This is a genomic window from Pseudoalteromonas sp. C2R02 (assembly GCF_018860845.1).
GTDB lineage: Bacteria > Pseudomonadota > Gammaproteobacteria > Enterobacterales > Alteromonadaceae > Pseudoalteromonas.
The window spans coordinates 230,685-346,027 of the sequence record NZ_JAHKQC010000013.1 but is presented as its reverse complement, the minus strand read 5'-3'; the positions used below and the strand labels follow the sequence as shown (position 1 = coordinate 346,027).

Sequence of the window (115,343 nt, the reverse complement as noted above, 5' to 3'; positions counted from 1 at the left end):
TAATACATTAATTATAGAGTAGTTTATGTTTTCGTCTTTATTAAAAACACCTTCAGTTGTATTTACTACCTGTGCACTCGTTTCGTCATTTTCGGCTATCAGTGCTGTTTCAACTGATGCACATTTACCGCCCCTTATAAAATGGCAAGGCCAAAGCGAAAGACTGATGACAACAAGCGGTGATCTTTTAACAGATTTTGAAAAATCTTTAGGTAAAGTGTCACCTAATTATCAACAAACGATGGTTTATCTAGATAAGCTGGCATTAAGTAACAAAAAACAGTTTTCAATTACAACAATTGGTTTGAGCTCTCAAAACCGCGACATTAAAATGTTGATAGCAAGTGAAAATGGTGATCTTGATAATGATAAACCAACAGTACTATTACAGGCAGGTATTCATTCAGGTGAAATAGACGGTAAAGACGCAAGTTTTATGCTGCTTAGAGATATCAGTGAAGGCAAAAGACATGATATATTAAAGCGCGTTAATATCTTATTTATACCAATATTAAATGTTGATGGTCATGAGCGTAGTAGTCGGTTTAACCGTATAAACCAAAGAGGCCCAGTTGAAATGGGCTTTAGAACAAATAGCAAAAATCTTAATTTAAATCGTGATTACACTAAGTTAGATACACCAGGTGTTAGAGCACTTGTAGAGGTAGTAAATAAATATAATCCAGATTTATATATCGATATTCATGTGACTGACGGTGCAGATTATCAATACGATATTACCTATGGCTATATGCCAACTTTCGCTAGCGAATCACCGCTTATTTCAAAAGTGTTAGAAGAAAAATTCAAACCTCTATTAGATAACAAACTTGCTAAATCAGGTCATATTCCAGGCCCGTTAGTGTTTGTAATGAACAAACGCGATTTTAAACAAGGTTTAGCGGGTTGGGTTGCAACACCAAGGTATTCAAACGGTTGGGGCGACTTAAGAAACTTACCGAGTATTCTTGTTGAAAATCACTCTTTAAAGCCATACAAACAACGTGTTTTAGGCACATATGTATTTATTGATGGCATTATTGATGCCTTATCAAAATATGATACTGAGCTCGCAAGTGCAGTAAAACATGAACAAACACATTTACCTGAACAACTTGTGGTACAAAGAGGTTATAGCAAACAAGCCGATTTAATGTCATTTAAAGGTATAAAATATGAAACTTTTCATAGTGACTTAAGTGATCATCAAGAAGTCAAATATATCGGCGAAAAAATTCACTACGATAATTTACCTATATACTGGCAAAAAGAAGTAAAAGCTCAGGTTAAAGTACCAAAGGCATATTACATTCCGTCACAGTACAAAAATATAGTGACTAAACTGCAACTTCAGGGTATTGAAGTAACACAAGTTAACGCTAAACTTGAAGGTTTAAAACAAGCAAGTGTAACAGAGTTTGAATTTGATAAATTGCCATTTGAAGGCAGAATGCGTGTATCTGCCAGTTTTGAATATAAAAAATTGCCGAAAACTCATTTAGATAATTGGTATAAAGTTGAAACAGCACAAACCTTAGGTAAATTAGCTGTACACTTATTACAACCTGAAGCGTCTGACTCATTTTTTCAGTGGGGAGATTTTAATACTATATTTCAACGCACTGAATATGTTGAAAATTATGCTTTAGTACCTTTTGCTAATGATATGCTGGAAACTAACCCTGAGATAGCTAAAGCGTTTAAGCATAAATTAGCAACAGATAGCGACTTTAATAAAAATGAAAAAGCACGACTTAATTGGCTTTACCAACAAACGCCTTTTTACGATAAAAGTTATTTAAAATATCCTGTTTTAATACAAAGTAATTAACTGAAATTAATTTAATCAATATTTTTCTTTATACTGAGGTTAATCTGTTTCAGATACTGGTATAAAGAGAAAATTTATGTATAATTTCACCTATTAAAAGAGAAAAAAAGAAAAAATCATGTCATTAAATCAAGTGGATCGCCAAATCCTTTCTTTGTTACAACAAGATGCAAGCTTATCTACAGCTGAAATTGCCGACAAAGTAGGTTTATCACAATCACCCTGTTGGCGCCGTATTTCAAGGTTAGAGCAAGAAGGTTTTATTAACGGCAAAGTAGCATTGCTAGACCCTAAAATGCTTGGTTTTGATATGTTAGTGTATGCCCATGTGCGTTTGTCAGATCATAGTAGTGATAAACTCGCAGAATTCGAACGCTTGATCATGAGCTACGAGCAAGTAACAGAATGTTACTCTATGGCAGGGACAATGGATTTTATGCTGAGAATAATCTCTAAAGGCATAGAAGGCTATGAGCATTTTGTTCGTGATAATTTATTATGCTTAGACTATGTGCAAGAAGTGCATTCAAATGTCACTATGACATGCGTAAAACGTACTACTTCATTACCACTGTAAATACAGATTATAAAACAAGCGCTATCAGCGCTTGTTGTTTTTATAGCATTATAACGCCTTTAAACTGTTATATAATTTAGTAAATTTAACCCGCTTTTTATAACCTTCAAAAAAATGTTTATGCGTCACTTTGCCCTGATTATCGATTACAACAACACCAGGATATGGAATACCGTAATGTGAGCTTCCGGCCTGATATTGCTTATTTAAAATATCGTAATTTTTCATGGTTTTAGCATCAATATCTGATAATAGAGGGTAAATAATCTTATGTTCTTTTGAGAAAGTATTAAGCACTCCTGCATTATCGTAAGAAATTGCGGCTAATCCATAGCCTAGACTTTTAAGGTTATTAGCTTGCTCATTAAATTCTATTAAATGTTTTTGACAAAATGGACACCAATCTGCTGAACGAAAAAATAGGATTATAAGCCCGTTTTCACCAGTTAAAGATTTAGTTGAAACGTGTTGCCCTTTTTCATCTAAAGCGACTAGTAATGGTGCTTTTAAACCAATGTCTGGACCTATATCAATTGATTCAGCAAAGCTTAAATGCGTAAAAACAACTAAGCTAAGCAAAATGAGCTTTGATGCCATTGTTTGTAAAAGTGTCATATAAGATGATCCTGTATTCATTGTTTATTGAGCAAGTTGCTCATTCAGTGGGAAAAGACCTTGCTAGGCGGCAATAAATTTCAGTGAGGTTAAAAAATATAGGAATAGGCACTGACTTCGTGATTTTCTCGTATTAACATTTTTATATTTTTGAAGATGCTGATTTGATTTTGTTATTCGGGGTGAATCGTTGTTCGATTAATTTTAAGCTTTACTATCTAGTTTGTGAAGGAGATACAAATAGCAAAAGATGCAGTTGCTATTGTAATTCTTGGGTTCAACAATTAAGTGCGATTAATTGTTGAATCCAAGAGTGGTATGTGTAGATGTTTTTGTATTTAAATTTAATGTTTATTTCTACGTAATTTCAATAACCACGAAGAGTGGTTTTTTTCAGCATCGTGGAATACAGCCATTGTGAAAAAAAACATCAAAAGTAAAATAATATGTGCGGCAACACTTATGCCAAAATATATGATGCTGCCGATGTATAACGCAAATGAAAAACTCCACAAAGATGCTAAAATTGTCATGATGTAAAAACGACTCACAGGATCTGGAATATGTCTAAGTGGGTTTCTATTTGAGTTAAATATATATTTGTAATAATCATAAATCGAAAGTGCTAATTTTTTCATGATGTGCGCTCTTATAAAAAAATAACTTCAAATTACAGTACGGTTTTAAACCTTGTTTAGATCTTTAAATTGGTCATTTAATCTTAATTAATACTTAAATCTTTGAGGTTTCAGTAATTATATTTTTAAAAACTTATCTGTGATTTTTCAGGAAACATCATATAGTAATAATATTTAATTAAAATATTTTGTGAGTCTAAGTTAACAACTACCTTAATTTATAAATCATACTAAAATAAAGCAGCATAGGTGACTAATTCTATGTACTAAATAATAAATCAATTGTGAAAAGCACGTTAACTTGCTAAAATTCGCGCCCTTTTTTGTAATAAATTATTAATGTCTTTGGGGACTTAAATGTTTAATTTGCTGTCAAAAGCTCCAAAATCAGCTAAAAACGATATTTTATCGGGTTTAACTGTTGCACTTGCATTGGTTCCAGAGGCTGTTGCCTTTGCCTTTGTTGCAGGTGTTGAACCTCTTGTAGGTCTATACGCTGCGTTTATCGTAGGTTTAATTGCTGCTATTGTTGGTGGCCGCCCAGGTATGATTTCAGGTGCAACAGGCGCACTTGCAGTAGTGATGGTGAGCTTAGTTGCTGTACATGGTGTTGAATATCTATTTGCGACCGTATTGCTCATGGGTTTATTACAAATTCTGGCAGGTATATTTAAACTCGGTAAGTTTATTCGCATGGTACCGCATCCAGTAATGCTCGGTTTTGTAAATGGTCTTGCGATTGTAATCTTTTTAGCGCAGTTAGGTCAGTTTAAAGTCATGGATGAAGCAGGCACATTACAGTGGATGCAAGGTGAAGCTTTATACTTGATGTTAGGCTTAATTGCATTAACGATGGCAATTATTCATTTCTTACCAAAATTAACGACAGCAATTCCATCAACACTTGTTGCCATTGTAGTGGTAACAGGCTTAGTGTTTGGTTTAGACCTTGAATCTCGTACTGTACTTGATTTCTTAAAAGACATGACTGGTGATATGAATGCGACAATCGCTGGTGGTTTACCAACATTCCATATTCCAGTAGTACCATTCACACTTGAAACTTTATATATCATTTTACCTTATGCATTAATTTTAGCTGCAATTGGTTTAATTGAATCATTATTAACGCTTACTTTAATTGATGAAATTACACAAACACGTGGTAATGGCAACAGAGAATGTATTGGCCAAGGCGCTGCAAATGTAACATGTGGTATGTTTGGTGCGATGGGTGGTTGTGCCATGATTGGACAATCTATGATCAACATTAATTCAGGTGGACGTAGCCGTTTATCGGGTATTAGTGCTGCAATAATCTTACTTGCGTTTATTCTTGTTGGTTCTAGCCTAATTGAAATGATCCCATTAGCTGCGTTAGTGGGTGTAATGTTTATGGTTGTATTAGGCACATTTGAATGGTCAAGTCTCCGTATCATGAAAAAAGTACCAAAGTCAGATGCTTTCGTAATTATTCTAGTGTCAGCAGTAACTGTTGCAACTGATTTAGCCATTGCAGTATGTGTGGGTGTGATTGTATCTGCATTAGTATTTGCTTGGGAACACGCTAAGCACATTTACACAAATTCATATATAGATGAGAATGGTTCTAAAGTTTATGAATTACATGGTCCTATCTTTTTTGGTTCAGTAAATAACTTTTTAGAGCTTTTTGATGTTAAAAATGATCCAAAAGATATCATCATTGAATTCAAATATAGCCGTGTAACAGATCACAGCGCGATTGAAGCAATTGATACTTTAGTTGAACGCTATGCTGCAACAGGTAAAACTTTGCATTTACGCCACTTAAGTGAAGATTGTAAAGAGCTTCTAACAAAAGCGGCAGACTTAGTTGAAGTGAATGTAATTGAAGATCCTAAATATAAAGTTGCAGATAACCGTTTAGGCTAATCTCTTTGCTGCACATATATTTTTGAAAGCCACTATGTGGCGTAATAATAAAGGTATGAGGTTTAAAACTTCATACCTTTTTTTATATTTAATTTAAAGCATATCTTGAGTTCGTCTTACTTTTCCACCAAGAAGTGGCTTGGGGAATGCGATTAATCGTAATAAAATCAGGATAGCTGACAGTGTTTTTTGGATTGCAGAATTTATAATAAAGACAAATGGAATAATAAAATTAAGATTTTGAACTGGCAGCAATTAGTCGATAACCGACAACGATTTTTTTGGGTTTTACAAGTATCTGGTTGGATAGGATATGCCCTATTAAATTACATAGGCTCAAAAGTATTTGAGATGCGCGATATTTATATCTTTGTCATCATATTAAATGCTTATGCGGGCTGTCTGATGACGATTCCTCTTAGATATTTATATCGAAAAGTATGGAATGCCGGCCCTTGGGTATTGATAACAGTCGTATTCACCTCTTCATATATTACTGGCACGCTATGGTCGGTTCTGCAAAAATTCAATCTGTGGGAAATATATAGACATGGCTTTAGGCCTGATGAATGGTTTTATTATTTTCAACAAGGTTTAGACTCTGTATACATCATTCTATGTTGGAGTGGTTTATATTTTGGTATTAAGTACTATCAACTATTGCAAAGTGAAAGACAAAAATCACTTAAAGCATTAAATATGGCGCATGAAGCACAATTAAAGATGCTGCGTTACCAACTAAATCCTCATTTTTTATTTAATACATTAAATGCCATTTCGACTTTAATTTTGATTGAAGAAAACAAAAATGCCAATCAAATGGTATCAAAATTAAGTGACTTTTTAAGATACACTTTAAATACCGATCCGATTAAAAAAGTACCGCTAGAAAAAGAGCTGTATGCACTGAAACTCTATTTGGAAATAGAAGAAGTTAGATTTGAAGATCGGCTTACCGTTAATGTTGAAATAAGTGATACAGCAAAAGAAGCATTAGTGCCAAGTATGATTTTGCAACCCATTATTGAGAACTCAATTAAATACGCCATTGCAAACACCATAAGCGGTGGCACGATAGAAATTAAAGCCCAAATTTTTGCAAATGAACTATTGTTAGAAGTTGTAGATAATGGTCCAGGTGCAGAAATAGAAGACGGACAATTGGCTAAAATATCAGGAGTAGGGATAGCAAATACAAAAGATCGACTAAAGACTCTTTACGAGAACAACTATTCGTTTGTATTATCTAATAATGAACCTTCAGGTTTAAAAGTTAATATCCGTATTCCGTATGAAAGAATTTCTAAAAAGGCAATGCCAAATGAATAGTATCAAAACAATAATTGTTGATGATGAGCCACTTGCACGTAAAGGTTTGGCAGTAAGACTAAAAGATTTTAGCGAAATCGATATCATACAGTTATGTAAAAATGGCGACGAAGCAATTGAAGCTTGCCAATCACAGCAAGTTGATTTGATTTTTTTAGATATTCAAATGCCCGGGAAAAATGGCTTTGAGGTAGTTAAAGCGTTAGTTGAATTCTCATCAAATATGCCAGCAATTGTTTTTGTGACGGCATTTGATCAGTATGCAGTAAATGCATTTGAAAACCATGCTTTAGATTACTTATTAAAACCCGTGGATGATAACAGACTAAAACAGGCGGTAGATAAGGTGCAAAGTTTTTTTAAAACTCAGCAAGATAATGTTCATAAAAATAAATTAGCAAATTTTGTTGCAGGGCTAACTGGTAATAATTATGAAGAGATCTTAGAAAAACTAGCAACTGGAGCAAAAATTGAAGAAAAGCGCTTCCCAGAATCAATTGCTGTAAAAGAGCAAGGTGAAATAGTACGAGTACCCACTGGCACCATACAATGGGTTGATGCTGCAGGTGATTATATGTGTTTACATACCAATGATGGTAAAACGCATATCTTACGTAAAACGATGAAAGAACTTGAAGCTGAGCTAGATCCTAAGCTATTCGTACGTGTGCACAGAAGCGCAATCGTTAATACTAAGCAAATTAGCAAACTAGTGACCCAAGTCAGCGGAGAGTACCAGCTAGTATTAGATAATGGTCAAGAACTAAAGGTAAGTCGAAGCTATCGAGATAAAGTAAAAGCGGCTTTAGCGAGCTAGTTAAAGACAATAAAGTTTTAGCTTTATTAATAAGGGTGATAATATCACCCTTTTTTATTATCTATTAAAAAATACTATGCGTTTGTCTCCCCAGCAACAATATCAAGAACAATTAAAACAGCCAAACTATGTAATAGATGAACAACAGAGTCTTGCTGTTACAAAGTTAAACTTGTTATATCAAGAATTAAATAATCCTCACATACAACAGCCACAAGGTATTTATATTTGGGGTGATGTTGGTCGAGGTAAAACATTTTTAATGGATATGTTTTTTAATAGTTTAGAAAATGAAAAAAAGTTACGTCTGCATTTTCATCATTTTATGGCCAAAATTCATAAAGCCTTATTTCAACAATCCGGCTATAAAAACCCGTTAAAACGCATTGCGCGTGATATTGCTAAAGAATGTCGCGTTATATGTTTTGATGAGTTTTTTGTATCGGATATTGGCGATGCAATGATTTTGGGTCGTTTGTTTGAAGCGCTATTTGAGCAAGGCGTCACTTTAGTTGCTACTTCAAATATTCCTATTAATAAACTCTATGAAAATGGCCTGCAGCGTGAGCAGTTTTTACCAACAATCGCCTTATTAAATAAATATACGTCAGAGCTTCATTTAAATGGTAAACAAGATCATAGACTAAGGCATTTGGAATTTTCACAAACATATTTTTTAAATCATGATGACTTTAAAAATATGTATTATCAGATCATAGACAAAAATGAAGAATTAGAGAATATAGTAAAGATATTAGGGCGTGAAATTAAAGCCGAGTCACATTCAGGCAATACAGCTTGGTTTACTTTTGATGCGTTATGTAATGGACCCCGTTCGCAATTAGACTATATAGAACTAGCATCTAAATATAAAAATATATTTTTAAGTGAAGTGCCTTTACTTGGAGGTCAATGTAGAAGTTGGATCAAAGCCAGAGGCACCGAAGATGGTGCTATAGCCACTGTAACAGGTGAGCGACAATTAAGTTATGCAACACAAGATGACGCAGCTAGGCGCTTTATAAGCCTTGTAGATGAGCTTTACGACCAAAACTCTAACCTTTACATTGCCGCTGAAGTACCTCTTGATGATTTATATGGGGGTGGGGCGCTTGATTTTGAGTTTAAGCGTACTTTTAGTCGATTAGCTGAAATGCAATCTGTTGAATATTTAGAACAGAAGTGAAAACTGTAAAAAATTAATTCTCTACTATACTGAAAAACATTATCAAAATCAGAACGCTAAATAAAAGTGTTCAGGATATTAAGTTAACAGAGGAATTGATTCATGGTATCAATAAATAAACTTTCAGTTTTAATTATCGCAATTGCAACATTAACTGCTTGCAGTAAGGCTGATCCCGTACCTGTGAGTGAGTGTAAAAAAGTAGTTAGTCATGCTAAAAAAGTGCTCGGTGAGCAAGCACTAAGTAGCAGTAAAATGCTTAAACAATGTAAAGCGGCATCAGATGAAGCCAGAGGCTGTGTTTTAGCTGCTGATAAACCCATGAAAATTTTAAAATGTGACTTTTAAAGAAAAAAACCTGCCCCGCAGATTTTTTAAGGCCACTTCGTAGCTGCAATTTATACTTTCAAATAGGTGGGGCATATTCAAACCCACCTAACGATATTAATCTCCTTACTTATAAAGGATTTATCTTCGCTACAGTACTCTGCATGGTAAAGCATATTTTTAGTGATATAATCCCAGTTCCGGGTCAAGGTAAACCTGAAACATCGTCATTCCCGTAGTGTTTTTATCTGGAATCTATTTTAAATTGCACTTAAAAGCATAAACTGAAGATGATTCTCTGGGTAAAGTTCTTCGAGATAACAAAGAAATATTCAAATAAAAAGTAGAGTAAACACATGAAAATTTGGGTTGATGCAGATGCATGCCCTGTGGTTATTAAAGATATATTATTTAGAGCCGCAGATAGGAAACAAATACAAGTCACTTTAGTTGCAAATCAATATATTAAAACACCCCCATCTCGTTTTATTAATCAAATTCAAGTTTCTTCTGGTTTTGATGTTGCTGATGATGAAATCGTTAAAAGAATGCAAGCCAATGATCTCGTGATAACAGGTGATATTCCATTAGCAGCTGAAGTTATCGAAAAAGAGGGCATTGCACTTAATCCAAGAGGCGAGCTTTATACCACCGAGAATATTAAACAGCGATTAAACATTCGTGATTTTATGGATACTATGCGTTCAAGTGGTATACAAACTGGTGGTCAAGCACCACTTAGTCAAACAGACAGACAAAACTTTGCCAATAACTTAGATAGAATATTGGCAAAGGCTTAATTTAATTAATTCTCTAACAATGTTTTTAATTCTTTAACAAAAATATCTATATCTTGTTTAGTGATATCTAAGTGCGTCACAAGGCGCACTGGATTACCTGTACTAATTAAAATATTCTTTTCTTTAAGTGTTTGTACAATATTGTTGATAGCTTCTGGTTTATCTAGTTTAAAAAAAGCCATATTGGTTTGCACATGTTTTGTATTAACATTTATCCCATCAATATCTGCTAAAGAATGAGCTAAATACAACGCATTAGCATGATCTTGTTTTAACTTTTCGACATTTTGTGTCAAAGCGACTTTAGCCGCAGCAGCTAAAATACCGGCTTGGCGCATGCCACCACCGAGCACTTTTCTCCATCTTCTGGCTTTTGATATGAGTTCTTTTGAACCTAATAATAATGAACCAATTGGCGCACCTAAACCTTTAGATAAACAAATTGTCATTGAATCAAAATGTTTCGATATTTCAGTAATATCCACATCAAGCGCGACCTTAGCGTTGTAAACTCTCGCACCATCTAGATGTAATTGCAATTGATGTTTAGTGGTAAACTCACGTGCTTGTTCAAGATAACTAAGCGGAAGTACTTTACCATTAATGGTATTTTCTAAGCTCAGAAGCTTAGTTCTGGCAAAATGGGGATCTAACGGTTTAATATAACTTTCAAGCTTTTTAAAGCATAATGTACCATCGTTTTCATTTTCAACGGGTTGTGGTTGAATTGAACCTAAAACTGCAGCACCACCCCCTTCGAATTTATAATTATGGGCTTGTTGACCACATAAGTATTCATCACCTCGCTCACAATGTGACATTAAAGCGAGTAAATTTGCTTGTGTGCCTGAACTACAAAAAATAGCCGATTCAAATCCATGGTTTGCAGCTGTCCATCGCTCTAATGCATTAACAGTCGGATCATCGCCATAAACATCATCACCCACTTGGGCATCAAACATAGCTTGCTTCATGGAAGTACAAGGGCGAGTAACTGTGTCAGAGCGAAAATCTATCATGATTAATCCTTTAATAGTGCAATTTTTTCATTAATGAGTCTGATGGTTTCTTTTTGTGTTTTCATCGCACAGTCAAAAGCGGCTTGTGCATCTTTATTTTTAATATGGTTTAGAATATCAGCATGGGTTTGATACTCATCTTCAGTGACCGCTCTTAAACGTTGTGTAAAACGAATATTGATTTTAAGTGCAATTTCGATGAAATGTGTTAGCTGACTAAAAAATGGATTATTACTGGCAACTAATACACTTTTATGAAAATCAATATCTGCTTCGTGGGTATCATCATACCCTTCATGTGCTTGTTTCATTCTTTTTAAAGCGTTTTCAATCAGTATGATATCGTCAGAAGTTGCATGTTCAGCAGCTAAAAATGCGGCTTCTGGCTCGATTGCTAAACGTAATTGCTGAAAATGTCTCAGCATATATAAATCAGGTTTACCAAGTAAAATCCACTGTAGAATATCAGCATCAAATAGATTCCACTGTTTTATATCCAGTACAGTAATACCTTTTCTGGGTCTAGAGCTAATCAAACCTTTAGCTGTAAGCATTTTAACCGCTTCACGTGTTGCAGTTCTGCTTATATCAAATTCTACACTCAGTTCAGCTTCAGATGGAAAACTACCTCCCACGCTATATTTACCTTGAAGAATTGATTTACCTAATTCTTGTACTAATTGTTGCGTTAAATTGCGATGAGGCTGCTGCATTTTATTATGATTATCTCGGAACAAATTAATAAATGATGATCGAGTTTACCATAAAAAATACTCACTAACGGAGAGTAAAACGTATATTTTTACAGAAGCGTCTTTAATACCTTGAATATATCATTTTCCATCAAACCATATTTAACCATAACAGAAACAACTATATAGAAAACCAACCAAAACATCCTCAATTACATTGGATGACAAATATCTCTATCTAAATAATATTTTGTATATTATATTTACAATCAAGTCATATTTATACTATAAATAGGACTTAGCTGATTTATAGGTTAAAAATAAATGGTCAAAAGAACCATAAATTCAATGGGTATGTATCAGAGGAAAAAAAATGAAAACTAAAACAAAATTTAAGTTGAGCTATTTGTCATCTTTATTGCTAGTCAATTTAGGTATGGCGAGCAGTGTAATCGCACAAGAAGATGCAAATGCAGTAGCTAACAAAGACATCGAAGTGATTGCAGTGAGTGGTATTAGAGGCAGTTTAATAAAATCTCGAGATATTAAAAAAGAAGCTGCCACGGTAGTGGATGCGATTACTGCTGAAGACATTGGTAAATTTCCAGATCAAAATGTAGCAGAATCATTACAGAGAATTACTGGTGTAGCGATAGACCGCACTGGTGGTGAAGGTCAATTGATAACCGTTCGAGGAATGGGTCCGGAATTCACATCTGTTTTGATGAATAAAAGAACGATTGCAACAACTAGCGGTGGTCGTGCATTTAGTTTTGATATTATGGCATCAGAATTAATTAGTGGTGCAGAAGTACATAAAACACAATCTGCTAACTTACAAGAAGGTGCAATTGGCGCTACGGTAAATGTCACAACTTTAAAACCTTTTGATATTGATGGGTTCAAAGCGATTGGTACTGTTAAAGCACAATATGATGATATGTCTGGTAGTACAAAACCACAATTTTCTGGTTTGATCAGCAATACGTTTGATGATGAAAAATTTGGTGTATTATTTTCTTTTGCTCATAGTGAACGTGAGAGTCGTTATGATGAAGCGAATACTGCTTATTATTGGCATACAGATTTAACGATGGATGACGGAACGTATTACGACGATGTGTATTTTCCACAAAATTACGATCAAATAGCGCAAACAGAAGAGCGTAAACGTACAGGTGGTAATTTAGTATTTCAATATCAACCTACAGACAACTTAACGATAACTGCTGATGCGCTTTATTCTAAATATGAAATTGATTACCGGCAAGATATCTTAGCCCATTGGTTTACAAAAAATCAGTTAACAGATGTTGAGTTAGATGAAAATGGTACTGTGGTTAAACTTTCTATGGGCAAAGGCAGTAATAGCGACTTTATGGTACGCCAGTCTGAGACTTCAAATACTTTAAAAGCGTTTGGCTTAAATATGGATTGGGATCTTAATGATGATTTAAATTTAAACTTTGATATCAGTTACTCTCAAGCAGATTCGGATCCTAAAGCGGGTATGACGGATACGGTTGCGTCACGACCAGGCGATTATACATATGATCGTAGTTCTGGATCACAATTACCGGTTTTATCATTTGATCGTAATAATTCAACATCAGGTTTAAAAGCAGGTTGGGGCGATCGTTCAGGTACGATTGTTGAAGATGAAGTATTTGAATCTAAGATTGATGGTATTTGGTTATTAGATCAAGGTGTATTAGCAAAAGTTGGCTTTGGTGCAATGATTTCAGATAGAACATTATCTAGCAGATATCAAAGAACAACACGTCCGCTACCTTGGTTATGGGGAGATAATAGCAATGCGATTATGTTACCAGAAAGTCTATTTAATAATTTTGATGCCAATGGATTTTTATCTGGTGCCAGTGGCAATCCTGAACAAAACTGGTTAAGTTTTGATTCTGAGGACTTTTTTGATTACATCACTTCCGATGAAGTTATTGATATGATGGATGACCCTGAACAAGTGCGTAAATTATTGGCTGATAACGATGGTCATACTATGCACCAAGTGCCTTGGACTTATGAAGTAAATGAACAACTTAAAGCGATATATGCTGATATTTACCTTGATGGCGAAATAGCTCAAATGCCATGGTCAGTTACAACAGGCTTAAGATATGTTCAAACGACAAGTAAATCAATCGGTTTTGCAATTCCACTGTTAGATTTAGAACCTTCAGAAACAGAAGAAGGTGTTGTTAGAGCAATTGAAGGCGATGATTACACCGAATTAACTGTAAAAAATACTTACGATAATTGGTTACCAAGCTTGAATGCAAAGCTAGGGTTAACAGATGATATTGTGGCACGTTTTGCGTATTCAAAAAGTATAACACGCCCAGAGCTGGATGAAATGTCACCAGAATCTGGTTATGGTGGTGGTCGAGTAGATAATCTAACTGGCTGGGGTTCTAATCCTAACCTTGGCCCATTTGAGTCTAAAAATTTAGATTTAGCGCTAGAATGGTATTATGAAGAGGGCAGTTATGCTGCTGTAGCTATGTTTAAAAAAGATGTTGATGGCTATTTAGCAACTGAAGAAGTGGATGAAAAAGTAACAGTACCAAGTGGTACTTATGATTATCGTATTTCTCGCCCTGTTAATTCAGATCAAGCTGATATTGAAGGTTATGAAATAGCAGTTCAGCATATGTTTACAAACTTACCTGAACCACTTGATGGCTTAGGTGTAATCGTAAATAAAACTTTTGTTGATAGTGAATCCACTGCAGATGACCCATCACAACCTCTTCCATTAGTTGGTTTAGGCGATGCATCTAACTTAATTTTATTCTATGAAAAAGATGCTTATCAATTTCGTATCGCATACAACAAACGAGATAGATTTATGCAATCTAAACCACGCTCATGGCGTGATGGTCATTACGTAAATGATTATGCGCAAGTGGATATAAGCGGTAGTTATGATGTAAATGAAAATTTAACTGTATTTTTTGAAGGTATAAATATCACAAATGAGTTAACAGTTAAAACTGCACAATACTCTAATCAAATTTTAGAAGTAACAGAAACAGGTCCTAGATATGCATTAGGGATCCGGGGGTCTTTCTAAGCTTCATTTTAAAATAGTTGTTGTATTATCCTGACAAAGGGGCCTATTACAGGCCCTTCTTTATAAAGTTTTATAAATGGCATTTCATTAAGGCATATACCATAATTTTAAAGTATCAAAATTTAGGGGATGGGTATGATAACTAAAATCGTTTTTATAATATTACTTTTCCAATAAATGCAAAAAGTATTTATAGATCATTACCCGCCATTTCAAATGTTAAGCCCTAAACCATCAGGCTAAAATATATCTGCAATAAATCTGTTAGTTAAAATACTTAAACGTGAAATAACATATGTTGAAGGTTATAGCTTCTCTATCTTTAATTGAAACCATGTTGTTTAAAGTTGAAGTTCTATTGCTTCTCTATCCTTTGTAGGCATATTATTAACAACTAGCATATAAGAGTTATCCATCATACGCTCAATTTCACCTTGTGGGATTGAGCCATTAAGAATTACTGTGTTCCATAACCTTTTATTCATATGATAGCCTGGGATCACAGCATCAAATATATCACGAAGGGCAAGGGCTTCATCAGGGTCACATTTTAAATTAACCCACCAGTCTTGATTTTCACCATTGCCTGCTTTACCAATTGATAGGGTTGCAAACATTTTGTTGCGTACTTTAAAAACAGTCACATCTTCGCCAAAAGGTGTATCAATTTTAGCTTCCGGTTTAGATAGCAAGTAGTTTTTTATAATTTCCATAGTCATAGTCGATATCCCTAATTAAGCAGCGCATTATTTTGTAAAAATTGTTTGATGTCACTGATCATCTGATCAAAATGTGGATTAAATGTAAGTCTAGCCATAGTTTTATTAATTGTCGCAAAATCATGTAGATTTTTTTTATGATTTTCGCCAAAAGTATCTGTTTTTAAACATGATGCGTATAATTTTGGCTCACCTAAGTAATGACCACAATTACGATATACAGAACTTAGCCCATATAAAGGGTTATTGTAAGAGTTCGTGATCCCTGTATGTGAGATATCGATCACCCTTTTGCAATTTATTGCACTAGCGCAAACAGTCCCTTTGGAATTTGTTGTCGAATTTGTATTATATCTTGTTATAACGGATTTTTTTGCGTTACTTTGTTGCTGCCATTTGGCAAATAACTTATAAGAGGTTTCACTGTTTATTGTATTATCTACATCGCTACTGACTGCATAAAATGGGATGTCAAAAGCCGAATTTAATGATTCATCTAATAATTCAGTGACATGTTCACTTAAGTTATAAAACTGTGCTGCTGCATTCATTGGAAATGACTCATATTTAGCGAAATCAGTATCAGCGGCTTTATCAACCCAAGTTAAAAATGGCACATAATTAAGATAAGGCGTGTATTTCGCGCTTGAAGATTTTGCTTCACTGCCTAATGACCAAAACAATGCAGCTTTTATTTTGTCATTCTTTTTATTGTTTTTCAGATAATCAAAAATAAGTGCGCCACCAGTAGAAAAACCCCCTAATAAAACTTCACTGTATTTATTTTTACTATTTTCAATAATGTATCGTGTTGCAAGCTGCCAATCTTTATAGCTGATTTTAGATAACTCATGTGCTGTTGTAGCATGGCCTGGTAACAATAGTGTTCTCACATCAAATCCCATGTCATAAAATTTTTCAGATAAGTCATGAAAATGATAAGGCGTATCGGTTAAACCGTGGATCAGTACAATCACTCTATCATTATCTTTATGCGATAACTCATAGGGGGCAATTAGATTGGCAACATTAGGCTCAAGTGGCGCGGATAAATTATTAAACATTGAAGTTTTATATTTATCACATTTAATAAGTGCTCTAGGATTTGATTGTATTATATTTTTTTTGGCAAACGTAAGGTAATCAGCAAAAGGTGTCTGAGCATCATAATCAAAATTTAAATCTATGTCTTTATTACGCGTAAAGTGCGCTCTAAAAGTGCCTTTATCTATTAAATTTTGATGGTTGGAAACATTAGCAATAATATTAACACAGCTTTCATTTGCGTGATTAGAATTAGAAAAAGTGAATAATAGGAAATAAAAGCTAAATATAATTGATATTTTAAATTTCATTTTATGTAATAATATTTTGTAATTTCAGTATTTATAACATAAAAGCGAAGTAAAAATGATGAAATCAATGCTATTTTTTATATTACTATTCGTATCAGGCTGCCAAACAACGACTAATAATAAATTAGAAGTCGCAGGGTTAGCATTTTATAATGATACTGACTTTGAAATTTATCAGGTATCTTTAAAAGTTAAAGCTACCGGAGGCATGGTAGCATGCACATTAGTTGAACCTAAAAGTTATTGTGGTACGGGGTTTCCAATTAAGCATTATCAAGCGGGCGAACTTATAGTAACTTGGCAAAATCATGCTGGTATAACGCATGCACAAGAGGTAATGCTGCCTTACCCTGATAATTTTAAAGAGCATATCGCATATGTCGCTGTGATTAAATTTGAAAAAAATGGTGGTTTTAAAGGCTTCTTCAGGCAAAAGAAGCCTTTGAGTTAAAAATAAATAATTAAAATATTATTATTCTAACTCATTGTACTTAGGATAAAGTGTTTTGTTGCCCCTTACAGGGAATGAAAAATAAAAAACACGTTTTAAGACTGAAAAATATTGTTTAGCAAATCCACCCGTATTGTAAGGGATACCATATTTTTCTGCGATTTCTTTAACCTCTTTAGACATAGCTACATACCTATGAGCGGGTACATCTGGGAATAAATGATGCTCAACCTGAAAACTTAAATGCCCAGTCAATATATGAAAAACTTTACCACCTGTGATATTCGCTGAACCTAACATTTGACGATAATACCAATGACCTTTGCTTTCATTTTCGCATTCTTTTTCAGTAAAGGTAAAAGAGCCTGAGGTGAAGTGACCGCAGAATATGATCGTTGAAGTCCATAAATTACGAATAATATTAGCGGCTAAATTTCCAGCTAATACCCAAAGAAAAAATGGGCCGGCTAAAGCGGGGAATAGAATATAGTCTTTTGCTATTTGTCGACCGCCTTTACTAAAAAAAGCTTTTTTTAGTTGTTCATCAGATGTTTTGCTTTCTCTGTTATCTTTCTTTTTACCAAAAAATACCCGTTCACCTGCCAACTCATGAAAAGAAACACCCCATTGAAATAATACACTTAAAATAAAGTAAATAACTGATTGCCACAGATTCTTTAAGCGCCAAGGGTAATCATTGCTTAAACGTAATAAACCATAACCAAAATCACGATCTTTGCCAATAATATTTGTATATGTATGGTGTTCATAGTTATGTACTCTGCGCCATGACGCGGCATCACAGGCAATATCCCATTCAAATTTTTGAGAGTTAATATAGGGGTCGTTCATCCAATCATATTGACCATGTAAAACATTATGACCAATCTCCATATTATCTAAAATTTTTGATAATGAGAGAGATAAAACACCAAAAACCCAAAGAATAGGGGTAATAAAACCAAGTAAAATCAATGTACGACCTATAATCTCAGCACTTCTTTGCAATTTAATTAAATTTCGAATGTAATTAGCATCTGTTTGTCCTACTTCAGATAGTTGTTTATCGCGTACCGTATTTAATTCTAATGCTAAGCTGGCCATCTGCTCTTCATTTATTTTGTTCATTGTTACAGTCCTAACGATACATGTGTGACAGGAATACTGATGCAAAGTTGAATGTCTTCTTCGCCATTATCTGAATATGTTTGCGTTTTGGTATTAAAAACAATACCAGAGTGTTTTTTACATTTACACTCATGACAGATCCCAATGCCGCAACCATAATTTGCTTTTATATCGTTGCTTTGCGACACAGATAATAAGTTATTTTGCTCTTCTTTAACTTGAGATACCGTTTTATTACTTTTTAGATAATTAATTATACGATCTTGTTTCAGATTTAAATCAGCGATCGGAATACTCGTGAACTGCTCACTGAATATTTGTGTTCTAGCGACTGAGCTATTAAGTAATAATAGCGTATTGTCTGTGATCATGTTTGCAGATCCACATAAATGTATATTTCTATTTGTAAAATCATCACAGTATTTATTTAACAGAGCGACAGATAGACGACCTTGCTTTGCTGTGTTTACTTTAACGAGTTTAAAATTCGGATAATTTTGTGCTAATTGCTCAAACTCTTTTACAAATATATGTTTTTCACCACGCTCAAAATACATCAAAGTGACTTGTTTAAGCTCTCCTGATGCTAAATGGCTCATAAGTAAACTTTTAAAAGGTGTAATACCGCTACCAGATGCAATAAACAACATGTCTTTAGCTTTACTCTTTAAAATAAATTCGCCTTTTGCTTGAGAGATTGCGACTGGCGTATTTAATGCTAGGTTTTGTCTTAGCCAAGGCGTCACTTTGCCAGATATTTGCTTTTTAATGGTTAAGTCAATTGTATTGTGCTTATTAAGCTGTTCTATTGATGATGAAATACTAAAGCAACGTTTAATAAAGCGGCCATTCATTTCTACTAATAATTCGACGTATTGCCCAGGTGAAAAATAAAACTTTGAATCAACTTTTAAAGATAAAGTGAATATTTCATCATTATTATCAAAAATATGAGTCACTTTTGCTGCAAAAAAATCATCAGAGCTAGTGTGAGGTAGCGCTTTATTAAATGGGGCAACAAAAGCAGAAAAACTGTCTGTGTTGAAAAGTGTTTTAGAGAGTGTTTTTAAAATCGAGCGAGACATTGTGATCTTTAAGTTATTAAATTAAAGTTAGCTTACACGTGTTCGCTGAAAACATCAATAAATAGCGATAAATTGAAATAGGTTAACATTTGGCATTTAAATTACTGTTTATTAAAGTGATAGTTTCTATTCTAAAGTGTAATTCAGCGAACAAGTGTTTTTTAAAAGGAAGTAATTTTAAGATAATTATAGAAATTTGTTATGAAAATGGATTATAGAAAATAAAATGAGCTACTAAAAAGTAGCTCACCTGAAAGTCGTTAGATTGAATTAATTTTGGTGATAAGTTGGTTGGTAGCTTTCATGGCTTCTTGAACAGGCCGAGCAGGGGAGGCTTTTGTCATTTTAAAAATTCCTGGGCATACAATGCGTCACATATTATTTAAATTTGATACATCTTCTGCTGAATTAGCATCTACTAGTATCACTCCCAAATTATCAGAAGTAATATGAAACCACATATCAGCTGCTTTTAATCTCTCCTTTACCGATATGTTTTTATTGAGTTCCCAGTACATTAAAAAGAGCATGATAGATCCTCCATTTTAATTTTTATATTTTGTAGCTTAATTACAGGAGTAATTTGGACACTAGATGTGTAGATATATAAATAAAGCTGAGATTGGAGAGTTTAAAATTTAATTACTGATGCTTGTGCACTTATAAGCACCGAACCCTAACTCATTATAGGAGTTAGGGTTGAATGTTATTTAACTGGCTGCTTTATCAAATTGAAGTTCGCATAATCGATTATAAAGAGGCGAGGACTGTAAAAGAGAATTATGAGTACCTATACCTATAATTTCTCCTTTATCCATAACAACAATTAAATCTGCATGTAATACGGTTGCTAATCTGTGCGCTATTATGACTGTGGTTCTATTTTCCATTAACTGATCAAGTGCAGCTTGAACATGGTGTTCGCTTTGTGCATCTAGGGCGCTGGTGGCTTCATCTAATAATAGCACTTCAGGGTCTTTTAATATTGCTCTTGCTAGGGCGACTCTTTGTTTTTGGCCACCAGATAAACGGACACCTTGTTCACCTAAAAAACTGCCATATCCTTGTGGTAAGTTTTCGATGAATTCATGTGCGTGAGCTTGTTTTGCTGCATTGATCACCTCATCATCTGTCGCATCAGGTTTACCATATCGTATGTTATGCCAAACATCAGAGCTAAATAAAATAGGATGTTGTGGCACCATGCCCATTGTATGCCTAAGCTCTGTTAATGAAATTTGAGTAATATTTGAATTTTTAAGTTTTATTTCACCTGATTGCGGGTCATAAAACCTTTGTAATAATTCAAACATGGTTGTTTTTCCGGCACCTGATGGCCCAACCAGTGCAACGGTTTTACCATTAGGGATCATCAAATTAATATTTTTAAGTGCGGGCGCATCAGGACGTGAAGGGTAACTAAAGTTAACATTTTCAAATTCTATATCGGTTTGAACAGTTTTACTCACGGTTAATGGCGCTTCGACTGTTGTTATATCGCTTTTGACTTTTAATAACTCTAATAAACGCGTTGCAGAGCCTGCCGCACGCTGTAACTCACCATATACTTCGGCAATAGTAGCTACCGACATCGCGACCATGATTGCATAAAATACAAATGCACCTAATTCTCCACCAGACATTTTGCCTGATAATACATCCATACCGCCAATCCATAACATAAAGCTAATGGCAGAAAATGTAAGGAAAATCACTACGGCTATCAAAAATGAGCGGTGTTTTACGCGTTGCTTTGCAACATTAAAGGCTTTTTCAACTTCTGAACCAAATGCATTTTTTTCTTTTTCTTCATGGTTATAGCTTTGAACAACTTTGATATTTTGAATTATTTCTCCCGCATAAGTGCCTATATCAGCTATCGCATCTTGGCTACTAGCTGCGAGTTTTCTTACTTTTTTGCCAAAAATCATCATAGGGATCAAAATTAATGGTACACAGGCTAATACAATTAAAGTGAGTTTTAAATTGGTGATCAGCAACATAATAATGCCGCCAATCAGCATTAAAAAACTCCGTAATGCCATTGAGAATGAAGAACCAACAATTGACTGTAATAACGCGGTATCAGTTGTAAGGCGAGACATGATTTCACCGCTGCGATTTTCTTCAAAATAGCTAGGGTGTAAACTCACAATTTTATTAAATACCGCTTTTCTAAGATCTCCACTAACACGTTCACCCAGCAATGACATTAAAAAGAATCGGCAAAAGGTGCCTACGGCTAATAAGCTGATCATTGCAATTAAAATCAATATTGCGTAGGTGAGTTGTTCTTGAGAGCCGGCAATAAAACCATTATCTATAACAAACTTTACACCTTGTCCTAAGGATAAATTCACTGCCGCAGTAAGTAGTAAGGCAATCAGTGCACTTGCAACCATGACTTTATAGGGTTTTATAAATTCAAAGATAGGCAATAAGCTTGTAAAAGCTTTATCATTTTTTTTGTCTGTCATTATTTAATTCAATTATTGAGCTTTATATATAAATGGATGTGAAAAATATAAATTCAAGTGATAATTACTATGTTAGGATTTTATTATATGTATCTAAATGTAAATAGAATATGGAAAATTTACCAAAACTGGTCGACTGTAAAATTTCACTAAATAACAATATCGCACTATTAAGCTTTAACCGAGATGATGTAAGGAACGCCTTAACAGGCACTGAAATCGTAAATGATATTGTTAAAACGGTTCACTGGATCAATAAAAATCATCAAGTCGCTGCGTTAGTAATAACAGGTGAGGGGGCTGCATTTTCATCTGGGGGTAATATAAAAAATATGGCAGAGCGTTCAGGCGATTTTGCTGGAGATGTGCAAACCCTAGAAAAAAAATACAGAGAAGGGATTCAACAAATGCCACTGGCAATGAATAAACTGGAAGTGCCAGTAATTGCAGCAATAAATGGCCCAGCTATCGGTGCGGGTTTTGATTTAGCTAATATGTGCGATATAAGACTCGCATCAACTAAAGCTAAATTTGGAGAAACTTTTGCTAACTTAGGATTGATACCTGGTGATGGCGGCGCTTGGTTTATGCAACGTATTATTGGTTATCAAAAAGCGGCAGAATTAACATTTACAGGGCGTGTGATAAATGCGAATGAAGCAAAGGAAATTGGTATTGTACTAAACACTGTTGAACCACAAGATTTAATGGTTAAAGCAATGAACTTAGCATCTGATATTGCAAATAAACCAACTGCCTCTTTAAGGTTAACTAAAAGGTTAATGAAAATGGCGCAGCGAACAGAGCTTGCAGACTTTTTAGACATTTGTGCTGTATTTCAGGGCATGTGCCATAACAATCCTGAACATTTAGATGCAGTTAATGAATTAATGGCAAAACTAACCAAATAGTGAAAACTAAATGTTGAGAATAGAATGAATATAAAAATGAAATCAGCTCAATAATCAGTCGATTAAATACTGCTTGTGATTACTTTTAATAGACTTAGTACGCGTGTTTTGGTGACATTATGCATACTAGCTTATTACTATTAATGCTTTTTGTGCTCTCGATCATATGGGGATCATATTAAGATGACTGTTATAATATACAGCTATTCCATACTCTGTTGGTTTATTATTAGGCTGCTGATAGGCAGTATGCTTGATTTTGAACTAACTACACCCATATTTTATGAGGTAAAAGCATCTTTTTACCTGCCAATCAGTTGATGAAAACTTAATCATGTTTATATTTTTACCTGCCTTAGTGTTTGAATCTTCCAATCGGTGTTGTAATGGGAGTGGTTGTCGCGGGTATTAGTTTCGCTTTTATAGGGTCTTTATTTAATGACAGCTTAATAGAAATCGCTCTGACTTTAGTATTATCCTATGTGGTGTTTTACTTATCAGAAAATGTATTTCATGCATCAGGTGTTGCTGATTTGGCTAATTTTCAATACCTTGCAATTATATTTATAGGAGTTTTAATTATTCGCACTGTCGTTATTGTTGCTTTAATGCCGATTTTGGCACGTATAGGCATAGGTTTAACTAAAGAGAAATAAATTGTACTTATTTGGGCTGGCTTAAGAGATACAGTTTCACTTTCTTTAGCCTAATAGTGGCGAAAAATAAAAACTTAAATATTCACCTTAGAGACCAAATACTATTTTTAACTGTAGGCATTGTAGTTTTAACTATCATATTAAATGGGTTATTTGTGATGGCCAAATTAGGTTTAGACAAATTGCCTATCGCTAAACAGCAAACATTTAATAAGCCTTGTTATTGATGCGGGGGTTGGTACGGGAGTTGGTGCTATTGATGAGCTAAGTCATACGACTTAGGCTCTCGCTGCTTCAACATCCAGATAAGGTGTCTGCTCCGCGACATCCTCCCTTATTTGTTATGTTTCTAACGCTAACACCATTAATTGTGCGTTTTTACCATAACTTGAGCAAACTTCTTTAGCAGGCATATTTATAAAACCAAACTTAGCCCAAAAACCAGTTGAGTTTTGAACCGCTACTAATCGTATTTTTACAAAATTATGAGCTTTGGCATTATCAATTAGGTTCTGCACTAACGCTTTACCAATATTTTTTCCTCTTGCTTCAAGCGCTAATGCGAGATCATGAATAAATAAAGTTGAGCTATGAGTTACAGATATTTTTTCATTTAACTTTGGTGGGATTTCATTCGCCCATGGGTGTGCTAATAAGTAAGCTATCGCTTTACCTTTGTGGTCTAAATATACCGCACAGCTTTGAGGCGATGAGTGCCATTTATTTTTTAGAATGTTTACATCTTCAGGAGCGATATCGGTATAGGCTTCTTCCTGAATTTTCATGATGTCATCCCAATAACTTTCAGTAATTAGACTCATTGACATGGTGTAATCTCCTTGAATCATAGCAAACCTGTATAATTAATCTACAGACTCATTTTTAGCCGTGATTTCTATAAAGTCTTTGATTACATCATCGCCAATTGAGAAATTTAAATTCAATGTAATATCTTGATTCAGACTTGGTGTTTCAAATATGGAAAATTCACCTGAAATTTTTTTGAGGTGAATACTAGCAAAATTAAAATCATTTGCACTACAAGTTAGTATTCTGGATAGATTAATATTCATGAATTCACTTGAAGTGTTTTTTATTAAGTAATTACAGAATTCTTTACCCTCTTGTGTCTCATTATGTTCACAGTTCTGTGAGAATTTGGCCCAATAATTAATCAATTTAACCTTTAAAGGTTTATCGACTTTTGATTTGCTAGCAAAAGCAGTTAAATGTACGCACAATTTATCTTCTTGCGCAGACGCAATGGATGGCATTGCAATAAGTAATATCAATAAAGCCTGAAGATTAAACCTAAACACTAGAAGTACCTAACGCCTCACTAAGAGGCAAATAGTAGTTGGTTAAAATACGCGACGAAGGAGCAAAAACCAACTGTTATTTGTCCTTTTGAGTGACTTGTTAGTTTGTTTATTCACCGCCGCCACTGCTATCACCGCTATCCGAGTTACTCCAGTTGATATGTGAACTACTGGTCCAGTCGCCACCTTTTTTATTGGATTTGAAATTCAATGAAGTTAATAGCAAAATTGCACCAAAAACTATTGAAGTAACCGCTATTAAAAGGTTACCTGGAGAAACTGTTAATTCAAGAATACCGAATACAATAAGTCCTGCTCCCAATATGATTTTTAAAGTTTTCAATTGACCTCCATGACAAACTAACAACTTTTTAGATCCCAAACAGGTGTATAGTATTCACACAAGGTGGTGTCTAGTAATTTTTAATATAAATAGAATACGTGTTTAGTTATTTAAAAACAACATAATAGAGGGTTCATTATAACTTAACAGGTATGAAAAAAGACAAATCGGTGTATAGCAGGTCACAAAACAGCTCATAACAAATACTGTGTAAATTAACGTCTATAAATTACATCAATTTCAAAAATACTGCGTTTTAACCCATAAAATTAATCGTGAATGAAAGCGATATTTAACCCTTAACATCCATCGTGCTTATTTAAATTGATATTAGCTGACTCACTTAACTGAATTGATATAAAAAAACCGACTAATAAGTCGGTTTTTATTTAAAAAAGTTAAGTCAATAAGCACTGAATTTATTTATTCAGGAAAAATGCCTTCATTGCAGAATACATTGAGTAAATATCTACTTTAGAGGCAACAGCATAAGGAGAGTGCATTCCAAGTACAGGTACACCAAAATCAATTACATCCATGTTGTTTTCAGATAGTGCACTACCGATAGTACCGCCAGATGCTTTACCTTTATATGTGCTTGTTTGCCATAAAATATCTGCGTTATCTAAATAGTTACGCGTCCAAGCTATGTATTCAGAGTTGGCATTAAAACCACCGCCATATAGTTTGATATTAATGCCTTCACCTAATTTAGGAGCATTGCCTAATTCCCAAACGCCAGGCCAGTTAGGGTTTACACCAGGGTTAACATCTACTGAGATTACTTTAGTTTTACGTAATGTTTTACGTAATATGTAATCATTATATGTTGTTGGTGATTGTTGATATAATAATTGGCTAATTGTATCAACTAGGTCGCTTGAATCTGCGCCTGTATTATTTAAATTACCGACTTCTTCATTATCAACTAAAAAAGTCATTGCTGTTAGTTCTGGTTTATTAACTTCTAAAATTGATTTAACCGCTGCAAAAGCAGAGATTTTATCATCTTGTCCATAAGCTGCTACCATAGAGCGATCAAAACCGACATCTCTTGGTTTAACTGCTGGTATTAAAGCAAGTTCAGCAGATACTAAATCAGCGATGTCGATATCATAGTTAGTTTTTAAGAAATTAGTCACTTCTTGTTTAACCGTTGAGTCGTTACCCGGTTTTGAAGCGATGATAATATCTAATTCTTCTTTTTTGATAACATCTCTGTTAGTACGTTTGCGGTAATCACGGTCAACATGTGGTGCTAAATCAGGAATAATTAATATTGGATCGTTTTCATTTAGACCTATATTGATATTAACATGCGTGCCATCTTTTTTATCAACACGACCAATTAAGGCTAATGGAATGTTTACCCATTGGTAATTTTTCATACCGCCATGAGTATAAGTTTGAAAAAGCGCAAAACCATTTTTTTCATAAAGTGGGCGGCCTTTTAATTCAATACGCGGTGAATCAATATGCGCACCTGCAATGCGAACGCCATCAGATACTGGTTTAGTACCAATGACCATTAATGTCATAGCACGGTCACGGTTTATGCTATATAACTTAGCACCGGGAACAATTTGACTATCGTCAGTTAGTTGCTTAAAACCTGATTTTTCAACAAGCTTTTTAGTTTCTGTTACAAAAGTCAGCTCAGTGCGGCCTTTATCTATAAATGATTTATATTCTTCATTATAAGATTGAACTTGTTTTAACTCTGATTGTGATAAAGCTAACCAAGAATTTTTAATCTCTTCTTTGGCTATAACACTTGATGTTGTCAGCATTGCAGCGATAGATGCTGCTAATAATATTTTATTTCGCATTGTCAATTTCAATTATTTTTTAGATAGTTATATGTTAATAGTCATGCAAAGTTATATCAATGCTGTTCCACGGAGACTTTTGGTTATTTATCTGATTTTAAGCCAACTTAGATATATTTTGATATACTGACTGAACTATCAATAGAGGTAAATTATGTGTAATCAAAAAAACAATCAAAAACCACAGAGTATAGACACAGGTCGGGGTGTGATAAAAGATAATTATTTAGCAGCCTTGGTCACATCTAAAGTGTTTAGAACCCAAGTCGTAAAAGCTAAAAAAGGAAAAGGATCATTTAATAGAAAAGAAAAACATCAAGGGCGAGAGTCCTATTTAATAGCTGCTTAATAGCACTTATTAAATAGGGCTTTTGATTGAAAAAGTCAGCCTCTGTGAATGTCATTACATATTAATTAAATTATCAATAATAAGATTCAAATCCGAATGTGAGTTGGGGTAATGTTTGTCCTTAACTATACTTAAAGTGATAAACTTTATGGGAGTTGAACATGGCTATTTCACGTAAATTAGAAGATTACTTCAGTAAACAAAATATTTCATTTCAAAGGGTTTCTCATTTTTATAGTAATAATTCAATCGGTAGTGCAGTGGCAAGTAGCATTCCACCAAAAAATATCGCAAAAGCAGTATTATTAGTCGACCATGATGGTCATCGGCTTATGGCGGTGTTACCTGCAGATCAAAAAATAAATATAGTATCAATTAATGAAGAGCTTCACGCGAGTTTTGAGTTATTAAAAGAAAGAGATGTTTTTAATTTATTTATGGATTGTGCCAAAGGGGCTATTCCACCCGTTGGCGAGGCATTTAATATGTCTATGGTATATGATGAATCTTTAGATATGTTAGATAATGTATTTATTGAAGCGGGCGATCATGAAACATTATTGAAATTAACCCACCAAGATTTTGAAAACATCATGGGCAATAGTAAACATTTGAAAATTTCTAAAAATATGCTTCATTAGTTCTAGTCATTAATATTGTTCTGATATAATTTTATATCATTAATGCTCGAAATTGCGCGCTGTTGGTTTTTCTTAAATAAAGAGATTATTTGATCAGCAGGGGAGTTAAAACAATTTATGGGTATGTATAAATCATATCCATAAATTTTACGGAGTATTTTCATCTGGTGAAGCCAAGCTGCAATGGGACCAGTGATTTCTTGGCCATTTGATGTTTTAAAAGGTGCTAAATTAATTTGGGTTTGTTCTACTTCTATTTCATTATTTTGAAAGGCTAAAATTAATAAATTGTTTTGTTCATGCAATAAGTGATTAGCAAGTCTAGGCGATATTGTATTTGTTTCGCAATCATAACTACGTAATTTTATACCGATAAAATTAATATTCCTTTCCTCCAAATCATCATTTCCTTTGGGGTGATGTACTAGCTGAATATTGCTCCAACTAATACTCCATTTTCCCTGTCGATGATAATAAAACAATTTATCATCTGTTAAACCTAGGCAATATTGCGGCTCAAAGTATTTAAAAATACTAATGCTAATTGTTAAGACAGAAATCATGGTGAAAATCATGATGTAAATTTGATATTGCTGCCACAAATAAAATGATGAGATGAAGCAAGCGAGCCCAATAAACACACCAAAAAGCAACGTAACAAATTGATTACGGTGGGCTTGGGATTTGATTAAAATAGGATATTCAATTTCATTCATAAACTAAGTATAGACAAAAATTTAAAATAGCTAATTGAATTTACAACAATAATCCTCCATCAATATGAATTGATTGGCCGGTAATATATTTACTTTTATCAATTAATAAATACTGAGCTAAATTTGAATGGTTATGTAAAACAATTTCTACATTTAATGTGAAAAGCATAATGGAATATTTCACACCAAAATAAATAATTCTCCGTTAGTGTTAATTTAAAGTAGGGCGTAAGCCGTTACCTTGGTAGAATTAAATTAGAATCGCAAGATAACGATGGAAATAATCAGTGGCTAAAGCAACAAAAGAAAAAATAAAATTCGTATGTTCTGAATGTGGTAATGATCATCCTAGATGGCAAGGCCAATGTGCTAGTTGTAAAGCTTGGAATACCTTAGCCGAATTTAAAGAAGCTAAATTACCAAGCCAGCAAAGAGCACAAGCAATTCAGGGTGGTTATGCGGGTACTTTAGGTAATGTTGTTAAAAAAATGGACGATGTATCAAGTATTGCACTTGATAAAACAGAGACTGGTATCGGTGAATTAGACCGTGTTTTAGGAAATGGTTTAACGATAGGGTCAATTATTCTAATTTCGGGTGATCCTGGTGCGGGTAAAACAACAATATTAACGCAACTTGCTGCAAACATGAGTCATAAAACAACAGCAATGTACTGTACTGCAGAAGAAAGTTTAGAGCAGTTTAAGGCGCGCGCAACTGAGCGATTAAAAATTAATTATGTACCAGATCAACTACTGTTAATGTCTGAGTATATTATTTCTAATATCATGGAAAAAGCCCTTGAAGCTAAGGTGAAATTTTTAATTATTGACTCAGTTCAAGCACTAGAAAGTGAGCATTCAAATGGCAGTGCGGGTTCTATTGGTCAAGTAAAAGGCTGTGCACAAGAGCTAAGCCGATTTGCGAAAACCCATGGCATAACGCTTATTTTAGTTGGTCATGTAACTAAAGGCAGTGATTTAGCTGGACCTAAAACATTAGAGCATATTGTTGATACTTTATTACATATTGAAGTAAACGACAGTATTATTCGTACTATGAGGGCAAGTAAAAATAGATTTGGCGATGTTGATCAGGTTGGTATTTTTCAAATGAATTCTCGTGGCATGATTTCAGTTGATAATCCAAGTAAATTATTTTTATCTGGGGCTGATGAGAGAGCTGTAGGCTCTGCGATAACTTGCATACGTGATGGTAGCCGAAACTTATTATTAGAAGTGCAAAGCTTAGTATCTGAATGTGAAGGTGAGCATCCACAAAGAGTGAGCATAGGTCTTAATTTTAACCGTTTAAAGATGATCACTGCGGTATTACGTAAACATGGCAGGATCCAGTTATTTCATGATGTTTATGTTAACTTAGTTGGTGGTTTAAAGTTACCTGATACGGATACCAGTGCTGATTTAGCCCTAGCTGCAGCTTTGGTTAGCTCACTAAATGATATTGAAATGTCCCGTAAATATTGTTTTATGGGTGAAATATCATTAAGTGGTGAAGTAAGACCTATCAGTGGTGGTGTACCTAGAGTAAATGAAGCAATTAAACACGGTTTTGAGCAAATATATATTCCAAAGGCGAATTATCATAAATCTATGGAAGAAGGGAATGCTAAGATTATCGTGATTGAACATATCACTGATTTATTAGAGGCCTTAAAATAGCTTAAACTGTGATATTAGAAATAAAGACTCAATCATTTGAGTCTTTATATTCATCACTGCTTAATTCTTTTGAGTCATTTAAGTTATTACTTTGCCATTCGTCGCCAATTAAATCTTCAGAGTCATCGGTTTGCTGCCAAGAATATGTTTGTTCTTTTAATTTTGGATCCCAATGCCTAAAAAAAATTGCTGATAAAATCCCAGCCATTGCGCCAAATAGGTGATATTCAAAAGAAATGCCTTGTTCTCTGGGTAAGATGGTCATTACCATAGAACCGTACATATAAAAGGCTATCATTAACAATACACTTGAGCGCTTATCTCTGCGTAATATGCCTGCGATAAACAAATAAAAAAATAAGCCATGGGTTAGCCCGCTTGCACCAAAATGGTAGCTGTCTCGGCCAAATAACCACACACCTAAGCCTGATAATAGCCAAATAATTGCAATTGCCCACCAGTGTGATCTTGGATATCCGTATTTTAGAAAGCCTCCAAGTAAAACTAAGGGTAACGAATTACTTAATACGTGCTCCCAAGAACCATGAATAAGTGGTCCAGTGATCACACCAATCAAGCCTGATAATGTCTGTGGTTTAACACCCAGTTGATAAATTTCAATTGAATAGTAAGTTTGCCACGCTTTAATGAGCCATAATAAAATGACAAATAGGCTAACTGTGTAAAAACTTTTATGTAGAGAAGTATTTTTATTCATAATAAAGATATTGGGATATATTATGGGTTAACAACTCAAATTTGATATTTTTTAAATCGAATCATAAAAATGATAAAAAATAATGCATTAAAAGTTGAACTCAGATCTGCAAAAATTCCATATTTAGGATTGATAGCAGACCATTATTGGTTTGTAATAATAACGGATACTAAAAAAGAACGTTGGGAAGTATGGCAAAACCCACACTGTTGCAAAACAAGTTGGGGGCATTTACATCTAAATTTATTACCATTTGATAGTGCTGTTGGCAGTGGTCAGAGTCGAGTGGAGTATGTATTTTCAGGGCTAAAAGCACGTGTATTAGCAAAAACAATACAGCACTCAATAACTGAATATAAAAACCTTTTTTGTTATCGCTATTGGCCGGGGCCAAATAGCAATACCTATGTGCAAAACATGTTAGATAAAGCAAATATTGATTTGTGTTTATCTGCTACTGCTATTGGTAAAGATTTTTATGGTTGGTTTGATTATTCAAAAAAGATAAAGGTGATTAGAGTATCAACGCCGTTATTGGGTATTAAAATAAGTTATCAAAATTTTTATGAGTGCAATATTTTGTCTTTTACTTTTGGCATTTATTTAAATCCAATTAAAATTATCCATCCATTTAGTCGATATACGGCTTTATTTAAATAATTTATCAGTCATTGTTATATTTTATCTTCTCTTGCTCAAGATTGTAGATGATCTGATAGGAAGTGGTTATTTGTGAATTATATCGCTTGGTTATATCAGCAGATTGCATTTTATAGTATTGCGGATCATTGGCTATTTCAGATTGTCTTTTTAGCCGAGCCAAATCGTTGTTTAAATTAACTTGATATAAACGCAGTTCATCTTGATGCTTTCTAATTTTAGAATTAATTTTATGGGATTTGAGAATGTTGTTTATTTGTTGTACTTGCGTATTACCATTAAATTGTTGATCAAATTTAAGAATATTGTTTTGCATGCTTATTTTATACATCAGATCTGACTTAGCTTTGATTAAGTTGTCTAACATATTTTGAGAATTATTGATTTTCTGTGTGTAGCTTGTAGTGATATTTGCCTTATTATCATCAAGTTCTTGGTGGTTAAATTTACCTAATGATTTATTCGCTTTGGAATTGAGTGCTAATATCTCGGTTTTAAGTTGACTTTTAAAATGTCGTTTTTGAAGCTTAGCTTCTTGTATTTTTATAAGTACTAAACGTAGTTGCGTTAAAGCACCTATAACAGTCTCACTATAAAAATCATGTTTATTTAAATCACTTTCATAAGTGGTTGTTGACTTTTTGACTATAATTTCAACAGCATCATCACTGCAAGGAAACTGGCTGAAACTTAATACGCCTTCGAGCTCACATTTATAAATTGAAGCCTGTGATAATGATGAAAATATAAATAAACTTAAAATTAATAATATACGAAATATCATAGTGCTACATTTTAGAATGAATTAAGTATAGTAAGCTTAGCAGCTGATTATAAATTTGTGAGATAAGGCTAAAAAACTTAAAAGAGTTTTTCAAATTATCACTTTTAAGTTAAACTTGTCACTTGTGTCAGTTAATGTTTTATAGGTCATTATGCTCTCGATTTCACACTTTAATCGAAATACCATCAAAGGGGATATCTTTGGTGCTTTAACATCTACAATTGTCGCGCTTCCTTTTGCGCTCGCATTTGGTGTTACCTCAGGGGCGGGTGCAAGTGCAGGTATTTATTGTGCGATATTGACGGGTTTTTTTGCTTCTCTTTTTGGTGGTACTAATCAACAAATAACAGGGCCAAATACCGGTTTAACTGTTGCTATGGCTGCAATATTAACGCATTTTGTATCTTTATCACCTGAGAATGGCTTAGGCGCTGCTTTTACTGTGGTGACTTTAGCTGGCTTGTTCCAGATGCTGTTTGGTCTGTTGAAGTTAGGTAAATATTTTATTTTGGTTTCTTATCCTGTGATCTCAGGTTTTACTTCAGGGATTGGCATATTAATTATTCTATCGCAAATAGAACCTTTGTTTGGTTTACCTTTATCTGATTTGTCTTACTCAATTACTACTTTTACTGATACAAATGTTTTATTAGGCGGTGCGTGTTTAATATTGCTGATGTTGTGGCCACAAAGATTTAATCAAGTGGTACCTGGTAGTATAGTTGCATTATTATTGGCTGTTATGTTTTTTGGAATTTCTGATAGTCCATTACCAGTTGTTGGTGCTATATCCAGTGAACTTCCTTCTTTTTCATTACCTGTTTGGGAAAGTGCATTAGCAGGTGAGATGATTAAATCTGCGTTACTTATCGCTACATTAAGTACGCTAGATTCATTAATGACATCATTAACGGTTGATAGTATTAGTAAAGATTTACATGACTCAGATAAAGAGCTAGTGGGTCAAGGCATTGGTAACATGATCGCGGGGTTTTTTGGTGCTTTACCAGGTGGTGGCGCAACTATGCGTACTGTCACTAACATTCGAGCGGGGGGAACAACACCCTTATCTGGCATGTTACATGCGCTTTTTATACTTGCTATCGTTTTATGGGCGGGTGAATATACTGCGTTTATTCCTGTTGCTGTTTTGTCTGCAATTTTAATTAATGTTGGAATAAACATTATAGATTGGAATTTCTTAAAACGATTACACCAAATTCCATTATTTAGTGTCGGTTTAATGATATCGACTATGATACTGTCGGTTGCTGTAGACCTTGTTACGGCTGTATTAATAGGCGTTTTTATCGCAAATTTAGTGACAATTCGCAGGCTATCAGAAATACAATTAGATAATTTGAGCATTTTTACAGACAAAGAAATAGCCCAATTACCTTCTGATGAAAAGGCATTGTTTGAAGTGGTATCAAATGATGTTTTATTGTTAAATATTTCTGGCCCTATCGGTTTTGGTGTTGCGCGAGGGTTAAAACAAAGTGTATCGCAAATAGATCAAAATAAAACTTTATTGGTTGATTTTACGCATGCGAGGTTTGTTGGCATCACTAGTACCATAGCCATAGAAGAAATTATTTTAAGTTACCAAAACCAAGGTAAAGATATTTTATTAGCGTGTTTATGTGATCGTATACGTCAAGACTTCGACAAAATAAAACTATTAGATAAAATTGATGAAAAACATATTTTTAAAACCAGAAAAGATGCACTGCTATATATGAATAAAAGATAAAAATCTTAATGTAAATTTAAATGGATACAAATCTTTATTTTATTACTTTGTATCCAAACCTTTCAAAATGTTTAAATTTAACAAATTACAAAATAATTTAATTCACTGTTCTTAAGGAGTTATTTTTAAAATTCCAATTAAAGGCTTAAGTACAAATGCCAATGATACCTACTGATACATAAGCCTACAAACTGAAAACGACCTAACGTACAAAAGTTGTTAATTTCACATCATCGAAAACATGATTGTGAGACTTTCAATATGAATAAACAACATAAAATTACCTTGGGTTTATTAGCTGGGCTAATGACACAGCCATTATTAGCAGTAAGTGATAAACAGATCCGAATAGTAAATGGTGACAATACACAGCTAAACGCATATCCATTTATGACGTCTTTATACAATAAGAATGCAGATAATCTATCACAGGGTCATAGTTGTGGGTCTTCTTTTATAGGAGGTCGGTATGTTTTAACTGCTTCACATTGTATAGAAGGGGCAAATGCAAAAGATTTGGCCGTTTGGATTGGCGGTCATGATTTAACTAAAGAAACTCAAGGTAAATCAGTAGATGTTGCCCAGATTTATATGCATGAGGAATATGGTGTTGGAGGAGAAACAAATAATGATATGGCAATTTTAGAGCTGGTATCAGAAGTCTCTAATGCAACCCCTATTAAACTCATTACTGAAGAAATTTTTAATCAAATTAAAGTGGGTGATGATTTTACTGTAATGGGCTGGGGGGCACTGGAAGAAGGAGGTCAATCCCCAAGTATTTTACAAGAAGTAAAAGTTCCTTATATAACTCATGAACAATGTAATGCAGCAGATTGGTATAATGGTGATATTACAGAGCAAATGATTTGTGCTGGTTATGAACAAGGCAATAAAGATTCTTGTCAAGGCGACAGTGGTGGGCCATTAATTTATAAGCATGAAGATGAGTTTTACCAACTAGGTGTGGTTAGTTGGGGTGACGGTTGTGCTAATGCTAAAAAACCTGGCGTATACGCTAATGTAATTAAATTCATTGATTGGGTTAAACAAAAGCGTGCAGGGGTGTCGTATCAACAGTCAAATGGGAGTGGTTATGTTGAGTTTCCTTATAAGGAAATAAAACAAGTCGAAATGAAAAATGTAGGATCTCAAACATATAGTGTAACTGGTATAGAAATACTAGATGGTAACAATACTGTTGCAAGTGTTTCTTCTAATGGCTGTGATACCAAATTACTTGCAACAGGAGACGCTTGTAAAATCGATATAGAAATTACAAATAGTGAAGTAGGAGAGTCAGGTTTTTCGCTTAAAGTGATGACTAATCATCCAGATAATAATCAAGCTTTAATGTATTTTAGTGCATTAGGATTGGAAGCAAGTAATTTAGCTATGGACTCATTAGTGGGCTCTAATGAGCATATTAAATGGTACTCAGGTGCGGATGCTGTATGGGAAGCACAAACAGACAAAGTAACACAAGGTGACTCTGCTGTTTCTAGTGGTGAAGTTGAAGATAGTCAACGAAGTGTTTTATTAGCTGTGATTGATAATCCTAAAGCTGAAAAATTAAGCTACAAATATCTAGTATCATCTGAATATTATGATGATTTATCTGTGACTCATAATAATAATCGTAAGCTTTTAGTTTTTGGTACAGATCAAACGGAATTTGAATCACAGGAACTTGCTTTAGAGCCTGGTAAAAATCGAATCGCCTTTATATATACAAAAGATCAACTAGAAACTGAAGGTGAAGATAAAGGTTATATTGATGAAATTGCTTTAACTATTAAAAATACAGCACCTATTGCTAAAGTAGCGCAAGAATCTATTACAGTTAAAAGCGGTGGACAAATTACAATTGATGCAAAAGCGTCAACTGATGAAGATGGTGATACATTAACGTTTGAATGGGCTGAAATGGGTACAGATCTAACAAGTATTGCCGATAAAACTAAAGGCTTAACTACTGTTAAAGTACCAAAAGTTAAAAAAGACACTCACATCATATTAGAAGTAACAGTAAAAGATACGGTAGGGGCTGTGTCTAAAAAGCAAATTAAAGTGTTAGTTAAAAAGCAAAAAAGAAGCGGTGGTAGTAGTTCTATGATTATGTTTGTTTTACTTGCAGGCTTCTTAACCAGAAAATCCCTTAAACTTAAAAACTAATCAAAGTTATTTATAAAATTACCTTTGTAAGAGTTAAGTTCAGCTAATTTTATAAATTATAATATTAAAGAGTGAAATAGACGTATTTCACTCTTTTTCTGTTTATATAATAACTATTAACAAATCTCTAGCAAATCCGAACTTCATATCCTTTTAAAAATTAATATCTCTATCTCTTAATTCCTTGTTATATTGACCTTAGATTTATATGTTTAAGGAATAAATATGTACCAAACAGTATTAAATTTTTGGTTTGAAGAAATAAATCAATCTCAATGGTGGGTAAAAGATGCTGCCTTTGATCAGATGATAATTGATAGGTTTTCTGCTTTACATAAAAGTGCCATGGCGGGAGAGTTATTTGAGTGGCGTAAAACAGCCAAAGGTAGGTTAGCTGAAATAATTGTATTAGATCAGTTTTCTAGAAACATGTTTAGAGATACTGCAAAATCATTTGAAAGTGACCCATTGGCGCTGGCTTTAGCACAAGAAGCAGTATCACTAAAAGTGGATTCATCATTAACACCAATTGAAAAAAGCTTTTTATATATGCCTTATATGCACAGTGAATCTTTGATAATTCATAAGGAAGCTGTTGGTTTATATAAGCGTAACGGTATTGAGTCTAATTATGAATTTGAAATTAAGCATAAAGAGATAATAGAGAGATTTGATAGGTATCCGCACAGAAATAAAATATTAAATCGAGTTTCAACAATCGAAGAAATTGAATTTTTAAAACAACCAGGCTCAGGGTTTTAAAGGTAACATATATTTGTGAGTTATGGTGATAGGTTACATTTTGCAATTGATAATAAAAACCGCACATAAAGTGCGGTTTTATTTTTGATTAAATTATTTTGAACTTGCAGATAAATCTATATTAGAAAAATCTTCAAATCCAAATACGCCAATATGCCAAACTCCAGCTTGAGGATCACTAATAGTACAAGACTCATTGTTACCAGCTTTGTATGGACGGCATTTATAACTTGCAGTAGTCGGTTTTTCACCATGACGCACGTATAAATCAGCATCTCCAGTTCCACCAGACATATTTACAACTAATTCATTCATTCCAGAAGGCACATTAATTGTATGATATAGCTTAGTGGAAGAGGTACCAGATAAGTTAGACTCCTCTAATTTATCGTTACCTTGTGAAGCGGCTGTATAATCAGCGATTAAGTTAACCCCTGAATAAGCTTGATAACCTAATAACATCACATGATACGTACCAGTTTGTATATTTGATATATTACATGTTTCAGTATTACCTGTTTCATAAGGACGACAATCATAGGTATCGGCTGTTGCTTTTTGCCCAAACTTCACATGCATATCGACATCACCTGAACCGCCAGATGTTTTGAATGATAAATCTGTTGCACCAAATGGTACTTCAAATGTAAAGTCAGCAGTCGTGTTAGCGTCTCCTGTTAGATTAGATTTAGCAATGCCTTTAACTAAAGCCGAAGCGTTGATTGCTGTAGTAGTAAAGGTTGCACTCGAAGACCAAACATTACCACAGCCATTATCAGCTCTTACACGCCAATAATATGTGGTATTGGCAGTTAGATCAGCAGAAGGCTGGTAGTTCGTTCCGTTATTAACAGTACCATTAGCAACGATATTATTAAATGCAGAATCAGTAGCTATTTCAATACGATATCCAGTTGCTGAAGCGTCAGACTGCCAACTTAATGTTGGACGTATTGCGACATCATTAGTGCCAGCACTTGGGCTAGTTAAGCTAACTGCGCCAGGTTTATTTGCAACTGTTACAGCAATATCAAGTGTTTTTGCGCTTACACCATCTGCTGTGCCATTGATTTTAAATTTATAGTTGCCAGTATTGATATCACCCACTTTAACTGATGCATCTGAATTTGAACCTATATTGAGTGGGTTTTTAGTGAAACTGCCAGTAATACCTGTTGGTAAATCACTATAGGTCAGGTTTATAGCCTTATTAAAACCACCTGTTGCAGCAGATGAAATTGTGATTGGTTTCAAATCTGCATTGGCACATACTTGTTGTGTTAAATTTGTTGCTTGAATACTAAAGTCAGGTGTTGTTGAACCACCACATGATGCAAACTTAAAGTTAGCAATACGCGTTGCCCATTTCCCGCCTTCTTTACCATAATCACTTGTCATCCAAAAAGTACAATTGTCTACTGGATCAATTGATAAATGACTATAGTCACCGTTTCTATCACTAGCGATATGACTTGTACCGGCAACGATAACTTTTTCAGCTTGCGTCATAGTCCCTTTTGTATCTGTAGATAAACGACCTGTCATACTAATACCAGGGTAAGTATCAACACCTGCTATATGATATGATAAAGCAATATTACCGCTGCCATCCATTGCTGCAGAACCCATAAAGCGATTATCTGTACCAGAAGGGGCATAAGTACCTTCTTGGTGTAGTTGCCAACTACCAGAACCTACTTTTCTTAATTCAAACCAGCGGATCCCTGCGCGATCAGAACCTGCGTCGTGAATAAAGTTACCTACGATAGATTCATGTGCAGAGAATTTTCTGTATTGCGCACGATACATCACAACTTCACGTACAGGATCTAATGTTTTTGTTGAGCCTTTTTGCTTTAAACAACCATAACCTTGCGCGCCGCTTGTACATACATCAGAATCAAATTCGCTCATTGCAATTTTGATAGGACCTGTTAATTGGCTATTAGCACTATTGTCATAATCGGGGTTAAAAGTCCAAAGTTCTAGATAATCCTGATTGGCATTATTGCTACCTTTATTGTTTATTTCATCGTCGTTTTGACGTAAAAATAGACCTGGAGTATTAGCTTCAGGACCTTCAACTGTATCGACATCAACAGGTAGTAGCATTTGAAATCCAAGACCAGATAACTTAGGTGCTGTTTTACGTTGCATTCGAGCAGTTTGACCAGCGAGAAGTTTAGATCGCTCAATAGCATAGATACCAGGACCCGCATTTTCATTCGTACCTACGTAGTATGAATCTCCCCAACGGCCAAATTTAGGATAATCAGGAAATTCTGGTGCTTGAAATTCATAAGCATACCAGCCGCCTGTAACTGGGTTATCAGTTTTTGAAACATAAACACATAAACTTCTGCCTGTTTGGTTACTAAACTCAGTCATTACATAGCGCTGTGCTGCTTCATCATAAAAAACGATTGGATCACCCAGTGCATTTTTACAAAGGTTTGTTGCCAGCGTTGACATTGCCGTAGGTCCAGAGACTTTATTACCTGTTGCTTTATCAAAGATAGAAAATAAAGCACCATTATTACCGTTAATAGATTGAATATAGTGATTTTTACCGACTGTGCCTGTGGGGTCTGATGGATTGACACCAGTAAAGCCAATACCATCAATATTTACTGAACCATCTGTTACAGCACGGTTATAAGTATTCTGAGCATCATTTTGTAATTTAACTAAATGGTCATCGTTACCAATTACTGCATTGATAGGCCCATTAAGTGGGCTTTTATTAAAATTAGGATAAATTCTTCTTGGAATTGATTTTACAGGATCGCCAGGAGACCAAGGTTCAACAGTTGTTAAATCACGGACATCTCCATTAAATAACTCCGGTGAAACAGTGTCCATGTGTTGAGCACCATTAAAAGATTGAAGTGTATGGCTATCGTTTATTACTTTTTTTTCAATCGCAATAGCTGGTTCTGTTAACGTAAATACTAAAGCTGTACTACCTAGTATTATGCTAATGTGTTTAGCTACTTTTGAAATTTTGTTGTCATTATATTTCATCGTTTATTACCCGATTTTACTTAAATTACGTTCGCTTAAACTTTGCTCCTGCAACTGTTATTTTTTCCTTTTTAGATAAGCGAACAGGTGTTAGGTTTTGTTTTCAAGCAGGGTTAAGCCTGCTAAAAAACATAACCAATTCTTTTATTGTTCGATGTGTTATTTGATACTATTTTTTGCGGTGTTGGTTTTTATAGTTCTTATCGATGATGGGATCACCTGGTTTCCAAGGGGACACTGTTGGCAGATTTCTAATATCGCCAGAAAACTCAGCTGGGATACCGACATAGCCACCATGAGGTTTATCTATCATATTGATATTTATAAGACCGTTAGGGGCTATTAATTCCATTAGAGTACTTGAATTATTTAGCGCAATTGATATCGAGCTGTTTTTATGGTTTTTATAAATATTGTGTTGGGCATAATTCGATTGTATAAATTTTGCTTGAGCTTGTATGGATATGTTAGATAATTTAGATATGGTGAAATGTATATCTCCGGTCTGGGTTTCAATATATTGATTATTTGGCCAGTTAATATTGTAATGATCTATAGTGATATTACCGGAAATTGAACTCGCATTTAACGCCCCAACAGATCCTAAAGCAATGTTTCCTGAAATTGTTTTGGCCTTAAGGTTAGAGAAGTGTTTCTTTGATTTTATATCTCCCCAAGTAGATTCCATTTCTATACTAATTGTTTCAGGAATTGTAACCGCTATATCAACCCGGCCAATGAAATCACCATCTTCATCTCTTTGACCATTTGGATAAATTACCGTGATGAGAGTATGTTCGGATGTTTCTCTTATATTAAAATCTGGTATGGCCGGGTTTGGGCCAATTTTTTGTATGGCAGCTGATACACCTATTTGTGATTCACTTCTGATCCGCGTGCTTACGTTACCATACTTGTTAATAACCTTTACCTTTCTGCTAGGTGGTAATTGCCCAATCCAGTTGTAGTTTTCTATTTCAACATCTTTTAATTCGTATTCTTTTGCTTGTGCAGGCAGATTAATAGCACACAAAAAACCAAATAATACAGAGATAGGTTTCATTACATATACTCATATAAGTTAACTTTAATGGGAACAAGTGTTAATTCTTGTTAACTGTTTTGCAACAAAAGCAATGTAGCAGTTTGTACCATTTTAGATACTAAAGCATACAAATAGATACAAAGACTTTATGTTAATTCAAAGCGTAAATTGATAATTTTTATGAGGATAGAAAGAAAGATAATTAATATTAAGGGTGTATTTGTATGTTTTATAGGGGTTTATTAGTTAATTCGTTATGTTTTTTGGCATTTAGTATTCATGCAGATGAAATACAGAAAAAAAATGCAGATATAAAACCATTAGAGTCGATAGAAGTAATAGGTAAAAAACATAATATAGATTATTTTAAATTTAACAATAGTGAATATTTATTCATAGATGAAATAGAGAATCAAACAAAAGCAATTTCAACATTATTATCAAATATGTCTGGTGTAGATTTAAATGGTCAAGGTGGTTTACTTCAAGTTGTCTCAGTTAGAGGGCTTTCTGGTTCTCGCGTACAAAGTCAATTTTCTGGAATTAAAATTAATAGTGAAAGGCGAGCAGGTGCAGCAACTTCTTTCATCGACTCATTCTTTATAGATAATATTGAGGTTATTAAAGGTATTGGTGCTAGTTATTATGGTTCAGGTGCAATTGGAGGCGTTGTTCAAATGACGCCTAAGCAGTTTAATGAATTTCAACTTAACAGTAGTTACGTTTATCAGAATGAACATTTAGTGAATAAACTTGCTTGGGGTAATGATGATATATCTTTAGGTTTAAGTCATCAAAAAGCGAATAATTCCACTTCTAGTTCAGGATCGTTATTAAACGATCATTTTGAACAATTATCTGCAAATGTTATTTTTAATTTTGATTTAACAAATAATATTAATGGTCATTTTATGATGATGCCTAGTTTGTCTAGAAATATAGGTAAAGCAAATTCAGATGATTATAATAATAAAAAAATAACTACCTACCCAAAAGGTGATCATTATATCTCTCAAATAGCTTTATATAGCCAAGGTTGGCAATTTAACCTTGCAGTTCATAAACACGCTTTAAATACACAAGTTGTGAGGTTTAATAAAAGAGAGAATAACGTTTCAACGGGCTCTACAGATTATTCATTTAATTATCAAAGAGATTTTGAAATTGGTGAACTAGCTACAAGTATGGGATTAGATTATCAATATAGGTCCGGTGTAAAGTCATTAGAAAAAATAAGTAACTTAAAAAATGATTCTAGTTTTTTTAATGTGAATTTAGATGCTAAGCAATATGACACTGCAATATATGCCAATGTAAATCATAAAATAAATGACTTAATTTTAAGTTTAGGTGCCAGAGGGAATTTGATAAAACAGGATACTATAAACAATATTAGCCATAAAGATACGCATATTACAAATTTTACAAGTTTGGCATATGAGTTAAATAATAATTATATGATTAGCTTCGCTGTTAATAGGGCTTTTAGATTTCCTACATTATCTGAACGGTTTTACACAGGCACCACAGGCAGAGGTCAAACAATAGGTAATCAAAACTTAAAATCAGAAGAAGCTTTTAACAAAGAATTATCTATTAATTATCAATTAAAACAAGATAATTTCAAGCTTGCCCTATTTGAAAATAAAATTGAAAACTATATAGAAAGGGTGCATTTAAGTCCTAATTTCAGAACTTATCAAAATGTAAAAACAGCAAAGCTAAAAGGAATGGAGTTCAGTTTATATAAAGCATTATATAACAACTTTAGCTATCAGATGTCAGGGCATTTTTTAAAAGGGAAAGATGATTACGGTAATGCTTTAGCTGATATAGCACCTAACAAGCTACAAATGTTATTAAATTATCAAGACACTAACTACAGATTGAATATAACCATAAAACACAGATTTAATAAATCTCGAATCGCTAAAGGTGAGCAGAATTTAAAAAGTATAAATACAGTTAATGCCAGGTATATTTATGATTTAGATGATAATATTAGTTTTAGTTTTTGGGTCGATAATTTATTTAATGAAGACTATTTTGTTACTTCAGATATTAAAAGTGTTAAATCAACCGAACGACAAATTGGGTTAGGTCTTAATTGGCGAAATTGAAATAGAATTAAAACCTTTATGATAGTTACAATACTTAGGCTAGGCTTATAGTTAAATAATTGGTTTATGTATTTGAGAGTAATGTTAATGAAGTTGTTGCTGATGTATTTTTGCATTCTGTTTTACTCTGTGAGTTTATATGCGGATGATATTCGGACACTAAAAGTTGCTATATATTTAGACCCTCCCTATGTTGATTATAAAAATAATCAATATATAGGTGAAGACATAGATTTATTAATATATTTAGCTAAAAAGTCTAATATGCAAATCGAATATATTCGCTGTCCGATTGCAAGATGCTTATATCTTGTGAAAGAAGGTGTTGCAGATATGGTTATGCAACTAAAGAAAACACCAGAGCGTATTAAAGATTATATATTTTTACAACCTGCAACTTTTATTCAGGAGTTTCCTTTAAATTTTTATATAAATAAAGGTTTATTTAATACAATACAAAACTATCAAGATTTGACTGGCTTAAAAATTGGCGTGATCAGAGGCATGTCTTATTTTGATAGATTTGACAAAGACACTGAACTCTTAAAAGTAAAAGTTAACAATCGAGAACAATTAGTTGGTATGTTAAAAAAAGGCCGAATAGACACTTTTTTGGATAGGGATGATGCGATGCTACCAATTTTAAATAGGTTAAATTCTCAAGGGGAGATAAATAAAGCAAAGTTTAAATTTACAAAGTATGTAAACAGTTATTTGGTTATTTCAAAAAAAACCGACATATCAACATATCGCAATAAGTTATCACACCATTTAAAAGACATCGTAAAAATCAAACAAAATACTGCAAATAAAAAATAACTTTCCTACACTTCAAATAGTAACTTGCTTTGTATCAAGTTCGATACAAAGCGCAAACAAACTGTTACCCCAATAGAATAGTCCTAATGTTAAATTAGAATTTAATATTAATCGTCATATTTTCGGAGTGTTATATGCAGAATATTTATCGTTTATTAGTCGTCATTATTTTCTCGATTGCTGGTAATTCAGCCTCTGCTAATAATCATTCGTTTTGGACTCAGACATTTAATAATCAAATTAATAAAAGTGACAAGTTGAACAGTAAAGCATCGAATTCATCTTTATATCGCTTAGATTTAAATTCATTTTCAGATAATCTAAATTTAGATGCTTCGAATTATGTAGTACTACCATTACCAAATGGTGATTTTTCAGTATTTATTTTATCTCGCTCTCACGTTATGGCGCAAAGTTTATCGAATAAATATCCAAACATACAAACATTTTCTGGGTATGAGATTGGTAACCCACAACATAAAGGTCGCTTTGATATTACGATGCATGGGTTTCACGGTGTATTTAATTATAATGGCGATAAAGTCTTTATTGAGCCTGTCAACCGAGATAATAATAAGATTTATCATAGCTATTTTAGAAGCGACTCCCAACCTATATCAAAAGATGCCTTAGGTCATAGGTCTGAATCTAAGAAAGATATGTTTAGATTAGAACAATTAAAACACTCTTTAAAAGCAAAAAATGTTAGTAAAGTGTCTCAAATTAAAACTTATCGAATAGCAATAGCCACGACAGGAGAATACAGTGAATTTCATGGTGGTAATAAAGAGAGCACTTTAGCTTCATTAGTCACTTTGTTAAATCGTGTAAATGAAATTTATCAAAGTGAACTCGGTATTAAATTAGAATTGGTTGCTAATAATGATGCCATTATATTTACAGATAAAGATACCGACCCGTTTAAAAATACAGATGAAGATATCGATGTGATTTCTGAGACTATTAATAATACGATTGGTCTAGATAATTATGATATTGGTCATATTGTTGGTACAGGAGGCGGTGGTTTAGCTGGTTTTGCAGTAGTATGTTCTCAATCTAAGGCTGAAGGTGTGACTGGTAGTAATAGTCCAACGGGAGATGCTTTTCATGTTGATTATGTTGCTCATGAAATTGGTCATCAGTTTGGCGCTGATCATACGTTTAACGGCTCTTTAGGTGCATGTGAAGGCAATAGAGAAGCGCTTAGTGCTTATGAGCCTGGTAGCGCCTCAACCATTATGGGTTATGCTGGCATTTGTGATGAACAAAACTTACAAAATAATTCAGATCCGTATTTTCATATTCGTTCTATTGATCAAATTAGCCAATTTTCATCACAAGCATCTTGTGGTGCAAGTGTTGTACAAAGTAATCAAACGCCCACAATCGAAACCTTAGCTGAATTTACAATTCCTGCTAAAACACCATTTATGTTAAGTGGTGAAGCGAGTGATGCTGAAAATGATTCCTTATTATATAGTTGGGAACAATATGATTTAGGTGTTCAAACTAATAGTAAACTAGATGACCAAACAGATGATGGTACTAAACCTCTGTTTAGAAACTTCACACCAAAAAATACAGGAGTCAGAGTTTTTCCGAAAATAGATGACGTTCTTTCTGGTAATATCGCTTTTGGAGAAACGTTACCTACAACAACAAGGACTTTAAATTTTAGGTTAACAGTAAGAGACGGCCAAGGAAATATCTCAGATAAAGCCGTTAAAGTGAATGTGATACAAAGTGCTGCAGGTTTTAAAATTAATGAACCAACAAATTCTTCTCGTTGGAACAACACGATCAACTTAGTTACTTGGGATACTGCAAATAGCCAACAAGCGCCTGTTTCATGTAGCCATGTGGATATTTTACTTTCTACTGATAGTGGAATTAATTTTAACCAAACACTGGCGTTAAACACATTAAATGATGGTTCTCAAGAAATAGAAATTTCAGGTGTAAATACCGACAAAGCACGCATTAAAGTGATGTGTAATACTAATATATTCTTTGCAATCAATAATGGTGATTTTGAAATTAATGGGGGCACTATAGTTGATAGTAAACCTATATTTTCTAGTCAAAAATCCTTACAAACAAATGAAGATACAAGTTTAGAAATCAGTCTATCTGATTTGATCTTTGAAGGAAATCAATCGGTAGATTCAGTTACTTTAGCTGGTGGAAGTAATTATACGTTTAGTGGGCTGACGGTTACACCTAATGCTAATTTTAATGGTATTTTAAATATCAATGCCACAGCTAAAAAAGGGGAATTATTAAGTGACGTATTTAATATCAAAGTTACTGTGAATTCAGTGAATGATTTCCCTATTGCTCAAGCTGATTTTGAAAATGTAGATAAAGGTTCTTCAGAGAATAGTATTGATGTTTTAGCAAATGATTCTGATGTAGATAGTGATACGTTAGAGTTAAATAGTTTTGAGTACACAGGCGCTGGAAGTGTTGTAATATCAGATAATAAAATTTTATATACGCCAGCTGCAGATTTTACTGGAGTCGAATTAATTGGATATACCCTAAGTGATGGTAATTTAGGCATAGGTGTTGGCGTATTGACTATCACTGTTGTTGATAAAACTGTCGTTGAAGAAGTAATAATAGAAGAAGTTAAAAAGTCTTCAGGTGGTAATCTAAGTTATATATTATGTCTCGGACTTATATTTTTAATTAGAAGAAAATGGGTATTAAAATGAAAAAATATATAGTTGCATCAGTATGTGCATTAGCGGCATGTGGTAATAATGACGTCACAAAATCACAGCAAGAGCAGGAAATGCAAAAGCCGCTTAATAAAGTAATGGAAGCAGTTGATATGGCGAAATCTCAATCAGATTATCGGCTATATATGGCACTTGGACGAAAACTAACGATCCCAGGCTTTGAAAATGAGAACTTTGAAACAATAAAATCTCAATGTGGACTTAAGCCAATGAAGGGCACAGGTGATGTTTTTAAGTCCACAGATGCTAAAAAAGAAAGGCGTTTAAAATATCAATTTGCAAAGCAGTTCAACGAGATTATGTATCCATTATGCTTGAAAAATAATAATGGAAATTAACAATATTTAAAATGTGTATTTTTGAGTATTTATAATAATTAATAAGATAAAGATATATGTCAGAAAATGAAAAAATTTTATTAATAGATGATGATGTTGAATTAACATCTTTAATAAAGCAGTTCTTAATCATGAATGGCTATGAAGTTGAAGTAGAACACCATGGTGAAAAAGCAGTATTAAGTATACTTAAGCATAAACCTGATTTAATAGTGCTAGATTTAATGCTACCAGGCGTTGATGGTTTAACGATTTGTAGGCAAGTGAGAGGTGATTTTACAGGTCCTATTATTATGTTAACGGCATTAATTGATGATATTGATGAGGTTACGGGTTTAGAAGTGGGTGCAGATGATTATTTATGTAAACCAATAAAACCTAGAGTATTATTAGCGCACATAAGAGCACAACTAAGACGACAAACTAATTTAGCTAAGCAAAATCAGCAAGATATTAAAACCGTGAATTCAGGTGAGTTAATTATTGATGCTAGAAAGCGGATCGTTTCATATCATGACAAAGAAATTGCACTTACAAGCGCTGAATTCGATTTACTTTGGGTATTGGCATTAAATGCCGGTAATATTATTTCTAGAGATCAACTTCATTTAGAAATATTTAGACTTGAATTTGATGGATTTGATCGTTCAATTGATTTAAGGATATCTCGATTACGGAAAAAACTGGGTGATGATCCCAAGGAACCTCAGATCATTAAAACAATTAGAAATAAAGGCTACTTATTAGCGAATTAGAAATAAAAATCAAACCTAAGTTAAAGATTATTATATAAATTTTATCTTAGGTTTGATACAAATGGATACACAGCAGAATTAATAAATTTGTTAATCTGTTACCAAATTAGACACTTTTAAGGTAACTAAAATGCAAATTCAAAACCCAACACATATCTCAGCTATATCAAGTACTAATCAAACAAATAACCAGGACATTAAGCCAGTTAATCAGGTAACACATACGAATGATACTTTAAAAATTTCTGATTTAGGCAAAGTGACTCAAGAAATCGATTCTTTATTTGATAAAGTTGATAACATTTATATGACACATTTATCTGCAGAGCAAAAACAAGAGCTCGAAACGAGTTATCAGCAATTAGATACATTATTCGAGAGCAAACAACCAAACGAAGCGCAAGATAAAAAAATTAACGCGTTATTCGAAAAAATAGACAGCATTTTTACTTCAGCCGAAAAATCACTTAGCCCAAATGAACAAGACACTTTATCTAAATTAGAAAGTAAAATTGATAATTTATTAGAAATAGAAAATGAAGGTTTTGGGAGCCAAATAAATGAAGACTTAGATTCTGCCTTTAAGCAAAGGGATGAATTATTAACTTCTAAATTATCATCACAGCAGAAAAATGATTTAAAATCTTTAAATGAGTCTTTAAATGCTTTATTCGATAACTTAACAAATGATGAAAATAATGATAAAGCGAATAAGCTATTTGAAAAAATTGATAATATTTTACAATCTAGCTATAACAAACTCAGTGAAAGTGATAAAAATAAAGTAGATGAATTAGATAGTAATATTAACAACTTATTTCAAGATTTAGAGCAAACGATAGAAGAAAACATAACTTATTAAAATTTATTTTAAATTCGTTTAAACCTTTTCTTTATTAGTTTGCGACTTATTTAATAATTACTCATAAAAGTCACAAATAAAAATAGACACAAGGAATAGCGATATGAAATTTTATAAATCGATTTTAGCAAGTACATTACTTCTTACGATGAGCCAAGGAGCTTTTGCGCATAGTAACTATAGCGATGAACTCATTTTACAAAAAACTGAAAACTTGAAATTATCGACTGATAAGATAAATGATTTTGTGATTGAAGCGGGCTCCGGAAAGTTAAAAGTGATTGCTTCAGATGTTGATTCAATTGAAGTTGTTGCAGAGATATATCAACGTAAAGCACACAATGATTACTGCTTAGATTTAAAAAAGATAGGTAATAAAGCTAAGTTGGAATCAGCAAGCTGTAATCATAATAGAGATACAAGAATTGATTTAACAATTGAGGTACCAGAGAATTTAAACTTAGATGTTGAGGATGGTTCTGGCTCAATTAATATCTCTGGTGTTGCAAGTTTAAAATTAAAAGATGGTTCTGGTTCCATTAATATCAGGAATGTGAATGGTAAAGTGGAAATTGATGATGGTTCAGGCTCAATAGATATTAAACATGTAGAAAATGATGTATCAATAGATGATGGGTCAGGTTCAATCCACGTACGTAATGTTTCAGGAAAAGTGACTGTATCAGATGGTTCTGGCAGCATTAATGTCAACAAAGCTAATAGCTTTGAATTATTGAGCGATGGCTCAGGATCTGTCAATGTAGATAACATTGCAGGTAAAGTGATTATGGATGACTAATTTAACGATAAATCAACTATAAAATATCAAAAATAAGAAGCTACAAAAAACCATCAAATGTTAATGTTGATGGTTTTTTTGTTAATTAGCAGTTGTTTTTTCGAGGTTTATGCCTGCTTTCATTGTTTTTAATACCCGCCTTACACTTAATATGCTAGATTTCTGCCGATTTTAATTCTATATCAAAATAACCTAGCGAAGTGTGTTCAGGGTATTTTGGTATATAACTATGGTGAATTACGGGCTATGTTAGAAACAATTGTAAATTTTATTAATATGCTCCTGTGGCAACACATATTGATATATGGGTTAGTAGGCGCGGGCATTTTTTTCACACTTAGACTTGGTTTTATACAAATAACGCATCTGGGTCATGCTACGAAATTAATGCGTATTAGCCGAAAAGGCAGTGCAGATGGTTTATCTTCTTTTCAGGTCTTTTGTACTAGTATGGCAGCTCGTGTCGGGGCGGGAAATATGGCAGGGGTTGCAGTTGCCATTACAACAGGTGGACCCGGCGCTATTTTTTGGATGTGGTTAATTGCATTTTTAGGCATGGCAACATCTATGGTGGAATCAACCCTTGCTCAAGTATTTAAAGTTAAAGATGAAGAAGGACAATTTCGTGGTGGTCCAGCATATTACATGACAAATGGTCTAGGTCAAAAATGGATGGGTGTTTTATTTTCAATCTTTTTGATCATCGCTTTTGGATTAGTGTTTAATGCTGTACAAGCAAATACCATTAGTGCAGCGTTAACCGAAGTATTTGCATTTGATGCAACTATCATAGGTATCGTGACTGCTGTTTGTAGTGGTTTAGTGATTATGGGCGGTCTTAAAAAAATAGCGCGTGTATCAGAAATCATAGTCCCAGTCATGGCTTTAGCATATTTATTTGTTGCAGCATTTGTTGTGGTAACAAATTTAGAAAAACTACCAGGCGTATTTAGCTTGATTATTAATAGTGCGTTTGGTTGGCAAGAAGCAGCAAGCGGTGGTGTTGCATATGCAATCGCACAAGCGATGAAAGCGGGTATTGCAAGAGGACTATTTTCAAATGAAGCAGGAATGGGCAGTGCTGCAAATATAGCAGCAAGTGCCACGCCTAATCCTAATCACCCAGCATCACAGGGTTTTATTCAAATGTTTGGCGTATTTGTTGATACATTAGTGATCTGTACAGCAACGGCTGCAATTATTTTATTATCTGGGGATGTTGCAACACAAGGTGATGGAATTTCATTGACGATTATTGCGCTGCAATCACATGTAGGTCAATGGGCGGGTGCTTTTATCGCGGGCTCTATTTTACTATTTTGTTTTACTTCTATCATTGCAAATTACTCTTATGCTGAATCAAATATTCTATTTTTAAGTAAAAATAAAACCCACTTTTTAACTCCATTTAGGTTATGTGTTGTGGGTATGGTGATGTTTGGTGCGATTGCTAAAATAGATATTGTTTGGAATTTGGCTGATGCCTCTATGGGATTAATGGCTTTAGTAAACTTAGTTGCATTAGTATTATTATCTAATCTTGCAATTAAAGTGATTAAACATTATTTAGCTCAAAAGCGTGCTGGTGAAGAACCGAGTTTTAAAGCCAGTGAGTTCCCTCAGCTTAAAGGAAAAGTAGAAAAAGGAATTTGGGAATAATTTAATGGTATTACCAACTTATCTTAACTGAATAGTTGGTAATACTTAGCACTTCTGATAGGTAAGTTATATCAATGTAAAATTTTTGATATGCAAGTATTACGAATGAATAAGCGTTAAAACCTCTTTCGTCCAAGTAACAATTCTTTACGATTAAAACCATTGCTATTTTATACAGTCAGTTTAAATTACTAGCAGATAATTCCAATATAAGAATACTGAATACGCTATGGTTAATAAAACGCTAATTGCACTTGCCGTTTCTGCTACTTTTGCATTAACAGGTTGTCAAACACTATCAAATGAATCTACCACTACAACAACTGCGCCTGTTGCTAAAGTGATTGAAGCACCAGTTAAAGCTGGTGAAACTTCAATTACATTAAAGCAAGCAATGGCCCACCCTGATTGGTTAGGTCGCCAACCACTTTCTTCATATTGGGCTGCTGATTCAAGCTCTGTATTTTATACTCGAAAACAAGCAGGTAACGAGCTTAAAGATTTATTTAATCAAAATCTAACAGCAAATAACAATGGTGACAAAGTAGCGGTTGAAGCACTGCACCAAACGGGTTCTAAATATGCTGTTTACTCTAAAGATGGTAAATTACAAGCATATGTATTTAAGGGTGATGTATTTGTTCAGAATGTAAAAATGGGTGCTTTAACGCAAATTACACGTTCATCTGTAAATGAATCACAAGTACAATTTTTGAATGACGGTAGTTTAGTTTACCGTGAAGGTTCAAAGTTAAATAAAGTTGATCTTAAAACCGGTTTAACAGTTGAGATCGCTAATTTAAAAATGGCAGATAAACCTAAAGGTGTTGTTGAGCCAAAAGATTACATCGCACAAGAGCAACATAAATTAATTGATTATATAGCGCTGACACATAAAAATAAAAAAGATAAAGAAAATTTAAAAAATGAAATTAACGCTAATAACCCTAGCCGCGTTGATGAAGCATTTTACTTAGGTAAAGGCATGCGTTTGGTTGATGCACAACTGTCACCGAATGGTACTCATATCATTGCAGTTGTGACTAAAAAAACATCTTGGCGTGCAGATGGCGATATTATGCCAAATTACATTGCAGATGATGGTCGTGTTAAAGCAGAAAAAGTACGTCGCCGTGTTGCTGATGCCAAACCACAAACTTCTACTGTTTATTCGTTAGACTTAACGACAGGTGCACAAACAGAATTAACATTTGATAAATTACCTGGCTTTGATGAAGATGTACTAGCAGATGTTAAAAAAGAAAATTACGCCAGAGATGGTAAAAAATATAAATCAGAAAAAGCGCCTCGCTCTATTAATTTAATGAGTGATTGGACTTGGTCACAAAGTGCCATTCAATGGAATCAACAAGGTACACAGGCTGCTGTGATGCTTGAAGCTTGGGATAACAAAGATAGATGGATTGCATCAGTAGATTTTGATAAATCAGAGTTTGTACCACAACACAGATTACATGATGATGCTTGGGTAAATTATGCTTACAATGATTTTGGTTGGTTAAATAACTCAGAAACATTATATTTCTTATCTGAAGAATCAGGTTACAGCCAACTTTATAAAAAGCCAGTAAATGGTGAAGTATCAGCTTTAACACAAGGTAAATTTGTTATTTCGCATTTAGATTTAACAAAAGATGATAGCCATATTTATTATAAAGCTAACGAAAAGCACCCTGGAATTTACGAAGTTTATCGTGTAAATGTTCAAACGGGTAACCGTGAAGCTATCACTGATTTAAATGGTATGACAGATTTTTCATTGAGCCCTGATGAATCTAAATTATTATTGTCTCATTCAAAATTAGCATTACCGACAGAGTTATACATCACAGATGCGACAGCCGGCGCAGAAGTGACTCGTTTAACAAATACAGTTTCAGAGCAATTTTTAAAAACATCTCTTATTACACCTAAAGTAGTTGCTGTTGAATCTTCTCATACTGAACAGCCAATATATGCAAAAGTATATTACCCAGCAGATTATAAAGAAGGTGAAACAGGTAAAAACCGTAAAGCTGTTATCTTTAACCATGGTGCGGGCTATTTACAAAACTCACATCTAGGTTGGTCTGGTTATTTCCGAGAATTTATGTTTCATTCACTGCTTGCTGAGCAAGGTTATGTCGTAATGGATATGGATTACCGTGCATCTAAAGGCTACGGTCGTGACTGGCGTACAGCGATTTACCGTAATATGGGCACACCTGAAATTCAAGATTTAGCTGATGGTGTTAAATGGATGGAAAAAAATGCGAATGTTAACGATCAAAGAGTAGGAACATATGGTGGCTCTTACGGTGGTTTCATGACATTTATGGCATTATTAACACGTCCTGAATTATTCCAAGCAGGTGCAGCACTTCGCCCTGTAAGTGATTGGGCTCATTATAATGATGGTTATACATCTAATATCTTAAATCGTCCTGACGTTGATCCAATTGCTTACGAGCGTAGTTCACCTATCTATTTTGCTGAGGGTTTAGAGAAGAACTTATTGATCAACGCGCCTATGGTTGATGATAATGTATTTTTTCAAGATGTAGTGCGTTTAGTACAGCGTTTTATCGAACTTGAAAAAGAAGACTTTGAAACGGCAATTTACCCTGTTGAACCACATGGTTTCCGCCAACCTTCAAGCTGGTTAGATGAATACCGTAGAATACATAAGTTGTTTGAAGAGAAGCTATAATTAGTTTTTGCTCAAAACTTGATAAAAGCCTAGGAATTTCCTAGGCTTTTTTAATTGTATTACGTTCTGTTAGCGTTTAATTTTAAAAGTGGTTTTTCAAGTAAAAATAAACTTCCACCTATCGTACCAATTAAATGTGCTTCAATAGCAACCCTTGCATCAATCAATGCGCCGACATCGGCATTAGGCCCAGAATATTGCTCCCATAACACTTTTGCCCATACGCCTAGCAATAAAAGATAACCAGATTTCATGCCACTATTAATATCTTTGATAGCACCAAAAACAATCACACCGTGTAAAAGACCGCTTAGGCCTGTATAGATATGCGTATCAGGATAAAATGCGTATAAACAACAACCACAAACTAATGCGAGAAATAGAATATTAAAAGCATATCTTTTGGCTGAAGTATGCTCTGCATGTAATGCCCATATCATGACAATCCCACCACAGTTGAGTGCTAAGTGATACCAGTTTGAATGCACAAATTGACCCGTTAGCAACCGCCAAAACTCACCTTGTTGTATTAATGAACGATTAAATTCAAGTATTGGATTTAAAGACAATAATTCAAAAGAAAAACTACATAAGATGAGAAGTAACGGCGGAAAAATATATTTTTTACTTAAAGGTAAATCAATCATCTGTATCCATAAAACGGTTAGGTAAAACAAAAAGAACTGCTAATGCTTTGCTTATTTTGCTGTTTTAACATTAAAATGCAAATATTGAGTTAATAAAAAATACAATTATGAAAAAAATAATTACTTATTTATTTGCAGCGACCTTGCCATTGTCTGTTGTTGCCCAAGATGTTGCACAAAAAACAAAAAGAGAAGATAGAGAACCTGAAGCTGCAACTGGCTTTCATTTTAAAAAAGCAGCCATAGGTAATAAGTTCATGGTTGCCGCTGCCAATCCATATGCTGTTAAAGCGGGCCAAGCTATTCTGGCAAAAGGCGGTAGTGCGATTGACGCGGCAATTGCTGTACAAGCTGTATTAACGTTAGTTGAACCGCAATCATCAGGAATTGGCGGTGGTGCTTTTATTATGCACTACGATAAAAAAATGGATCACTTAACAACTTTTGATGGCCGAGAGACTGCACCGAGTAAAGCTAACTCAGAATTATTTTTAGATAAAAATGGCAATGTAGTGAGATGGATTGATGCGGTTGTGGGCGGGCGTTCAGTTGGTGTACCTGGCGTACTTGCTGCATTAGCAAAGGCTCATATAACAAAAGGTAACTTACCTTGGAGTATGTTATTTGAAGATGCGATTTCTCTCGCTGAAAATGGCTTTACAGTATCTCCGAGATTAGAAATGTTGTTAAGTAAAAAATTTAATCCGGGTGTGCATAAAACGCCTGTCACAAAGGATTACTTTTTTCCTAACGGTCAAGTTATAAAATCAGGGTCTAATAAAAAGAACCCTGAATTAGCTCAGTTTTATAAAAAATTAGCAAAAGAAGGGGTTATCGCATTTTACTCAGGTATTAATGCCAATAAAATAGCCACAACAGTGCAAAATTCAAAAGTTGCACCAGGTTTATTAACTGTTCAGGATATCAAGCAATATAAAGCAAAAGAACGAAAAGCGGTTTGTGCGCCGTACCATGAATATAAGGTCTGCTCTATGGGGCCACCTAGTTCAGGTGGTGTAGCGTTATTACAAATATTAAGGTTATTAGAAGATAAAAATCTATCACAATATGCAGTTAATGATGTGAAAGCGCTACATTATTTTACCCAAGCTTCTCGTTTGGCTTTTGCTGATAGAGATGTGTATATGGCAGATCCTGATTTTGCATCAATCCCTGTAAATGAATTATTATCGCCTAAATATATTACTAAACGGGCTGCTTTAATCACTCAAAATGATATGGGTAAAGTAAACGCGGGCGAGCCGGTACAAAATTTAGCTTATGCGATTGATGACGCATATGAAATGCCATCAACCAGTCATATTTCTATAGTTGATGCAAAAGGCAATGCGATTTCGATGACAACCTCTATAGAAATGGCATTTGGTTCAACCTTAATGGTGAACGGGTATCTATTAAATAATCAGTTAACAGATTTTGCATTATCTCCTAAGAAAAATGGTCTAGAGGTTATAAATCGGGTTGAGCCGAATAAGCGCCCAAGAAGCTCTATGTCTCCAGTGATGGTATTCAATAAAGATGGGAGCTTAAGACTTGTTATAGGCTCACCAGGTGGCAGTCGCATTATAAATTATGTGGCACAAGCAGTTATTGGTATTTTAGACTGGAAACTAAGTGCACAAGACGCGATTAATATGCCAAGGATCACTAATCGTAATCGTTATACTAGCCTAGAAAATAAAACTCAACTTGCTTCTAAAGCGGCTGATTTTGAAAATTTAGGACATACAGTTAAAATTGTTGATTTAAATTCAGGGATCCATGCTGTTGAATTGATTAATAGCAAACTATATGGTGCAGCAGATCCAAGGCGAGAGGGCATGGCACTGTCAGAATAGTTTAAATACTCTTTTTAGTAATGGGAGGAGAAAACTCTCCTCCCTAATCCAAATACTCTGATAAAGTTAATCTATTACGGACTTTTGCCATACTTGATGCCACTTTAACAATTCCTCAATTGGTTTTGGTTTACTAATTAAATATCCTTGCATCAAAATGTTTTTATCATAATTTTGTAAAAACTCTAGTTCTTCAAAAAGCTCTATGCCTTCAGCCACTAAATCTATCTTTTGTTTTTTAGATAAATCAACCAGAGCATTAACAATCGTTTGTGAAAAAGGGTCATTATGGATCCCTGAGATTAAACTACGGTCTATCTTTATCTCAGTAAAAGGTAATGTTCTAAGTTGATTTAAATTCGTAAACCCAGTGCCAAAATCATCTAAAGAAAGGCCAAACCCTCTCATTCTTAGCCTATTGAGTGTTTCAAGTTGCTCTGGGCTATCAAGCGCATGCTCTTCGGTTATTTCTAAAATAATCTGGCTTGGATTTAAATCATAAATATCTAAAATAATACCTAACTTATTAGGGCAATCTAGATCTTTCAGTTGAATAGAAGACAGATTGATTGCCGTTTTAAAATCATGATCCAGAGTTTGAATTAAGCGGCTATGATCGGCAGTTGATTTTTCGAATAATTGAAATGTAAGTAAGTTAATCAAATCATATTTTTCAGCGACAGGGATAAACGCAGAAGGCGCAATTGGGTGAAGATCTTGTGGCCTAACTATACGTGCTAGCACTTCTATACTTGATACTCTATTGGTCTTACTATCAATTTTAGGTTGGTAAAAAGGCGTGATCTGGTTTTCAGTTATTGCATTTAACAACTCTTCTTCGGTGAGCTCAAGATTTGATTGCACACCTTTTTGTAAAAACAAATGAAGCTTACCCAGAACAGCAGTTAGATTTTCAGTTAAAATAGGCTTAGGTAAATTACCAATCAGATGTGTCATTCCTTTTCTTGCAAGATCTGAGGCCAAAGATATAACGCGTTTATCCATTTCAGAAACAATGACGATGCCACCACCAAAGCCATTTTTACCTAATATGCGAATAAACTCCATGCCGTCGATTTCAGGCATATTTAAATCTGTAAAAATTGCGTCATAGTTTAGGTTATGTAATTTTATGCCATCCAAGGCTGAACTTGCGCTGCGGTAAACATCTATATTTTTATAACCCAGCTCTTTTAAATTTGCGCAGAGCATCATTAAAATAGCATGGGAATCATCAACAAGTGCAATTCGTATATCAAAGCGATTCATAAACTCAAATTCCTTTTTGATAAGTCTGATCTAATATTAGCTTTGCTTTGTAATTTATCCAATAAAACGAGATATTTTGGAATAATAGGTAAAACATAATGACTTCAAATAATATCATCTCATCCGAGCTGTAACTTTTTTGTATAAATAGCGTTAATTCATGTTTTTATGTCATGTTTTTGCGGTATAGAAGTGAATATTCATTGCAATTTTTTATATAACCATAATAATTAGCTATTGAATTGAACACATTAAAACGCTAGAGAGACAATGAATAATCAAAGCTACTTATATATCCCTTATTCGGGGCCAAGCCTACTAGAAACACCTTTATTAAATAAAGGCAGCGCATTCACAGAACGAGAAAGAGAAAGCTTTAATTTAACTGGTTTATTGCCTCCGCGTTACGAAACAATCGAAGAACAAGTTGAACGTTGTTACCAACAATATACAAAATTTGATGAAGACCTAAATAAGCATATTTATCTACGCGCAATTCATGATAATAATGAAACACTTTTTTACCGTTTGGTACGCGATCATTTAGAAGAAATGATGCCAATTATATATACACCAACGGTAGGTGATGCATGTGAGCAATTCTCCGATATTTACCGTAGTTCTCGTGGTTTATTTATATCATATGAAGAACGCCATCAAATTGATGACATTTTACGTAATGCGACAAAAAATAGCGTCAAAGTAATTGTTGTAACAGATGGAGAAAGAATTCTAGGCCTTGGCGATCAGGGCATTGGCGGTATGGGCATTCCAATAGGTAAGTTATCTTTGTATACAGCATGTGGTGGCATAAGCCCAGCCTATACTTTACCTGTAATGCTGGATGTAGGTACTAATAATGAAAAATTATTAAACGATCCTATGTATATGGGTGCACGCCATAAACGAATCAATCAAGATGAATACGATGAGTTTGTATATTTATTTATAAATGCAATCAAACGCCGCTGGCCAAATGTATTATTGCAGTTTGAAGATTTTGCACAACCTAATGCAATGCCATTACTTAAACGTTACAGAGATGAAATTTGTTGTTTTAATGATGATATTCAGGGCACAGCTTCAGTTACTGTAGGTTCATTGTTAGCTGCTTGTCGTGTTAAAGAAGTAAAACTATCAGAACAAAAAGTTGTTTTTGTGGGTTCTGGTTCTGCTGGTTGTGGTATTGCTGAGCAAATCATCAGCCAAATGGTCACTGAAGGGGTCAGTGAAGCACAAGCGCGTAGCCAAATTTTCATGGTTGACCGTTTTGGTTTATTAAGTGAAGGCATGGGTGGCTTACGTGATTTCCAAGCAGCACTCGTACAAAGTAAAGATGCACTAAAAGAGTGGAGCTATAGCGGCGAATTTGCATCGTTATTAGATGTAATGCACTGTGCTAAACCTGATATCTTAATTGGTGTTTCAGGTCAGCCTGGTTTATTTACAGAGCAAGTTATTAAAACGATGTACCAAGGATGTGATAGACCTATCATATTCCCATTAAGCAATCCTTCTAAGCAAGTAGAAGCAACACCGCAAGATGTGATTACTTGGACACAAGGTCAAGCAATTGTTGCTACAGGCAGCCCATTTGCACCATTTGAGTTTGAAGGTAAAGAGTTTAAAATACCACAATGTAATAACAGTTATATTTTCCCTGGTATTGGTCTGGGTGTGATTGCAGCTAACGCAACGCGTGTTACTGAAAGCATGTTAATGATCACCAGTGAAACACTAGCTGAAAACTCTCCACTTGCTAATACCGGCGAGGGGAGTTTACTGCCAGCACTAACAGACATTGAATCTTTAAGTAAAAAGATAGCCTTTAAAGTAGCTAAAAAAGCAATTGAAGAAGGTGTTGCATTAGAAATTTCAGATGATGCAATCAGAGCCGCGATAGAAAAAAATTACTGGTTACCGGAATACAGAAACTACAAACGCTGTAGTTTATAAGATACAAGTGATAAGTAGTTAAATAAAAAAACCTTACACAAATGTGTAAGGTTTTTTTTTAATAAATCATAATCTACTTTTTAACTTCTTTATATTCACCATTATCAATATCGTCAATAGACCATTTGCCAATACTGTATCTGATCAGCCTTAATGTAGGGTGCCCTATATGTGCGGTCATTCTTCTTACTTGTCTATTTCGCCCTTCAGTTATTTTTATTTCTAACCAAGTTGTTGGGATATTTTTACGCTCACGTATCGGTGGATCACGCTGCCAAACCTCAGGATCATCCATAACACTTACTTTAGCAGGTAATGTCATGCCATCTTTTAATTTTACGCCTTGGCATAAGTCTAATATAGACTGCTCGGTTGGCGCACCTTCAACTTGCACCCAATAGGTTTTTTCTGTTTTATGTTTTGGCGAGGCGAGCTTATTTTGTAATTTACCATCATTGGTTAAAATAAGTAGTCCTTCACTGTCTCTATCTAGCCTGCCAGCAGCATATACATCTTTTACATTAATATAGTCAGCTAAGGTTTTACGTGGTTTTAGTTCATTTTTCTCATCGGTAAATTGGCAAAGGACATCAAAAGGTTTGTTGAATAATACAACTTTAGTTGGGCCTTTTGGCTTTTGTTCTACTGATTTATGCGATTTATATTTATTTGTAGGTTTTGTGGGATTAAAACGAGGTTTGCTTGGTTTTATTTTAATTTGTGACATTTCGCATAAAATTTAAAGTTATCTTAAATTAATTATACTAAAAAAGGGCATCATGTGATGCCCTTTTATTAATTAAATCAGTATTAGCAAATATTAAATATTGCTGATGATCTCATTTAATGTCGTGCTTGGACGCATTTCTTTACTTACAAGTGCAGCATCTGCTTTGAAGTAACCTTTAACGTCAACTGATACACCTTGTGCATCATTAAGCTCAGCAACAATCTTAGCTTCATTTTCAGTTAATAACGCAGCTGGGGTTGCAAATTTTGCTTTAAGATCAGCATCATCATTTTGTGCAGCAAGTTCTTGCGCCCAGAATAATGTTAAGTAGAAATGGCTACCACGGTTATCAAGTTCGTTTACACGACGAGAAGGAGATTTATTCTCTTGTAGGAATTTAGCAGTCGCTAAGTCTAACGTATCGCCTAAAACTTTTGCTTTAGCGTTATCAGTTGTCACACTTAAGTGTTCAAATGATGCAGCTAGTGCTAAAAACTCACCTAAAGAATCCCAACGTAAATGATTTTCTTTTTCAAACTGCTGAACATGCTTAGGCGCTGAACCACCTGCACCAGTTTCAAATAAACCACCACCGTTCATAAGTGGCACGATAGAAAGCATTTTAGCACTTGTACCAAGTTCTAAAATTGGGAATAAATCAGTATTGTAGTCACGTAATACGTTACCAGTTACTGAAATAGTATCTAAACCTTGCTTGATGCGAACTAAAGAGAATTTAGTTGCTTCAATAGGAGACATGATTTGAATATCTAGACCTGTAGTATCATGCTGTGGTAAATATGCATTTACTTTTTTGATGATTTCACGGTCATGTGCACGTTCTTCATTTAACCAGAAGATAGCAGGTGTTTGAGATGCACGAGCACGGTTAACAGCTAATTTAACCCAATCTTGGATTGGTAAATCTTTAGCTTGACACATACGCCAGATATCACCTTGCTCAACAGAATGCTCAAGTAAAGTATTATCGTTAGAATCAACAACTCTTACAGTACCTGCTTCTGCGATTTCAAATGTTTTATCATGAGAACCGTATTCTTCAGCTTTTTGAGCCATTAAACCAACGTTAGGTACACTACCCATCGTTGTTGGATCAAACGCACCGTTTTCTTTACAGAATTCAATAGTCGTTTGGAAAACACCAGCATAACAACGATCAGGAATTGTTGCCTTAGTATCTTGTAGTTGACCTTCAGCATTCCACATTTGGCCAGAAGAACGGATACATGCAGGCATAGATGCATCAACAATCACGTCACTTGGTACGTGTAAGTTTGTGATACCTTTATCAGAATCAACCATTGCAAGTGCAGGACGTGTATCATAAACAGCTAGTATATCAGCTTCAATTTCTGCTTTTTGTGCTGCAGGAAGATTTGCGATTTTAGCATAAACATCACCAAGACCATTTTTAACATCAACACCTAGCTCAGCAAATAATGTAGCGTGTTTTTCAAATACATCTTTATAGTAAACAGTAACAACGTGGCCAAAGATGATTGGATCTGATACTTTCATCATTGTTGCTTTTAAGTGAAGCGAGAATAAAACGCCTTGCTCTTTTGCTTCAACCATTTGAGCTTCTAAGAAAGTGCGTAATGCAGCAACACTCATTTTAGATGCATCAATCACTTCGCCATCTAATAATGGTTGGCTAGCTTTTAGTACTGTAACAGTACCATTTTGTGCAACGTGCTCAATGCGCGTATCCGTTGCTTTTTCAATAGTTACAGATTGCTCTGAACCAAAGAAGTCACCTTCAGGCATAGCAGCAACGTGAGACTTTGAATCACTTGCCCAAGCACCCATTGAGTGTGGGTTAATTCTAGCATATTGCTTAACAGAAGCAGGTGCACGACGATCTGAGTTACCTTCACGTAAAACAGGGTTTACCGCACTACCTTTAATTTTGTCGTAAGTCGCTTTTACTTTTTCTTGTTCTTCAGTAGATGCATCTTCTGGGTAATCAGGTAATGCATAACCTTGAGATTGTAATTCTGCAATAACAGCTTGTAATTGTGGAACAGACGCACTGATGTTTGGTAATTTAATGATATTTGCTTCTGGTGATTTAGCTAATTCACCTAGTTCAGCAAGCGCATCAGCAATGCGTTGTTCTTCTTTTAAATATTCTGGAAAGTTTGCAATTACACGACCTGCTAAAGAGATATCTCGTGTTTCAACAGCAACATCAGATGCATTAGCAAATGCTTGGATAATTGGTAGCAATGAATGTGTTGCTAACGCTGGTGCTTCATCTGTTTCTGTATAAATGATTTTAGATGTTTTTGTAGTCATCATATTTCCTAATATTCCCAGGCCATTAAGCCTATTCTCAACAATGCAATCATGGATGCTAAATTAGAATTATTACGTTTTTAACGCCTTAATAGATAATTTAGCGCCGGGTAGTATAGCAAAAAAGAGTAAAAATAAATAGCTTACAGAGAAGAGTTTATTAAGAAAGTGAAACGCTTTGTTTACAGTTAATAGATAGTTATTTACACCAAAGGAAATATATATACTTTAGTCTAATGTGTAGGGAGGATTTTTAAAGGAAATATGTGGTAACAGGAAATGCGTAACTAAAAAGGCTCCAAAATATGGAGCCAGCTATATTTTTAAGCTAAGTTTTCATCTGTAGGTGCTATATTAGTTGCATGCAAACCCTTAGGACCTGCTTGCAACTCAAAGGTAACATCTTGACCTGCTTTAAGTGTTTTATATCCATCCATGACAATTGTTGAGTAATGAGCAAATATATCTTCATCATCTTTATCATCTGCAACAATAAATCCGAAACCTTTTGCATTATTAAACCATTTAACTTTACCGCAAGCCATACTGCTAATCCTTCTGTAAGTTGACTAATTAATTTTTATATTTAATTTATACTTTGTGTTGTCAATTTTTATATATCAATGTTCTTCAGTTGTTCCTGTACAATGCTGATGTATACTTACAAATAGTTATTTATGTTTTATAAATGGCTATTTGAGTAGATATCTTCATTATATTTCAAATGATATATCTCAAAGTTTCAGGTTAAACTGTTTATTGATTAACCAAACTTAATTCTGACTGTAGTTTATTTAGTCAAACAGTCAAGTTTTTTGATTAATTTTTAATGGTTTATTTTTTTTTACACTTTTTTGCAATCAAGTTTGCTTGACTGCATGAGAAATGACTATATTTAATTATGAGTGGTTTAAAACAAGCTGACGTGATTGATACGGTACGTGATAGTGAAAAGCAAAAATTGCAGCCACCACGTAAGTATCAAGTGATTTTAAATAATGATGACTTTACCCCGATGGACTTTGTTGTTGAGGTTTTAATTCAATTTTTCAACAAAAATAGTGACCAAGCAGCGGAAATTATGCTCAAAGTTCATTACGATGGTAAAGCAATTTGTGGTATTTATTCAGCAGATATTGCCCAAACAAAAGTTGAACAAGTGAATCAGTATGCCAGAGATCATGAACATCCTCTGTTGTGCCGATGTGAACAAGTTTGATCTTCCATCTTAGGAGTTGCCTATGCTAAATAAAGATCTAGAAATGACACTAAATTCAGCTTTTAGAGAAGCGCGGACTCATCGCCATGAATTTATGACAGTTGAACATTTATTATTAGCCTTAATCGATAACCCTTCTGCGGCAGAAGCGTTAGGTGCATGTGGTAGTGATACCCTTGCATTAAAAACATCGTTATCCGAATTTATTAATGAAACAACGCCGCTCATTCCTGAGATCGATCAAGATAGAGAAACTCAACCTACGTTAGGGTTTCAACGTGTATTGCAAAGAGCTGTTTTTCATGTGCAGTCTTCAGGAAAGAATGAAGTAACAGGTGCTAATGTACTTGTTGCCATTTTTAGTGAGCAAGAAAGCCAAGCTGTTTACTTATTGAAAAAAAGTGATATTAGTCGCTTAGACATAGTGAACTTTATTTCTCATGGAATTTCAAAACTCGATTCATCAGATGAACAAGTTAACAATGATGAAATGATCGATGAGCCTATTGAAGCGCCTAACGATGAAAATAATATGCTTGAGAGCTTTACCAGTAACCTCAATCAACAAGCTGAACAAGGAAATATAGATCCTTTAATTGGCAGAGATTCTGAAGTTGAGCGTGTTGTACAAGTTTTATGTCGTCGTAAAAAAAATAACCCATTACTGGTTGGTGAAGCAGGTGTTGGTAAAACGGCAATAGCGGAAGGCCTCGCTTATAGAATTGTAAACGATGATGTACCAGATGTAATAAAAGATGCTGTTGTTTTTTCATTGGATATGGGCTCTTTGTTAGCAGGTACAAAATACCGAGGTGATTTTGAAAAACGTTTTAAATCACTATTAAAGCAATTACAAAAAGAACCAGACGCTATTTTATTTATAGATGAAATTCATACTATTATTGGTGCCGGCGCGGCCTCTGGTGGGGTGATGGATGCTTCTAACTTAATTAAGCCATTATTATCTAGTGGTAAATTACGTTGTATGGGCTCAACTACTTACGGTGAATTTAAAAACATTTTCGAAAAAGATCGTGCGCTTGTAAGACGTTTTCAAAAAATTGATGTTTTAGAACCCAGTGTGTCTGATACCACTAAAATACTCAATGGCTTAAAAGACAGATATGAGCAACATCACGGGATTCGTTATACGCAAAAAGCCCTACGCGCAGCTTCAGAGCTAAGTGCAAAGTACATTAATGAGCGTCAGTTACCTGATAAAGCGATTGATGTCATAGATGAAGCGGGTGCTAATCAAAGATTATTACCTGTATCAAAGCGTAAAAAGACCATAGGTGTCGCTGACATTGAGCAAATTATTGCAAAAATGGCCCGTATACCACAACAGAGTGTATCTTCGTCAGATAAAGATACCCTTAAAAATTTAGATCGTAACTTAAAACTACTTGTATTTGGACAAGATGAATCCATTGATGCTTTAACATCCGCAATTCGTTTATCTCGCTCAGGTCTTTCAAGTGAAGATAAACCAATTGGTTCTTTCTTATTCGCTGGACCTACAGGTGTTGGTAAAACCGAAGTCACTAAGCAGCTAGCTAAATGCATGGGTATAGAGCTTGTTCGATTTGATATGTCTGAATACATGGAACGTCATGCAATCAGTCGCTTGATTGGTGCGCCCCCAGGTTATGTGGGTTTTGATCAAGGTGGTTTATTAACCGAAGCCGTTATTAAACAGCCCCATTGTGTCATTTTACTTGATGAAATAGAAAAAGCGCATTCTGATATTTATAATATTTTATTACAGGTAATGGACCACGGTACCTTAACTGATAATAATGGTCGTAAAGCTGATTTTAGAAATGTTGTAGTTGTTATGACTACCAATGCAGGTGTGACTGAAACAACACGCTCTACGATTGGTTTTAAACAACAAGATCATAGTTTTGATGCAATGGGCGAAATAAATAAAACCTTCTCACCTGAGTTTAGAAATAGACTTGATAACATTATTTGGTTTAACCACTTAGATGAAGAAGTTATTCTACATGTTGTTGATAAATTTATTGTAGAACTGCAAACACAGCTAGATAAAAAGTCTGTATGTCTAGAAATGACAGATCAGGCACGTCAATGGTTGGCTAAAGAGGGTTATGATAAGACTATGGGTGCCCGACCTATGGCACGATTAATTCAAGACAAGCTTAAAAAGCCATTAGCAAATGAAATTTTATTTGGTGCGTTAACTGAAGGAGGTGTTGTTAAAATCAAAGTGAAAGCTAAAAAGCTTCATTTTGAATTTGAGAAAGAATTAACACCTGCTTAATTTTATAATCTTTTGCCAACTTATACTTGTGGAGAGTTGTCTAAACACAAAAAAGCTCAGTTAAAACTGAGCTTTTTTATTTATCAAAAACTATTTTGATTCTTCTGGTGCTTAGCGGGCACGGAAAACGATACGTCCTTTTGATAGATCGTAAGGTGTTAATTCAACCGTTACTTTATCACCTGTCAGTATACGAATGTAGTTCTTACGCATTTTGCCAGAAATATGAGCTATAACAACATGACCATTCTCAAGCTCTACTTTGAACATAGTATTTGGTAAAGTGTCAAGGATTGTACCTTGCATTTCAATTACGTCTTCTTTCGCCATCTTAAGCGCATCACCTCTAGAATATTTTAAGGTGCAGATTTTGCCCAAAAGAAGACGATAAGTAAAGGAGGATAAGTGATATTTGTAAATTAAATACTAATCCAGCGGTCAAATTCTAAAATTTGATGGTTTTTAAACTGATTTTTGTAATTCATCTTTTTACATTCGTCAATTTGGTAGCCTAAATATACAAAGGGTTTGTTTTGGCTCTTTGCTAATTTAATCTGCTCGATTACCATAACAGTACCTAAACTGAAGTGCTCAAAATCAGGATCAAAAAAAGTATAAATAGCAGATAACGAATTTGAAAGTTGATCTGTGACAGCAACAGCGATCAGTTTTTCTTCTTTATAAAGCTCAATATAAGTAATAGGAAGCCAAGTACATAGCAAAAAACTTTTATATTGTTCTTCATTTGCTGGAAACATACTGCTATCACTATGACGTTGATTGATGTATTTTTCGTATAAAGAATAATACTCACTCGAGGCCTCATTGCTATATTTTACAGTAAACTGTTTTTGAGCATTTTTTAATTTTCGTTTTTGAGAGCGACTAGGTATAAACTCATCAACCACAATTCGTATTGCCTTACATTTAAAACACGGTGCACAATGCGGCCGATAGATTTGATCGCCGCTGCGGCGAAAACCTAAAGACAATAAATGTTCATAACCAAACTCGGTATAGCATGATGGTTCAAGTATCACTAACAGTTGCTCTTCTTCATCGGCTAAGTAATTACAAGGAAAACTTTGACTAAGTCCTAATTTAGTTGGCAAATGTTTATTCATATATATTTTCTAATTGTTGTGGTTTCCACATATCTGATGGCATTGTAAATTTGTTTGATAATATAAGTTTAGCTAAAAAATCAGATCGTGTGATCTCTGTTGCACCTAAAGATGTTAAATAAGGGTTTGTGAGCTGACAATCAATAAAATGGGCATCATGTTTTTTAAGCCAATTGACTAATGCCCAACTTGCAAGTTTTGAAGTGTTTGTCATTGTGTGAAACATTGACTCTCCACAAAAAGTACCATTTTGCATGATGCCATATAAACCACCAACTAGATTATTCTCAAAAGTGACTTCAATGCTATGAGCAATTCCTGAACGATGCAGAGATAAATAAGCGTGTTTCATCTCATCGGTTATCCAAGTACCTTCTTGATCTATACGTTGCTGCTGACAGCCTTCTATAACAGATTCAAATTGGGTATTAATACTGATTTTAAAATTTTTCTTTTTCTGATATTTTTTTAAACTTTTACTGATATGGAAGTTATCTAGCTCAATAACCGCACGTGTAGATGGAGACCACCACATAATTGGTTCGTCTTCACTAAACCAAGGGAAAATTCCCGACTTGTAAGCAAGTTTTAGTCTTTGTGTACTTAAATCTCCACCAAAGGCTAATAGCCCGTCAGGATCCTTTAAGGCGAGTTGTGGATCAGGAAATCCATGTTTTGTAGGACATAATTGATAAATTTGTTTAGACATAATTCTTCAAATAAAAAAACCGAACATTCATAAAATGTTCGGTTTTAAAAAAGTTTAATTAATAATTATAGGTTATCTAAAAACTTTTCAGCATCAAGTGCAGCCATACAACCCGTACCAGCAGATGTAATTGCTTGGCGGTAAATGTGATCAGATACGTCACCTGCGGCATAAACACCTTCAACACTTGTTTGAGTAGCATTACCGTGAGAACCTGTTTGCACAGCTAAGTAACCATCGTTCATATCTAATTGACCAACAAACATATCTGTATTTGGTTTATGACCAATCGCGATGAATACACCCATTACTGCAACTTCTTTTGTATCGTCAGATTTAGTAGATTTAAGACGTACACCAGTTACGCCCATATCATCACCTAATACTTCATCAAGCGTGCTATCTGTGTGTAATACAATATTACCGTTTTCAACTTTTTCCATTAAACGGTCGATTAAGATTTTTTCACTTCTGAAAGTATCTCTACGATGCACTAAATGTACTTTTGAAGCGATGTTTGAAAGGTATAACGCTTCTTCAACAGCTGTATTACCACCGCCAACAACAGCAACTTCTTGGTTACGGTAAAAGAAACCATCACATGTTGCACATGCTGATACACCACGGCCTTTGAATGCTTCTTCAGATTCCATGCCTAAGTATTTAGCAGATGCACCTGTTGCAATGATTAATGCATCACACGTATATGTGCCTGAATCACCTGTTAATGTGAAAGGGCGGTTTTTAACATCAACAGTATTGATATGGTCAAAGATAATTTCTGTTTCAAAACGCTCAGCATGTTCTTTCATTTGTTCCATTAAACCTGGACCTGTCATGTCTGCGCTGCCGCCTGGCCAGTTTTCAACTTCTGTCGTCGTAGTTAATTGTCCACCTTGTTGCATACCTGTAATTAAAACAGGGTTTAAATTTGCTCTCGCTGCATATACAGCAGCTGTATAGCCTGCAGGGCCTGAACCTAAGATAAGTAATTTACTATGTTTTGCTGATGTCATGAAATATTCCAGATGCTTTAAATATAAATTTATTTATTGTTTTTTAGATGGTGGTTGATTCTAAGAAAAACAAGCAGCAAGTAAACAAATTTGTAAAATGTTTGAGAATTACTTTTTTTGAAAAAATGAAACTTGTGCATTTTTCTGTACTGTTGTTGTTTACTGTTCGGGCAATAAGTTATGTTCGCGGGCAAGTTCTGATAGAAAATGGTTCTCAGTAATAACACGGTGATATTCAAGTGCCTGCTCGATAGCGGCAATAAATTCTAAGTTATGCCAAGGTTTATTTATAAAACGGTATATTTGCGCATTATTGATTGCGTCAACAACAGTATTTAAATCAGCGCAACCAGATAATATAATGCGTTGTGATCTTGGGTGAATTTCTTTTGTTTTTGATAAAAAGGTCACACCGTCCATTAATGGCATATTAAAATCAGAAATGAATAATTCAAACAATCCACTTTCAGCTCTTTCTAATGCTTTACTTGGCTCAGAAAAGTATTCAACTTGTAGATGTTTTTTTCGAGCCAACAGCCTTTTCAGTGACTCTAAAATATTTATATCATCATCTAGTATCAATATTCTAGCCATTTAAACTCCTACAAAGTGATATTAGTAAATTTATATTCATTAACTTAAAGATAGTACAGCTTTGTAAAACTGTAAGTATATTCGTTTAAATCTATGATTTATTGAAATAAGAATAAATTTAAGTTGAAGTTATCAAATGATAACGACACATATAAATGACTCGGTGATACTGAACATCAGAATTAAAAATAATTATTGAAAATATGGAGCACTACATGTCACCGTCAACTATTCATTATCCAAAATTATTTACGCCATTAAGTTTAGGTTTTACACAATTAAAGAACCGCATCATTATGGGGTCGATGCATACAGGCTTAGAAGAGCAAGAAAATGGTATTGAACGCATGGCGACCTTTTTTTCTGAAAGGGCAAAGGGCGGTGTTGCTTTAATTGTAACAGGTGGTTTTGGGCCAAACCAAGAAGGCGCAACTCACCCACACACTAACCTTATAGAATCGGATGCCCAAGCACTCAAACATAAAACAATCACAGATGCAGTACATAAAGAAGATGCAAAAATTTGCATGCAAATATTGCATACAGGTCGATATGCTTTTAATAAAAATTTAGTCGCGCCCTCAGCTGTTCAAGCACCTATCAACCCTTTTACACCTAAAGAACTCGATCACCAAGGTATAGAAAAACAAATATCTGATATCGTACAAATGGCAAAATACGCAAAAATAGGTGGCTACGATGGTGTCGAGATTATGGGGTCAGAGGGTTATTTTATAAATCAGTTCCTAGTCAAAAGAACCAATAAGCGTGAAGATGAGTGGGGTGGCGATTATGAAAATAGAATGAAACTCGCTGTTGACGTTGTAAAAAGAACAAGGGAAGCTGTAGGGCATAATTTTATAATCATCTATCGGTTATCAATGCTAGATTTGGTTGAAGGTGGTAGTACTTTCGAAGAAGTTGTTCAGCTTGGAAAAGCGATTGAAAAAGCAGGTGCAACAATCATTAATACTGGTATTGGCTGGCATGAGGCAAGAGTGCCAACTATCGCAACAAAAGTACCTAGAGCTGCATTTACTTGGGTGACTGCTAAGTTTAAAAAAGAATTATCAATACCATTAATCACATCTAATCGCATTAATATGCCAGATGTAGCAGAGCAAGTACTTGAGCGCGCAGATGCTGATTTAATTTCCATGGCTCGCCCTTTTTTAGCTGATCCAGATTTTGTTGTAAAGGCCCAATTAGGACAGTCTAATCAAATTAATACATGCATAGGGTGTAATCAAGCATGTTTAGATCATGTATTTAATGGGAAAATGACAAGCTGTTTAGTTAATCCAAGAGCATGTCATGAATCAGAAATAAAAATCGAGAAAACAAAAAGTAAAAAACATTTAGCTGTCATTGGCGCCGGACCTGCTGGTTTGGCGTTCGCGACAACTGCGGCTAAAAGAGGTCATAAAGTAACTTTAATTGATGCGGAATCTAAAATTGGTGGCCAGTTTAATGTTGCAAATCAAGTCCCAGGTAAAGAAGAGTTCAATGAGACCATTCGCTATTTTGACTCACAAATAAAAGAACACGATGTGAATTTACTATTAAATCATAGAGTAAATACAGAGGATTTAAATAATCAAAACTTTGATGAGATTATTATTGCGACAGGCATAAAGCCAAGAAAGGTTAATATTGAAGGTTTAGATCATGCAAAGGTTTTAAATTATTTAGATGTATTGAAACATAAAAAAGAAGTCGGCAAAAAAGTAGCGGTAATAGGCGCCGGTGGTATTGGTTTTGATGTGAGTGAATTTTTATGTCATCAAGGAGAGTCAACCAGCCAAAATATACCTGCATTTATGGCACAATGGGGCGTGGACATGTCGTTAAAAGCAAGAGGCGGTATTGAAGGTGTAAAAGAGAAATTAATACCTTCTGGCAGAGAAGTCTACTTATTACAACGTAAATCTACAAAAGTAGGTGCGGGGTTAGGTAAAACTACGGGCTGGATCCATAGAGCAGGGCTTCATAAAAAAGGTGTAAAGATGCTTTCATCTTGTGAGTATGTAAAAGTTGATAATAAAGGTTTACATATTAAAGTTGATGGCAAGAACCAATTGTTAGAGGTCGATAATATCATTATGTGCGCAGGACAAGAGCCTTTAGATGAATTAACAGAAGGCTTAATCAAAGCTCATCATTTAATTGGCGGTGCTTTTGAAGCAGCAGAACTAGATGCTAAACGCGCAATTGATCAAGGTGTTAGGTTAGCAGCTGTTATTTAGTCTTTATAAATGAATAGAAATATAAAAAATATTTAAGGTGTAAATTTTGACCTAATAGCCATTTTGATTAGGTCAAATATCGATATTTAATTATAAAAATCATCAACCAAAATAGACTATCGGGTCAATTCTGATTAGGTATATGTTATTAGGCAATGTTAATTACAGGCTACATTTGCTCGTTAATACTTTGTATCCATTTTTCTTTTTAATCTTGATAAAGAAACCGCTGTGATCCCAAGAAAAGAAGCGATGTGATATTGAGTTAACTTATCGTTAAGGTCAGGAAACTCCTTTAAAAACCATTTATACCTTTGCTCTGCATTACCTAATAATAGCTGAGCTTCTCGCTTTGCACTTTTTATAAAAACAGTTTGTAACAACTTAACTTCTAGTTGTAACCATTGAGTATTTTTAGAGTGTGTATTATTTAAGTCTCTATAATTAGAAAGCATTAAATCGACTGGTTCAATTGCTTGAATATAATATTCACAAGGCTGAGCTGAAACTAATGCACTGATGGGTGCTAATGCTTCATTGGCTTGATAAAAATGTTGATTCACTTCATTGCCATTATGATCAATATAATAAACACGTAATAGGCCACTTAAGATAAAGCCGATATCTTCACAAAAATCGCCCGCTTTAATCCAATGCTGATTTTCAGTGAGTTGTATATGTTTGAACTTTTCAGAAAAAGATAACCAATTATCAAATGGCTGGCTAATTTGCTTTTCAAAATTGATTCTTAACTGATGATTTAAATCAGCTTGAGTGAATGAAGTCATTTAACTAATATTTATAATATTTTATCAAATTTTAAAATTGAATATTAATAAAGTCTATAAAAGATTTCATCTAACTTTGATTTAGCCTACTTAGTTGCCATACTTAAATTTAAATTCAAGTTCAATGATGGGGGCTAGTAATGATCCAAAACAGCTTGTTTGTGATAGTGTTTTATTATCTGTGTTGTAGTCAGGTAATAGCATCTCAAGACGCGCCATCATTAGAAAAACGATTAATATCAAGTCATAGTATGCCCACAAGCGTTATTAAATTAAATAATGAGAGGGCTTTAGAAAATAATTTTGAAAAAATTATAAATAAAGTAAATGTTGAACGTGTTAATCAGAGAATATATTTTTTAAAACGGTTAGCAAAATTGAAGGTTTGGCCATATATCAAGTTTGAAACATTTTTAAATTTAGGTGATAGGCACCCGATGATAAGTGAAGTAAAACATAGGTTATATCTGTTAGGTTATTTAAAACAAGACCGCAGTGCCAAAAATACATTTTCAAAGGTTTTATTTAACGCATTGAGTCAATTTCAAAAACATCATGGCTTAAATCCCGATGGGATTATTGGCCCTAGAACTTTAAATTGGTTAAATACCTCTCCAGCCCAAAGGGCTGATTTACTATTAAGAAACTTACATCGTCAGCAAGATTTTTTTTCGCAGGTAGAACAGGAATACCTTGTTATTAATATCCCTCAGTTTCAGCTGAGTGTTGTGAATCAAGGTGAGGGGATTTTTAGTTCAAAAGTAATTGTAGGTAAAAGCAAAAGACCTACTCCAACACTGAGCTCTGAAATACAAAGCGTTGTATTAAATCCAAGTTGGAATGTCCCCAGAAAGATTGTAAGGCGAGACTTACTACCGAAAATTCGTAGAAATTCAGATTATTTAGATGAAGAAAACTATGATGTATTTGATTTTGATGGCAACAAAATAAGTCTGTCTGAGTTTAATTGGTCAAAGCTAGCAAAAGGGCGTTTCCCTTATAAACTTAGGCAAAGACCAGGTCCTACAAATGCGCTGGGACAAGTTAAATTTCATTTTAATAATGAACACAGTGTTTATATTCACGATACACCTGATAAAGCCTTATTTGATGAATCACGTCGAGATTTTTCATCTGGTTGTATTCGCGTAGAAAAAGCCAATGAATTAGCGCTTTGGTTTAAAGAAACAAGATTAGCTAATCAAGATTCTTGGCATAAAGTAATAAAAAATAATGAAGGAAATAAATGGTTTAAGCTCAAAGAGCCATTAGCAATTCACTTAGTTTATTGGACTGCCTGGGTTGATGAATATAATCAAGTACAGTACAGGAGTGATATTTATGATAAAGAAAATGTGCTTTATAAAAATAAAAAACCACAATTAGATCTTAAAAGAAATCAGACTATCGCACGGATAAAACCATAAAAAATGATATTTATGACTATTTTATATAATTGCTAATTTAACAATAATAAAGTATTCTTGCTGATTGTTTATTGATCGATCTTAAGTGGTAGTTAATGTCTTTGTCGTGCTCAACTCGAAGAAATTTATTAAAAGGTTTTTGTGGCATTGTTGCTTCAGGTGTTATACCTAAACATACATTTGCAAGTGTACAAAGTGAAGGAAAGCGTAGCTTAGCTTTATATAATCGCCATACAGATGAACGTTTTAAAGCAGATTTTTGGATAAATGGTAATTATCAACATGAAGCGCTTGGTAATTTTGATCAATTATTACGTGATCATAGGCAAGATATTACAGCGCCAATGGATAGAAATTTATTTGAGTTACTACATAAGTTACAGCAGAAATTGGAAGATTCATCTGAAATACATATTATATCTGGGTTTAGATCCCCTAAAACGAATGCAATGTTAAATGCAACTACAAAGGGTGTGGCCAAGAAAAGTTATCATATGAGAGGCATGGCAATGGATATTGCGATCCCAGGTGTAGATTTACTCGATTTACGCAATGCGGCTAAGAGCCTTAAATTAGGTGGCGTAGGTTATTATCCAAAATCAGGCTTTATTCATGTTGATACCGGTAGAGTAAGAAGCTGGTAAAGTTAACTTTATTATAAAAACAAAAAACCCAATTTATATTAAATTGGGTTTTTATTATCTATCAATAGATATTATAAGTTACTTGTTAAATAATGTTTTGAAGTGCTCAATCACAGTATCTAATTCAAGCATTGTTTTTTCACCAGTACGGCGGTTTTTTAACTCAACCTTGTTTTCATCAAGGTTACGTTCACCAATAACAAGTGTGTATGGTACACCCATTAATTCCATATCATTGAACATCACACCTGGTCGCTCTTTTCTATCATCAAATAATACTTCAATACCAGCTTGTGTAAGCTTGTCGTAAATACCATTTGCGATATCAGGAATACGATGCGACTTGTGCATATTCATAGGCACGATAGCTAATTGGAAAGGAGCAAGTGCTTCTGGCCAGATGATACCGTATTTATCATTATTTTGTTCAATTGCTGCTGCAACAATACGTGATACACCAACACCGTAACAACCCATAGCCATCGGCTGGTTTTTACCTTGTTCGTTTAACACACCGGCATTCATCGCTTCCGAATACTTAGTACCTAACTGGAAGATATGGCCAACTTCAACACCACGTTTGATATTAACAACGCCTTGTCCACATGGACTCGGATCGCCTTCAACAACATTACGAATATCAGCAACAGTGTAATCAGTTACATCTCTATCCCAGTTAATACCACTGTAATGAACTTGGTTTTTATTTGCACCAGCTACAAAGTCAGCCATAACAGCTGCACTGCTATCAACGATCACTGGAATTTCAAGACCGACAGGACCTAAAGAACCAGCAGCAGCGCCAATTGTACTGACAATGTCTTCGTCTTTAGCAAGCTCTAATGGGCTATCAACTAATTCAAGTTTTTCAGCTTTTAATTCGTTAAGTTCGTGGTCACCACGAACAACTAATGCTACTAAACCACGGTTACCTTCTTCATCAGCAGCACCGTAAACAATTAAAGTTTTAACGCCTCTATGTGGCTTAACACCGTGCTTAGCTTTTAGTTCAGCAATTGTTTTAGCTTCTGGTGTATCAAAAGTATTTAATTCTTTTGACGCTTCAGGACGCGTATCTGTTGTAATCGCTTCTGCTTTTTCAATATTTGCAGCGTAATCACTTTGTGAGCTAAATGCGATAGCATCTTCACCAGACTCGGCTAATACATGAAATTCATGTGATACACTGCCACCAATAGAACCTGTGTCAGCAATAACAGGGCGAAACTCTAAATCCATACGTTTAAAGATATTACAGTAAGCTGTATGCATTTTTTGATATGTAGTATCTAAACACTCATCACTTAAATGAAATGAGTAAGCATCTTTCATCGTAAATTCGCGGGCACGCATCACACCAAAACGAGGACGAACTTCGTCACGTACTTTAGTTTGTACTTGATATAGTGCTAAAGGAAGTTGTTTGTAACTTTTGATTTCTTTACGAACAAAATCAGTGATCACTTCTTCATGTGTTGGACCTAATGCAAACTCACGATTATGACGGTCTTTAATACGTAGTAATTCTGGACCAAACTCTTCAAAGCGGCCTGATTCGCGCCATAAATCCGCAGGTTGGATGACAGGCATTAACATTTCAATTGCACCAGCTTTGTTCATTTCTTCACGAACAATGTTTTCAACTTTACGTAAAACACGTAAACCTGTGGGTAACCAAGTATATAAACCCGATGCAAGACGGCGGATCATGCCAGCTCTTAGCATTAATTGGTGACTGATGATTTCAGCATCAGCAGGCGTTTCTTTTAGTGTCGCGAGTATATATTGACTAGTACGCATGTTTTTTCCGTTATAAATTGGGGTATTAAATTTTTTATTTCGTTTAGTGCTCTAGTGTAGCAGTGCAAAGGGCTGCAAAAAAGCTTAACTTATCATTGGTGGCTAATTTCTAGCACAGTATTAAGATTATTTTCAATTTTCCACTTAATATTAAAGTCATAAAGGCACATACCGTAATTTTGTACGCCACCTTTACTCTTTTTATATGCAGGGCGTGGATCTTGCTTTAAAACTTTAGCAATAAATTGATATAAGTGTGGGTGTGTGTTTTGCTGCTTCATACAAAATTCGATTGCTTGCTCACTAAAACACACTTCAAGTTCAGTTTCAGGTCGCGTATCGGCAAAACCTGCTGTGGCATCAGGTAAACTATCAGAGTAGGGTAAGTAAGGTTTGATATCAATGATAGGTGTGCCATCTAATAAATCAATACCTGAAAGCTCAAGCCAAAGTTTGCCGTTTTTGTAGCAGATATCTTCTAATTTTACCGCACTCATACCAATCGCATTAGGCCTAAAAGTTGCACGTGTAGCAAATACCCCTTTTTTTTCATTGCCACCTAATCGAGGAGGGCGAACCAAAGGGGACCAACCTTTATCAGCTGTTTCATGAAATCTGAATAATAACCAAATATGACTAAAATCTGCTAAACCACGAACAAACTCTTCACGGTTAAATTCTCCGGAAAATTCTAATTGCGCACGTGCCTCAGGTATTAACCTTGGTTGTCGTGGAATTGCAAATTTTTGTTTATAAGGTGAGTGTATAGTTCCAAGAGGACTAATTTGGTAGGTTTCCATGAGATCATTTTCAAAAAAATTGATAATCAGATCATATCAAGGCAGGTGTCATCTAGCTAGTGGTTGATTTTAGATTATGGGAATTTTAATTTAAAAGAAAGGGGGATTTAGAAATACCAGTTAGCAAGAGACTAACTGGTATATTCATTAGATTTGATATTAGTAAGTTGCATTACCTTTAGTACGTGGGAATGCAATTACATCACGTACATTGCCCATACCTGTAACATAAGCAACTAAACGCTCGAAACCTAAACCAAAACCAGAATGAGGCACAGTACCGTATTTACGTAAATCACGGTACCAGCTGTAATCTTCTTTATCTAAGCCCATTTCTTCAAGACGTGCGTCAAGTACATCTAAACGCTCTTCACGTTGTGCACCACCAATGATTTCACCAATACCTGGTGCAACAACATCCATTGCAGCAACAGTTTTGCCATCTTCATTGGCACGCATGTAGAAAGCTTTGATATCTTTAGGGTAGTTTTTAATTACAACAGGTGCGTTAAAGTGTACTTCTGCTAAATAACGCTCATGTTCAGACTGTAAATCTACACCCCACTCAACTGCGTACTCAAATTTCTTGCCACAGGATTTTAAGATTTCTACCGCTTCAGTGTAATCAACTTGTGCAAAGTCTTTGTCTACAAAGTTTTCTAAACGCTCAATTGCAGTCTTTTCTACACGTTGCGCAAAGAACTCCATATCATCACGACGTTCATCTAAAACTGCTTTGAAAACACATTTAAGCATATCTTCAGCAAGTTTTGCGATATCTTCTAAATCTGCAAAGGCGACTTCAGGTTCAACCATCCAGAATTCAGCTAAATGACGTGACGTATTTGAATTTTCAGCTCTAAAAGTAGGACCAAAAGTATAAATATTTGACATAGCTGAACAGTAAGTCTCACCATTTAACTGACCAGATACTGTTAGGAAAGCTTCTTTACCAAAGAAATCTTCAGCATAATCAACTTCACCTTTATCAGTGCGCGGTAAGTTTTCCATATCCAAAGTTGATACCTTAAACATTTCGCCAGCGCCTTCACAGTCACTTGCTGTGATGATAGGTGTGCTTATCCAAACAAAACCACGATCGTTGTAAAAACGGTGGATTGCTTGTGCTAAACAGTTACGAACACGTGTTACAGCACCAATCATATTCGTACGTGGGCGAAGATGTGCATGCTCACGTAAATACTCAATGCTATGACGTTTTGCTGACATAGGGTAAGTATCTGGATTATCAATCCAACCAACAACATTAACAGTATCAGCTTGAATTTCAAAAGACTGACCTTTACCTTGAGATTTTACTAGCGTACCAGTTACTTCAACAGAGCAACCCGCTGTTAAGCGTGTGATTTCTTCATAATTATTAAGTGAATTAGGAACCACAGCTTGGATCGGATCAAAACAAGAACCGTCATGGACGGCTAAGAAAGAAATACCGGCTTTAGAATCACGACGTGTACGGATCCAGCCTTTAACTGTAACCGTAGACTCTGCTTCTACTTTGCCTGCTAATAATGCTGTGATAGCTGTGTGGCTCATTTTCACTCCAATGATTCTGTAATATACTTTTGAATATACATTACAGATGTAAATATAATTTTAATTTTTCAGGCGGCTATATTACCTGTGTAAAACAAATAAAAAAAGTACATTGGGCTATTTTAATCAGTATTTTATTGTATTAGATATTGATATATTAAATTAAAATTCAATATAAGAGATTTATGAGTTGCAAATGAAGCGAAGTAATAAACCTGATTTGATTACCAAGTTAATATTGGGACTCAATATATTATCTTGGTTAGCATTTGTGGCTGCTTTAATTATGTTTCATTATGCACGTCCAGAAATCGAATATGGTATTGTGAAATATTTTAGTTTAGAGGTTAGGGAAGCGTGGTTAGCGCAACCTAAAAATATACTAATGTCATTACTGTATGCATGCGCTGGTTTATCATTCGTTGGTATGATACTTGGTCGTATAAGAAGTAGAAGGCAAAGTGATAACCAAAGATATAATTTAATTCTGCTATTGTTAGTGAGCCTCGGGTTTATTTTAGTTTTAATATTGTGATGTAAAATAAACACTCAGCGTTAAGGTATCAATCAGAGTGTTTATTTTATGCTGAATTACCTATCTAATATGTTGAAAATAACCTCGGCTAGTTTTTTGATGTCACCCTCAGGGGTAATATAAGGCGGCATAAGGTATATTAACTTACCAAAAGGCCTGATCCAAACACCCTGTTCGATGCATTGTTTTTGAAACAGTGCAACGTCAACGATTTCATTCACCTCAACAACACCAATCGCTCCTAAAACCCGGACATTTTTTACAGCGTTTAATTGACTACATGGTAAGAGATATTGGGAGAGCCAAATATTGAGGTCAACTATTGTTTTTTTCCAATTAGTTGCAAGCAGTAAATCTATGCTGGCACATGCAACAGCACAGGCAAGTGGGTTACCCATAAAAGTAGGACCATGCATCATTACACCTGCAGCACCTTCACTAATTCCTTTTGCAATTTTATTACTGGTAAGTGTGGCTGAAAGTGTCATATAGCCGCCAGTAATTGCTTTACCTATGCACATGATGTCAGGGCTGATATTGGCATGTTCTACGGCAAACATTTTTCCAGTACGTCCAAAGCCTGTCGCAATTTCGTCACAGATCAATAAAACGTCATATTTATCACAAAGCTGTCGTAAACCGGCTAAATAATCAGGATGATAGAAATTCATACCTCCCGCATTTTGCACGACAGGCTCAATGATAAAAGCAGCCACTTCCTTATGATTATTAATGAAGTGTGTTTCTAATGTATCTAGCTCTGTATTGTCAAACTCTCCATCAAAAGGTGATATTGGTGCAGGAGAAAATATATGTTCAGGTAAAAAACCTTGATATAACGAATGCATAGAATTAATAGGATCGCATACGCTCATTGCCGCAAAAGTATCACCATGGTAGCCTTTAGCAACTGTCATAAGTTTGGTTTTATTTTCAACTCCCTGACTTTGCCAGTATTGCAATGCCATTTTTATTGCAACTTCAACCGATACAGAGCCACTGTCGGCTAAAAATACCTTAGTAAGTGGTTTTGGTGTGATTTCAACTAATTTTTTACATAAATTAACTGCTGGGGCATGGGTAATGCCACCAAACATAATATGGCTCATTTTAGAGACTTGGTGGTTAACAGCTTCATTTAATACACTATGGCTATAGCCGTGTATGGCACTCCACCAGGAAGCCATGCCATCTATAAGTTCTTCACCACTTTCTAAAGTAATTATATTTTTATTGGCTGAGACGACAGGGTAAACAGGTAAAGGCTCAGTCATTGAAGTATAAGGGTGCCAAATATGATTTTTATCAAATTCAATATCAATTTTATTTATTGTGTGTTTAGTGCTCACTTGTAAACCTTGCGATGTTTTTTAATGTTGACAATCAATCTATGCTCCGTAGACTAACCCATCAGTATGTAGTGAGACAATATAAAAGAGAATAATATGCAAGTACGTCATGACTGGACGCATCAACAAGTAAAAGCATTGTTTGAAATGCCATTTAACGATTTATTATTTCAAGCAGCGACGGTTCACCGTACAAACTTCAAACCTAATGAAGTTCAAATATCAACTTTATTATCAATTAAAACAGGTGCATGTCCTGAAGATTGTGCTTACTGTCCGCAGTCAGCGCGTCATAAAACAGATTTAGAAAAAGAAAGGCTACTTGAAGTTGAAAAAGTAGTAGAACAAGCCAAACTTGCTAAAGATAAAGGTGCGACACGTTTTTGTATGGGTGCAGCATGGTCTGATCCTAAAGATAGAGACATGCCTTACATTGAAAAAATGGTAAAAGAAGTTAAAGAATTAGGTCTAGAAACTTGTATGACTTTAGGTATGCTAACAAATGAAAAAGCGCATACTTTACGTGACGCAGGTTTAGATTATTACAACCATAATCTTGATACTTCTGAAGAGTTTTATGACCAAATAATTACAACACGTACATTTCAAGATAGATTAAATACCATAGATCACGTTCGTGATGCTGGCATGAAAGTATGTTCTGGCGGTATTGTTGGTATGGGTGAAAAAGCACAAGACCGCTACGGTCTTTTAATGCAACTTGCAAACCTTGAAAAGCAACCTGAAAGTGTACCGATAAACATGCTCGTAAAAGTAAAAGGCACACCGCTTGAAAATGTAGATGATTTAGATGATTTTGAATTTATCCGTACAATTGCTGCAGCACGTATTATGATGCCACATAGTTATGTACGTTTATCAGCGGGTCGCACAGAAATGAATCCGCAGATGCAGTCTATGTGTTTCTTTGCAGGTGCAAATTCTATTTTCTATGGTGCTAAATTATTAACAACAGAAAATCCTGCTGCCGATACTGATATGGAACTGTTGAAAAAATTAGGCATTAAGCCAGAGCAAAGACATGGGTGTTCTGATGAGGCACATGAAGCGACAATAAACAAAGCAATAGATGATAAAGCAACAGAGCATTTATTTTACCCTGCATAACCTAGTAGCTATTAAATAGGATTTAGTGTGTCATCTAAATCCTATTTTTAATGTTTTTGGTGCTTAAGGCTTTTTATGGCTTTTGAATATATATCTGAACAAATTAATCAGCGTAAACGACAGTCTTTGTTTCGTAAACGTTTTGCTATTCAATCCAGTAGCGATCGCTTTATAGAAGTTGGAAATCAGCAATACCTCAATTTTGCAAGTAATGATTATCTTTCAATTAATTCGTGTTTATCACAAACCTACAGCCAGACAAAATTAGGCAGTACAAGTTCCGCCTTGGTCACAGGTTTTCATCAAGAGCATGTTAATTTAGAAAGCTATTTATCTGAGCTTATGGGTTATGAGGCATGTTTATTGTTCAGTAGTGGCTTTAGTGCTAATGCAAGCGTATTAAAAACCTTAATGAGTCATGCTGATTCAGAGATATTTCAAGATAAACTTAACCATGCAAGTTTGATTGATGGTGGATTAGCTAGTAATGCAAAAATGTCACGTTTTAGACATAATGATTTAGCACACTTAACTCAAAAGCTAAAAAAATCGACAAGTCGAGATAAACTAATTGTGACTGAAGGCATATTTTCTATGGATGGCGATAGTGCTCCTTTGGCTGAGCTCAAAAAGTTAGCAGACAAATATCAGGCTTGGTTAATGGTAGATGATGCCCATGGTTTTGGTGTATTAGGTGATAATGGTTTAGGAAGTTGTGAACAGATCAAACCTGAGTTATTAATTGTAACCTTTGGCAAAGCTGTCGCAAGTTCTGGCGCGTGTATTTTATGTACTAATGAAGTCAAAGATTATTTATTACAATTTAATCGAGAATATATATTTTCAACAGCTATGCCACCATTAATGGCTAAAATGACACAAGATGCCATTATTCAACTGGTTAATGCTACAGAGCAAAGAAAGGCACTCAAACGCAATATACTTGAATTTAAACGGCAGTTTAATGAAAAATGTAGCCAGTTAAATATGCAGCTATTGGATTCATCTAGCCCGATCCAGCCAATTATTGTCAAAGACTCGCAATTAGCAGTCGATATATCAAATAAATTGAAACATGATAAAATTTGGCTAACAGCAATTAGACCACCAACAGTACCAAAAAATACCGCTAGGTTAAGAATAACAATTACAGCAGCGCATAAAGAAAATGATATCACGCATTTGATTAACTCGCTTGCTGGCGCATTTGAAAATAATATATGAGTCCAGTAAATCCACAGCAACAAAATAAATGTGCAACACAAAGAAAGTTTTCGCAAGCGGCTGTTAATTATCATGAACATGCTTGTGTTCAAAGCCAAAGTGCAAAAATATTATTAGCAGACATCCCGGATAATAACTTAGGTCTATGCCTTGATTTAGGTGCCGGGCCCGGCGTAAATACTAAAGTACTTAGCCAAAAATATGAGCAAGTTATTTCTCTTGATTTAAGTATATCTATGTTAGAAGAAATAAATACATTAAGCACAAAGCCTGCCTATAAAATATGTGCTGATATGGACTATCTACCTTTTAAAGCTAAGAGTTTTGATTCGGTATTTAGTAATTTTGCAACGCAATGGTCACAAAATTTACCTTTATTACTAAAAAATATAAATCGCGTTTTAAAGCCTGGTGCAAAGTTTTATTTAACGATTGTTTGTGATGGTACTTTAAAAGAAATAGCACACGCTTGGCAGGAGGTTGATCAGCAAAAACATATCAATGATTTTGTTAAACCTACTGACTTATTAAAATATATTAAACAAGCAAATTTTAAACTGCAAAGTTATCGTTTGAATTGTCATAAAGATAATTATAAAGATCCACTATCTGCGATAAAATCAATAAAAGAGATTGGTGCATCGAATATGGTACAAGCAAAAGTAAACAAAGGTTTGATGGGGAAAAATAGACTTAAAACTTTGCTTAATGCTTATCCAAAAAGTAACAATGGATTTGATGTAAGTTATCAAGTTGCTTATCTCACATTAGAAAAATAGTTAAGAGTAAACACTATGAATCATTATTTTATAACCGGAACTGATACCGATGTCGGTAAAACATTTATCACTAGTTTACTGATGAAGTTTATCAAGCAACATAAACACCAGGTTTTGGGCTTTAAGCCGATTGCTGCCGGCGCTGAATATGCATTTGATGAATTGGTAAATGAAGACGCACTGACCTTATTAGAAAGTGGCAATGTTTCAGTGCCATATAAGCTGATCAATCCATATATATATGAACAACCAATCGCACCACATATTGCTGCCAAGTTATCAAATGAAAAGATATCTGTCTCTGGGTTAAATTCAGCTTACTCAAAGATCAGTAAAGAAATTCATAAAGAGGGATATTTAATCACAGAAGGTGCGGGAGGTTGGGCATTGCCAATAAACGACGAAGAATATTTATATGATTGGGTGAAAGAAAAAGACATGCCAGTTATTTTAGTTGTTGGTCTAAAACTTGGGTGTTTAAATCATGCCTTACTAACCCAGGCACATATGAAAGCTTTAGGAGTAAATTGCATCGGTTGGGTTGCAAATCATATTGATCCGAATATGGATGAACAACAAGAAAATGTAGATGCACTTAAACAAAGACTGACTATGCCACTACTAGCAGTTGCACCATTTCATAATGAAGATTCGCATGCTAAACCTAAGCTACAAATTTATAAAGCGTTAAAAAACGTTTTGAATTTAGATTGATAATAAAGAGAATATAAATGAGTGGAACACAGCGATCAAACATAAAGCCAGGATTAGAAGTAAATATTGTTTTGAAACAAGATCAAAGAACAGGAAAATTAACCCAAGGTGTTGTTGAAAAATTATTAACAAACTCAGCAAATCACCCTCATGGTATAAAAGTAAGATTAGAGTCTGGTGAAGTAGGGCGAGTAAAAGAAATTATTAGTTAATTTTTTAGTTTTATACTGGACAAAATGAGGTTTTGAGCCATATTTAATATTCATTTATTTATAAGGATATTAAGATGACAGAACTGGAATTCAAAGATATAAACAGTATTACAAAAGAACTTATTGATAATAAATCGGCTGCTGAACACTTTGAACAATATGATAAACTGTTCAAAAATATGTTTGATAAAGCACAAAGTGAAACAGATGACGCTATGTGTGAAATTGCTAGGCTTAACAAATTAAGAGCCTAAAATAAAAAAGCTTATTGATTTCAATAAGCTTTTTTATTTAATACGGTTTTAAAAAGTGCCCCATACAGAGAGCTTTATTTCAGGCTCTCTCTTTCTTTTAGCAATTTGACTACCTTCAAAGTTACCTGAACGATCATCTTCATACATGAACCTTGAGCGTGTATATTCTCCAGTATTGAGATGTTCAACAAGTAATTGAACTTTAAGCCCATCAAAATAGGTTGTTTCAATAAATGCCTCAATACGGTTATTACCTTCAAAAGTATGAATTTCATCAACAAGATAGTAGGTATCGGTAAAGTGACTGATTAATTCGACACCCCAAGCAATTTTATGCTCAGTTAAATCTTGTCTGAACTCTATATTAAACTGCTCAGGAGTATAATCATTAATAATACGATCTTGATTGATAATAGAATCAAAGTATTCAGAACGGTTATACTCATATGAAATTTCAAGTAAACCGTTAGGGATGAAACTATCTAAAGGTAAATTAAGATCTGTTTCAAAACCCCAAAAAGTGGCATCACCTGCATTTCCTAAACCATGGCTTATATTACCGTTATCTGAGGGTAAAATAATGTATTCTAATATATCTGTATGCCATTCATAAAATAGGTTTACGGATAAACTGCCTTTCTCACTGAAGCCCCAATCAAGTTTTGTACTTAATTTGGTATATTGGTTTGGTGCTAGATTTGGATTTCCGGCTGTATTTCTATCATCAGTTGTATCAGTGCTTGCGGCAAAATCATTAAAATTAAGCTGACCTACATTGTGTTCAGCTTGTATATTGAGTTGTAAGTCATCATTAAAGCTGTAGTTAGCAGCAAGTCTTGGTTTTAAAAATTTAAAAGTTTGATCATTGGTTGCATCTCCGGATACTTCAATTTGTGAAATTTCACCCGTTAAGCCTCCCTCGATTGATAAATTTTCTGTTGCTGAATATACAAAAGTAACAAATGCTTCGCCTCTAAACTCTTCAACAACAACGTTTGCTGACTCGAGATTTTTCGGCTGATTATTTTCAGAATATTCAAGTTCGGTATCTAGTTTGTTATTGGCAATTTCAAAACCATACTCAGGTTTAAATCTATCAGTTCCTATTTTTCCATATGTATTTCTAAAAATATATTCAGTTTTTATTCTGTGTTGTTTAAATTGACTATTGTAGTTTTCATTTTGAGCAAAGTATTCTTGGTTAAAAGCATTCTCATAATTTTGATCTTTTACTACAGCTAATCCTAAAATATGCCATTTCCAATCATCATCATTACCTAACCAATCTATACCCAGTTCAAATTCTTTATTTGTATTATTTTCGTTTAAAAGCCAAAATTCATCGGGTTCATGTGTTAATGAATCGCTGTGAATGATATTTCTTGTAATATCACCTTGCCACTTTTCACCACCAATACGTCCATTTAATGTGAGTTTACCTGTGATGTATTCTTTAGCACCTTGACCATTTATATAAACCCAATTGTTTTTTTCATCTAAAATTTCATCTGCAGTTTTATTGAGGTGGTCATCATGACCTTTATCTTCAATGACTGCATCTCTATAACCCACCCAGCCTCCGATATCGGTATCGAATGCGGTATCCCATTGGCCTATTTGTGTTGTAATAGCGGCTTCTATATTAGGTCTTAAGTCTCCATCAGGTGCTCTTCTGGCTTTTAAAGCCCAAGTCCCTGAAGTAATATCTTTTTTTCTTATTATATTGGCTATGATCGATTGGCCTGCTACTTCACTGGAGCCTTTACCGCCACGGATTATTTCGATTTTTTCTACTTGATCTACGGGAATACGGATCAGAGCACCTCTTAGGCCACCAGATTTAGATGTAGGTCGTGACCCGTCAATTAAAACATTGCCTGCGTTACCACCAAAACCACGGTCATTTGAGCCTCCGTCGAACGAAAACCCAGGTAACCTATCTATCATATCGTAGGCATTTTGGGGGTGATATTGCATAAAAAATGAAGAAGGATAAGAAGATGAATTAACTAATACATTTGATTCATTCGCAACGGAATGCAAAGAAGGTAACATTAAGAGACTAATTAAACTTGTTTTTAGTTTAAATGGGACTTTTAAATTCATGAGGTTTTATAAACTACATAATTGAAACATATTTTACAATTGTAACTGATTTGTACATTCAGATTTGGGTAAAACTGTTTCAAATTATGTATAAATGATTTTATTTACTCATTAAGCGAGCTTGGCTTTGAATCGCATTTAAAATGGCTTTAATACCATTGCCTCTCGAAGGGCTTAAATGTTTTAAAAGAGACATGTCCTCGAACTCTTTATTTGCATCAATTGATATAATTTCAATGGGCGTTAAATCTGAATATAAATATAAAATAATGCTAACAAGCCCTTTTACAATTCTAGTATCAGAGTCTGCGATAATTAATAATTTGTTTTCTTCGTTATTAAAATCCATATATAGCCAGACATTACTCTCACAGCCATTAACTAATGCACTGTCTACTTTTAGTTCTGATGGTAATGCAGGTGATTTTTTACCTAGTAGCATTATTTCACGGTATTTTTCTTGCCAAGAACCTGCTTGTATTATTTTGTTTTTAAACTGTATATAGGATTCATTCATTTTCTTGGAGGCCTGTTAATCTAATAAAGAAAGACATTGTTTTAGATGAGTTATAAATTGTTGGATTTCGTTTTTCGTATTGTAAAAAGCGAGACTAATACGCACTGTGCCATCTATATTTAAGCTCTTCATTAAAGGTTGTGTGCAATGACTACCAACTCTAACTGCAATACCGTATTGATCTAACAAAGTTGCAATGTCAAATGGGTGCTCTTTTTTGTAATTAAAACTAATTGTGCCGATATTTTGTACTAGATCACCATATAACTCTATACCTGAAATATTTTCAAGTTGTTGCTGTAAATATACGAAAAGCTCATTTTCGTATGCTTTTTGTTCAGAAAAATCTATTTTGTTCATATAATCTATGGCACAACCAAATGCAATAACACCTGAAATATTTGGTGTTCCTGCTTCAAATTTTCCTGGAGCTTGAGCAAAAACTGTTTCTTCAAAACTGACAGATTTAATCATTTCTCCGCCAGTTTGATACACGGGTAACGCGTTTAGCTGTTCATATTTACCATATAAACCACCTAAACCTGTCGGTCCAAGGGCTTTATGGGCTGAAAAAACATAAAAGTCACAGTCGAGTGTTATCATATCTGGCCTGAGATGCATAAAAGCTTGCGCACCATCAATAACCGTCACTGTTTTATATTTTTTAGAATACTTAATTATATCTGTAATAGGTTGAATATTACCTAGCGCATTTGAAGCATGAGAAATGCTCAATATTTTTGGTTTATGAAGGTCAATAAGTTGCTGAGCTGTGTTTAGCTCTATAGCTTGAGATGACTCATCAAGAGGAATAACCTTTAAAATAGCGCCTGTATTGGCACATAATTGTTGCCAGGGAACAATATTAGCATGATGCTCTAAAGCACTGATCAAGATAACATCACCTGGTTTTAAGATGTTTGATAAACCATGAGCTAATAAATTTAGAGACTCTGTTGCGCCTTTAGTCCATACAATCTCTTTAGCTTGTGCATTAATAAAATTGGCTAGCTTATTACGTGAATTTTCATAGGCTATTGTCGCACGATCGCCTAAGGTGTGAATGCCTCTATGCACATTAGAATTAGAATTAGTATAAAAATGTTTAAGAGAATCTATAACTACTTGGGGTTTTTGACTGGTTGCACCAGAATCAAAATATATAAGAGGTTTTTCATTAACTATTTGTTTTAAGATAGGAAAATCATTTCTTATATTATCAATATCAAACATTTTATAAAATCAAACCGCAAAAGGAGGGCGGTATTTTAAAGGATTTGTAAAAAAAAAGCGAGGAGCATTACTGGTTTTGAGCGGAACAATAAATTAAGGTACATCTGGGATGTACCTTAATAATTTAAACTAATAATTATCTTTTATCAGTATCAGCGTAGTCACGTTTAGTATAACCAGTATACATTTGACGTGGACGACCAATTTTTTGACCTGGTTGAGATAACATCTCATCCCAATGTGAAATCCAACCAACAGTACGTGCCATCGCAAAGATAACAGTGAACATGCTTGTTGGGATACCGATTGCTTTTAAGATGATACCTGAGTAGAAATCTACGTTAGGGTAAAGTTTCTTTTCAATGAAGTAAGGGTCTTCTAAAGCAATTTTCTCTAGGCCCATCGCTACTTCTAGTAATGGATCTTGGATATTTAGCTCTTTTAAAACTTCATGACACGTTTGACGCATTACTGTTGCACGAGGATCGAAGTTTTTGTAAACACGATGACCAAAGCCCATTAGACGGAACGGGTCATTTTTATCTTTCGCTTTAGCAACATATTCTTCGATGCGATCAGCTGTACCGATTTCTTCAAGCATAGTTAAACATGCTTCATTTGCACCACCATGAGCTGGACCCCAAAGTGAAGCAACACCAGCAGCAATACATGCATACGGGTTAGCACCAGAAGAACCAGCGATACGTACTGTAGAAGTTGATGCATTTTGTTCGTGATCAGCATGAAGCATAAAGATACGGTCCATTGCTTTTGCAAGAACTGGGCTAACTTTGTATTCTTCAGCAGGTACAGAGAACATCATATGTAAGAAGTTTTCTGCGTAGCTTAGGTCGTTTTTAGGGTAAACAAATGGTTGGCCAATTGTGTACTTGTATGCCATCGCTGAAATAGTTGGTAATTTAGCAACTAATTTTACAGCACTACGTTTACGTTGCTCTGGATCAGTAATGTCTAAATCATCGTGATAGAATGAAGATAAAGCACCAACGACACCACATAGCATTGCCATTGGGTGAGCATCTACGCGGAAGCCTTGGAAAAATGCACCGATTTTTTCGTGCATCATTGTATTTGTTGTGATTTCGTTTTCAAAGCTATCCATCTGCTCTTTGCTTGGTAACTCGCCTTCTAAAAGCAAGTAACAAAGTTCTAGGTAGTTTGATTGTTCAGCAAGTTGATCAATTGGGTAACCACGGTGTAATAGCACACCTTTAGCGCCGTCGATGAAAGTGATAGCTGATTCACAAGAACCTGTAGACATGAAGCCTGGGTCATATGTGAAATGGTTGTGAGCACCTAATGAGCGTACGTCGATTACATCTTGACCAGCTGTGCCTGAATAAATTGGTAAATCAATTGGTTCTTGGCCATCGATATGAAGTACTGCTTTTTTGTCTGCCATCTAAATCATCTCCTGTTATAACAAATCAATTGTTATGATTTTAAGTCTATTGTTAAGCAAATTAGCTCCATTTTAACGTATAAATGGGGATAAAAGTCAATATTAATGAAAATTAATGCAAAAAAGTATGATATCTATTCTGAAAAGATTAAATAGTATACTAAAGGCTAATTTGCAAGGCATTCTAATTAAACAAAAATTGTAAAATCTTCAGGGGGAATATATACTATGCGAGGTTTATTCAAATGCATTAAACCTACTGCGTCTGAAGTAAACGTGTAGTACCTATTTTGGCTCGTCACCATAATAGGTTTGTTTATTTTGATAGTTCCATTTAAATTTATTAAATCAAATAAAATTAGATGGGTGTATAAAAACAATAGTTGGGTCCTAAATGGGCCAGATGGGCAAGTAACTGTGAAAAAGCAAAGACCTGTAAATCTCGATCTATCGACTATTTCTATGCCAGCAACTGCTAAAGCGTCAATCTTACACCGTATCACCGGTGTTGCATTGTTTTTTGCTTTAACATTTGTAATTTGGGCTTGGTCAGAGTCTCTTTCATCACCAGAAGGTTTTGAATTCGTCAAGAGCCTATTTAGTGGGTTCGTTGCCAAATTCATTGCGTGGGGTACTGTCACAGTGTTGGCATATCACATCATTGGTGGTATCCGTCATATCATTATGGATATGGGGTACTGGGAAGAACTTGAATCAGGCAACAGCAGCGCAACAATCTCACTTGTTTTGTGGGCTGTAGCAGCAGTAATGGCAGGGGTATGGATATGGTTGTAAATCAAGCATCTCTAAAACGTAATGGCGTACAAGATTTTGTATCTTTACGTGCAACGGCATTAATATTAACGGCTTATTCGTTATTCATTATTGGTTATTTCTTAACAACTCCACAAGTCACTTTTGAGGCTTGGCAGGGATTATTTTCAAACTTAGCAGTTAAAGTTTTTACACTTGCTGCGTTAGTTAGCATGATGATCCATACACAAATTGGTTTATGGCAAGTACTTACTGATTACGTTAAATGTACAAAATTACGTTCAGTATTAGGCTTTATCTTAAACATGATGTCATTTGTGTATGTTGCAGTTGGTTTATTTGTATTGTGGGGTGTGTAAGTGAAATATTCTGTTCGTGAATTTGACTCGGTTGTAATTGGTGCTGGTGGTGCGGGTATGCGCGCAGCGCTTGCAATCACAGAATCAGGTAAAACGTGTGCATTAATTTCTAAAGTTTTCCCTACACGTTCTCATACAGTTTCTGCTCAAGGTGGTATCACGGTTGCTTTAGGTAACAGCCATGAAGATCATTGGGAACAGCACATGTACGATACAGTGAAAGGTTCTGATTTCATCGGTGACCAAGACGCTATCGAATACATGTGTAAAACTGGTCCAGAAGCAATTATCGAATTAGATAAGATGGGTCTACCTTTTTCTCGTTTTGAAAATGGTACTATCTATCAACGTCCATTCGGTGGCCAATCAAGAAATTTTGGTGGCGAACAAGCTGCACGTACTGCAGCTGCAGCTGACCGTACAGGTCATGCTTTACTTCATTGTTTATACCAGCAAAATGTTAAAAATAAAACAAACGTATTCTCTGAATGGTATGCACTTGATTTAGTTAAAAATCAAGAGGGTGCTGTTGTAGGTTGTACTGCGATTGATATTGAATCTGGCGAAGTTGTATTTTTCAAATCTCGTGCGACTGTGCTTGCTACAGGTGGTGCGGGTCGTATTTTTGCTTCTACGACTAATGCTCACATCAATACCGGTGATGGTGTTGGTATGTCACTTCGTGCTGGCATTCAAATGCAAGATATGGAAATGTGGCAGTTCCACCCAACTGGTATAGCCGGTGCAGGTGTACTTGTTACAGAAGGTTGTCGTGGAGAAGGTGGTTATCTTTTAAATAAAGATGGCGAACGCTTCATGGAACGTTATGCGCCAAACGCGAAAGATCTTGCTGGTCGTGATGTTGTTGCACGTTCAATGATGACTGAGATCCGTGAAGGTCGTGGTTGTGATGGTCCTTGGGGTCCACATATCAAACTTAAACTTGACCACTTAGGTCAAGAAACACTAGAAAAACGTTTACCAGGTGTATGTGATTTATCTCGTACATTCGCTCACGTTGATCCAGTTAAAGAACCAATTCCAGTAATTCCTACATGTCATTACCAAATGGGTGGTGTACCTTGTAACGTGAATGGTCAAGCTTTATCAATTGATCATAACGGCAACGAAACAATCGTTGATGGTTTATTTGCTGTAGGTGAAATTGCATGTGTATCTGTACACGGCGCAAACCGCTTAGGTGGTAACTCATTATTAGATTTAGTTGTATTTGGTCGTGCTGCAGGTAACTTCTTAGGTGAATACCTAAATGATACGCAATCTTCTGCACATTCAGATTCTGACGTTGAAGCTGCACTAGCACGCTTTAACCGTTGGGAAACTTCTAAGTCTGGTCAAGGCGAAGATCCAGTACAAATCAAAAAAGACCTACAGCAATGTATGCAATTAAACTTCTCGGTATTCCGTGAAGGTGATGCTATGGCGCAAGGTATGAAAGAGTTAACTGAAATTCGTGAGCGTTTACAACACGCACGTCTTGATGATAAATCAACAGAATTTAATACACAGCGTATTGAGTGTCTAGAATTAGATAACTTAATGGAAACTGCTTTCTGTTCAGCTAAAGCAGCTAATTTCCGTACTGAATCTCGTGGTGCACATGCGCGTCAAGATTTCACTGAACGTGATGATAAGAACTGGTTATGCCATTCTATCTATACACCTTCTACTGAAGAAATGACTAAACGTGATGTAAACATGGCACCAGTGCATCGCGAAGCTTTCCCACCTAAAGCACGTACTTACTAGGAGCAGTTCGATGAAATTAGCATTTTCGATCTATCGTTATAATCCTGATGTAGATACGGCACCACGTATGCAGGAATACACTCTTGAACTTGAAGAGGGTAGCGATATCATGGTACTGGACGCATTAATCCAGTTAAAAGAACAAGATCCAACTTTATCTTTTAGACGTTCATGTCGTGAAGGTGTATGTGGTTCTGATGGTCTAAACATGAATGGTAAAAATGGTTTGGCATGTATCACACCTTTATCTACTCTAAAAAGAGGCAATAAAGCGATTGTGATCCGCCCACTACCAGGTTTACCTGTAGTACGTGACTTAGTAATTGATATGACGCAATTCTATACTCAGTACGAAAAAGTAAAACCTTATTTGATCAACAATGATACAAATCCTCCTGCTCGTGAACATCTTCAAAGTATCGAAGAACGTGACAAGCTAGATGGTTTGTACGAATGTATCTTATGTGCATGTTGTTCGACGTCTTGTCCATCATTTTGGTGGAATCCAGACAAATTTATCGGACCTGCTGGTCTTCTTCATGCGTATCGTTTCCTTGTTGATTCTCGCGATACAGCAACTGAAGAACGTCTTTCAGATCTTGATGATGCATTTAGTGTTTTCCGTTGTCACGGGATCATGAACTGTGTCAGTGTATGTCCAAAAGGCCTTAATCCAACAAAGGCTATTGGTAATATCAAATCTATGTTACTTAACCGTTCTATCTAAGTAACCAGATTTAACAATATTTAGATAGCCATATTTCAATATTATGGCTATCTTTGTGTTTAACTATTTCTGCGCTAGAAGAAAAGGGCTTATAAATGCACGAAGGTGTAATGAAGGCATGGTTAGATTCGTCTCACATGAATGGCGGCAACGTTGCTTATGTAGAAGACTTATATGAAGCGTATTTAGATGATGCGACTTCGGTGCCAAATGAATGGCGTGAAGTGTTCGACCATTTACCAAAAGTAGATGGTGTTGATGTTGAGACTAAACACTCAGATATCAGAACACAATTTGAAACGCTTGCAAAAAACAAGCATAAAGAAGTTGTTGTTGCGACAGGTGGAGCAGGTGATGCGAAGCAAGTTAAAGTACTTCAACTGATTAATGCATTCCGATTCAGAGGCCATCAAAGTGCCAATCTTGATCCACTAAACCTGTGGAAACGAGATAAAATTCGTGAGTTAGAACTTTCACATCACGACCTATCAGAATCAGACCTTGACCGCGAATTTAATGTAGGTTCTTTTGCCATCGGCAAAGAAACCATGCCTTTAGGTGAGCTATATAAAGCACTAAAAACTACTTATTGTGGTTCTATTGGTGTTGAATACATGCATATCACTTCGACAGAAGAAAAGCGTTGGTTACAACAGCGTTTTGAGTCGGTCCAGTCTACACCCAACTTCACTAAAGAAAATAAGCTACGTATCCTTCAAGGATTAACTGCAGCTGATGGTCTTGAAAAATATTTAGGTGCGAAGTTCCCAGGTGCTAAACGTTTCTCACTTGAAGGTGGTGATTCGTTAGTTCCAATGTTAAAAGAACTTGTTCACCGTGCTGGCGAAAGCGGGCAAAAAGAAGTTGTTATAGGTATGGCTCACCGTGGTCGACTTAACGTACTTCTTAACGTATTAGGTAAAAATCCATCAGATTTATTTGATGAATTTGCCGGTAAAGCACAAGTAAATTCAGGTTCTGGTGACGTTAAATACCATATGGGTTACTCATGTGATTTTGCTACCAAAGGTGGCAACGTACATATGGCGTTATCATTTAACCCATCTCACTTAGAAATTGTAAATCCTGTAGTAATGGGTTCTGTTCGTGCTCGTCTTGACCGTTTAGGTTGTAAAGATGGCTCTAAAGCATTACCAATTACGTTACATGGTGATTCTGCAATCGCAGGTCAAGGTGTTGTACAAGAAACTTTCAATTTATCTCAGACTCGCGCATTTAGCGTAGGTGGTACAATTCGTATCGTGGTAAATAACCAAGTAGGTTTCACTACTTCTAAGCAAGAAGATGTACGTTCTACAGAATACTGTACAGATATTGCTAAAATGGTACAAGCACCAATCTTCCATGTTAATTCTGATGATCCAGAAGCTGTTACTTTAGTAACGCAAATCGCTTTAGATTACAGAAATAAATTTAAACGTGACATTGTAATCGATTTAGTGTGTTACCGTCGTCATGGCCATAATGAAGCTGATGAGCCAAATGCAACTCAGCCTATTATGTATCAAAAAATTAAAAAACATCCTGTTCCGCGTCAAATTTATGCAGAACAACTTAATGCTGAAAATGTTATTTCTCTTGAAGAATCAAAGAAAATTGCCAATGATTACCGCAATAGTTTAGATGCGGGAAAATGTGTTGTTGAAGAAAAACTTCCTGAAACATCACATTCATCAGATTGGAGTAGTTTTGTTGGCCATGATTGGGATGTTGAATATGATGCAAGTTTACCAGTTGATAAACTAAAAGAACTTGCTTCAAGTCTTGCTACATACCCTGAAGGGCATAAAGCACAATCACGCGTCGCTAAAATTTACGGTGACCGTAAATTGATGGCTACTGGTGAAAAACTATTAGATTGGGGCATGGCAGAAAACTTAGCATACGCGTCAATTGTCGATGAAGGCACTGACATTCGTATGACAGGGCAAGATTCTGGTCGTGGTACATTCTTCCACCGTCATGCTGTTGTTCATAACCAAGCTGATGCATCAACGTATTTACCACTTGAAAATGTTCGTGAAGGACAAGGTAAATTCGAAGTATATGATTCAGTTTTATCTGAAGTTGCGGTTCTAGCTTTTGAATACGGTTATGCTACTGCTGAGCCTACGACATTAGTTATGTGGGAAGCGCAGTTTGGTGACTTTGCAAATGGTGCACAAGTTGTTTTTGATCAATTCTTAAGCTCAGGTGAGCAAAAGTGGGGCCGTTTATGTGGCTTAACTTGTATGCTTCCACATGGTTATGAAGGTCAAGGTCCAGAGCATTCATCTGCGCGTCTTGAACGTTTTTTACAGTTATGTGCTGATCATAATATGCAAGTGGTTGTACCATCAACACCTGCGCAAGTTTATGCAATGCTACGTCGTCAGACTGTAAGACCGCTTCGTCGTCCTCTTATCGTTATGACACCTAAATCACTTTTACGTCACCCTCTTGCTGTTTCTTCTTTAGAAGAATTGTCTGAAGGTGTATTCCATAACGTAATTGATGAAATTGATGATATTAAGCCTGAAAATATTGAACGTGTTATATTTTGTAGTGGTAAAGTTTACTACGAATTATTACAAGAACGTCGTGCAAAAGAGCTAAACAATATTGCAATTGTTCGTATGGAGCAGCTATACCCATTCCCTCATGCGGAAATGGAAGCAATCGTACAGCGTTATAGTCATGTTAAAGACTTTGTTTGGTGTCAAGAAGAACCGCAAAACCAAGGTGCTTGGTATTGTTCACAACATCATTTCAGACAAGCAATTCCAGCAAATACGTATTTAGAATATGCCGGTCGTCCAGCTTCTGCAGCACCGGCATGTGGTTCTAAATCTTTACATGACATTGAACAAGCAACTTTAGTTGCTGACGCTCTAACAATTAATAAATAAAGGACAAGAGATGACAACCGAAATTAAGGTTCCAGTTCTTCCTGAATCTGTAGCAGATGCAACAATCGCGACTTGGCATGTAAAAGTTGGTGATACTGTTAGCCGCGATCAGAACTTAGTAGATATCGAAACAGATAAAGTTGTGCTTGAAGTTGTTTCACCAGAAGATGGCGTTATAACTGAAATTAGCCAAGAAGAAGGTGCTACCGTATTAGGTGAGCAACTTATCGCATTAGTTGGTGCAGCAGGCGCTGTAGCAACTCCAGCAAATACTCAAGCGCCTGCTACTGCAGCGCCAGCATCAGAAGGTAACCCAGTGGATATTAACGTTCCAGTACTTCCAGAATCAGTTGCAGATGCAACAATCGCTACTTGGCATGTTCAGCCAGGTGAAGCTGTATCACGTGATCAAAATCTAGTTGATATTGAAACTGATAAAGTTGTTCTTGAAGTTGTAGCACCTGAAGATGGTGTAATGGGCGAGCACATTCACGCTGAAGGCGATACCGTTCTTGGCGAACAGTTAATCGGTAAAATCATTGCTGGTGCAGCGCCTGCTGCAGCATCAGCAGCACCTGCTAGCGCAGCTGCTTCAGACGAAAGTTCTGATGTATTAACACCGTCGGTACGTCGTTTAATCGCTGAAAAAGGCCTTGATGCTTCAAAAATTAATGGTACTGGTAAAAATGGCCGTGTAACTAAAGAAGACGTTGATAACTTCTTAAAAGCACCAGCTCCAGCTGCAAAATCAGCACCAGTAGCTGCCGCACCAGCACCAGTTGGCGAGCGTACGCAAAAACGTGTTCCTATGACACGTTTACGTAAAACAATCGCGACACGTTTACTTGAAGCTAAAAACTCAACTGCAATGTTAACAACATTTAATGAAGTTAATATGAAGCCTATCATGGACCTTCGTAAGCAGTATAAAGATGCATTCGAAAAGCGTCATGATATCCGTTTAGGTTTCATGTCTTTTTATGTTAAAGCTGTTACTGAAGCGCTTAAGCGTTTCCCTGCAGTAAATGCATCAATTGATGGCGATGATATCGTATACCATAACTTCTTTGATATGAGCATAGCTGTATCTACACCTCGCGGGCTAGTTACACCTGTATTACGTGATTGTGATAAAATGTCTTGTGCAGAAATTGAAAAGAATATTCGTGAATTAGCACTTAAAGGTCGTGATGGTAAATTAACTATCGATGATATGACTGGTGGTAACTTTACTATTACGAATGGCGGTGTATTTGGTTCATTACTTTCAACGCCTATCTTAAACTTACCACAAGCTGCGATCCTTGGAATGCATAAAATCCAAGACCGTCCTATGGCAGTGAACGGTAAAGTTGAAATCTTACCTATGATGTACTTAGCGTTATCTTACGATCATAGATTAATAGATGGTAAAGAGTCTGTTGGTTTCTTAGTAGCGATTAAAGAATTACTAGAAGATCCAACTCGTCTTTTACTAGATGTTTAATAAACTAGATTAATATTTAAGCTGCAACTTAGGTCGCAGCTTTTTTTTGGTTAATTTTTAACTTATATTTAGATTAAAAATTAGCAACTGCGAATAAATATCAATTCTATTGTAATTTTATTGGCAATTCTTGATACAGGGTATTTCTTTGTATCGTGCGGGGATCTATACTATCCGCGCAATTTGGGAAGCTGAATAAAAATTCAGCTTGATTAGCACTAAAAAATTGGATAAAGCATCATGAATTTGCATGAGTACCAGGCAAAACAACTTTTTGCCGAATATGGTTTACCAGTATCTGAGGGTTTCGCTTGTGATACTCCTCAAGAAGCTGCTGAAGCGGCTGATAAAATCGGCGGTGATATGTGGGTTGTTAAAACTCAGGTACACGCGGGTGGCCGTGGTAAAGCTGGCGGTGTTAAGCTAGTTAAAACTAAAGAAGAAATTAAAGATTTCGCACAACATTGGTTAGGTAAGAACTTAGTAACTTACCAAACTGATGAAAATGGTCAGCCAGTAGCTAAAATTTTAGTTGAAAGCTGTACGGACATCGCTAACGAGTTATATCTTGGCGCTGTTGTTGACCGTGCTTCACAAAAAATCGTTTTCATGGCATCTACCGAAGGCGGTGTTGACATTGAGAAGATTGCTGAAGAGACTCCAGAGTTAATTCACCAAGCTGAGATTGATCCACTTGTTGGCGCTCAACCTTACCAAGCACGTGAATTAGGTTTTAAATTAGATTTAAACCCAACTCAAATGAAGCAATTTGTTAAGATCTTTATGGGTCTTGCTAAAATGTTTGAAGATTTCGATTTCGCATTATTAGAAATCAACCCGTTAGTTATTACTGACGAAGGTAACCTTCACTGTTTAGACGGTAAAATTGGTATCGATGGTAACGCTTTATACCGTCAACCTAAAATCCGTGCGTTCCACGATCCGTCTCAAGAAGATGAGCGTGAAGCACAAGCAGCACAGTGGGAACTAAACTACGTTGCTCTAGATGGTAATGTTGGTTGTATGGTTAACGGTGCAGGCCTAGCGATGGGTACTATGGACATCGTAAATCTACACGGCGGCAAACCAGCTAACTTCCTAGATGTTGGTGGCGGCGCAACTAAAGAACGTGTTGCTGAAGCATTTAAAATCATTCTTTCTGACGAAAACGTTAAAGCTGTTCTTGTAAACATCTTTGGTGGTATCGTTCGTTGTGACATGATCGCTGAAGGTATCATTGGCGCAGTTAAAGAAGTTGGTGTAAATGTACCTGTAGTTGTACGTTTAGAAGGTACTAACGCTGAAGCTGGTCGTGAAGTATTAGCAAACTCTGATGTTGACATCATTGCTGCTGCATCTTTAACTGATGCTGCTGAAAAAGTTGTTGCTGCTGCGGAGGGCAAATAATGTCTGTATTAATTAATAAAGATACAAAAGTAATCTGTCAAGGTTTCACTGGCGGCCAAGGTACTTTCCACTCAGAGCAAGCGCTTGAGTACGGTACACAAATGGTTGGTGGTGTTTCTCCTGGTAAAGGTGGTCAAACTCACCTTGGTCTTCCAGTATTCAATACAGTTCGTGATGCTGTAGAAACGACAGGTGCAACTGCATCTGTAATCTATGTTCCAGCTCCTTTCTGTAAAGATGCAATCTTAGAAGCTATCGATGCTGGCATCGAACTAATTGTTTGTATCACTGAAGGTATCCCTACACTAGATATGGTTGACGTAAAAGTTAAGCTTGATACTTCTGGTGTTCGTATGATCGGTCCTAACTGTCCAGGTGTTATCACTCCTGGCGAGACTAAGATCGGTATCATGCCTGGTCATATCCATAAGCCTGGTAAAGTAGGTATTGTATCACGTTCTGGTACTTTAACTTATGAAGCAGTTAAGCAAACTACTGATGCTGGTTTTGGTCAGTCTACGTGTGTTGGTATTGGTGGTGATCCAATTCCAGGTACTAACTTTATCGACGTTTTAGAAATGTTCGAAAAAGATCCACAAACTGAAGCAATCGTAATGATTGGTGAAATCGGTGGAACAGCAGAAGAAGAAGCTGCTGAGTACATTAAAGCTAACGTGACTAAACCTGTTGTATCTTACATTGCTGGTGTTACTGCTCCAGAAGGTAAGCGCATGGGTCACGCTGGTGCTATCATCGCAGGCGGTAAAGGTACTGCAGATGAGAAATTTGCTGCGCTAGAAGCTGCTGGTGTTAAAACTGTACGCTCACTTGCTGAGATCGGTAAAGCACTTACAGAAAAAACTGGTTGGTAGTCTACCTACTTAGTTTAATCTAATAAAAAGGTCACTTAAGTGGCCTTTTTTAATGCCTAAATTTTAACTAATAAGACTTTTCTGGTGTTAAAACGTACAGATACTAGCAGCTCTTACCCAAAGAAAGCGCTAAAGCACTTACAGAAAAAACTGGTTGGTAGTCTACCCAATTAGTTTAATCTAATAAAAAGGTCACATAAGTGACTTTTTTAATGCCTAAATTTAATCTAATAAGACTCTACTGGTGTTAAAACTGTACGCTACTAGCAGCTTTTACCCAAAGAAAGCGCTAAAGCACTTACAGAAAAAAATGCTTGGCAGTTTAACCACTTAGTTTAAGACCTTTTTGCTTAATTAATATCGGCTATTACGAACGACAATAGTCTTACCTTTGGCTTCAATTAACCCTTGTTTCTCTAAATTTTTTAGAACTCTACCAGCAACTTCACGAGTGCATCCAACTAAATGTGCTATTTCTTGTCTTGTTATTTTTATCTGCATACCTTCAGGGTGAGTCAATGCGTCTGGTTCTTTGCAAAGTAGCAGTAAAGTATTTGTAATTCGGCCAGATACATCCATAAAAGCTAACTCTTTTACTTTTGCTGTGGTATTACAGAGTCTTTGCGCTATTTGAGAAGTGATTAAAAACATTAAATCGGGAAAGCGGTTTATCACTGTCTTAAATTGATGGTAAGAAATCTCAGCAACAATACAGTGAGATTTTGCTCTAACACATGCTGTACGGGTTTTTTCTTGGTTAAATAGGCCCATTTCTCCAAAAAATTGTCCAATATTCAGGTAAGCAACAATAATTTCATGACCACCTTCATCTTGTGCAATAACACTGGCAGCACCTTCAATAAGATAGAATAAAGACTGACTTTTTTCACCCGTTGTTACAATTGATGATTTCGCAGGATACTTTTTACGGTGACAAAAAACTAAAAAGTCATCAATTTGTTTGTCAGATACTGAAAATGGGTTTAATGCCAAGTTATTACCAATATTAAACTTACATTTTTCAATTATGGTATGGCAAACACCATTTTGCTAATATCTTGACTTAAACAATTATTTATTTATAAATTTCATTTTTGTGACCTAGCTCACACTTTTTAATTACAAATAGCCTAATCTATAGATATGCAAGATTACAAATCAAAAAGTCCCCAACTTTTAATTTAAAGCCCTTTGGAGAAGAAAGGGCTTTTATTTTGTCTTAAATTCAATCTATATCATTATCTATATGCAGTGTTTTCAGTTATTGCATCTTATATTTTTCATGTTAATATCGAAATATGAACTTATATACTAATCACCAGACTAATAAAAACCTTCAAACTTGTTGCTGTTGTAATTTACTGCGGCCATTTTTTAGTATGTAACGTTAAAATTAATTTTTAAAAGGCCGTTGAGAAATCAATGGCCTTTTTTTGTGCCCGAATAAAATAACTTAAAGAGAAATTTATGCATGAAACAATAAAAGAACTTGCACTATTTGATACATTTGAAAGGAAAGTTCGACATTTTGAACCTATTAAAAATAATTGGGTAGGTTTATATGCATGTGGGCCAACAGTTTATGATTATGCACATATTGGTAACTTAAGAACTTATATCTTCACAGATATACTTAGAAGGACATTGGAGTTTAATCATTATGATGTTAAGCATGTAATGAATATCACCGATGTAGGCCATTTAGTATCTGATGCTGATTCGGGTGAAGATAAAATGCTTAAAGGAGCTAGAAAACAAAATAAGTCAGCTTTTGATATTGCTAAATATTTTGAAAGTGCTTTTTTAAAAGATACTGATGCATTAAATATTAAGCGACCTAAAATAATTTGTCGTGCTACTGAGCATATTAATGAACAAATTAGCTATATATTAGAAATAGAAAAAAAAGGGTTTACTTATATTACCTCTGATGGCATTTATTTTGATACTCAAAAATTAGCAAATAATAACTTTATATATGGGGAACTTGCTAGATTAGATATAAAAGGGTTACAAGCGGGAACGAGAGTTGATCAAGGAGAAAAAAGAAGTTTAACTGATTTTGCGCTATGGAAATTTAGTAATATATCTTCAAATAGTACCCAAAGTAGACAAATGGAATGGGACAGTCCATGGGGTATTGGTTTCCCGGGATGGCACATTGAATGCTCTGCAATGAGCGAAAAATATCTTGGTAAAGTTTTTGATATTCATGTGGGTGGTGAAGATCATATACCTGTGCATCACGCGAATGAAATAGCGCAATGTCAGGCACGCCATGGTAAAAACCCTGCAAATTTTTGGATGCATGGCTATTTTCTAAAATTAAATAAAGAAAAAATTTCAAAATCTGGTAAGTCTCTTTTATTAAAAAGTATTATTGATAAAGGGTTTGATCCATTAGCATATCGTTATTTAACTTTAACGAGTCATTATCGTAGCCAGCTAAACTTTAGCTGGGACGCATTGGAATCTGCTAGTGTAGCGCTCAAAAGGCTTAAATCAGCAATCAATAGTTATGCTGATGGAGGCTCAGTTGATTTAAGTTTTGAAGTTATGTTTAAAAATTTGATAAACAATGATTTAAACATGCCTCAAGCTTTAACCGTTTTGTGGGCTGTAATAAAAAGTAATTTAAAGGATAAAGATAAAAGGGCAACGGTGCTTCATTTTGATAAAATATTGGGTTTGTCTTTAGGTGAATTTAGTATAGATAAATGCGTAGTTCCAAGTGAAGTAATCGCTCTGGCGGATCTAAGACAGAAGGCAAGATCAAATAAAGATTGGCAGGGCTCAGATATTATAAGAGAAAAAATCGCACAATTAGGGTTTTTGATTGAAGATTCAAAGGGCAGCTATATAATTTTAAAAAAATAAATTATGTATTTATGCTGTGATTGAAGCATAATCACAGCAAAACTTTATTTATGTAGTGGAATACTGATTTGAGTGATAAACAAGGGCCATATCAGCAAATGATTGCTGTACATGGAAGCGATTTTAATACATGTTTTTATTGTGGTTGTATCGCAACAGAATTTGATTATGCCCCGCCAAAAAAATATGCTGAGTTTTATATTCATACACGCTCTGAAGCTGATTTTTATCAAGTACCGACTTGTAAAGAATGTTGCAGTGCACTAAAACAAGAAAAATCAGCTCTAGTTGGTGAACGTGCAGATATTGCAAAAAGAAAAATAGCAAAAAAATATAAAAAAGCCATTCACGTTTATCAAATGTGGAATGAAGATGAAGCACAAGAGCTTGATTATAATCTTCAAAAATGTGTGCAAGCGGGTATTGGCTTAGGTAAAGAGTCTTCAATACGCAGCCAATATCAAGGATTTGAATTTGAAGTTGATGGTGAGAAATTAAAAATTGCTAATATTCCCGTTACTATGATCACTGTTTTTGATAATGAATTCACTGACTTTAGAGATGCACTCGAATTTGCGAGTACACAATACCGTGTTCCTAAAGCAAAACTAAAAGACTTATATTCTGAAAATGACAATAGTTTTGAAGCTGCAATAGAGATATATCATGCAAAAATGGATAAAAGTTTGTTTGATAAAAAACTAAAAAAATTATGCAAAGTTTTTTCCAAAGAACATAAGCAAAATGTCGATTTTGTCTTGAGAACAGTGACTTATTATATGAAACAAGATGATAACCTTTCAATTGAACTCGCTTTAAACAAGTTATATACAGAAAGGGTGGCGTCATAAATCGTTTTATCGCCAATCAATACCTTGTTTGTAGGATACCAAGTTTGAATTATTGAGCACTTCTAGGTGCTCTTTATTTGGTGCATCAGAGCATTTTATTGGATCAGCTTCAGGTTCTGACCATGCTGTCATTCCACCCATATACTCGCGATTAAATCCCCATGAACCGCATGATAGTATGTTATCTGTCTTTTTAAAATGGCGACATACGACACAGGTTTCAAATTTCACTATAATGTCTTTACCTTCTATGCCATAACTATCTGAGACAAATGGCGTATCGTATATAGCAACTGTTGATGCGCGCATTATTATATTTTTCCAAGGTTTATCATGATGATCAATTGGCGTTTGATGCATTCCATGACCAAATTCAAGTGGTGGAGCATCATAAAAAGGTTCAGGGTGTGTCGCTGGGATATCTAGCTGAACTTTATCTTCACCGCGAGGGAGTTTTGCATTTGTATTTCTAAATTGCATGATACGAAACTGATCACATATTTTTTGCTGTTTAGTGTGAGAAAATCCATTTTTATTAGCTAGAAAATGAATTTCTATACCAATTCCTGTAGCATTGTCTTTTGCTATGTAAGACGCCTGACTACCACCATTATGATACCAAGGCATTGAAAATGCTAAGATACCAATGTTTGTATTGTTGTAAACAACAGGGCATGTCTTTGCTACCAGTAAGTCTTGGGCAGATGTCTGCAAAGATATGACAATTAATAATAAACTAATCACAATGTTAGATTTCATAACTTAGCCATTGTTAATGTTGTTATTTTAATTGTAGCGCTTATTTTATATACAGCTTTGTATATTTAAATCTGTGATTATAGACTTTTGTCTTATTTAGCTTACTTAGTTAAATGATCAACACTTAGGTTTACTAATTATAAAACAGGTTAACTATGAATTCTGCAGCTATAAATAAGGCTAAAGGCCAGCATAAAGTTGAAAACGCAGTACTTATTAAAAGTGTGATATATTCTCTGATCTCTCCTTTATTGATTGGTATATTAATTGGTTTGTATTATGTACTCACATTAGAAAATGCGACCAGTCAAATATTCTTTAATATCATCATGACCGCGATATCAAATGCACATATTGTTGGCTTAACTATGGGATGTTTTGTCGTACCAGGGTACTTATTTTTATTCAAATTAAATAAAATAACTTATTGGGCTATTTTAACAATTGCTTTACTAGGTGGTGCACTGTTTTCATTTATTTTTAGTGCAACTAGTTCAATGATATTTTTTGTTAATACCTTAATGTCATTAACTGCAGCAGGTATATTTTTAAACTGTCTTCGTCGGTTCACAAAATAAGCATTTTTTTAAATACACCATCAACTCTGTTTATAATCTAAACAAGATTTTTGTTTTTTACACTTTAAGTGGATTTTTTGATGGATAAAGGTTTCATTTAAAGCCTACAAAGAGTACCTTTGCTTATTATTGTGTTTTAAATAGTAATTAGTTTATAAAAATGAGTAAACAAGCTTTCTATCAGACTTTAGCTGAACAAGCAAAATCACTTACTGAAGGTGAGCCAAACGTTATAGCGAATATGGCAAATTTAAGTGCGTTGCTATTCATGTCTTTAGAAGATATTAATTGGGCTGGTTTTTATCTTATTGATAATCCAGAACAGTTAGTTTTAGGGCCTTTTCAAGGTAATCCAGCTTGCATACGTATTCCTGTCGGTAAAGGGGTATGTGGTACTGCGGCATCTTTAAAAGAAACGCAATTAGTTGCTGATGTTCATGCTTTTGCTGGACATATCGCTTGTGATGCTGCTTCTAACTCAGAAATAGTTGTTCCTATCATTAAAGATGGTAAAATATATGCTGTTTTAGATATTGATAGTCCATCGCTTTCACGTTTTGATGAAGAAGACAAAGCTGGCTTAGAAACACTAATACGTCAATTTGAGACTCAAGTGTAATGAAAGATTTAATGAATGTTCAAGATTTCCTCGTTTCTGATTGTGATGTCGGTGATTGGGAAGGAAATGAAGAATTAGTTGCAGAAAATCTCAATGAGTTGATCCACATCGCTTGGGCTCAACTTCCGGATGATTTATCATGTGACAAAATAGATAGTATAATTAATAGTATTTGGCAACATCTTCGTGGCGATACAGCTATTATAGAAACTGACTTCGAAGAGTTGGTCGACTGGGTTAATCAACATGTCCTGACATCGTTAGATGAGCAGATGGAATAAAAAGGTTTAGAAATGAGTACCACTGGCAATCAAGAAATTACAGATATCAAACAAGAAGCAACTGATATTGAACAAACTAAAACTGAAGTAGTGCAAGAAAACCCTGATAAGTTAAAAGATATCAATGCAGTTCTTGCCTTTTTATACAAAGAGTTTTCTGTTTGTTTTAAAGAAAAAGATGGTATAAAACCGCTTAAAGTAGGTATCTTCAAAGATATAGCTCAAAGAATTGAAGGTAATGATAACGTAAGTAAGACTCAAATTCGTCAAGCCTTACGTAAATATACGTCGCATTGGCGCTACCTTGAAGCTGTGAGCAAAGTTGAATTCAGAATCGATCTTGATGGAAACGATTGTGAGAAAGTTGAGCAAGAACATATTGATCATGCTGCTAAAGCATTAGAAGAAAGCCGTGCAAAGTTTGCTAAACGTAAAAAGCAACAACGTCCACGTACAGATGCTACTAAAAAGTCCTTTAAGCCAGGTTCTAGAAATAAATCTGCTGATAAAGGAACTAAACCAGTAGTTGCAAAGCCTAAGAATGAAAATGCGCCTCGTCGTTCTGGAAAAATAGTTGCATTAACTGCGGAACAAATTAAATTAAATGCTAAAGTTAAAGTAAAGCTAGGCCAGACATTAGTGAACGGAACAATCACTGAAATCAATAAAGATGATATTCATGTTGTAATTGTTACTGGAATGCTAGTGAAGACTAAGGCTGAAAGTCTATACACAATCTAAGGAGATGGTCTATGAGTAAATGTTTTAATCTCATTCCTCTTGCAGCTGCATTTATTGCAGCAAATGCGTTCGCTAAAGTAGAAACGATAACACTAGAAGATTTACCTGTTTTAAAACAAGAATCTCAACATAGTACCGCTAGCAAAAGGGTGACTAATTTCTTTACTCGCGCCCATTACAAGCTCATTGATTTAAATGATGAGCTTTCCACAAAGATATTTGACCGTTATTTAGAGTCGCTAGATTTCGGTAAACGTATTTTTTTGAAATCGGATATTGATAGTTTTGAACAATACCGATTTCTAGTCGATAACGCGTTAAGTACAGGTAAACTTGATTTTGCCTTTGACATTTTCAATGTCAGCATGAAACGCCGTTTTGATAGTTATCAATATTCTATTTCTTTATTAGATAAAGAAATGAAATTTGAGAACGAAGATGAATATAAGTTCGACCGAGAAGAGGCTAAATGGGCCACTACTCAGGCTGAACTAGATGAAATATGGCGTCAAAGAGTTAAATATGATGCTTTACGTCTTAAAATGACAGGCAAGGAATGGCCTGACATTAAAGAAATACTGACTAAACGTTATAGCTACACTTTAAAAAGGTTAGTTCAAACAAATAGTGAAGATGCCTTTCAAATCGCAATGAATGCATTTGCGCGAAGCATTGAAGCCCATACCTCATATTTATCACCTCGCCGTGCCGAACAGTTTAAAATGGACATGGATCTAGAGCTTGAAGGTATTGGTGCAGTACTTGGTTATGACGAAGATTACACTGTTATTCGCTCTCTCGTGCCAGGAGGCCCTGCTGATAAATCTGAAAAAATAAAGTCAAATGATCGTATTATTGGTGTTGCTCAAGGAAAAGAAGATTTTGTTGATGTGATCGGTTGGCGTTTAGATGATGTTGTAGAGTTAATTAAAGGGCCTAAAGGTACTCTTGTTCGCTTGCAGTATTTAAAAGGTGCTGATACCCATGGCAAGCCATCAATTGTAGATATTACTCGTGATAAAATTCGTTTAGAAGATCGCGCAGCTAAATCTGAAGTATTTAAACCGAGTTATTCAGACATAGATACAAAAATTGGCGTTATTGATATTCCTGGTTTTTACAACAATTTATCTGGTGATGTTAAAAAAGAGCTAGCAAAATTAAAAGAGCAAAATGTCGATGGGATTATTATCGATTTAAGACAAAACGGTGGCGGTTCGTTATATGAAGCAACACAATTGTCGGGTTTGTTTTTTGATCAAGGTCCTGTAGTTCAAATCCATAATTTAAATGGTCGTGTTGAACAACAAAAAGATGTTGATGGTGTCACTTATTATGATGGCCCTTTAACAATTTTAGTTGATAGATATAGTGCTTCAGCTTCTGAGATATTTGCTGCCGCAATGCAAGACTATGGTCGCGCGGTTGTTATTGGTGAACAAACCTTTGGTAAGGGCACAGTTCAGCAGCATAGAGGTTTAGGCAGAAATTACGATTTATATGAGAATAGCTTAGGTAGTATCCAGTATACGATTGCAAAGTTTTATCGAATAAATGGTGGTAGTACGCAACATAAAGGTGTGATTCCTGATATTTCATTTCCTTCAGCGATAGACCCAGCTGAATGGGGTGAGTCGCAAGAAGATAATGCCTTGCCTTGGGATAGCATTAGAAATGCAAAATATACTTCTATGGCTGATCTAAAACCGGCTATTAAGTTTTTACAAAAACAACATGATGACCGTATCATCTCAGAACCTGAATTTAATTATGTGTTTGAAGATATCGCGCGTTATAAAAAAGAAAATGATCGTAAAACGATTTCTTTAGTTGAAAAGAATCGTATTGAGCAAAGAGATAAAAATGAAAAACTTTCTCTTGCTCGTGTTAACAAAAGATTAATGCGTTTAGATAAAAAACAAGTGACATCATTAGATGACTTACCTGATGAGTTGACTGATATGGACCCATTCTTAGAAGAAACGGCATTAATTACTTCTGATTTTATTAAGTTTGGTCGTTATGTAAAAAAATAACTTTTAAACTTGTTATAAAAAAGCGCTCCGGCGCTTTTTTTTTATGCAAAATATGTACTTTTATATTCAAAGGAAATGATATTAAATTCTAATTTATAAAACTACTGCACTGATATTTAACAATATAAATCATAAAAAATGATGTTTAATACAATGTTATATTTATGCACAATATTTTGAGTTAAGGTTTGATATACTCGATACAGCGTTAAAAAATTAGACGCGATAAAAAATAAAGCGTGATATTTGATATCAATTTTATATCTAAATATTACCGATAATTACAGTTAGAGGAATACACGTGAAGCAAATCAAGCAAGCACATTTTTTTGATGCGTTACTACCAATTTTAATTTTAATCACATTACTCGGTTCGTCAGTTTACCTTTTTGGGGATAACTCATCTTATGGCCCCAACCAAATTGCATTATTATTTTCTTCAGGTATTGCGATACTCATTGGACTTAAAAATGGCTACAAATGGGCTGATTTAGAAAGTGCGATGATTAAGGGCATTACATTGTCTTTAGGCGCTATTTTAATATTATTTATGGTCGGAGCCTTAATTGGAACTTGGTTATTGTCTGGCACTGTTCCAACATTGATATATTATGGTCTTCAATTAATTAATCCAAGTTGGTTCTATGCTGCAAGTTGTATTTTATGTGGCATAGTTGCAATGAGTATTGGTAGTTCTTGGACAACAGCTGCAACCATTGGTGTTGCATTATTAGGGGTCGCTGCGGGTTTAGGGCTTAATGAAGCCGTTACTGCGGGTGCCGTTATTTCAGGCGCTTATTTCGGAGATAAACTATCCCCATTGTCAGAAACAACTAATCTAGCACCTGCTGTTGCGGGTTCTGATTTATTTTCTCATATACATCATATGATGTGGACTACGGTACCTAGCTTTATCATCGCGCTTATAATATTTACATTTTTAGGTTTTAATGCCGGAAATGTAACTGATAGTGCACGAATTGATCAAATAAATGGCATTTTACAATCTAACTTTGATATTAGTTTTATTATGTTAGTCCCTTTAGCTGTTTTATTGACGTTAGCTTTAAAGAAGATGCCTGCTTTTCCTGCAGTTGCAATTGGTGCCTTGTTAGGTGCTGTATGGGCGCTTATATTTCAACAAGATTTAATCACATCTCAGTTAGCTGCGGATCAAAATGCTATCATAGGTACTATTAAAATTGTTTGGGGCGCTTTCTTTGATGGTTTTAGTGTTTTAACAGGTGATGAGAAAATGGATAAGTTACTTAGTGGTGGTGGCATGTCCAGTATGTTAAATACAACATGGCTTATCATGATGGCGCTTATGTTTGGTGCTGTGATGGAAAAAGTAGGTTTATTAGAGGTTTTTGTACGCAGTATTTTAAAAATAGCTAAAAGCACAGGTTCTTTAATAGCATCAACAGTCGCGACATGTATCGGTACAAATATGATTGCGGCGGACCAATATATGGCGATTGTTATGCCAGGTCGTATGTTTAAAGAAGAGTATCAAAAGCGTGGTTTAGCACCTGTTAACTTGTCTCGTACTTTAGAAGATGGCGGAACGATAACAAGTCCATTGATACCATGGAATACCTGTGGTGCATATATGCATTCAGTGTTATTAGTAAATCCATTAGATTATGCATTTTATGCTTTCTTTAATCTTATCAACCCAGTACTTTCTATTATTTATGCTTATTTAGGCATTAAAATCCTAAAATTAGAACCTAAACATTTACAAGAACAACAAACTGCTTAATATTATAAAAATATTTAAAGTATATTTTCAAAAATAGCTCCATTAGGAGCTATTTTATTTTATATCATTGCGGATACATCATGAACTTATCAAATACACAAATACCTACGGCTAAGTTTTTAAAAGATTATGCCAAACCTGCATTTTCAATCACTGATATTTATTTAGAGTTTGATCTTGATGATACTCAAACTCAAGTCCGTGCTACTTCAAAAGTTAAACGCAATATCTGTGACAATAATAATCCGATACTTGGAGATTTAGTCTTAGATGGCATCGATCTTGAACTGTTATCTGTTGAAGTTGATGGCCAAAAATATAATGACTACCAGTTATTAAAAGAGCAGCTAATTATCAGTAGTGAAAAAGACGAGTTTGAACTGTTGATTATTACAAAAATATCACCAGGAACTAACTCTTCTTTAGAAGGGTTATATCTGTCTGGCGGTGCTTATTGCACGCAGTGTGAAGCTGAGGGTTTTCGTAAAATAACGTATTACCAAGATAGACCTGATGTATTGGCAACATTTACCGTCAAAATTATTGCAGATAAAAAATACCCTCATTTATTGTCTAATGGTAATAGAATAGAGCAGGGTGAAATCGGTGAAGACCGTCATTATGCAATTTGGCAAGACCCTTTCAAAAAACCTTGTTATCTTTTTGCACTCGTTGCTGGAGATTTTGATGTTTTACGTGATTCATATAAAACAATGTCAGGTCGTGATGTAGAGCTTGCGCTATTTGTTGATAAAGGCAACTTAAGTAAAGCCCCTCATGCAATAGAATCACTTAAAAAGTCAATGAAGTGGGATGAAGATACATTTGGTTTAGAATATGACTTAGATATCTACATGATAGTTGCTGTAGACTTTTTCAATATGGGCGCAATGGAAAATAAAGGCTTGAACGTATTTAATAGTAAATGTGTATTAGCTAATCAACAAACTGCGACAGATAGTGATTATCATATGATCGAATCTATTATAGGTCATGAATATTTTCATAACTGGACTGGCAATCGTGTTACTTGTCGAGATTGGTTTCAGCTTTCTTTAAAAGAGGGTTTAACTGTTTTTAGGGATCAAGAGTTTAGTTCTGATCTTGGCTCTCGCGCAATTAATAGAATTGCTGCCGTAAAAGCAATGCGAACTCATCAGTTTTCAGAAGATGCGGGACCAATGGCACATCCTATTCGCCCTGAGAAAGTGATTGAGATGAACAACTTTTACACAGTTACAGTGTATAATAAAGGTGCTGAAGTTATTCGCATGATGCATACTTTATTAGGTAAAGAAAACTTCAGAAAAGGCATGGATCTTTATTTTGAACGTCATGATGGACAAGCGGTTACTTGTGACGACTTTGTCAATGCTATGATGTCAGCGTCCAATATTGACTTAACACAATTCAAAAATTGGTACAGTCAATCAGGCACACCTAAACTTGTTGTACAGGAATCGTACTGTGCTGAAAAGTCACAGTATCAGCTAGAGATAAAACAAGTACATACACCAACGGCAGATCAGACAACAAAACAAAATTTGCATATTCCATTTGCAATCGAATTATTAGGCGGCTCAGGTGAAAAGTTACCTTTAACTTATAAAGGTGAAATACTTAATAAAGTATTAAATATCACACAAAAAAGTCATACATTTATTTTTGATGCTATAAAAGAAAAACCAACTGCAATTTTACTTGAAGATTTTTCAGCACCTTGTCAGCTTGATTTTAATTATTCTGATGAGCAGTTATGTCATATCGTACGTCATGCAAGTTCAGACTTTTCTCGTTGGGATGCACTACAAATATTATTTACTAATAATATTAATAGAGCAGTTGCTAATAACGATATGACATTACAAGCTAGTGTTATTGCATTAGTGAAAGATATCATTGAAGATAAAACAATTGATCTTGAGCTTGCTGCGCAATTATTAAAGTTACCAAGCTTTGATACATTAAGTTCAGATTACCAAGAAATTCCTGTTGATGAACTAATTGCAGTAAGCAGTAATTTTGAGCAACAAATTGCAGATACATTATCAGAATCACTTATGATACGTTTTACTGCACTTAGTATTGATAGTGAGTCTGACTGTACTGATCTTTCGGCAAATGCAGTTGGAAAACGCGCGCTGAAAAATGCATGTTTACATTATTTAGCAAAACAAAACCATATTGATTTAGTCATGATTTTGAGAAAACAATTTTCACTCGATAATATGACTGATGCGCTAGCGGTTTTAAGTGCGGTAGTTAATGCAAATCATAGTATATCTGAGGAAATCTTAGACTTGTTTGAGTCTAAATGGTCTAAAGACCCACTGGTGATGGATAAATGGTTCGCGCTTAAGGCAATGCAAGATCGCGGCGATATCAATTCACATCTTGAAGCTTTATATCAACATGATCATTTTGATTACGCTAATCCCAATCGTGTACGCGCATTGATCGGTAATTTTACACATTTTAATCTGAAACATTTTCATAATGTCGATGGTTCAGGTTATAAATTATTAACTGATTTACTAATTAAGCTAAATGATATTAACCCACAAAATGCATCGAGAATGATCACGCCATTAATGTCTTGGAAAAAGTTTGACGTGAATAGACAAAAACTGATCAAGCAACAGCTGAAAAGACTCGAAAATATAGAAAATTTAAGTCCTGATCTCTATGAAAAAGTTTCTAAAGCATTAAAATAGCAATCACGATATCAGATCAGCGTTATTAACAATAATAACGCTGATTATTTTTAATGAAATTATATAACAAAAGTAATGAAGCAATTTTTATTTAATTTAGATTTAAGTTATGAGCAATGTGAGCAATTCTATTCTGGTCATATTAAATCAATTCAGGTCACTTCTCACTCAGGAAAAACAATCCGAATTCCAGCGCAAAGGTTTCGGTCTTTTATAACTCCTGTAGGTATTAAGCAAAAATTCAAACTAAAATTATCAGATTCTAATCAATTTATTTCTTTAGAAAAGATCATATAAAATTACAATTCCCCCGTTTTTAGCGGGGTAGCGCCATACTCGTTGATTTTTTGTTAATTTTTTAACGTAATTGCTTTAAAAGTGTGTAATTTTACTGGTAAGATGTCTTACCAATGAATAAGAGTGTTATCTTATGTTAATTTTCATTGGTTGCTTGCATCAAATGTAATTTGCTGTAATGCTTTGATTCAGTACTAGTATACTAAAAACAATAACTTGATCACAAAGTGACCCGCCACAGAGGGAAGACAACATGATAAAAAGACCTCTTTTTGTCAAAAAGAAATTAGCGCTCGGAATTACCTGTGCGTTTATTGCTCTAAGTAGCCAACAAGTTTCAGCCAAGAATTTTGAATTGGGTGGATTTGAGGTGAATTTTGATTCAACATTTTCAGCTGGTAGCAGCTGGCGTATAGAAGACCGAGATTTCGAAAACCAAATTGGTAAAAGTAATCACCCAAGTTTTAACTGGACAGGTTATAATGCAGCACTTAATCCTATCTACTCATCGAGTGATGTTTGGGCTCGCCCTGGCACATACTCTAATAATGGTGATGCAGGTAACCTTAATTTTGACTCAGGAGATACTTTTTCTAAGCTGATTAAAGGTACTCACGAGCTTGATATTCGTAAAGGTAACTTTGGCTTATTTACACGCTTCATGTACTTTTATGATTTTGAACTAATGGATGAGAACCGTGCTTATCGTAATCCTACTTCAGGCAATCAAGTTGACCCTTGTGCTGATGAAGATTCAAAAGAGCAAGTATGTAGAGATTTTAGATTATTAGATGCATTTGTATATGCAGATTTTGATTTAAATGATGGT

The 115,343-nt window shown here is 34.9% G+C and carries 102 protein-coding genes (2 of these 102 cut by a window edge); 62 read left to right on the top strand and 40 right to left on the bottom strand.

Going from position 1 to position 115,343, the window contains the following annotated elements; all coding sequences use genetic code 11:
- The 3 genes from KO527_RS04350 to KO527_RS04340 form a co-directional block, all read left to right on the top strand.
- A protein-coding gene (locus tag KO527_RS04350) for a transporter substrate-binding domain-containing protein (RefSeq protein WP_216039140.1) crosses the window boundary here: on the top strand, positions 1–22 show its end. Its footprint begins 704 nt before the window's first position; the window shows 22 of its 726 coding nt (coding positions 705–726); its start codon lies off the left edge, out of view; the stop codon is at positions 20–22.
- A gap of 3 nt (positions 23–25) precedes the next feature.
- Positions 26–1,831 (top strand): M14 family metallopeptidase, encoded by a 1,806-nt coding sequence (locus tag KO527_RS04345; RefSeq protein WP_216039139.1) that lies wholly within the window; start codon positions 26–28, stop codon positions 1,829–1,831.
- 118 nt (positions 1,832–1,949) lie between these two features.
- Positions 1,950–2,408: an Lrp/AsnC family transcriptional regulator gene (locus KO527_RS04340; protein WP_042144098.1), complete on the top strand. Its 459-nt coding sequence runs from the start codon at positions 1,950–1,952 to the stop codon at positions 2,406–2,408.
- 48 nt (positions 2,409–2,456) lie between these two features.
- Here the strand turns inward: KO527_RS04340 and KO527_RS04335 are convergent, their stop codons facing one another.
- Together KO527_RS04335 and KO527_RS04330 are read right to left on the bottom strand one after the other, a co-directional pair.
- Positions 2,457–3,023 (bottom strand): peroxiredoxin family protein, encoded by a 567-nt coding sequence (locus tag KO527_RS04335; protein ID WP_252733396.1) that lies wholly within the window; start codon positions 3,021–3,023, stop codon positions 2,457–2,459.
- A 344-nt stretch (positions 3,024–3,367) separates the two neighbouring features.
- Positions 3,368–3,661, bottom strand: coding sequence for a hypothetical protein (locus KO527_RS04330; protein ID WP_216039138.1), 294 nt, complete (start codon positions 3,659–3,661; stop codon positions 3,368–3,370).
- 357 nt (positions 3,662–4,018) lie between these two features.
- Between KO527_RS04330 and KO527_RS04325 the strand changes: the two genes are divergently transcribed.
- The 6 genes from KO527_RS04325 (at position 4,019) to KO527_RS04300 (ending at position 10,034) form a co-directional block, all read left to right on the top strand.
- Positions 4,019–5,575, top strand: a complete 1,557-nt coding sequence (locus KO527_RS04325) for a SulP family inorganic anion transporter (RefSeq protein WP_216039137.1) — start codon at positions 4,019–4,021, stop codon at positions 5,573–5,575.
- Positions 5,576–5,815: 240 nt separating this feature from the next.
- Positions 5,816–6,904 carry a histidine kinase gene (locus KO527_RS04320; RefSeq protein ID WP_216039136.1) on the top strand — a complete coding sequence of 363 codons (1,089 nt, stop codon included), beginning with the start codon at positions 5,816–5,818 and terminating at the stop codon, positions 6,902–6,904.
- Complete coding sequence (locus KO527_RS04315; RefSeq protein WP_216039135.1) at positions 6,897–7,721, top strand: LytTR family DNA-binding domain-containing protein; 825 nt, start codon at positions 6,897–6,899, stop codon at positions 7,719–7,721. The genes KO527_RS04320 and KO527_RS04315 overlap by 8 nt, the downstream gene beginning before the upstream one ends.
- Positions 7,722–7,797: 76 nt before the next feature.
- On the top strand, positions 7,798–8,907 hold the full coding sequence (gene zapE, locus KO527_RS04310; protein WP_216039134.1) for a cell division protein ZapE: 1,110 nt from the start codon (positions 7,798–7,800) through the stop codon (positions 8,905–8,907).
- Between the two features lie 102 nt (positions 8,908–9,009).
- Positions 9,010–9,255 carry a hypothetical protein gene (locus tag KO527_RS04305; RefSeq protein ID WP_252733394.1) on the top strand — a complete coding sequence of 82 codons (246 nt, stop codon included), beginning with the start codon at positions 9,010–9,012 and terminating at the stop codon, positions 9,253–9,255.
- A gap of 335 nt (positions 9,256–9,590) precedes the next feature.
- Positions 9,591–10,034: a YaiI/YqxD family protein gene (locus tag KO527_RS04300; RefSeq protein WP_042144108.1), complete on the top strand. Its 444-nt coding sequence runs from the start codon at positions 9,591–9,593 to the stop codon at positions 10,032–10,034.
- 5 nt (positions 10,035–10,039) lie between these two features.
- On the opposite strand, the gene ltaE is transcribed toward KO527_RS04300, so the two are convergent.
- Together ltaE and KO527_RS04290 are read right to left on the bottom strand one after the other, a co-directional pair.
- On the bottom strand, positions 10,040–11,053 hold the full coding sequence (ltaE, locus tag KO527_RS04295; RefSeq protein ID WP_216039133.1) for a low-specificity L-threonine aldolase: 1,014 nt from the start codon (positions 11,051–11,053) through the stop codon (positions 10,040–10,042).
- A gap of 2 nt (positions 11,054–11,055) precedes the next feature.
- Entirely contained in the window at positions 11,056–11,766 is a 711-nt protein-coding gene (locus tag KO527_RS04290; protein ID WP_042144440.1) for a FadR/GntR family transcriptional regulator, read from the bottom strand.
- Between the two features lie 352 nt (positions 11,767–12,118).
- Between KO527_RS04290 and KO527_RS04285 the strand changes: the two genes are divergently transcribed.
- Positions 12,119–14,836 carry a TonB-dependent receptor gene (locus KO527_RS04285; protein WP_216039132.1) on the top strand — a complete coding sequence of 906 codons (2,718 nt, stop codon included), beginning with the start codon at positions 12,119–12,121 and terminating at the stop codon, positions 14,834–14,836.
- Positions 14,837–15,177: 341 nt separating this feature from the next.
- Here the strand turns inward: KO527_RS04285 and KO527_RS04280 are convergent, their stop codons facing one another.
- Entirely contained in the window at positions 15,178–15,555 is a 378-nt protein-coding gene (locus KO527_RS04280; RefSeq protein WP_216039131.1) for an MmcQ/YjbR family DNA-binding protein, read from the bottom strand.
- 11 nt (positions 15,556–15,566) lie between these two features.
- Entirely contained in the window at positions 15,567–16,910 is a 1,344-nt protein-coding gene (locus tag KO527_RS04275) for an alpha/beta hydrolase (RefSeq protein ID WP_216039130.1), read from the bottom strand.
- Positions 16,911–16,965: 55 nt separating this feature from the next.
- Between KO527_RS04275 and KO527_RS04270 the strand changes: the two genes are divergently transcribed.
- Positions 16,966–17,361, top strand: a complete 396-nt coding sequence (locus KO527_RS04270) for a hypothetical protein (RefSeq protein WP_216039129.1) — start codon at positions 16,966–16,968, stop codon at positions 17,359–17,361.
- Between the two features lie 21 nt (positions 17,362–17,382).
- Here KO527_RS04270 and KO527_RS04265 read toward each other — a convergent pair whose 3' ends face one another.
- The 4 genes from KO527_RS04265 to KO527_RS04250 all read right to left on the bottom strand — a co-directional run bounded on the left by KO527_RS04265 (position 17,383) and on the right by KO527_RS04250 (position 22,051).
- Positions 17,383–18,489 carry an acyl-CoA desaturase gene (locus tag KO527_RS04265; protein WP_216039128.1) on the bottom strand — a complete coding sequence of 369 codons (1,107 nt, stop codon included), beginning with the start codon at positions 18,487–18,489 and terminating at the stop codon, positions 17,383–17,385.
- Positions 18,490–18,491: 2 nt separating this feature from the next.
- On the bottom strand, positions 18,492–19,574 hold the full coding sequence (locus tag KO527_RS04260; RefSeq protein WP_216039127.1) for an FAD-binding oxidoreductase: 1,083 nt from the start codon (positions 19,572–19,574) through the stop codon (positions 18,492–18,494).
- A 371-nt stretch (positions 19,575–19,945) separates the two neighbouring features.
- Positions 19,946–20,104 carry a hypothetical protein gene (locus KO527_RS25785; protein ID WP_252733393.1) on the bottom strand — a complete coding sequence of 53 codons (159 nt, stop codon included), beginning with the start codon at positions 20,102–20,104 and terminating at the stop codon, positions 19,946–19,948.
- Positions 20,105–20,284: 180 nt separating this feature from the next.
- Positions 20,285–22,051 (bottom strand): ABC transporter transmembrane domain-containing protein, encoded by a 1,767-nt coding sequence (locus KO527_RS04250; protein ID WP_216039126.1) that lies wholly within the window; start codon positions 22,049–22,051, stop codon positions 20,285–20,287.
- 110 nt (positions 22,052–22,161) lie between these two features.
- Here KO527_RS04250 and KO527_RS04245 point away from each other — a divergent pair, with 110 nt between their 5' ends.
- Both KO527_RS04245 and KO527_RS25780 read left to right on the top strand, forming a co-directional pair.
- Positions 22,162–22,962 carry an enoyl-CoA hydratase-related protein gene (locus tag KO527_RS04245; protein WP_216039125.1) on the top strand — a complete coding sequence of 267 codons (801 nt, stop codon included), beginning with the start codon at positions 22,162–22,164 and terminating at the stop codon, positions 22,960–22,962.
- Between the two features lie 362 nt (positions 22,963–23,324).
- Positions 23,325–23,618 (top strand): hypothetical protein, encoded by a 294-nt coding sequence (locus tag KO527_RS25780; protein ID WP_252733392.1) that lies wholly within the window; start codon positions 23,325–23,327, stop codon positions 23,616–23,618.
- A gap of 341 nt (positions 23,619–23,959) precedes the next feature.
- On the opposite strand, the gene KO527_RS04235 is transcribed toward KO527_RS25780, so the two are convergent.
- The 4 genes from KO527_RS04235 to KO527_RS04220 all read right to left on the bottom strand — a co-directional run bounded on the left by KO527_RS04235 (position 23,960) and on the right by KO527_RS04220 (position 27,109).
- On the bottom strand, positions 23,960–24,445 hold the full coding sequence (locus KO527_RS04235; RefSeq protein WP_216039124.1) for a GNAT family N-acetyltransferase: 486 nt from the start codon (positions 24,443–24,445) through the stop codon (positions 23,960–23,962).
- 36 nt (positions 24,446–24,481) lie between these two features.
- Positions 24,482–24,937: a hypothetical protein gene (locus tag KO527_RS04230; RefSeq protein ID WP_216039123.1), complete on the bottom strand. Its 456-nt coding sequence runs from the start codon at positions 24,935–24,937 to the stop codon at positions 24,482–24,484.
- A gap of 109 nt (positions 24,938–25,046) precedes the next feature.
- Positions 25,047–25,280, bottom strand: a complete 234-nt coding sequence (locus KO527_RS04225; protein ID WP_216039122.1) for a hypothetical protein — start codon at positions 25,278–25,280, stop codon at positions 25,047–25,049.
- A gap of 419 nt (positions 25,281–25,699) precedes the next feature.
- Entirely contained in the window at positions 25,700–27,109 is a 1,410-nt protein-coding gene (locus tag KO527_RS04220) for a hypothetical protein (RefSeq protein WP_216039121.1), read from the bottom strand.
- A 154-nt stretch (positions 27,110–27,263) separates the two neighbouring features.
- Here KO527_RS04220 and KO527_RS04215 point away from each other — a divergent pair, with 154 nt between their 5' ends.
- Positions 27,264–27,458: a ribosome alternative rescue factor ArfA gene (locus KO527_RS04215; RefSeq protein ID WP_216039120.1), complete on the top strand. Its 195-nt coding sequence runs from the start codon at positions 27,264–27,266 to the stop codon at positions 27,456–27,458.
- A 161-nt stretch (positions 27,459–27,619) separates the two neighbouring features.
- Positions 27,620–28,099, top strand: coding sequence for a YbaK/EbsC family protein (locus KO527_RS04210; RefSeq protein ID WP_216039119.1), 480 nt, complete (start codon positions 27,620–27,622; stop codon positions 28,097–28,099).
- A 2-nt stretch (positions 28,100–28,101) separates the two neighbouring features.
- Here the strand turns inward: KO527_RS04210 and KO527_RS04205 are convergent, their stop codons facing one another.
- A complete protein-coding gene (locus KO527_RS04205) occupies positions 28,102–28,815 on the bottom strand; it encodes a DUF2982 domain-containing protein (RefSeq protein WP_216039118.1) in 714 nt (237 codons plus the stop codon).
- A 287-nt stretch (positions 28,816–29,102) separates the two neighbouring features.
- Between KO527_RS04205 and radA the strand changes: the two genes are divergently transcribed.
- Entirely contained in the window at positions 29,103–30,497 is a 1,395-nt protein-coding gene (gene radA, locus KO527_RS04200) for a DNA repair protein RadA (RefSeq protein ID WP_042144136.1), read from the top strand.
- A gap of 28 nt (positions 30,498–30,525) precedes the next feature.
- Here radA and KO527_RS04195 read toward each other — a convergent pair whose 3' ends face one another.
- Positions 30,526–31,215: a rhomboid family intramembrane serine protease gene (locus KO527_RS04195; protein WP_252733391.1), complete on the bottom strand. Its 690-nt coding sequence runs from the start codon at positions 31,213–31,215 to the stop codon at positions 30,526–30,528.
- A gap of 69 nt (positions 31,216–31,284) precedes the next feature.
- Between KO527_RS04195 and KO527_RS04190 the strand changes: the two genes are divergently transcribed.
- The gene (locus tag KO527_RS04190; protein WP_216039117.1) at positions 31,285–31,875 is read left to right on the top strand and encodes a DUF3750 domain-containing protein; all 591 of its coding nucleotides are present in this window, start codon (positions 31,285–31,287) and stop codon (positions 31,873–31,875) included.
- 4 nt (positions 31,876–31,879) lie between these two features.
- Here KO527_RS04190 and KO527_RS04185 read toward each other — a convergent pair whose 3' ends face one another.
- Positions 31,880–32,659 carry a hypothetical protein gene (locus KO527_RS04185; protein WP_216039116.1) on the bottom strand — a complete coding sequence of 260 codons (780 nt, stop codon included), beginning with the start codon at positions 32,657–32,659 and terminating at the stop codon, positions 31,880–31,882.
- A 151-nt stretch (positions 32,660–32,810) separates the two neighbouring features.
- Here KO527_RS04185 and KO527_RS04180 point away from each other — a divergent pair, with 151 nt between their 5' ends.
- The 3 genes from KO527_RS04180 (at position 32,811) to KO527_RS04170 (ending at position 37,349) form a co-directional block, all read left to right on the top strand.
- Positions 32,811–34,412 (top strand): SulP family inorganic anion transporter, encoded by a 1,602-nt coding sequence (locus tag KO527_RS04180; protein ID WP_216039115.1) that lies wholly within the window; start codon positions 32,811–32,813, stop codon positions 34,410–34,412.
- A 261-nt stretch (positions 34,413–34,673) separates the two neighbouring features.
- Positions 34,674–36,587: a serine protease gene (locus KO527_RS04175; protein ID WP_216039114.1), complete on the top strand. Its 1,914-nt coding sequence runs from the start codon at positions 34,674–34,676 to the stop codon at positions 36,585–36,587.
- Positions 36,588–36,812: 225 nt separating this feature from the next.
- Positions 36,813–37,349 carry a DUF924 family protein gene (locus KO527_RS04170; protein WP_216039113.1) on the top strand — a complete coding sequence of 179 codons (537 nt, stop codon included), beginning with the start codon at positions 36,813–36,815 and terminating at the stop codon, positions 37,347–37,349.
- A gap of 93 nt (positions 37,350–37,442) precedes the next feature.
- Here KO527_RS04170 and KO527_RS04165 read toward each other — a convergent pair whose 3' ends face one another.
- Both KO527_RS04165 and KO527_RS04160 read right to left on the bottom strand, forming a co-directional pair.
- Positions 37,443–40,373, bottom strand: a complete 2,931-nt coding sequence (locus KO527_RS04165; protein ID WP_216039112.1) for a pre-peptidase C-terminal domain-containing protein — start codon at positions 40,371–40,373, stop codon at positions 37,443–37,445.
- 169 nt (positions 40,374–40,542) lie between these two features.
- Positions 40,543–41,436 carry a DUF4097 family beta strand repeat-containing protein gene (locus tag KO527_RS04160; RefSeq protein ID WP_216039111.1) on the bottom strand — a complete coding sequence of 298 codons (894 nt, stop codon included), beginning with the start codon at positions 41,434–41,436 and terminating at the stop codon, positions 40,543–40,545.
- A gap of 206 nt (positions 41,437–41,642) precedes the next feature.
- Between KO527_RS04160 and KO527_RS04155 the strand changes: the two genes are divergently transcribed.
- From KO527_RS04155 to KO527_RS04115, 9 genes are all read left to right on the top strand, one after another.
- The gene (locus KO527_RS04155; protein ID WP_216039110.1) at positions 41,643–43,538 is read left to right on the top strand and encodes a TonB-dependent receptor; all 1,896 of its coding nucleotides are present in this window, start codon (positions 41,643–41,645) and stop codon (positions 43,536–43,538) included.
- An 87-nt stretch (positions 43,539–43,625) separates the two neighbouring features.
- Positions 43,626–44,357: a transporter substrate-binding domain-containing protein gene (locus KO527_RS04150; RefSeq protein ID WP_216039109.1), complete on the top strand. Its 732-nt coding sequence runs from the start codon at positions 43,626–43,628 to the stop codon at positions 44,355–44,357.
- A 134-nt stretch (positions 44,358–44,491) separates the two neighbouring features.
- Entirely contained in the window at positions 44,492–47,077 is a 2,586-nt protein-coding gene (locus KO527_RS04145; protein WP_216039108.1) for a reprolysin-like metallopeptidase, read from the top strand.
- Entirely contained in the window at positions 47,074–47,442 is a 369-nt protein-coding gene (locus tag KO527_RS04140) for a hypothetical protein (protein ID WP_216039107.1), read from the top strand. The genes KO527_RS04145 and KO527_RS04140 overlap by 4 nt, the downstream gene beginning before the upstream one ends.
- Positions 47,443–47,498: 56 nt before the next feature.
- Positions 47,499–48,197: a response regulator gene (locus tag KO527_RS04135; protein WP_216039106.1), complete on the top strand. Its 699-nt coding sequence runs from the start codon at positions 47,499–47,501 to the stop codon at positions 48,195–48,197.
- Positions 48,198–48,327: 130 nt separating this feature from the next.
- On the top strand, positions 48,328–49,059 hold the full coding sequence (locus tag KO527_RS04130; RefSeq protein ID WP_216039105.1) for a hypothetical protein: 732 nt from the start codon (positions 48,328–48,330) through the stop codon (positions 49,057–49,059).
- A gap of 103 nt (positions 49,060–49,162) precedes the next feature.
- A complete protein-coding gene (locus tag KO527_RS04125; RefSeq protein ID WP_216039104.1) occupies positions 49,163–49,858 on the top strand; it encodes a DUF4097 family beta strand repeat-containing protein in 696 nt (231 codons plus the stop codon).
- A gap of 246 nt (positions 49,859–50,104) precedes the next feature.
- On the top strand, positions 50,105–51,517 hold the full coding sequence (locus KO527_RS04120; protein ID WP_216039103.1) for an alanine/glycine:cation symporter family protein: 1,413 nt from the start codon (positions 50,105–50,107) through the stop codon (positions 51,515–51,517).
- A 229-nt stretch (positions 51,518–51,746) separates the two neighbouring features.
- Positions 51,747–54,227, top strand: a complete 2,481-nt coding sequence (locus KO527_RS04115; RefSeq protein WP_216039102.1) for a prolyl oligopeptidase family serine peptidase — start codon at positions 51,747–51,749, stop codon at positions 54,225–54,227.
- A gap of 59 nt (positions 54,228–54,286) precedes the next feature.
- Here KO527_RS04115 and rrtA read toward each other — a convergent pair whose 3' ends face one another.
- Complete coding sequence (gene rrtA / locus KO527_RS04110) at positions 54,287–54,874, bottom strand: rhombosortase (RefSeq protein WP_216039101.1); 588 nt, start codon at positions 54,872–54,874, stop codon at positions 54,287–54,289.
- A 107-nt stretch (positions 54,875–54,981) separates the two neighbouring features.
- Here rrtA and ggt point away from each other — a divergent pair, with 107 nt between their 5' ends.
- A complete protein-coding gene (gene ggt, locus KO527_RS04105; protein ID WP_216039100.1) occupies positions 54,982–56,733 on the top strand; it encodes a gamma-glutamyltransferase in 1,752 nt (583 codons plus the stop codon).
- 66 nt (positions 56,734–56,799) lie between these two features.
- Here the strand turns inward: ggt and KO527_RS04100 are convergent, their stop codons facing one another.
- Positions 56,800–58,002: an EAL domain-containing response regulator gene (locus KO527_RS04100; protein WP_216039099.1), complete on the bottom strand. Its 1,203-nt coding sequence runs from the start codon at positions 58,000–58,002 to the stop codon at positions 56,800–56,802.
- A 270-nt stretch (positions 58,003–58,272) separates the two neighbouring features.
- Here KO527_RS04100 and KO527_RS04095 point away from each other — a divergent pair, with 270 nt between their 5' ends.
- Positions 58,273–59,958: an NAD-dependent malic enzyme gene (locus tag KO527_RS04095; RefSeq protein ID WP_216039098.1), complete on the top strand. Its 1,686-nt coding sequence runs from the start codon at positions 58,273–58,275 to the stop codon at positions 59,956–59,958.
- Positions 59,959–60,031: 73 nt separating this feature from the next.
- Here KO527_RS04095 and KO527_RS04090 read toward each other — a convergent pair whose 3' ends face one another.
- From KO527_RS04090 to cspD, 3 genes are all read right to left on the bottom strand, one after another.
- Positions 60,032–60,685 (bottom strand): pseudouridine synthase, encoded by a 654-nt coding sequence (locus KO527_RS04090; RefSeq protein ID WP_216039097.1) that lies wholly within the window; start codon positions 60,683–60,685, stop codon positions 60,032–60,034.
- Between the two features lie 93 nt (positions 60,686–60,778).
- Positions 60,779–63,007, bottom strand: a complete 2,229-nt coding sequence (locus tag KO527_RS04085) for an NADP-dependent isocitrate dehydrogenase (RefSeq protein WP_216039096.1) — start codon at positions 63,005–63,007, stop codon at positions 60,779–60,781.
- Positions 63,008–63,330: 323 nt separating this feature from the next.
- The gene (cspD, locus tag KO527_RS04080) at positions 63,331–63,552 is read right to left on the bottom strand and encodes a cold shock domain-containing protein CspD (protein WP_216039095.1); all 222 of its coding nucleotides are present in this window, start codon (positions 63,550–63,552) and stop codon (positions 63,331–63,333) included.
- A gap of 356 nt (positions 63,553–63,908) precedes the next feature.
- On the opposite strand from cspD, the gene clpS reads away from it, so the two are divergent.
- Positions 63,909–64,226 carry an ATP-dependent Clp protease adapter ClpS gene (gene clpS, locus KO527_RS04075; RefSeq protein WP_042144170.1) on the top strand — a complete coding sequence of 106 codons (318 nt, stop codon included), beginning with the start codon at positions 63,909–63,911 and terminating at the stop codon, positions 64,224–64,226.
- A 22-nt stretch (positions 64,227–64,248) separates the two neighbouring features.
- On the top strand, positions 64,249–66,513 hold the full coding sequence (clpA, locus tag KO527_RS04070; protein WP_216039094.1) for an ATP-dependent Clp protease ATP-binding subunit ClpA: 2,265 nt from the start codon (positions 64,249–64,251) through the stop codon (positions 66,511–66,513).
- Positions 66,514–66,624: 111 nt separating this feature from the next.
- On the opposite strand, the gene infA is transcribed toward clpA, so the two are convergent.
- The 5 genes from infA to KO527_RS04045 form a co-directional block, all read right to left on the bottom strand.
- Positions 66,625–66,843 carry a translation initiation factor IF-1 gene (infA, locus tag KO527_RS04065; protein WP_042144174.1) on the bottom strand — a complete coding sequence of 73 codons (219 nt, stop codon included), beginning with the start codon at positions 66,841–66,843 and terminating at the stop codon, positions 66,625–66,627.
- An 89-nt stretch (positions 66,844–66,932) separates the two neighbouring features.
- Complete coding sequence (locus tag KO527_RS04060; RefSeq protein ID WP_216039093.1) at positions 66,933–67,637, bottom strand: arginyltransferase; 705 nt, start codon at positions 67,635–67,637, stop codon at positions 66,933–66,935.
- A complete protein-coding gene (gene aat, locus KO527_RS04055; protein ID WP_216039092.1) occupies positions 67,630–68,346 on the bottom strand; it encodes a leucyl/phenylalanyl-tRNA--protein transferase in 717 nt (238 codons plus the stop codon). The genes KO527_RS04060 and aat overlap by 8 nt, the downstream gene beginning before the upstream one ends.
- 65 nt (positions 68,347–68,411) lie before the next feature.
- On the bottom strand, positions 68,412–69,362 hold the full coding sequence (gene trxB / locus KO527_RS04050) for a thioredoxin-disulfide reductase (protein WP_042144180.1): 951 nt from the start codon (positions 69,360–69,362) through the stop codon (positions 68,412–68,414).
- 159 nt (positions 69,363–69,521) lie between these two features.
- The gene (locus KO527_RS04045; RefSeq protein WP_216039091.1) at positions 69,522–69,956 is read right to left on the bottom strand and encodes a response regulator; all 435 of its coding nucleotides are present in this window, start codon (positions 69,954–69,956) and stop codon (positions 69,522–69,524) included.
- A gap of 215 nt (positions 69,957–70,171) precedes the next feature.
- Between KO527_RS04045 and KO527_RS04040 the strand changes: the two genes are divergently transcribed.
- The gene (locus tag KO527_RS04040; RefSeq protein ID WP_252733390.1) at positions 70,172–72,202 is read left to right on the top strand and encodes an NADPH-dependent 2,4-dienoyl-CoA reductase; all 2,031 of its coding nucleotides are present in this window, start codon (positions 70,172–70,174) and stop codon (positions 72,200–72,202) included.
- 182 nt (positions 72,203–72,384) lie between these two features.
- Here KO527_RS04040 and KO527_RS04035 read toward each other — a convergent pair whose 3' ends face one another.
- Entirely contained in the window at positions 72,385–72,990 is a 606-nt protein-coding gene (locus KO527_RS04035) for a Crp/Fnr family transcriptional regulator (protein ID WP_216039090.1), read from the bottom strand.
- A gap of 140 nt (positions 72,991–73,130) precedes the next feature.
- On the opposite strand from KO527_RS04035, the gene KO527_RS04030 reads away from it, so the two are divergent.
- Positions 73,131–74,417: a L,D-transpeptidase family protein gene (locus tag KO527_RS04030; protein WP_216039089.1), complete on the top strand. Its 1,287-nt coding sequence runs from the start codon at positions 73,131–73,133 to the stop codon at positions 74,415–74,417.
- 95 nt (positions 74,418–74,512) lie between these two features.
- Positions 74,513–75,061 carry a DUF882 domain-containing protein gene (locus tag KO527_RS04025; protein WP_216039088.1) on the top strand — a complete coding sequence of 183 codons (549 nt, stop codon included), beginning with the start codon at positions 74,513–74,515 and terminating at the stop codon, positions 75,059–75,061.
- A gap of 78 nt (positions 75,062–75,139) precedes the next feature.
- On the opposite strand, the gene KO527_RS04020 is transcribed toward KO527_RS04025, so the two are convergent.
- The 3 genes from KO527_RS04020 to asnS form a co-directional block, all read right to left on the bottom strand.
- Entirely contained in the window at positions 75,140–76,861 is a 1,722-nt protein-coding gene (locus KO527_RS04020; RefSeq protein ID WP_216039087.1) for a proline--tRNA ligase, read from the bottom strand.
- A 92-nt stretch (positions 76,862–76,953) separates the two neighbouring features.
- The gene (gene tsaA, locus KO527_RS04015; protein ID WP_216039086.1) at positions 76,954–77,661 is read right to left on the bottom strand and encodes a tRNA (N6-threonylcarbamoyladenosine(37)-N6)-methyltransferase TrmO; all 708 of its coding nucleotides are present in this window, start codon (positions 77,659–77,661) and stop codon (positions 76,954–76,956) included.
- A 159-nt stretch (positions 77,662–77,820) separates the two neighbouring features.
- Positions 77,821–79,218 carry an asparagine--tRNA ligase gene (gene asnS / locus KO527_RS04010; RefSeq protein ID WP_216039085.1) on the bottom strand — a complete coding sequence of 466 codons (1,398 nt, stop codon included), beginning with the start codon at positions 79,216–79,218 and terminating at the stop codon, positions 77,821–77,823.
- A 196-nt stretch (positions 79,219–79,414) separates the two neighbouring features.
- Between asnS and KO527_RS04005 the strand changes: the two genes are divergently transcribed.
- On the top strand, positions 79,415–79,753 hold the full coding sequence (locus KO527_RS04005) for a hypothetical protein (protein ID WP_216039084.1): 339 nt from the start codon (positions 79,415–79,417) through the stop codon (positions 79,751–79,753).
- Positions 79,754–79,809: 56 nt separating this feature from the next.
- On the opposite strand, the gene bioA is transcribed toward KO527_RS04005, so the two are convergent.
- Positions 79,810–81,102, bottom strand: a complete 1,293-nt coding sequence (gene bioA / locus KO527_RS04000) for an adenosylmethionine--8-amino-7-oxononanoate transaminase (protein ID WP_216039083.1) — start codon at positions 81,100–81,102, stop codon at positions 79,810–79,812.
- Positions 81,103–81,198: 96 nt separating this feature from the next.
- Between bioA and bioB the strand changes: the two genes are divergently transcribed.
- The 6 genes from bioB to KO527_RS03970 all read left to right on the top strand — a co-directional run bounded on the left by bioB (position 81,199) and on the right by KO527_RS03970 (position 85,413).
- Positions 81,199–82,230 (top strand): biotin synthase BioB, encoded by a 1,032-nt coding sequence (bioB, locus tag KO527_RS03995; protein ID WP_216039082.1) that lies wholly within the window; start codon positions 81,199–81,201, stop codon positions 82,228–82,230.
- Between the two features lie 75 nt (positions 82,231–82,305).
- A complete protein-coding gene (locus KO527_RS03990) occupies positions 82,306–83,454 on the top strand; it encodes an 8-amino-7-oxononanoate synthase (protein ID WP_216039081.1) in 1,149 nt (382 codons plus the stop codon).
- The gene (locus tag KO527_RS03985) at positions 83,451–84,233 is read left to right on the top strand and encodes a methyltransferase domain-containing protein (protein ID WP_216039080.1); all 783 of its coding nucleotides are present in this window, start codon (positions 83,451–83,453) and stop codon (positions 84,231–84,233) included. Before KO527_RS03990 ends, KO527_RS03985 begins: the two co-directional genes overlap by 4 nt.
- A gap of 15 nt (positions 84,234–84,248) precedes the next feature.
- Entirely contained in the window at positions 84,249–84,947 is a 699-nt protein-coding gene (gene bioD, locus KO527_RS03980; protein WP_216039079.1) for a dethiobiotin synthase, read from the top strand.
- Between the two features lie 17 nt (positions 84,948–84,964).
- Positions 84,965–85,159, top strand: coding sequence for a YwbE family protein (locus tag KO527_RS03975; RefSeq protein WP_216039078.1), 195 nt, complete (start codon positions 84,965–84,967; stop codon positions 85,157–85,159).
- 74 nt (positions 85,160–85,233) lie between these two features.
- Complete coding sequence (locus tag KO527_RS03970) at positions 85,234–85,413, top strand: hypothetical protein (RefSeq protein ID WP_216039077.1); 180 nt, start codon at positions 85,234–85,236, stop codon at positions 85,411–85,413.
- Positions 85,414–85,461: 48 nt separating this feature from the next.
- Here KO527_RS03970 and KO527_RS03965 read toward each other — a convergent pair whose 3' ends face one another.
- The 4 genes from KO527_RS03965 to KO527_RS03950 all read right to left on the bottom strand — a co-directional run bounded on the left by KO527_RS03965 (position 85,462) and on the right by KO527_RS03950 (position 90,692).
- Positions 85,462–87,519, bottom strand: coding sequence for a TonB-dependent receptor (locus tag KO527_RS03965; protein ID WP_216039076.1), 2,058 nt, complete (start codon positions 87,517–87,519; stop codon positions 85,462–85,464).
- A gap of 100 nt (positions 87,520–87,619) precedes the next feature.
- Positions 87,620–88,036: a SufE family protein gene (locus KO527_RS03960; RefSeq protein WP_216039075.1), complete on the bottom strand. Its 417-nt coding sequence runs from the start codon at positions 88,034–88,036 to the stop codon at positions 87,620–87,622.
- Positions 88,037–88,051: 15 nt separating this feature from the next.
- Positions 88,052–89,269 (bottom strand): SufS family cysteine desulfurase, encoded by a 1,218-nt coding sequence (locus KO527_RS03955; protein ID WP_216039074.1) that lies wholly within the window; start codon positions 89,267–89,269, stop codon positions 88,052–88,054.
- A 136-nt stretch (positions 89,270–89,405) separates the two neighbouring features.
- Positions 89,406–90,692, bottom strand: coding sequence for a citrate synthase (locus KO527_RS03950; protein WP_216039073.1), 1,287 nt, complete (start codon positions 90,690–90,692; stop codon positions 89,406–89,408).
- Between the two features lie 417 nt (positions 90,693–91,109).
- Between KO527_RS03950 and sdhC the strand changes: the two genes are divergently transcribed.
- From sdhC to sucD, 8 genes are all read left to right on the top strand, one after another.
- The gene (gene sdhC / locus KO527_RS03945; RefSeq protein ID WP_216039190.1) at positions 91,110–91,487 is read left to right on the top strand and encodes a succinate dehydrogenase, cytochrome b556 subunit; all 378 of its coding nucleotides are present in this window, start codon (positions 91,110–91,112) and stop codon (positions 91,485–91,487) included.
- On the top strand, positions 91,478–91,825 hold the full coding sequence (sdhD, locus tag KO527_RS03940) for a succinate dehydrogenase, hydrophobic membrane anchor protein (protein WP_216039191.1): 348 nt from the start codon (positions 91,478–91,480) through the stop codon (positions 91,823–91,825). Before sdhC ends, sdhD begins: the two co-directional genes overlap by 10 nt.
- Positions 91,826–93,595: a succinate dehydrogenase flavoprotein subunit gene (sdhA, locus tag KO527_RS03935; protein WP_216039072.1), complete on the top strand. Its 1,770-nt coding sequence runs from the start codon at positions 91,826–91,828 to the stop codon at positions 93,593–93,595. It begins immediately after the preceding gene.
- A 10-nt stretch (positions 93,596–93,605) separates the two neighbouring features.
- The gene (locus KO527_RS03930) at positions 93,606–94,322 is read left to right on the top strand and encodes a succinate dehydrogenase iron-sulfur subunit (RefSeq protein WP_216039071.1); all 717 of its coding nucleotides are present in this window, start codon (positions 93,606–93,608) and stop codon (positions 94,320–94,322) included.
- 95 nt (positions 94,323–94,417) lie between these two features.
- Positions 94,418–97,231, top strand: a complete 2,814-nt coding sequence (locus KO527_RS03925; RefSeq protein WP_216039070.1) for a 2-oxoglutarate dehydrogenase E1 component — start codon at positions 94,418–94,420, stop codon at positions 97,229–97,231.
- A 10-nt stretch (positions 97,232–97,241) separates the two neighbouring features.
- Positions 97,242–98,717 carry a 2-oxoglutarate dehydrogenase complex dihydrolipoyllysine-residue succinyltransferase gene (gene odhB / locus KO527_RS03920; RefSeq protein ID WP_216039069.1) on the top strand — a complete coding sequence of 492 codons (1,476 nt, stop codon included), beginning with the start codon at positions 97,242–97,244 and terminating at the stop codon, positions 98,715–98,717.
- Between the two features lie 240 nt (positions 98,718–98,957).
- Complete coding sequence (gene sucC / locus KO527_RS03915; protein ID WP_042144224.1) at positions 98,958–100,124, top strand: ADP-forming succinate--CoA ligase subunit beta; 1,167 nt, start codon at positions 98,958–98,960, stop codon at positions 100,122–100,124.
- Positions 100,124–100,996 carry a succinate--CoA ligase subunit alpha gene (gene sucD / locus KO527_RS03910; protein ID WP_095367394.1) on the top strand — a complete coding sequence of 291 codons (873 nt, stop codon included), beginning with the start codon at positions 100,124–100,126 and terminating at the stop codon, positions 100,994–100,996. The genes sucC and sucD overlap by 1 nt, the downstream gene beginning before the upstream one ends.
- 354 nt (positions 100,997–101,350) lie before the next feature.
- Here the strand turns inward: sucD and crp are convergent, their stop codons facing one another.
- Complete coding sequence (gene crp / locus KO527_RS03905; RefSeq protein WP_216039068.1) at positions 101,351–101,989, bottom strand: cAMP-activated global transcriptional regulator CRP; 639 nt, start codon at positions 101,987–101,989, stop codon at positions 101,351–101,353.
- A gap of 474 nt (positions 101,990–102,463) precedes the next feature.
- On the opposite strand from crp, the gene cysS reads away from it, so the two are divergent.
- Positions 102,464–103,873 (top strand): cysteine--tRNA ligase, encoded by a 1,410-nt coding sequence (gene cysS, locus KO527_RS03900; protein WP_216039067.1) that lies wholly within the window; start codon positions 102,464–102,466, stop codon positions 103,871–103,873.
- A gap of 68 nt (positions 103,874–103,941) precedes the next feature.
- Positions 103,942–104,724 (top strand): hypothetical protein, encoded by a 783-nt coding sequence (locus KO527_RS03895; RefSeq protein ID WP_216039066.1) that lies wholly within the window; start codon positions 103,942–103,944, stop codon positions 104,722–104,724.
- Between the two features lie 6 nt (positions 104,725–104,730).
- Here KO527_RS03895 and KO527_RS03890 read toward each other — a convergent pair whose 3' ends face one another.
- Positions 104,731–105,483, bottom strand: a complete 753-nt coding sequence (locus tag KO527_RS03890) for a hypothetical protein (protein WP_216039065.1) — start codon at positions 105,481–105,483, stop codon at positions 104,731–104,733.
- Between the two features lie 155 nt (positions 105,484–105,638).
- Here KO527_RS03890 and KO527_RS03885 point away from each other — a divergent pair, with 155 nt between their 5' ends.
- From KO527_RS03885 to KO527_RS03845, 9 genes are all read left to right on the top strand, one after another.
- A complete protein-coding gene (locus KO527_RS03885; RefSeq protein WP_216039064.1) occupies positions 105,639–106,061 on the top strand; it encodes a hypothetical protein in 423 nt (140 codons plus the stop codon).
- A gap of 160 nt (positions 106,062–106,221) precedes the next feature.
- Positions 106,222–106,680, top strand: a complete 459-nt coding sequence (locus tag KO527_RS03880) for a GAF domain-containing protein (RefSeq protein WP_216039063.1) — start codon at positions 106,222–106,224, stop codon at positions 106,678–106,680.
- Positions 106,680–106,961, top strand: a complete 282-nt coding sequence (locus tag KO527_RS03875; RefSeq protein WP_042144236.1) for a hypothetical protein — start codon at positions 106,680–106,682, stop codon at positions 106,959–106,961. The genes KO527_RS03880 and KO527_RS03875 overlap by 1 nt, the downstream gene beginning before the upstream one ends.
- A gap of 12 nt (positions 106,962–106,973) precedes the next feature.
- On the top strand, positions 106,974–107,702 hold the full coding sequence (gene proQ, locus KO527_RS03870; RefSeq protein ID WP_216039062.1) for an RNA chaperone ProQ: 729 nt from the start codon (positions 106,974–106,976) through the stop codon (positions 107,700–107,702).
- Between the two features lie 11 nt (positions 107,703–107,713).
- A complete protein-coding gene (gene prc / locus KO527_RS03865) occupies positions 107,714–109,738 on the top strand; it encodes a carboxy terminal-processing peptidase (protein ID WP_216039061.1) in 2,025 nt (674 codons plus the stop codon).
- A 301-nt stretch (positions 109,739–110,039) separates the two neighbouring features.
- Positions 110,040–111,503, top strand: coding sequence for a Na+/H+ antiporter NhaC (nhaC, locus tag KO527_RS03860; RefSeq protein WP_216039060.1), 1,464 nt, complete (start codon positions 110,040–110,042; stop codon positions 111,501–111,503).
- An 80-nt stretch (positions 111,504–111,583) separates the two neighbouring features.
- Positions 111,584–114,217, top strand: a complete 2,634-nt coding sequence (gene pepN / locus KO527_RS03855; protein WP_216039059.1) for an aminopeptidase N — start codon at positions 111,584–111,586, stop codon at positions 114,215–114,217.
- A 75-nt stretch (positions 114,218–114,292) separates the two neighbouring features.
- Entirely contained in the window at positions 114,293–114,514 is a 222-nt protein-coding gene (locus tag KO527_RS03850; RefSeq protein ID WP_216039058.1) for a DUF2835 family protein, read from the top strand.
- Positions 114,515–114,767: 253 nt separating this feature from the next.
- Positions 114,768–115,343 carry the start of a DUF1302 domain-containing protein gene (locus KO527_RS03845; RefSeq protein ID WP_216039057.1) on the top strand. 1,506 nt of this gene lie beyond the right edge of the window, so 576 of the gene's 2,082 nt are visible here — the first part of the coding sequence; it begins with the start codon at positions 114,768–114,770; its stop codon lies beyond the right edge, outside the window.

What these genes read in the sequence shown, in the direction of transcription:
- KO527_RS03990 (WP_216039081.1), top strand. Translation starts at nt 82,306, where the DNA reads ATGGCTTTTGAATATATATCTGAACAAATTAATCAGCGTAAACGACAG.
- asnS (WP_216039085.1), bottom strand. Translation starts at nt 79,218, where the DNA reads ATGAGCCACACAGCTATCACAGCATTATTAGCAGGCAAAGTAGAAGCA.
- KO527_RS03965 (WP_216039076.1), bottom strand. Translation starts at nt 87,519, where the DNA reads ATGAATTTAAAAGTCCCATTTAAACTAAAAACAAGTTTAATTAGTCTC.
- KO527_RS04325 (WP_216039137.1), top strand. Translation starts at nt 4,019, where the DNA reads ATGTTTAATTTGCTGTCAAAAGCTCCAAAATCAGCTAAAAACGATATT.
- rrtA (WP_216039101.1), bottom strand. Translation starts at nt 54,874, where the DNA reads ATGATTGATTTACCTTTAAGTAAAAAATATATTTTTCCGCCGTTACTT.
- KO527_RS04215 (WP_216039120.1), top strand. Translation starts at nt 27,264, where the DNA reads ATGTGTAATCAAAAAAACAATCAAAAACCACAGAGTATAGACACAGGT.
- infA (WP_042144174.1), bottom strand. Translation starts at nt 66,843, where the DNA reads ATGGCGAAAGAAGACGTAATTGAAATGCAAGGTACAATCCTTGACACT.
- KO527_RS03930 (WP_216039071.1), top strand. Translation starts at nt 93,606, where the DNA reads ATGAAATTAGCATTTTCGATCTATCGTTATAATCCTGATGTAGATACG.
- KO527_RS04030 (WP_216039089.1), top strand. Translation starts at nt 73,131, where the DNA reads ATGATCCAAAACAGCTTGTTTGTGATAGTGTTTTATTATCTGTGTTGT.
- KO527_RS04040 (WP_252733390.1), top strand. Translation starts at nt 70,172, where the DNA reads ATGTCACCGTCAACTATTCATTATCCAAAATTATTTACGCCATTAAGT.
- clpS (WP_042144170.1), top strand. Translation starts at nt 63,909, where the DNA reads ATGAGTGGTTTAAAACAAGCTGACGTGATTGATACGGTACGTGATAGT.
- KO527_RS04140 (WP_216039107.1), top strand. Translation starts at nt 47,074, where the DNA reads ATGAAAAAATATATAGTTGCATCAGTATGTGCATTAGCGGCATGTGGT.
- KO527_RS03950 (WP_216039073.1), bottom strand. Translation starts at nt 90,692, where the DNA reads ATGGCAGACAAAAAAGCAGTACTTCATATCGATGGCCAAGAACCAATT.
- KO527_RS04160 (WP_216039111.1), bottom strand. Translation starts at nt 41,436, where the DNA reads ATGAAACCTATCTCTGTATTATTTGGTTTTTTGTGTGCTATTAATCTG.
- aat (WP_216039092.1), bottom strand. Translation starts at nt 68,346, where the DNA reads ATGTCTAAACAAATTTATCAATTATGTCCTACAAAACATGGATTTCCT.
- cysS (WP_216039067.1), top strand. Translation starts at nt 102,464, where the DNA reads ATGCATGAAACAATAAAAGAACTTGCACTATTTGATACATTTGAAAGG.
- proQ (WP_216039062.1), top strand. Translation starts at nt 106,974, where the DNA reads ATGAGTACCACTGGCAATCAAGAAATTACAGATATCAAACAAGAAGCA.
- KO527_RS03885 (WP_216039064.1), top strand. Translation starts at nt 105,639, where the DNA reads ATGAATTCTGCAGCTATAAATAAGGCTAAAGGCCAGCATAAAGTTGAA.
- KO527_RS04115 (WP_216039102.1), top strand. Translation starts at nt 51,747, where the DNA reads ATGGTTAATAAAACGCTAATTGCACTTGCCGTTTCTGCTACTTTTGCA.
- KO527_RS04300 (WP_042144108.1), top strand. Translation starts at nt 9,591, where the DNA reads ATGAAAATTTGGGTTGATGCAGATGCATGCCCTGTGGTTATTAAAGAT.
- KO527_RS04275 (WP_216039130.1), bottom strand. Translation starts at nt 16,910, where the DNA reads ATGAAATTTAAAATATCAATTATATTTAGCTTTTATTTCCTATTATTC.
- cspD (WP_216039095.1), bottom strand. Translation starts at nt 63,552, where the DNA reads ATGGCTTGCGGTAAAGTTAAATGGTTTAATAATGCAAAAGGTTTCGGA.
- KO527_RS04025 (WP_216039088.1), top strand. Translation starts at nt 74,513, where the DNA reads ATGTCTTTGTCGTGCTCAACTCGAAGAAATTTATTAAAAGGTTTTTGT.
- sucC (WP_042144224.1), top strand. Translation starts at nt 98,958, where the DNA reads ATGAATTTGCATGAGTACCAGGCAAAACAACTTTTTGCCGAATATGGT.
- KO527_RS25785 (WP_252733393.1), bottom strand. Translation starts at nt 20,104, where the DNA reads ATGCTCTTTTTAATGTACTGGGAACTCAATAAAAACATATCGGTAAAG.
- KO527_RS04145 (WP_216039108.1), top strand. Translation starts at nt 44,492, where the DNA reads ATGCAGAATATTTATCGTTTATTAGTCGTCATTATTTTCTCGATTGCT.
- KO527_RS04120 (WP_216039103.1), top strand. Translation starts at nt 50,105, where the DNA reads ATGTTAGAAACAATTGTAAATTTTATTAATATGCTCCTGTGGCAACAC.
- KO527_RS04045 (WP_216039091.1), bottom strand. Translation starts at nt 69,956, where the DNA reads ATGGCTAGAATATTGATACTAGATGATGATATAAATATTTTAGAGTCA.
- KO527_RS04195 (WP_252733391.1), bottom strand. Translation starts at nt 31,215, where the DNA reads ATGAATAAAAATACTTCTCTACATAAAAGTTTTTACACAGTTAGCCTA.
- KO527_RS03875 (WP_042144236.1), top strand. Translation starts at nt 106,680, where the DNA reads ATGAAAGATTTAATGAATGTTCAAGATTTCCTCGTTTCTGATTGTGAT.
- KO527_RS03985 (WP_216039080.1), top strand. Translation starts at nt 83,451, where the DNA reads ATGAGTCCAGTAAATCCACAGCAACAAAATAAATGTGCAACACAAAGA.
- KO527_RS04170 (WP_216039113.1), top strand. Translation starts at nt 36,813, where the DNA reads ATGTACCAAACAGTATTAAATTTTTGGTTTGAAGAAATAAATCAATCT.
- KO527_RS04095 (WP_216039098.1), top strand. Translation starts at nt 58,273, where the DNA reads ATGAATAATCAAAGCTACTTATATATCCCTTATTCGGGGCCAAGCCTA.
- ggt (WP_216039100.1), top strand. Translation starts at nt 54,982, where the DNA reads ATGAAAAAAATAATTACTTATTTATTTGCAGCGACCTTGCCATTGTCT.
- KO527_RS04005 (WP_216039084.1), top strand. Translation starts at nt 79,415, where the DNA reads ATGAAGCGAAGTAATAAACCTGATTTGATTACCAAGTTAATATTGGGA.
- KO527_RS03970 (WP_216039077.1), top strand. Translation starts at nt 85,234, where the DNA reads ATGACAGAACTGGAATTCAAAGATATAAACAGTATTACAAAAGAACTT.
- KO527_RS04175 (WP_216039114.1), top strand. Translation starts at nt 34,674, where the DNA reads ATGAATAAACAACATAAAATTACCTTGGGTTTATTAGCTGGGCTAATG.
- KO527_RS04035 (WP_216039090.1), bottom strand. Translation starts at nt 72,990, where the DNA reads ATGACTTCATTCACTCAAGCTGATTTAAATCATCAGTTAAGAATCAAT.
- KO527_RS04155 (WP_216039110.1), top strand. Translation starts at nt 41,643, where the DNA reads ATGTTTTATAGGGGTTTATTAGTTAATTCGTTATGTTTTTTGGCATTT.
- KO527_RS04205 (WP_216039118.1), bottom strand. Translation starts at nt 28,815, where the DNA reads ATGAATGAAATTGAATATCCTATTTTAATCAAATCCCAAGCCCACCGT.
- ltaE (WP_216039133.1), bottom strand. Translation starts at nt 11,053, where the DNA reads ATGATAGATTTTCGCTCTGACACAGTTACTCGCCCTTGTACTTCCATG.
- zapE (WP_216039134.1), top strand. Translation starts at nt 7,798, where the DNA reads ATGCGTTTGTCTCCCCAGCAACAATATCAAGAACAATTAAAACAGCCA.
- KO527_RS03890 (WP_216039065.1), bottom strand. Translation starts at nt 105,483, where the DNA reads ATGAAATCTAACATTGTGATTAGTTTATTATTAATTGTCATATCTTTG.
- KO527_RS04185 (WP_216039116.1), bottom strand. Translation starts at nt 32,659, where the DNA reads ATGATATTTCGTATATTATTAATTTTAAGTTTATTTATATTTTCATCA.
- KO527_RS04090 (WP_216039097.1), bottom strand. Translation starts at nt 60,685, where the DNA reads ATGTCACAAATTAAAATAAAACCAAGCAAACCTCGTTTTAATCCCACA.
- KO527_RS04330 (WP_216039138.1), bottom strand. Translation starts at nt 3,661, where the DNA reads ATGAAAAAATTAGCACTTTCGATTTATGATTATTACAAATATATATTT.
- KO527_RS04315 (WP_216039135.1), top strand. Translation starts at nt 6,897, where the DNA reads ATGAATAGTATCAAAACAATAATTGTTGATGATGAGCCACTTGCACGT.
- KO527_RS03880 (WP_216039063.1), top strand. Translation starts at nt 106,222, where the DNA reads ATGAGTAAACAAGCTTTCTATCAGACTTTAGCTGAACAAGCAAAATCA.
- KO527_RS03960 (WP_216039075.1), bottom strand. Translation starts at nt 88,036, where the DNA reads ATGAATGAATCCTATATACAGTTTAAAAACAAAATAATACAAGCAGGT.
- KO527_RS04280 (WP_216039131.1), bottom strand. Translation starts at nt 15,555, where the DNA reads ATGACTATGGAAATTATAAAAAACTACTTGCTATCTAAACCGGAAGCT.
- sdhD (WP_216039191.1), top strand. Translation starts at nt 91,478, where the DNA reads ATGGTTGTAAATCAAGCATCTCTAAAACGTAATGGCGTACAAGATTTT.
- clpA (WP_216039094.1), top strand. Translation starts at nt 64,249, where the DNA reads ATGCTAAATAAAGATCTAGAAATGACACTAAATTCAGCTTTTAGAGAA.
- KO527_RS04260 (WP_216039127.1), bottom strand. Translation starts at nt 19,574, where the DNA reads ATGTCTCGCTCGATTTTAAAAACACTCTCTAAAACACTTTTCAACACA.
- KO527_RS04345 (WP_216039139.1), top strand. Translation starts at nt 26, where the DNA reads ATGTTTTCGTCTTTATTAAAAACACCTTCAGTTGTATTTACTACCTGT.
- KO527_RS04100 (WP_216039099.1), bottom strand. Translation starts at nt 58,002, where the DNA reads ATGAATCGCTTTGATATACGAATTGCACTTGTTGATGATTCCCATGCT.
- KO527_RS03955 (WP_216039074.1), bottom strand. Translation starts at nt 89,269, where the DNA reads ATGTTTGATATTGATAATATAAGAAATGATTTTCCTATCTTAAAACAA.
- trxB (WP_042144180.1), bottom strand. Translation starts at nt 69,362, where the DNA reads ATGACATCAGCAAAACATAGTAAATTACTTATCTTAGGTTCAGGCCCT.
- KO527_RS04290 (WP_042144440.1), bottom strand. Translation starts at nt 11,766, where the DNA reads ATGCAGCAGCCTCATCGCAATTTAACGCAACAATTAGTACAAGAATTA.
- prc (WP_216039061.1), top strand. Translation starts at nt 107,714, where the DNA reads ATGAGTAAATGTTTTAATCTCATTCCTCTTGCAGCTGCATTTATTGCA.
- KO527_RS04220 (WP_216039121.1), bottom strand. Translation starts at nt 27,109, where the DNA reads ATGCGAAATAAAATATTATTAGCAGCATCTATCGCTGCAATGCTGACA.
- KO527_RS04210 (WP_216039119.1), top strand. Translation starts at nt 27,620, where the DNA reads ATGGCTATTTCACGTAAATTAGAAGATTACTTCAGTAAACAAAATATT.
- KO527_RS04335 (WP_252733396.1), bottom strand. Translation starts at nt 3,023, where the DNA reads ATGACACTTTTACAAACAATGGCATCAAAGCTCATTTTGCTTAGCTTA.
- bioB (WP_216039082.1), top strand. Translation starts at nt 81,199, where the DNA reads ATGCAAGTACGTCATGACTGGACGCATCAACAAGTAAAAGCATTGTTT.
- tsaA (WP_216039086.1), bottom strand. Translation starts at nt 77,661, where the DNA reads ATGGAAACCTACCAAATTAGTCCTCTTGGAACTATACACTCACCTTAT.
- KO527_RS04135 (WP_216039106.1), top strand. Translation starts at nt 47,499, where the DNA reads ATGTCAGAAAATGAAAAAATTTTATTAATAGATGATGATGTTGAATTA.
- KO527_RS04245 (WP_216039125.1), top strand. Translation starts at nt 22,162, where the DNA reads ATGGAAAATTTACCAAAACTGGTCGACTGTAAAATTTCACTAAATAAC.
- KO527_RS04305 (WP_252733394.1), top strand. Translation starts at nt 9,010, where the DNA reads ATGGTATCAATAAATAAACTTTCAGTTTTAATTATCGCAATTGCAACA.
- sucD (WP_095367394.1), top strand. Translation starts at nt 100,124, where the DNA reads ATGTCTGTATTAATTAATAAAGATACAAAAGTAATCTGTCAAGGTTTC.
- odhB (WP_216039069.1), top strand. Translation starts at nt 97,242, where the DNA reads ATGACAACCGAAATTAAGGTTCCAGTTCTTCCTGAATCTGTAGCAGAT.
- KO527_RS04265 (WP_216039128.1), bottom strand. Translation starts at nt 18,489, where the DNA reads ATGAACAAAATAAATGAAGAGCAGATGGCCAGCTTAGCATTAGAATTA.
- KO527_RS04085 (WP_216039096.1), bottom strand. Translation starts at nt 63,007, where the DNA reads ATGACTACAAAAACATCTAAAATCATTTATACAGAAACAGATGAAGCA.
- KO527_RS04125 (WP_216039104.1), top strand. Translation starts at nt 49,163, where the DNA reads ATGAAATTTTATAAATCGATTTTAGCAAGTACATTACTTCTTACGATG.
- KO527_RS03975 (WP_216039078.1), top strand. Translation starts at nt 84,965, where the DNA reads ATGAGTGGAACACAGCGATCAAACATAAAGCCAGGATTAGAAGTAAAT.
- KO527_RS04165 (WP_216039112.1), bottom strand. Translation starts at nt 40,373, where the DNA reads ATGAAATATAATGACAACAAAATTTCAAAAGTAGCTAAACACATTAGC.
- KO527_RS03850 (WP_216039058.1), top strand. Translation starts at nt 114,293, where the DNA reads ATGAAGCAATTTTTATTTAATTTAGATTTAAGTTATGAGCAATGTGAG.
- pepN (WP_216039059.1), top strand. Translation starts at nt 111,584, where the DNA reads ATGAACTTATCAAATACACAAATACCTACGGCTAAGTTTTTAAAAGAT.
- KO527_RS04190 (WP_216039117.1), top strand. Translation starts at nt 31,285, where the DNA reads ATGATAAAAAATAATGCATTAAAAGTTGAACTCAGATCTGCAAAAATT.
- KO527_RS04340 (WP_042144098.1), top strand. Translation starts at nt 1,950, where the DNA reads ATGTCATTAAATCAAGTGGATCGCCAAATCCTTTCTTTGTTACAACAA.
- KO527_RS04180 (WP_216039115.1), top strand. Translation starts at nt 32,811, where the DNA reads ATGCTCTCGATTTCACACTTTAATCGAAATACCATCAAAGGGGATATC.
- KO527_RS04250 (WP_216039126.1), bottom strand. Translation starts at nt 22,051, where the DNA reads ATGACAGACAAAAAAAATGATAAAGCTTTTACAAGCTTATTGCCTATC.
- KO527_RS04020 (WP_216039087.1), bottom strand. Translation starts at nt 76,861, where the DNA reads ATGCGTACTAGTCAATATATACTCGCGACACTAAAAGAAACGCCTGCT.
- bioD (WP_216039079.1), top strand. Translation starts at nt 84,249, where the DNA reads ATGAATCATTATTTTATAACCGGAACTGATACCGATGTCGGTAAAACA.
- KO527_RS04235 (WP_216039124.1), bottom strand. Translation starts at nt 24,445, where the DNA reads ATGTCAATGAGTCTAATTACTGAAAGTTATTGGGATGACATCATGAAA.
- KO527_RS04270 (WP_216039129.1), top strand. Translation starts at nt 16,966, where the DNA reads ATGATGAAATCAATGCTATTTTTTATATTACTATTCGTATCAGGCTGC.
- KO527_RS04060 (WP_216039093.1), bottom strand. Translation starts at nt 67,637, where the DNA reads ATGAATAAACATTTGCCAACTAAATTAGGACTTAGTCAAAGTTTTCCT.
- KO527_RS04130 (WP_216039105.1), top strand. Translation starts at nt 48,328, where the DNA reads ATGCAAATTCAAAACCCAACACATATCTCAGCTATATCAAGTACTAAT.
- KO527_RS04285 (WP_216039132.1), top strand. Translation starts at nt 12,119, where the DNA reads ATGAAAACTAAAACAAAATTTAAGTTGAGCTATTTGTCATCTTTATTG.
- KO527_RS04150 (WP_216039109.1), top strand. Translation starts at nt 43,626, where the DNA reads ATGAAGTTGTTGCTGATGTATTTTTGCATTCTGTTTTACTCTGTGAGT.
- KO527_RS03925 (WP_216039070.1), top strand. Translation starts at nt 94,418, where the DNA reads ATGCACGAAGGTGTAATGAAGGCATGGTTAGATTCGTCTCACATGAAT.